Annotated in this window: 75 protein-coding genes, 2 tRNA genes, 1 pseudogene and 1 riboswitch (1 of these 79 running past the window's edge); of the genes and pseudogenes, 10 read left to right on the forward strand and 68 right to left on the reverse strand. The window is 51.7% G+C overall.

The window, feature by feature from the left end:
* From glpX to RB297_RS25400, 4 genes are all read right to left on the reverse strand, one after another.
* A protein-coding gene (gene glpX, locus RB297_RS25385; protein WP_096776395.1) for a class II fructose-bisphosphatase crosses the window boundary here: on the reverse strand, positions 1–526 show its 5' portion. 452 nt of this gene lie to the left of the window's left edge; the window shows 526 of its 978 coding nt (coding positions 1–526); its start codon is at positions 524–526; the stop codon falls past the left edge of the window.
* Positions 527–567: 41 nt separating this feature from the next.
* Positions 568–1,374 (reverse strand): pyruvate, water dikinase regulatory protein, encoded by an 807-nt coding sequence (locus RB297_RS25390; protein ID WP_009595762.1) that lies wholly within the window; start codon positions 1,372–1,374, stop codon positions 568–570.
* Positions 1,375–1,387: 13 nt separating this feature from the next.
* Complete coding sequence (locus RB297_RS25395) at positions 1,388–2,050, reverse strand: helix-turn-helix transcriptional regulator (protein WP_009595798.1); 663 nt, start codon at positions 2,048–2,050, stop codon at positions 1,388–1,390.
* 195 nt (positions 2,051–2,245) lie between these two features.
* Entirely contained in the window at positions 2,246–2,419 is a 174-nt protein-coding gene (locus RB297_RS25400) for a GapA-binding peptide SR1P (RefSeq protein ID WP_015737095.1), read from the reverse strand.
* A gap of 329 nt (positions 2,420–2,748) precedes the next feature.
* On the opposite strand from RB297_RS25400, the gene RB297_RS25405 reads away from it, so the two are divergent.
* Positions 2,749–3,732, forward strand: a complete 984-nt coding sequence (locus RB297_RS25405) for a cation diffusion facilitator family transporter (protein WP_375121744.1) — start codon at positions 2,749–2,751, stop codon at positions 3,730–3,732.
* 61 nt (positions 3,733–3,793) lie between these two features.
* On the opposite strand, the gene RB297_RS25410 is transcribed toward RB297_RS25405, so the two are convergent.
* Positions 3,794–5,590, reverse strand: a complete 1,797-nt coding sequence (locus tag RB297_RS25410) for a S9 family peptidase (protein ID WP_213579608.1) — start codon at positions 5,588–5,590, stop codon at positions 3,794–3,796.
* Positions 5,591–5,863: 273 nt separating this feature from the next.
* Between RB297_RS25410 and RB297_RS25415 the strand changes: the two genes are divergently transcribed.
* Positions 5,864–7,255 carry a SpoVR family protein gene (locus RB297_RS25415; protein WP_096776397.1) on the forward strand — a complete coding sequence of 464 codons (1,392 nt, stop codon included), beginning with the start codon at positions 5,864–5,866 and terminating at the stop codon, positions 7,253–7,255.
* A gap of 127 nt (positions 7,256–7,382) precedes the next feature.
* Here RB297_RS25415 and RB297_RS25420 read toward each other — a convergent pair whose 3' ends face one another.
* Positions 7,383–8,444, reverse strand: coding sequence for a globin-coupled sensor protein (locus tag RB297_RS25420; protein ID WP_192570769.1), 1,062 nt, complete (start codon positions 8,442–8,444; stop codon positions 7,383–7,385).
* A 217-nt stretch (positions 8,445–8,661) separates the two neighbouring features.
* A complete protein-coding gene (locus RB297_RS25425; RefSeq protein ID WP_096776399.1) occupies positions 8,662–10,557 on the reverse strand; it encodes a PrkA family serine protein kinase in 1,896 nt (631 codons plus the stop codon).
* Positions 10,558–10,821: 264 nt separating this feature from the next.
* On the opposite strand from RB297_RS25425, the gene RB297_RS25430 reads away from it, so the two are divergent.
* The gene (locus tag RB297_RS25430) at positions 10,822–11,601 is read left to right on the forward strand and encodes a DUF2161 family putative PD-(D/E)XK-type phosphodiesterase (protein ID WP_277746779.1); all 780 of its coding nucleotides are present in this window, start codon (positions 10,822–10,824) and stop codon (positions 11,599–11,601) included.
* A 124-nt stretch (positions 11,602–11,725) separates the two neighbouring features.
* Here RB297_RS25430 and RB297_RS25435 read toward each other — a convergent pair whose 3' ends face one another.
* Positions 11,726–12,940 carry an aminotransferase-like domain-containing protein gene (locus RB297_RS25435; protein ID WP_096776401.1) on the reverse strand — a complete coding sequence of 405 codons (1,215 nt, stop codon included), beginning with the start codon at positions 12,938–12,940 and terminating at the stop codon, positions 11,726–11,728.
* A gap of 111 nt (positions 12,941–13,051) precedes the next feature.
* Positions 13,052–13,708: a DNA-binding response regulator gene (locus RB297_RS25440; protein WP_009595829.1), complete on the reverse strand. Its 657-nt coding sequence runs from the start codon at positions 13,706–13,708 to the stop codon at positions 13,052–13,054.
* 380 nt (positions 13,709–14,088) lie between these two features.
* Between RB297_RS25440 and RB297_RS25445 the strand changes: the two genes are divergently transcribed.
* Complete coding sequence (locus tag RB297_RS25445; RefSeq protein WP_009595774.1) at positions 14,089–14,496, forward strand: hypothetical protein; 408 nt, start codon at positions 14,089–14,091, stop codon at positions 14,494–14,496.
* Positions 14,493–15,578, forward strand: a complete 1,086-nt coding sequence (locus tag RB297_RS25450; protein WP_015737103.1) for a phosphodiester glycosidase family protein — start codon at positions 14,493–14,495, stop codon at positions 15,576–15,578. Before RB297_RS25445 ends, RB297_RS25450 begins: the two co-directional genes overlap by 4 nt.
* 290 nt (positions 15,579–15,868) lie before the next feature.
* On the opposite strand, the gene RB297_RS25455 is transcribed toward RB297_RS25450, so the two are convergent.
* The 8 genes from RB297_RS25455 to RB297_RS25490 form a co-directional block, all read right to left on the reverse strand.
* Positions 15,869–16,123, reverse strand: a complete 255-nt coding sequence (locus tag RB297_RS25455) for an AbrB/MazE/SpoVT family DNA-binding domain-containing protein (RefSeq protein ID WP_009595823.1) — start codon at positions 16,121–16,123, stop codon at positions 15,869–15,871.
* 198 nt (positions 16,124–16,321) lie between these two features.
* The gene (trmL, locus tag RB297_RS25460; RefSeq protein WP_036659940.1) at positions 16,322–16,786 is read right to left on the reverse strand and encodes a tRNA (uridine(34)/cytosine(34)/5-carboxymethylaminomethyluridine(34)-2'-O)-methyltransferase TrmL; all 465 of its coding nucleotides are present in this window, start codon (positions 16,784–16,786) and stop codon (positions 16,322–16,324) included.
* Positions 16,787–16,918: 132 nt separating this feature from the next.
* On the reverse strand, positions 16,919–18,007 hold the full coding sequence (gene serC / locus RB297_RS25465) for a 3-phosphoserine/phosphohydroxythreonine transaminase (protein ID WP_096776402.1): 1,089 nt from the start codon (positions 18,005–18,007) through the stop codon (positions 16,919–16,921).
* Positions 18,008–18,109: 102 nt separating this feature from the next.
* Positions 18,110–18,994 (reverse strand): hypothetical protein, encoded by an 885-nt coding sequence (locus RB297_RS25470; protein ID WP_375121745.1) that lies wholly within the window; start codon positions 18,992–18,994, stop codon positions 18,110–18,112.
* Positions 18,995–19,072: 78 nt separating this feature from the next.
* Positions 19,073–21,799 (reverse strand): GH36-type glycosyl hydrolase domain-containing protein, encoded by a 2,727-nt coding sequence (locus RB297_RS25475; protein ID WP_375121746.1) that lies wholly within the window; start codon positions 21,797–21,799, stop codon positions 19,073–19,075.
* 25 nt (positions 21,800–21,824) lie between these two features.
* Entirely contained in the window at positions 21,825–22,661 is an 837-nt protein-coding gene (locus RB297_RS25480; protein ID WP_009595751.1) for a carbohydrate ABC transporter permease, read from the reverse strand.
* Complete coding sequence (locus tag RB297_RS25485) at positions 22,661–23,554, reverse strand: carbohydrate ABC transporter permease (RefSeq protein WP_009595691.1); 894 nt, start codon at positions 23,552–23,554, stop codon at positions 22,661–22,663. Before RB297_RS25485 ends, RB297_RS25480 begins: the two co-directional genes overlap by 1 nt.
* A gap of 106 nt (positions 23,555–23,660) precedes the next feature.
* Positions 23,661–25,001 (reverse strand): ABC transporter substrate-binding protein, encoded by a 1,341-nt coding sequence (locus RB297_RS25490; protein WP_009595768.1) that lies wholly within the window; start codon positions 24,999–25,001, stop codon positions 23,661–23,663.
* A 579-nt stretch (positions 25,002–25,580) separates the two neighbouring features.
* On the opposite strand from RB297_RS25490, the gene RB297_RS25495 reads away from it, so the two are divergent.
* Entirely contained in the window at positions 25,581–26,621 is a 1,041-nt protein-coding gene (locus tag RB297_RS25495; protein ID WP_375121747.1) for a LacI family DNA-binding transcriptional regulator, read from the forward strand.
* Between the two features lie 149 nt (positions 26,622–26,770).
* Here the strand turns inward: RB297_RS25495 and glnA are convergent, their stop codons facing one another.
* The 22 genes from glnA to metA form a co-directional block, all read right to left on the reverse strand.
* The gene (glnA, locus tag RB297_RS25500; RefSeq protein WP_009595727.1) at positions 26,771–28,195 is read right to left on the reverse strand and encodes a type I glutamate--ammonia ligase; all 1,425 of its coding nucleotides are present in this window, start codon (positions 28,193–28,195) and stop codon (positions 26,771–26,773) included.
* A 297-nt stretch (positions 28,196–28,492) separates the two neighbouring features.
* On the reverse strand, positions 28,493–29,548 hold the full coding sequence (gene aroF / locus RB297_RS25505) for a 3-deoxy-7-phosphoheptulonate synthase (protein ID WP_213579613.1): 1,056 nt from the start codon (positions 29,546–29,548) through the stop codon (positions 28,493–28,495).
* A 185-nt stretch (positions 29,549–29,733) separates the two neighbouring features.
* A complete protein-coding gene (locus RB297_RS25510) occupies positions 29,734–31,524 on the reverse strand; it encodes a sensor histidine kinase (RefSeq protein ID WP_375121748.1) in 1,791 nt (596 codons plus the stop codon).
* Positions 31,525–31,562: 38 nt separating this feature from the next.
* Positions 31,563–33,137 (reverse strand): helix-turn-helix domain-containing protein, encoded by a 1,575-nt coding sequence (locus RB297_RS25515; protein ID WP_096776407.1) that lies wholly within the window; start codon positions 33,135–33,137, stop codon positions 31,563–31,565.
* Between the two features lie 79 nt (positions 33,138–33,216).
* On the reverse strand, positions 33,217–34,887 hold the full coding sequence (locus RB297_RS25520; RefSeq protein ID WP_015737115.1) for an extracellular solute-binding protein: 1,671 nt from the start codon (positions 34,885–34,887) through the stop codon (positions 33,217–33,219).
* A gap of 79 nt (positions 34,888–34,966) precedes the next feature.
* The gene (locus RB297_RS25525) at positions 34,967–35,863 is read right to left on the reverse strand and encodes a carbohydrate ABC transporter permease (RefSeq protein WP_009594306.1); all 897 of its coding nucleotides are present in this window, start codon (positions 35,861–35,863) and stop codon (positions 34,967–34,969) included.
* Between the two features lie 31 nt (positions 35,864–35,894).
* Positions 35,895–36,851 carry an ABC transporter permease gene (locus RB297_RS25530; protein ID WP_009594311.1) on the reverse strand — a complete coding sequence of 319 codons (957 nt, stop codon included), beginning with the start codon at positions 36,849–36,851 and terminating at the stop codon, positions 35,895–35,897.
* A gap of 249 nt (positions 36,852–37,100) precedes the next feature.
* Positions 37,101–38,051, reverse strand: a complete 951-nt coding sequence (locus RB297_RS25535) for a 4-hydroxy-3-methylbut-2-enyl diphosphate reductase (protein ID WP_096776699.1) — start codon at positions 38,049–38,051, stop codon at positions 37,101–37,103.
* Between the two features lie 52 nt (positions 38,052–38,103).
* Positions 38,104–39,561: a sensor histidine kinase gene (locus RB297_RS25540; protein ID WP_096776408.1), complete on the reverse strand. Its 1,458-nt coding sequence runs from the start codon at positions 39,559–39,561 to the stop codon at positions 38,104–38,106.
* A 1-nt stretch (position 39,562) separates the two neighbouring features.
* Positions 39,563–40,249 carry a response regulator transcription factor gene (locus RB297_RS25545; protein ID WP_009594308.1) on the reverse strand — a complete coding sequence of 229 codons (687 nt, stop codon included), beginning with the start codon at positions 40,247–40,249 and terminating at the stop codon, positions 39,563–39,565.
* 130 nt (positions 40,250–40,379) lie between these two features.
* On the reverse strand, positions 40,380–42,038 hold the full coding sequence (locus tag RB297_RS25550) for a S1C family serine protease (protein WP_375121749.1): 1,659 nt from the start codon (positions 42,036–42,038) through the stop codon (positions 40,380–40,382).
* Positions 42,039–42,200: 162 nt separating this feature from the next.
* Positions 42,201–42,854: a response regulator gene (locus tag RB297_RS25555; RefSeq protein ID WP_009594299.1), complete on the reverse strand. Its 654-nt coding sequence runs from the start codon at positions 42,852–42,854 to the stop codon at positions 42,201–42,203.
* Positions 42,855–42,873: 19 nt separating this feature from the next.
* Positions 42,874–43,956, reverse strand: coding sequence for a sensor histidine kinase (locus RB297_RS25560; protein ID WP_375121750.1), 1,083 nt, complete (start codon positions 43,954–43,956; stop codon positions 42,874–42,876).
* Between the two features lie 5 nt (positions 43,957–43,961).
* Positions 43,962–45,068: a cell wall-active antibiotics response protein LiaF gene (gene liaF, locus RB297_RS25565; RefSeq protein WP_375121751.1), complete on the reverse strand. Its 1,107-nt coding sequence runs from the start codon at positions 45,066–45,068 to the stop codon at positions 43,962–43,964.
* Positions 45,069–45,267: 199 nt separating this feature from the next.
* On the reverse strand, positions 45,268–45,468 hold the full coding sequence (locus tag RB297_RS25570; protein WP_009594314.1) for a hypothetical protein: 201 nt from the start codon (positions 45,466–45,468) through the stop codon (positions 45,268–45,270).
* Positions 45,469–45,600: 132 nt separating this feature from the next.
* On the reverse strand, positions 45,601–46,347 hold the full coding sequence (locus tag RB297_RS25575; protein WP_009594309.1) for a 3D domain-containing protein: 747 nt from the start codon (positions 46,345–46,347) through the stop codon (positions 45,601–45,603).
* A 105-nt stretch (positions 46,348–46,452) separates the two neighbouring features.
* Positions 46,453–48,390 (reverse strand): threonine--tRNA ligase, encoded by a 1,938-nt coding sequence (thrS, locus tag RB297_RS25580; RefSeq protein WP_192570758.1) that lies wholly within the window; start codon positions 48,388–48,390, stop codon positions 46,453–46,455.
* Positions 48,391–48,853: 463 nt separating this feature from the next.
* The gene (locus RB297_RS25585; protein ID WP_375121752.1) at positions 48,854–49,759 is read right to left on the reverse strand and encodes a putative sporulation protein YtxC; all 906 of its coding nucleotides are present in this window, start codon (positions 49,757–49,759) and stop codon (positions 48,854–48,856) included.
* 265 nt (positions 49,760–50,024) lie between these two features.
* Positions 50,025–51,158 carry a cyclic dehypoxanthinyl futalosine synthase gene (gene mqnC / locus RB297_RS25590; RefSeq protein ID WP_375121753.1) on the reverse strand — a complete coding sequence of 378 codons (1,134 nt, stop codon included), beginning with the start codon at positions 51,156–51,158 and terminating at the stop codon, positions 50,025–50,027.
* A 165-nt stretch (positions 51,159–51,323) separates the two neighbouring features.
* The gene (locus RB297_RS25595; RefSeq protein WP_255250641.1) at positions 51,324–52,544 is read right to left on the reverse strand and encodes an aminotransferase class I/II-fold pyridoxal phosphate-dependent enzyme; all 1,221 of its coding nucleotides are present in this window, start codon (positions 52,542–52,544) and stop codon (positions 51,324–51,326) included.
* Positions 52,541–53,725 carry a PLP-dependent transferase gene (locus tag RB297_RS25600; protein ID WP_096776415.1) on the reverse strand — a complete coding sequence of 395 codons (1,185 nt, stop codon included), beginning with the start codon at positions 53,723–53,725 and terminating at the stop codon, positions 52,541–52,543. The genes RB297_RS25595 and RB297_RS25600 overlap by 4 nt, the downstream gene beginning before the upstream one ends.
* Positions 53,726–53,749: 24 nt before the next feature.
* Positions 53,750–54,667 carry a homoserine O-acetyltransferase MetA gene (gene metA / locus RB297_RS25605; protein WP_015737127.1) on the reverse strand — a complete coding sequence of 306 codons (918 nt, stop codon included), beginning with the start codon at positions 54,665–54,667 and terminating at the stop codon, positions 53,750–53,752.
* A gap of 131 nt (positions 54,668–54,798) precedes the next feature.
* Positions 54,799–54,927: riboswitch (SAM riboswitch) on the reverse strand.
* Positions 54,928–55,369: 442 nt separating this feature from the next.
* Here metA and corA point away from each other — a divergent pair.
* Positions 55,370–56,305, forward strand: a complete 936-nt coding sequence (corA, locus tag RB297_RS25610; RefSeq protein WP_009594304.1) for a magnesium/cobalt transporter CorA — start codon at positions 55,370–55,372, stop codon at positions 56,303–56,305.
* Between the two features lie 152 nt (positions 56,306–56,457).
* Here the strand turns inward: corA and RB297_RS25615 are convergent, their stop codons facing one another.
* The 13 genes and pseudogenes from RB297_RS25615 to RB297_RS25675 all read right to left on the reverse strand — a co-directional run bounded on the left by RB297_RS25615 (position 56,458) and on the right by RB297_RS25675 (position 65,637).
* Complete coding sequence (locus RB297_RS25615; protein WP_375121754.1) at positions 56,458–57,483, reverse strand: HRDC domain-containing protein; 1,026 nt, start codon at positions 57,481–57,483, stop codon at positions 56,458–56,460.
* 185 nt (positions 57,484–57,668) lie between these two features.
* Entirely contained in the window at positions 57,669–58,565 is an 897-nt protein-coding gene (locus RB297_RS25620; protein ID WP_096776417.1) for an ROK family protein, read from the reverse strand.
* A 177-nt stretch (positions 58,566–58,742) separates the two neighbouring features.
* A pseudogene (locus RB297_RS25625) lies at positions 58,743–58,884 on the reverse strand (molybdate ABC transporter permease subunit); the annotation flags it as partial.
* Complete coding sequence (locus RB297_RS25630) at positions 58,860–59,258, reverse strand: hypothetical protein (protein WP_375121755.1); 399 nt, start codon at positions 59,256–59,258, stop codon at positions 58,860–58,862. The gene RB297_RS25630 and the pseudogene RB297_RS25625, both read right to left, overlap by 25 nt.
* Before the next feature lie 15 nt (positions 59,259–59,273).
* Positions 59,274–60,170, reverse strand: a complete 897-nt coding sequence (locus tag RB297_RS25635) for a 5'-3' exonuclease (protein WP_192570754.1) — start codon at positions 60,168–60,170, stop codon at positions 59,274–59,276.
* Between the two features lie 298 nt (positions 60,171–60,468).
* Entirely contained in the window at positions 60,469–60,831 is a 363-nt protein-coding gene (locus tag RB297_RS25640) for an arsenate reductase family protein (RefSeq protein WP_015737131.1), read from the reverse strand.
* Positions 60,828–61,892 carry an RluA family pseudouridine synthase gene (locus RB297_RS25645; protein WP_192570753.1) on the reverse strand — a complete coding sequence of 355 codons (1,065 nt, stop codon included), beginning with the start codon at positions 61,890–61,892 and terminating at the stop codon, positions 60,828–60,830. Before RB297_RS25645 ends, RB297_RS25640 begins: the two co-directional genes overlap by 4 nt.
* 3 nt (positions 61,893–61,895) lie before the next feature.
* Positions 61,896–62,456 carry a cob(I)yrinic acid a,c-diamide adenosyltransferase gene (locus tag RB297_RS25650; RefSeq protein WP_036659974.1) on the reverse strand — a complete coding sequence of 187 codons (561 nt, stop codon included), beginning with the start codon at positions 62,454–62,456 and terminating at the stop codon, positions 61,896–61,898.
* Positions 62,457–62,680: 224 nt separating this feature from the next.
* The gene (locus tag RB297_RS25655) at positions 62,681–62,944 is read right to left on the reverse strand and encodes an aspartyl-phosphate phosphatase Spo0E family protein (RefSeq protein ID WP_009590300.1); all 264 of its coding nucleotides are present in this window, start codon (positions 62,942–62,944) and stop codon (positions 62,681–62,683) included.
* A gap of 118 nt (positions 62,945–63,062) precedes the next feature.
* Complete coding sequence (locus tag RB297_RS25660; RefSeq protein ID WP_015737134.1) at positions 63,063–64,268, reverse strand: aminotransferase class I/II-fold pyridoxal phosphate-dependent enzyme; 1,206 nt, start codon at positions 64,266–64,268, stop codon at positions 63,063–63,065.
* A gap of 14 nt (positions 64,269–64,282) precedes the next feature.
* Positions 64,283–64,783 (reverse strand): Lrp/AsnC family transcriptional regulator, encoded by a 501-nt coding sequence (locus RB297_RS25665; protein WP_009590307.1) that lies wholly within the window; start codon positions 64,781–64,783, stop codon positions 64,283–64,285.
* A 190-nt stretch (positions 64,784–64,973) separates the two neighbouring features.
* Positions 64,974–65,360 carry a spore coat protein gene (locus RB297_RS25670; protein WP_096776420.1) on the reverse strand — a complete coding sequence of 129 codons (387 nt, stop codon included), beginning with the start codon at positions 65,358–65,360 and terminating at the stop codon, positions 64,974–64,976.
* A gap of 40 nt (positions 65,361–65,400) precedes the next feature.
* On the reverse strand, positions 65,401–65,637 hold the full coding sequence (locus RB297_RS25675; protein WP_009590298.1) for a hypothetical protein: 237 nt from the start codon (positions 65,635–65,637) through the stop codon (positions 65,401–65,403).
* A 139-nt stretch (positions 65,638–65,776) separates the two neighbouring features.
* Between RB297_RS25675 and RB297_RS25680 the strand changes: the two genes are divergently transcribed.
* On the forward strand, positions 65,777–67,003 hold the full coding sequence (locus tag RB297_RS25680; protein WP_096776421.1) for an NAD(P)/FAD-dependent oxidoreductase: 1,227 nt from the start codon (positions 65,777–65,779) through the stop codon (positions 67,001–67,003).
* A gap of 171 nt (positions 67,004–67,174) precedes the next feature.
* Here the strand turns inward: RB297_RS25680 and RB297_RS25685 are convergent, their stop codons facing one another.
* The 4 genes from RB297_RS25685 to RB297_RS25700 all read right to left on the reverse strand — a co-directional run bounded on the left by RB297_RS25685 (position 67,175) and on the right by RB297_RS25700 (position 72,140).
* On the reverse strand, positions 67,175–68,383 hold the full coding sequence (locus RB297_RS25685; RefSeq protein WP_375121774.1) for an MFS transporter: 1,209 nt from the start codon (positions 68,381–68,383) through the stop codon (positions 67,175–67,177).
* 138 nt (positions 68,384–68,521) lie between these two features.
* Positions 68,522–69,079: a hypothetical protein gene (locus RB297_RS25690; protein WP_375121756.1), complete on the reverse strand. Its 558-nt coding sequence runs from the start codon at positions 69,077–69,079 to the stop codon at positions 68,522–68,524.
* Positions 69,080–69,240: 161 nt separating this feature from the next.
* Positions 69,241–69,660 (reverse strand): DUF350 domain-containing protein, encoded by a 420-nt coding sequence (locus tag RB297_RS25695; RefSeq protein ID WP_009590305.1) that lies wholly within the window; start codon positions 69,658–69,660, stop codon positions 69,241–69,243.
* A gap of 110 nt (positions 69,661–69,770) precedes the next feature.
* A complete protein-coding gene (locus RB297_RS25700; RefSeq protein WP_015737140.1) occupies positions 69,771–72,140 on the reverse strand; it encodes an endonuclease MutS2 in 2,370 nt (789 codons plus the stop codon).
* A gap of 156 nt (positions 72,141–72,296) precedes the next feature.
* Between RB297_RS25700 and RB297_RS25705 the strand changes: the two genes are divergently transcribed.
* Together RB297_RS25705 and RB297_RS25710 are read left to right on the forward strand one after the other, a co-directional pair.
* Positions 72,297–72,656 (forward strand): phage holin family protein, encoded by a 360-nt coding sequence (locus tag RB297_RS25705; RefSeq protein WP_015737141.1) that lies wholly within the window; start codon positions 72,297–72,299, stop codon positions 72,654–72,656.
* Between the two features lie 320 nt (positions 72,657–72,976).
* A complete protein-coding gene (locus RB297_RS25710; RefSeq protein ID WP_009593061.1) occupies positions 72,977–73,363 on the forward strand; it encodes a cupredoxin domain-containing protein in 387 nt (128 codons plus the stop codon).
* 93 nt (positions 73,364–73,456) lie between these two features.
* Here RB297_RS25710 and RB297_RS25715 read toward each other — a convergent pair whose 3' ends face one another.
* The 12 genes from RB297_RS25715 to leuB all read right to left on the reverse strand — a co-directional run bounded on the left by RB297_RS25715 (position 73,457) and on the right by leuB (position 89,120).
* Positions 73,457–75,454: a hypothetical protein gene (locus RB297_RS25715; protein WP_375121757.1), complete on the reverse strand. Its 1,998-nt coding sequence runs from the start codon at positions 75,452–75,454 to the stop codon at positions 73,457–73,459.
* A gap of 259 nt (positions 75,455–75,713) precedes the next feature.
* Positions 75,714–78,164, reverse strand: a complete 2,451-nt coding sequence (pheT, locus tag RB297_RS25720) for a phenylalanine--tRNA ligase subunit beta (protein ID WP_375121758.1) — start codon at positions 78,162–78,164, stop codon at positions 75,714–75,716.
* A gap of 29 nt (positions 78,165–78,193) precedes the next feature.
* Positions 78,194–79,228, reverse strand: a complete 1,035-nt coding sequence (pheS, locus tag RB297_RS25725) for a phenylalanine--tRNA ligase subunit alpha (protein WP_375121759.1) — start codon at positions 79,226–79,228, stop codon at positions 78,194–78,196.
* A gap of 450 nt (positions 79,229–79,678) precedes the next feature.
* Positions 79,679–81,547, reverse strand: coding sequence for a ribosomal protection-like ABC-F family protein (gene abc-f / locus RB297_RS25730; RefSeq protein WP_036659989.1), 1,869 nt, complete (start codon positions 81,545–81,547; stop codon positions 79,679–79,681).
* 604 nt (positions 81,548–82,151) lie between these two features.
* Positions 82,152–82,222 (reverse strand) — tRNA-Gly (locus RB297_RS25735).
* Between the two features lie 78 nt (positions 82,223–82,300).
* Positions 82,301–82,374 (reverse strand) — tRNA-Pro (locus tag RB297_RS25740).
* A 181-nt stretch (positions 82,375–82,555) separates the two neighbouring features.
* Positions 82,556–83,521 (reverse strand): aldolase catalytic domain-containing protein, encoded by a 966-nt coding sequence (locus tag RB297_RS25745; RefSeq protein WP_009593056.1) that lies wholly within the window; start codon positions 83,519–83,521, stop codon positions 82,556–82,558.
* 78 nt (positions 83,522–83,599) lie between these two features.
* Positions 83,600–85,117: a leucyl aminopeptidase gene (locus RB297_RS25750; protein WP_375121760.1), complete on the reverse strand. Its 1,518-nt coding sequence runs from the start codon at positions 85,115–85,117 to the stop codon at positions 83,600–83,602.
* Between the two features lie 78 nt (positions 85,118–85,195).
* Positions 85,196–86,320 (reverse strand): ATP-binding protein, encoded by a 1,125-nt coding sequence (locus tag RB297_RS25755; protein WP_192570746.1) that lies wholly within the window; start codon positions 86,318–86,320, stop codon positions 85,196–85,198.
* Between the two features lie 326 nt (positions 86,321–86,646).
* Positions 86,647–87,054 carry a hypothetical protein gene (locus tag RB297_RS25760; protein WP_015737147.1) on the reverse strand — a complete coding sequence of 136 codons (408 nt, stop codon included), beginning with the start codon at positions 87,052–87,054 and terminating at the stop codon, positions 86,647–86,649.
* A 276-nt stretch (positions 87,055–87,330) separates the two neighbouring features.
* The gene (locus RB297_RS25765; protein WP_009593058.1) at positions 87,331–87,870 is read right to left on the reverse strand and encodes a peroxiredoxin; all 540 of its coding nucleotides are present in this window, start codon (positions 87,868–87,870) and stop codon (positions 87,331–87,333) included.
* A gap of 173 nt (positions 87,871–88,043) precedes the next feature.
* The gene (gene leuB / locus RB297_RS25770; protein WP_015737148.1) at positions 88,044–89,120 is read right to left on the reverse strand and encodes a 3-isopropylmalate dehydrogenase; all 1,077 of its coding nucleotides are present in this window, start codon (positions 89,118–89,120) and stop codon (positions 88,044–88,046) included.
* Positions 89,121–89,958: the final 838 nt, after the last annotated feature.

Below are 89,958 nucleotides of genomic sequence, written 5' to 3' on the forward strand. Positions count from 1 at the left end.
CTCGCAAAGCCCTGATCATCGTGCTGTGACGCTCGCGGTCGAGAATGGACACGGTCATCTCCGACAGCGGCTTGGATAAGATCTCCGATGCTTTTCGAAGGGTAACCTCAATCGGGTCATTCAAACTCAGCTTGCCCGCAAGCTCGGGGCCGACCGCAAGTTTATGCATATAAATATCGGGCGCGTGCAGCAGGGTTCCCCGTGGAGCCGCGGCAATCACGGACAACGCATTGTTCAGCCCGTTCGCCACCGTTTCCGTTCCTTCGAGCGGATCCACCGCCACGTCCATCTTCGCACCTTTGCGATTCCCTACGCGCTCTCCGATATACAGCATCGGCGCTTCATCCATCTCGCCTTCCCCTATGACCACGACTCCATCCATCGCTGCGGAATCAAAATGCTTGCGCATCGCTACCGTTGCGGCTTCATCAGCACTGTTCTTGTCACCTCTTCCTGTCCAGCGGGCGGATTGCAGCGCTGCTTCCTCCGTCACTCTTACAAGCTCCAATGCTAATGAACTCTCCATGATTGAATCCCTCCTTTTGCTATTTTCCTAACCGATGCTGCTTATTTCAGATAATTCATAATCAGTCCTGCGGATTCCTCAATCGCCTTATCCGTGACGTCGATGACGGGACACCCGAGCTCCTCGTACAGCGACAAGGCGTAATCCAGCTCCTCCTGGATCCGCTCCAGGGCTGCATACTGCACCTGATGCGGCAGTCCCATGACCTTTAAGCGCTCGCTGCGGATTTTGAGAAGATGCTCCGGCTCGATCGTAAGCCCGATGATCGTGCCGTTCGTGACCTCTCTGAGCTGGGAAGGCGGCGACATCTCCGGCACGATCGGGAAATTGACCGTTTTGTAGCCTTTATGTGCGAGAAACATCGACAGCGGCGTCTTCGAGATCCTGGATACGCCCAGCAGGATGATGTCCGCCTTCAAAATGGCGCTGACATCCTTGCCATCGTCATACTGGACGGCGAATTCCATCGCGTCCACCCGCCGGAAATAGCTGTCGTCCAAGCGGTGCAGCAGGCCCGGCAGCCGCTTGGGATAGTCGTTGAACGTGTCGGCAAAGGCCTGCATCATCGGCCCCATGATATCCACGGTGCGAATGTTGAGCCGGACGGCTTCTTCCCGCATGACCTCGCGAAGCTCCGGCTGAACGAGCGTATAAGCCACAAATCCTCCGCGCCTTGCCACCTCCTCCATCAATTCGGTCAATTCTTCCTCGTCGCGAACGTTCATATAACGTTTAACCTCTGTATTCGGAAGCTCGAATTGGCGCAGGGTGGCTTGAACAACCGCTTCAGCCGTCTCCCCGATGGAGTCCGAACAGATTGCTATGAAATGAGTTAATGCCTGATTCATCCGATTCCTCCCATTATTCCTCGGCTACCATGTCGAGCAGCATTTTGATAATATTCGTTTTTGTGATCCGGCCGACAACCTTCCAGTGCTCCCCCGGATTTCCCGTGGTGGATGGAACGACCACCGGCAGGCTATCGATTTGATGATTAATGATTTTTCGTGCGGCATCCAGCACCGTGTCTTCCGGCTGCACCGTTGTTACGTTGGCCCGGCGGGTCATGATCAGGCTTACCGGCATGGAGGAGGCCGTCGGGTTGCCAAGCGTTACCTTGAGCAGATCCTTACGGGACACGATACCGGCCAGATGGCCGTCGGCATCGGTAACGATCAGATTTCCCACGTTCTCCAGAAACAAGGATACAACGGCTTCGTGAATCGTCGTGGTCTCACGCACAATCACCGGAACGCCGTGCAGATCGCCAACCTTCATTTTGAGAAGGCGAAACTTTTCCTCCCGGTCGCGCGTTCCCCGCTTTCCCAGAAAGTACCCGACCTTGGGCTTGGCATCAATATAATCCAGAACCACAAGCTTGGATAAATCGGTGCGAAGGGTGGCACGGCTGACATTCAGCATCTCCGCAATCTGATCTCCTGTAATGGGTGCATGTTTTTTTACGATATCGACGATATCCTGCTGCCTTGTCGTCAGTTCGATAGTGATCCCTCCTGCGTGCATTTCCTCTACTTGCCGATATAATACGTCATATATAATATATATGCAACATATTTTCGTCTAAAAATGCATAATAAAGTATCAATAATTTTTGTTATACCCATCAAAAAAGGTTATAAATCCAAAAAAAAGCATGCTTTCAGGAAAATTCCTCCCTTAAGCATGCTCGTTATTCATTCCGCTAATCGCCACGATCATTCAGTTCTGAAAGTCCGTGCCCTTGCATTCCCCTTTTCCGCAAAATCCATAAATGATTTTCACTCCGTCGGTTGGAATCGTGTCCACCATCTCATCGCATCTGGAGCATATGATCAGGCCCCATTCCTCGTTCGCCTTGCCTTTGGCTGCCTCCGGACTTGTTAACGCTTTCATAACATTTCCTCCCCATGTTTATTCACTTTGCTGCAAGGCAGTTCCCGCTTGATTATCAAGGGGTTACAAACGATTCTCCACTTCATGCCAAAGACCGCTAACCAACCTCCTACGCTTCACCCATCCTTTATTTTCCACTATATTCTTAATGTATTGGGCAAGAAATAAAGATATGAGTAAATCATGTTTAATGTAACAAAAAACATGTTAAGTAATTTTTGTGTAATCTTATCTCATCTAAAAGAGAGGGATATCCTTAATTTGGCATGATATGATAATATATACTTCGGATTCCACTAAAAATCGACATTATAGACGGAGGGTTTGGATTGAATAACACATGGCAGCTCATTAAGAAAGGAAATACCTCATCCGCCATTGCCGCACTGGGCAATACGGGATTGGCCATCATCAAGGGGATTGCCGCTTCCATCAGCGGCAGCGGGACGATGTTTGCCTCCGCCATGCATTCGGTGGCCGATGCCGTGAATCAAGGATTCGTATTCGTAGGCAGCGTCCTGGCCGAGCGGAAGCCGACCAAGAAGTTCCCCACGGGCTTTGGCAGGGTCATTAACCTGGTCTGCATGGTCGCGGTGATCGTGGTCACCATCATGGCCTATGAAACGATACTGAAGGGCTTCAAGCTGTTAAAACATCCGGAAGAAGCCACGAATTTCTGGCTCAATTTCATTGTGCTGGCCATTGCTGTTATCATTGACGGTTCCATCCTGGTTAAAGCCATGAAAGAAATTATGAAGGAAACCCGCGCCAAAGCATCGGGACTTTCCTTGCTGCCCGCCGCTTTCAAAAATGCCGGCCGCGCCGCCCCGCCGACACGGCTTGTGTTCTATGAAGATATTGTTGCAACGCTTGGCGCCCTCTTCGCGCTGATCGCCATCGTGTTCGCGCATTTCTTCAATTTCCTCATCCTAGACGGAATCGCCACGATCCTGATCGGCTGTCTGATGGTGGGCGTAGCCTTTAAGGTCGGATATGACAACATGGTCGGTTTAATCGGGGTGGCCGCTCCGAAGGACGTGGAAGAGAAAATCTCCGGAATCATTCTTGCCGATCCGGATGTTCGTGACATCAATCGTCTGCGTATTCTGCAGGAAGGCCGTAATTATCATGTGGAAGCCTACATCGAGCTGAAAAAAGGGATGACCCTGGCCGAGGCCGGGCAATCCAAAATGAGAATCAACGCCCTGTTGACCCAGGATCCGAACATCTCGGACGTGACCTTGGGCATACTGGAGGACGACGGAATCAAGCTCTGGAATCCAAGAGAGGGTCTGGATCATCCGGGTCAATAAGGAAGAGGCATGCCTCAGAGTCCGTTTGGACCTCGGGCATGCCTCTTTTTTTATGCGATGCTTAATGATTGCGCTTCAGGAATTCGACCATCCGTGCATAAGCGATCTTTTCGTTGGCCTTCTTCGTAATCCCATGCCCCTCGTCTTCGAACACAAGATACTCCACGTCACGGCCCTTGGCTCTCAAGGCCTCGACGATTTGGTCGGACTCCTCTTTAACGACGCGCGGATCGTTGGCTCCCTGGATGATGAGCATCGGGTTCACCATGTCATCCAGATACGTAATCGGCGAATCCTTGATGAAGCGTTCTTTATCCCGCTCCGGATCGCCTATCCAGCGCTCCATAATCGGTTTCCAGTGTTCCGGCACCGAATCGTAGAAGGTAAACAGGTTGCTGACCCCGACGATGTCGATGGCCGCCTTGAAATAATCCGGATTCCGGCCCGCCAGCAGCAGGGTCATATAACCGCCGTAGCTTCCGCCCATCACGAAGAGCTTCTCGCGGCTCGAAATCCCTTGCTCGAACAGCCAATCCATGCCTGCCAAGCAGTCCTTGCGCGGTCCCTCGCCCCAATCCTGCTCCACCAATTTCACGAAGGAGCTGCCGTAACCGGTGCTTCCCCGGAAGTTCGGGCAGAAGATGTGATACCCTTTGGCCAGGATATACTGGAACATGGAGCGGAACTGCTTGCGCTCCGAGGCTTGCGGGCCGCCATGCGGCCAAAACACCGTATAACCGTTGGCCACGTTGTCTTTGGCGCGGAACAGGAGAGCCTCGATCTCCATTCCGTCAAAAGATGGATACGTCACGACATCCGGCGTCACCAAGTCCTCATCGGTCAACCCTGTCAGCACGTTCTTTGTGATCGGGCTCCATGAGCCGCCTGCATAACGGTAAATGTTAAGCGGCTTCACCGCACCCCGGGCGAGCAGGTACAGATTGCCGGACTTCGTGACGTTCAGCTGCTCCACGATGTCCGATGGAAGAGGAATGGAGGTTAACTCACCGCTGTCGAGCGAATAGGCATACAGTCGATCCTCTACCCCTTTTTCCGTAACGATGTACAGGGTTCGTGAATCCTTATGGTAGCGCAAGAGCTGGATGCTCTCCCGGTCGATGCGGCACAGGGGTTCAAACTTCCGCTGCGGGATGTCGTAACGGGCCACGTAAGAAAATTCGGATTCATAGTCTGTTGCAAAAATGACCTGGTCATTGCTGACAAACAGCACATCCCCCGAAATATGCACCTGTTCAGGCGTAGGCGTCAAGCACAGCGGCTCTTCGCCCTCTCGCTTCACGTAACTAACATAGTAGGTGTTGGCATACATTTTCGTATACGCGATGGTTTTCTCGTCGGGGCTCACGGCACACATTTCGGTCGACGTCGCCTCGCCCTCATGCAGCAAATGATCCTCCTTGGTGTCCAGATGATACACGCGCGAATTCAGGAAGGTCGGATTCCCCTTCGACGTGACATAATACAGTCGCTTGCCGTCCTCTGACAGATGCACGAAATAATGTTTGTCCTCCGCATCCGCCCCTTCGAACAAAGGCATCGGCTCGCCGCCGTTCCAGCGCAGCGCATGAAACTGATAATTCTCATTCCCGTCGCGGTCAAACGCCGTCAAGATATGCCGCCCTTCCGGGTCCAGCTTAATGAAGCTTGCGATCTGGTCATTGTATGTAAGCGGATAAGGGTAGGACGTCTCCCCTTCTAACTCCATGGCCCATAAATTGAACTTTCCGTTTAGACTGCTGCTGAATACAAGCCGTGACTCGTCTGCACTGATTCCGAAGGTACGAATGCCATACGTTTGAAAAAATTGCTCCACATCGGGCTTAGGAAAATCGATCATTCATTTGCCTCCCTGACCTCATCTTATTATCCATCGGTTAATAAATGGGTAACTCTTCCAAACCGCTGGATTATTCCCATTATAACGTAAAGCATTCTGGGGGTCACCGTTACATAGTCGGGCAGGTTACTAAGTCTGCAGACCGAGATGATGCACAAATTTTGACAGAGGCCTGTATATATTCCCGGCGCCCCCTCTTCTGCCCGCATATCTGCTGCAGGATTCCATATAAATGATAAGAACCATGTTTTTAATGACGAAGGGGGGATTCTCGTGCACCAAGACGAGATCGCGGAACTGGAACGTTCCATTGCGGAGATTACCGAGATCGCTACAGGCTTCGGCCTTGATTTTTACCCTATGCGATATGAGATCTGCCCGGCAGACATCATATACACCTTCGGCGCCTACGGCATGCCTACCCGGTTCAGCCACTGGAGCTTCGGTAAAACCTTCAATAAAATGAAGATGCAGTACGACTTCGGCCTAAGCAAAATCTACGAGCTCGTGATCAACTCCAATCCGTGTTATGCGTTTCTCCTGGACGGCAACTCCCTGATCCAGAATAAACTCATTGTCGCCCACGTCCTTGCACACTGCGATTTTTTCAAAAACAACGCCCGCTTCTCCGTCTCCAACCGCAATATGGTCGAGAGCATGTCCGCCACGGCGGAGCGCATCTCCCGCTATGAGATCGAACACGGCACGGAGGCGGTTGAGCAGTTCATCGACGCCGTGCTGGCGATTCAGGAGCATGTGGATCCCCATATCGTGAGGCCCGATAAACTCGATAAACAGCGCTACACGGCACGGCGGATGCAGGAGCAGAAGGAGGAAGCCAAGCGGCAGAAGCCTCCCGGCCGGTATGACGATTTATGGGAAATGGACGAAGACGGCGACAAACAAACCGATAAATCGCCGGCGGCGCCCAAGCGCTTCCCGCCCGAGCCGGAAAAAGACATCATGTGGTTCATTCAGGAGCACTCCGACATTCTGGAGGATTGGCAGCGGGACATTATGAGCATGCTGCGCGAGGAGATGCTGTACTTCTGGCCGCAGATGGAAACCAAAATCATGAACGAGGGCTGGGCTTCGTATTGGCATCAACGCATCCTGCGGGAAATGGACCTGACCAGCGAGGAAACGGTGGAGTTCGCCAAGCTCAACGCCTCGGTCGTGCAGCCGTCGCGCCACAGCCTGAATCCCTACTACCTCGGACTGAAAATCTTCGAGGATATCGAGCGCCGCTGGGATCGGGAGAAGATGTTTGATGTACGCGAATACGATTCCGATATTTCCTTCCTGCGCAATTATTTAACAAAGGAACTCGTGGAGGACCTGGACCTCTATGTCTTCGAGAAAAAAGGCCCGGAGTGGAAAATCACCGACAAGGCATGGGAGAACATCCGCGATCAGCTGGTCGTCTCCCGCGTAAACGGCGGCTCGCCGTTCCTCGTCGTGACCGACGGCGATCATCTCCGTTCCGGCGAGCTGATGATCAAGCATCTGTACGAGGGCATTGAGCTCGACCTGAAGTATATGGAGCGCACCATCCCTTATGTTTACCGGCTCTGGGGCAAACCCGTGCATCTGCACAGCATCATCGAAGGCAAACCGATTCTGTTCTCCTATGACGGCAAGAAGCTGCATCGACGGTTTATTTAACGGCGGTTGAAGCAGCAAAACAACGGTATAATCACAGCAGTACCCGCGATGAGTAGGATTGCTCCATTCGCGGGTGCTGCTGTTCGTTTACATATAGGCACATCAACCGTTCGCTTCTTGACCCCTGTTATACGCTGACCTTCTCGGATGAGGTTTCGATCTCGATATCGTGCTTCCGAATATCATATTCGTGTTGAAGCGATTCCAAATCATCGGCCAGCTTCTCCATCATTTTCACGAAGGCGGCCAATTCCTGCGAGCTTGCTGCCTGATTACGCGCGTTCATGGACGTTTTCTCCGATTCCTGCTCCACGAGCCCCAGCTTGCGAATAATGCCGCTGACCTTGTCCTGAATCTCATCCATCGCCTTCTTGGAGTTGGTGGCCAGCTTTCGCACTTCGCCGGCAACCACCTCGAAGCCTCTGCCTAACTCCCCGGCATGGGCAGCCTCGATCGCCGCGTTCAGGCCAAGCAGGTGGCTCTGATCCGAAATTTCCCGTATCAAACTTCCCATCTGCTCGATATGCAAAATTTCTTCGCCCAGCTCGGAAGTCAGCGTATGCGCCTTATCCTGCGCCTCCGCCGTTTTCATGGCGTTGTCGGCCATCAGCGCCGCACTCTGATCCAGTTCCACGATCATGGCCGTCAATTCTTGAACCGCGGTTGTAATCGCTTCCAACATTTTTTGCTGATCCGAAGCCAGGTTGCTGATTTTCTCTTTCTCTTTCATTTCGTAAGCTTCCAATACGAGCTGGGAATCCAGGTTAAACATTTTGCTCAGGGCATGCACCACTTGAATCCATTGATCCGGTACGAGCTTCTTCAATAAATCGGCGGCAATATCCAAATAAACCATGTAGCTTCCAAGGTAATAGTCCGTGGTCAGGCCGATTCTGGAGTGAACTTGTCCGATCTTAATCCGTTCGGCAATATAAGCATCGTCCACTCTTCCTGAAGCAAGCGACATCCAATACACCCGCTGTGTCTCCTTAAGCCGTTCCACGGTCGAGGTGCGTCCGATAATCTGCATCAGCTGCGGCTGCGTTCCGATCTGCGCGTAAAACCGGTCCACGACCTCTTCAACCACCTTCGCAAATACCTCACGATGATTTGCGAGAAGCTCCAATCCTTGCTCGTCCAATCCGATATACTCCAACTGCTGGCGTCTTTTCGGGGAAACATCAATCATTTCGAAAAATCCACTCCTAAATAGGTGATCCATATCACAGGTTCAAGTACTTAGGGTCCATTATAGCCTATATTTACCACCTCGGCATAATCCCAAAGTCCTAATTGTGTGTAGATTTGCACATACAATCGGGCAATCCCCTCCAAACGAGGAGAAGCCACCCGGTTCCACGGGCGGCTTCTCCAGACATTCCGCTTATGCTATTCCTTATTCGGTCTTACCGGTTTAACAGGCTGCCCACGTAACGCAGCAGCTCATTGGCGCATACCGGGCAGTACCCGTGCTCCTCGATCAGCCTGGAGCTTACCTCGTTGATCCGTTTCAGCTGCACGGCATCCGGCGTTTTGGTCGAGGTCGTAATTTTGACGATGTCCTTGAGGTCCGTGAACAGCTTCTTCTCAATCGCTTCCCGAAGGCGCTCATGATTATGGTACTCGAACTTTTTGCCCTTGCGGGAATAAGCCGAGATACGAATCATGATTTCCTCCCGGAACGCCTTCTTTGCGTTCTCCGAGACGCCGATCTGCTCCTCGATCGAGCGCATTAATCTTTCGTCCGGATCCATCTCCTCGTCGGTCAACGGATCGCGGATTTTCGTCCAGTTGCAGAACGCTTCGATGTTATCCAAATAATTCTCGAACAGCGTCTTGGCGGACTCCTCGAAGGAATACACAAAAGCCTTCTGGACTTCCTTCTTGGCCAGATCGTCATACTCCTTGCGAGCGGCGGCAATGAAATTCAGGTAGCGTTCCCGCTCCTCCTTGGCAATGGACGCATGCTGATCCAGCCCATCCTTGATCGCCCGCAGCATATCCAGCGCGTTAATGCACTGAAGATCCTGCTTAATCAAAGCACTGGATATCCGGTTGATGACATAACGCGGATCGATGCCGGACATGCCTTCCTCCAGATATTCGTTCTGCATCTCCTTCAGGTCCGCTTCCTTATAACCTTCAACCTCCACCCCGTCGTACATGCGCATCTTCTTGATCAGATCCATGCCCTGCTTCTTCGTTTCCTTCAGACGCGTCAAGACGGAGAATATCGCGGCAGATCGAAGCGCGTGCGGCGCGATGTGGATATGCTTCATGTCGCTTTGGCCGATCAGCTTCGAGTAAATCTTCTCCTCGTCGCTGACTCGCAGATTATACGGGATCGGCATGACGATCATCCGGGATTGCAGGGCCTCGTTTTTCTTATTGGCAATGAACGCCTTATACTCGGATTCGTTGGTATGGGCCACGATCAGCTCATCCGCGCTTATCAGCGCGAACCGGCCCGCCTTAAAGTTCCCTTCCTGGGTCAGGGAGAGCAAGTTCCATAGAAATTTTTCGTCGCATTTCAGCATCTCCTGGAATTCCATCAAACCGCGGTTCGCTTTGTTTAACTCGCCGTCGAACCGGTAGGCGCGCGGATCCGATTCGGAGCCGTATTCCGTGATGGTGGAGAAATCGATGCTGCCGGTCAAATCGGCAATATCCTGCGACTTGGGATCCGACGGACTGAACGTGCCGATGCCGACCCGGTTCTCCTCGGAGATCAATATCCGCTCGACTTCAACCTTTTCGATATCGCCGCCGTACTCGGTTTTAAGACGAAGCTGGCAGGCCGGGCACAAATTCCCCTCGATTCGGACGCCGAGCTCCTTCTCGATCTCCGGTCTTAGCTCCATCGGAATCAAATGCAGCGGCTCTTCCTGCATCGGGCAGCCGGCGATCGCGTATACCGCTCCCCGGTCGGTGCGGGAATGCTTCTCGAGGCCGCGCTTCAGCATCGTGACAAGCGTGGATTTGCCGCCGCTGACAGGTCCCATAAGCAGCAGTATGCGTTTGCGCACATCGAGCCTGCGGGCTGCAGAATGGAAGTACTCCTCCACGAGTTTCTCGACAGCCCGGTCGAGGCCGAAGATTTCCTGTTCAAAAAACTTATATTTTTTCTGGCCCCCGCTCTCTTCGAAACCGTAGGATTCGATCATGTCATATACACGGGCATGGGCCGTCATGGCTGGAGAGGGATCCTTCTTAAGTATTTCAATGTATTCCCTGAATGTGCCGCTCCACGCCAAACGGTCGCCTTCTGCCCGATACGATGCTATGCGTTCGAAAATATCCATATCGCTACCTCCTATGAGTCTGTTTATGGGGATTGGCTTCCATTCCACAGCGTCATTAGAAAACATTCCATTATCGAAAAAGTGTATTACATACCTATGCGGCTTGCTTGGAATAGTTGACCTTATTTTCGAAGTCACGCGTATGCTTTTTTATCTAACCACCGGTTCATTCTACACTCGGGTACGCCGCGAAAGCAGTCCCCATGCTATACTGAAATTACATTGACGTAACATTAGCAACTTTCGATTAAAAGGAGAGTCATCATGGCGATAAAGCATGAAGCCGAGCTGTACGCTCCCCTGAAGGCCTTTTTTGAATTAAACGGATATGAAGTCAAAGGCGAGGTACGAAATTGCGATCTGGTCGGCATGAAAGACGGCGCCGATGAACCGCTGATCGTGGAGCTGAAAAAAACGTTCAATCTGGCCCTGCTGCTCCAGGGCATTGAGCGGCTGAAGCTGACCCCGTACGTATACCTGGCCGTCGAGAAGAGCCGGGCGAAGAAAGGAGCGGTCAACCAGCGCTGGTCCGAGCTGACGGGGCTTTGCGGACGACTGGGATTGGGGCTCATCACGGTCACCTTCTACAAAACCAAGGCGCCCTTCGTCGAGGTGCTCTGCGAGCCGGAGATGGCCGTGCAGAAGGGCCGCACCGCCATTAGGCGCAAGGAACGCCTGCTGTACGAGTTTCGGGAGCGCAGCGGAGATTACAACACGGGCGGAGTGACGAGGGCCAAGCTGGTCACGGCTTACCGTGAGAAAACGCTGCGCGTTGCTGCTGCCATGAATGCAGCGGAAGCGGAGCAGCGCAGCATGCACGAAGCGGCCCTCGATGGGCGTGAGCTCCAAGAAAAAGCTGTCCCTGCAGTGCCGCCCGGCATTTCTCCCGCGGCTGTGCGGGATCGGAGCGGCGTGGGTTCGGCGGCAGACATTCTGCAGCGCAACTACTACGGCTGGTTCCGTCGGGTGAGCCGCGGACGCTACGTGCTGACGCCGGCAGGCGTGCAGGCCTTGGCAGACTATGCCACCGTATTGAAATCATAATGACCGGATCTTGTAACCCATACAAATCCGCCCACGAAAAAAAGCTGCGGATTGAGCCTATCAGCCTGGCTCGATCCGCAGCTTTGCTATGTTCAACGCGTTCGTAAAAGGAAATCTTCCATGTCTAATTCCGGGCCGTAAATTCCATCACGGCTTCGCTGATAAGATTCATGCCGAGCAGCAGCTCATCCCGCCCGGGATGCGTAAAATTCAGCCGGATGCACTCCCTGGTTCGATCTGCCGCCGAGCACATCGAGCCCGGAAGGAATGCCGCTCCCTTCAGCAAGGCCGCCCTTAGGAGCGCATCCCCGTCCAATCCTGGGGGCAGCTGCACCCAGAGAAACATCCCGCCGGGCGGTACCGCGTACCTCGAATCCTTCCATGCGCTGCGTTTCAGCAGCTCCACCATCAGCTTGAGCCTTGTTGCGTACTCCCGGTTGAGCATGTCGATATGATCCTCCAGCTTAAAATGCTTCGATTCCAGCAGATGGTGCAGCATCCGCTGGTTGAGCATGCTGGATTGCCAGTCGGCCATCTGCTTCACGGCCGTCATCATCTCGATCAATCGCCGGCTCCCGGCGGCCCATCCCGTTCGAAGCGCGGGGGCTACGGTTTTGCTGAAAGAGCCTACATACAGAACATGTCCTCCCTGCGGCTCTTCGAGCGAGAAGATGGAAGGAATGCGGGGCTTCGCATTCTTGGCATCCGCGAAATGAAGGTCGCCGTATGAATCATCCTCCACGACAAGAAGCCCATGCGAGACGCATAGCTTCAGCACCTGCTGACGCCGTTCCAAACTCCACATGACGCCGGTCGGATTGGTAAAATTAGGCGCAGCCATAAGCAGCTTCGGCTTATGCTGCCGGATCATGGCCTCCAGATGCTCGGGCAGCATCCCGTCATGATCTCCCTCCACAGGAACGATGACGGCACCTTGAAGACGCAGCACCTGAAGCAGTCCGGGGGAGGTCGGGTTCTCCACCAGCACCGGATCCCCAGGGTCCACGTACACCCTGACCAGCAAATCGATCGCCTGCTGGGTGCCTGTCGTCAGCAAAATATGCTGGGGCTGGACGCTCAGGCCTTTCCGCCGGGAGAAGTCCTCGCTCAGCCACTCGCGGAGCGGCCCATAGCCTTCCGCCTCACCGTACTGCAGGGCCAGCGGGTCCTCGGACAGCACCGATGTCGCCGCCTCCGCCAGAGAATGCAAAGGGAATAACTCTTCGGCCGGCAGCTCTTCCGCCAAGGAAATAAAAGAATCCCGCTTCGCAAGTTCCCTGATATCGCGCAGCGGGGATGACAAAAGGGTCTGTGCACGGGAAGCAAAGGAATACTGCATGGAAGTCCCCCCTCTAACCGTTATCAAAACCTCGGTTTTGTATTCAGGAGCCTCTTATATAACCTCTAAAAGGTATTCCTGATATTTATATATTATAACCTTAATCCTGCATTAGGCATAAATTTGCCTGCCTTGGCGGGTGTACAGGGCATACTTCTCGATGGCCTGCGCACGGGTGGAAACCCCGAGCTTCACGTATATTTTGCGAAGGTAGTTGTCGATCGAGCGGCGGCTTACCTGAATTTCCATGGCGATTTTGTCGTACGTAATGCCCTGGACGATCCGTTCCATTATAAAAGCCTCCGTCTCGGAGAGCTGGAGCCCGCCTTCGTTCATCGCAGAGGCCGTCAGCGGCCAGATGCCTTGCCTTACCCAGTCGAGCGGCAGCGAGGCAACGCCCTCCCGTAGTCCGGTAATCATATGTATGAGCTGGAAAGTGGATGCCTGCTTGGACAACAGGCCGCTCGCGCCGCGACTGATCAAAGACTGGAGCAAGGGAAGCCCGTCATTATCGGTCATAATGACGACATGGGTCTTCGGTGACAGCAGCTTCATCTGCTCCAACACCGCTTCGGACGTATGATCCGACAAATGATAATCCAATAGTACCAAGTCAGGAAGCAAATCCTCGACCATTCGAAGCCCTTCCGAACCCGAGGATGTCATTCCCTCTACGAGCAGATCCTGCTGCTCTTCCAAAATCAATTTCGTTCCCAGCATGCTTGTAGGTTGACTTCCGACGATAACTACCCGCCAAACCTGATTCATTTTCTAATAGACCTCCTGTATCAACAAACTTGGCTCTCTAGCATCTCTATTAAGTAAGCGCCGTCAATTCCTTGCGTTACCGTCATGCGAATTCCCGTTGTTTGCAGATATGGACAGACGCAAATTCCAGCCGTTATTCGCATAGAAAAAAGGTTAATTAATCCTATAGGCGCAGGGATTATGACGGCATGCATGGCGAATGTCTTATATGTATCCTAATTGATAATCAAATCTATACAGATTGTATCCCACTCTAACTTTCTAAGCAATCTCTTTTTCATAAAAACAAGTGCTATTGGTTCGTCTTTGCGAAAGTAATCCTGACATGATAGAATGATACCTGGAAAAAATGATAGATTTTGAGGGGTGATGAAATGCCAATGTTGGAGCCGGAAAACAATACCCCCTATAAATCCCGTGAGGAAGTGCATCAAAAGGGGCCATCCGCCAAATGGTTCTGGGTATTTTGGATTGTGCTGATCGGGCTGGGTACCACCGCAGCCTACCTATATAGCAATCATTTGAAAGAGCAAGTCGTGGTGCAGCTGCAGCAGGATACGCGCCAGGAGATGGCGGCATTCAAAGCGGAGTACGATCAAAGGTTTAACGAGCTGGTTCAGGAAATGGACGAGATGCAGAGCAAGGTTCAGTCGTTTAATGAGCTTCTGACCTTTACCAAGGATCAGGCTAGCGGCAAGACGGACAACAGCAACAAGCTGTACAGCCAATTAAGCCAAGTCGAGAAACAGCTGAAAGAGCTGGAACGCAAGATGGAGCTGCTGAAGTGAGAAAACTGAAGTATATCCGTCCTAAACAGTTAAACCGCACGTTTATGCTTGCCATTGCACCATTTATCGGGATGCTGCTGTGCATGTGGTTAATTACCGAGCCGCCGCGCCTGTCGCACGAAACCGCGGAGTACATACCGTCGGGCAGCATATCGGAACAATCCGCCGTGATCAAGCAGGATCTGGATCAAGCTGCAGTCTCAGCAGAACAGACGATATCCTCCATTGAAAAAACGGCCAAGCTCTATCGGCAGACGACCGCTACGGTAGGAACCATTCTGCAAACAGCGGAATCACAGGCCGCGCGGCCGGAGCAAATCTATAATCGCCGGATTACAGCCAAACTGGGTGTCCCGATCGAGACGGTCAACAGCGACCGGATTCGAATCGAATTGTACAAGATCAATCCGGGCACCTATCATGGCTATGCGATGAAGGTCAAACTGAAGGATCCTTCCGCAATGAAGATGTCGCTCGGCAGCGAAAGCGGCAGACCCGGATCCGTCGAAACCACGATGCGCGCCGTAAGCCGGCATGGCGCCGTTGCGGGGATTAATGCCGGCGGATACGCTGACGGGAACGGGGGCAGACATCCGCTGAGCACGACCTTTTACGACGGCAAATACGTCTCGGGATTTCAACCGAGCTTTAAGGATCTGGCCTTTGTCGGCCTAAGCAAATCCGGCAAGCTGATCGGCGGCAAGTTCTACAGCCAGAGCGACCTTGACCGGCTCGATCCGATGTTCGGGGCCACCTTTGTGCCGGTGCTGCTCCAAAACGGCAGGAAAACGACGATCCCGGACAAATGGAAAACGACTCCCGGCCGGGCACCACGCACGGTCATCGGCAATTACAAGGACGATCAGCTGCTCATCCTCGTTACCGAAGGATATGATGAGAAGGGGAAATCGGGAGCCACGCTGCAAGAGCTGCAAACCAAACTGAAAAAAATGGGCGTGATCGACGCCTATAACCTGGATGGCGGCGGTTCCGCATCCCTTGTTCTGAACGGACGCGTCGTGAACAAGCCGTCGGACGGCAGTCTGCGGCCGGTACCCACGCACTTCTTGTTTTTCAAATGATAGAGTCGGCACTCATATTCTCGTTTATTTTTTGGCCCAAGGTGGTTATAATAAAGTTAGCTTAGCAGGAGGTGGCATGAATGTCGTTCTCATTAACATTTTGGATCGTCATGCTCGTATTCGCCCTTTATATGGTTGGCATTTGGACCGCGGCATACAACGATGACAAAACCAAAGGCCTGTAAGGCGACTCCCTCGTATATCGGGGGAGTTTTATTTTTTTTCGGACAAAAAAGGCACCGCTCATCAGCGATGCTCAAAAGGAATTTCATCGTTCACATATAAGGACATTAGGCATGTTTAGGAAGCTGCTGCATTTCGGACATGCATTGCGAACAGATATAGCGCTCCTTAAACTCGCTTACGCCGTCCATGGAGCCACAGAAGACGCATTTCGGGCGATAGCGCTCCAATATAATATGGTCCCCCTGTACAAGGATTTCTACGGGATCCCCCTCGTTCATTTGATATCTCTTGCGCAGAGACTTAGGCAGAACGATTCTTCCCAGCTGATCAACTTTACGGACAACACCAGCAGGTTTCATAACGATTGTACACCTCTTTCATTTTCAACAAGTGATTTCTGACACCACAGTTCCAGAACTGATAACAAGGGCCTAGTATAATAGTTCGATAAAAAGTTGTCGAATCCTGCTGGATGTTAAGAATTTCTTAGTTTTTTTCAACATCAACTAGGTATACTGGATGATTTTCCCCAAAAATGCGCGATTTTTCAGCTGTTCTTATTCCATACCCGGGAAATCCAGCTGGCGCAGTGCCTCATATACCATAATCGCCGCGGAGTTGGACAGATTCAACGATCGGACCTTATCCGTCATCGGCATGCGGATGCAATGCTCGGCATTTGCGGCCAGCAGTTCCGGAGGCAATCCCTTGGTTTCTTTGCCGAATACCAAAAAATCCCCATCCTGATATTCGATGTCCATGTAACGCTTGGTAGCCTTCGTCGTAGCGTAGAAATAACGCCCTTCCGGATAGAGCGCCTGCAATTCCTCAAAGGAATCGTGATATTCAATATGTACGGCGTACCAGTAATCCAGTCCGGCCCGTTTCAATGTCTTGTCGTCTGTATTAAAGCCGAGCGGACGGACCAGGTGCAGATGCGTGCCCGTGGCGGCACAGGTTCTGGCGATATTGCCCGTATTCGCTGGAATTTCCGGTTCGACTAGTACGATGTGTAATGCCATGTTGATAAGTCCACCTTTTCTTCTGTTTTATTTTATTCTTATTATAACCGATTCCATTCCGAATTCCCGGGATATCCAGAAATAACCTTCCGCCAGCTTGGCGGAAGGTTATCGTGGTCTGATCTCATGAAATTAGCTGTGGCTGTTCTTGAACTCCTGCATGAATTCCACGAGGGCCTGAGCGCTCTCGTAAGGAACGGCATTATACGCGGAAGCCCGCAAACCGCCGACGCTGCGGTGGCCCTTGAGGCCTACAAAGCCTGCTTGCTCCGAAGCCTTTACGAATTCCTTCTCCAGCTCCTCGGAGGCAAGACGGAACGTAATGTTCATATCGGAACGCACCTCTGCGTTCACGCAGCCGCGGTAGAAGCCTTCGCTGCTGTCGATGGCATCATAGATCAGACCCGCTTTCTTGCGATTCAACGCTTGAACACCTTGGAGGCCGCCCTTCTCCTCAATCCACTTCAGCACTTCGTTGATCATGTAAATGCCGAAAGAAGGCGGCGTGTTGTACAGCGAGTTATTTTTCAAATACGTATTGTAGCGAAGCATAGTCGGCAGATGTTTAGGAGAATCTGTAATCATGTCCTCTCTGACGATCACGACCGCCACGCCGGATGGTCCGAGGTTCTTCTGCGCACCCGCATACACCATCGCGAACTGGTTCATATCGAATGGACGGCTGAGAATATCGCTTGACATATCACCGATGAGCGGAACGGAACCGGTATCCGGGAATTCCTTAAACTGGGTGCCTTCAATGGTTTCATTGGAAGTCAGATGGAGATAAGCTGCATTGTCCGACAGCTTAATGTCTTGAATGCGGGGCAGAGTCATGTATTTGCTCTCTTCGGAAGATGCCGCCACATGGGTATCGCCGATCAGCTTGGCTTCTTTGATAGCCTTGTCCGCCCAGCTTCCCGTCATCACGTAGTTCGCAACCTGGCCTTGACCCAGGAAGTTCATCGGAATCATGGCGAATTGCGTGCTTGCGCCGCCCTGGATGAACAATACCTTGTAACCGGATGGATTCCCCAGCAGGGACAGCAGGCGCTCCTGCGCTTCGTTATGAACGGCTTCATAAACGGCGCCGCGATGAGACATTTCCATAATCGACATGCCGGTATTTCCGTAATTGACGAATTCGGCCTGGGCGCGCTCCAACACTTCAAGCGGCAATGCAGCAGGTCCTGCGTTAAAATTGTATGCTCTCTTGCTCAAAAGACTCTCCACCCTTTCTCTACTATGAATGCTAATTAACGCTAATCATAGCAACAATCCCATAGACCTTCAAGTGTAATTATTCACATTAAATTGTTCCGGTTACCAGCAGAAGAATTGGTACTTTCTGCTCCAAGATCTCTTTTCTCCGGGGGCCAGGCTTAACCGAACAAACACTTCCGGCGAAATAACGTGTCCGGTCCCCCACAGGGCCATATGCGCAACCGGAAAATCGCTGATCTCCCTTACCCCCGCCCTGCGGGCACTGTGCGTCAGCTCCCATGAATATGGATAATCGCCGCCGTTGAAGCCTTTCATTCTTCCATAAAAGGGCTTATGCGGTCTGGCGGTCCAGCCTATCTCGTTATCCTGGACAGACAGCAATTCCGAGGTATAGTCAGATTCGACCTCCGTAAACCGGACAGGAACCGGCAGCTTCAGCTTATACTCGGGTCCTACCGCTTCCTCGTTGATCCCTATGAAATTGTGGACATACTCCTCCGTATCGATCCTTCGGCTTCCTTCGTTAATAAGCTCGTAATCTATCGTTAATACGGTATCTTCAATCGAGATCTTCTTCACCAATCTTGCTGCATAGCCGTTTATGCTCCTGGAACGAACCGTATAGGAGATGTTCGAGTCACCCGAAATGACATCCACATCGAAAGGCTCCGCCGGATACGCATGCTGAAAGTTATACGGGGCCTCGCTGACCCGTTTAAGAAGGCCCACCCCTAATTTAGGAAACCAATCTCCAACTTCGGCCTCCGCGTACCCCATCCCTTCATGGAGTCCGAACTCGTTGCATAACCCGGACCCGGCCTGCGGGTTAAACCCTTCCGCAAACTCATGAACACAGAAGGTATGGCCGCTCTCGCTCAATTTCACCTGGGTGATGAAACCCGTGCGGTCAAAACGCGTGCCTTGATAACGTCCGACTTTCGCTATTTCGACTTCCAATCGTCCGTTCGCTAGTTGATGTCCCACAAACCATCGCTCCATTCATGATGAAGAAGCCCCGGCCGACTTCTCTGCCAGGGCTTCCGAAATTTTTATAAGTGCGAATCAGGCAAGCTCGACGTGTATCAAAGCCCGTTCGCTGCCGGATAACGAGGACAGCATGCTGCGATCCAGGTCGACTGCCCCGGGATCTTGACTGCGCAGCTGTATCTTTTCACCGTTCAGCGTAACCGATTGAATCGCATAGCTTCCGTAATCCAACCGGTTTGGATTGCCGTATACGATTTGAAGCTGTTTTCCGGCAAACCCGGTAGTGACCGTGGCATGGCCGTCGGCATCGAATTGAGCAGACCTTAGTTTCGGTTCCAGGCGAAGATGTCCACGGTTCCCTTTCACTCCAAACACCTCGGTCAGCATGGTGAGCAGCAGCCAGCTTGCCGACCCGGTAAGGTAGGGATACATCCCCCTTCCCTTCTCGTTAATGTACTCGGGAATGCCCGGATACATGCGGCTGCGTTCAAAATCCTGGCTCAGATCATAAATCGAACGCAATACCTCGTAGCCCTCTTGGACAAAACCTCTCTTATAAAGCGCATTGGCGTACATGACGCTCATATGGCTAAACATGGCCCCATTCTCTTTATGTCCGAACGCGAAGCCGAATGCCCGCCCGAGGTTTTGTTGGATCTCGCCAAAGTTCGAATTGAGGCGGTAACCGATGCTAGGGTCTTTTAAGTAACGGTCAACCGATTTCGTGATGTGCCCAACCTGTTCATCGTCCGCAATTCCGCCCATGACGGCAAAGACCTGGCCTGTTAGCGTCATGCGCACGCCCAGGGGATGATCGCCTTCCACGCGGGCGCCGTCATTATTGTAATACCCGTTAAACCAGGAGTACCCTTCTTGGCTCGTGATCCATTCGTTGCAGCGCAAATGCTGAATGAGCCAATCCGCCTTCAGCTTCAAATCCTGCACAACGTCCGCAATGCTGAATTTCCGTTTGTTCCCGGTCACGGACACCTTGACGGCCTCATAATAGCTATCCAGCAAATTCAGCTTGCCCTGTACGTCCTCGTAGGAGACGGGAGCCGTCACCGAATCGAGAAGCACCGCCATTTCCTCCGCTATTTCCACATGCTCGACGCCTTCCGTATCCTGCCACGCCAGCAGCAGATCGCCAAGCTGCATCAAATTGCTGGCATAAAACGCCGTGAAGGCCACGCTCTCCCCTCTGCCCGGAGCAAGGTCCAGACCGTCGTTCCAGTCGGCTCCCTCGAGTTTGATGTTGTTGTGTTCGCCGACGTTAAAGAACGGCACCAGATTTTGAAGCAGCATATGCTCCAGGACCGTACCTTCGTATACCTCGCCGCTGACGGTCAAGAGTCGATTCCCGTGCTCAGGCAGCCACCCGGGGTCCTTCTCCTGGCAGCGTTTTACGAATACGTCGCGGAAATAGGTCTGCGGCTGCTTCAGGAAATCCATATCCCCGCTCTGATCGATGTAAAGCAGCGTGGTCATGAAAGGCCAAGCGCCGTGATCCATCCATACGCGCGGAATGTTGTTCCGATCAGCAACGAATTCGCCCGGCTTCGTGCCGATGATCGTAGCATTGCTTCCGTCAATCCGGACGCCCGCATAGTTATTGAGCAGCAGATACCGAACCTCGGCAGGCTCCATAATCATCAAGGCCAGGCAATCCTGCCACAGGTCGCGCCATCCGCGGCCACCTCGGCCGTAATCATGATATGGAAGAAAGGAATTCCCGTATAAACGGCGCAGGATCGGCTGCAGGGTAACCCATTTCATCCATAGATCCTGCTGCGGATCACCGGTCTGGAAGAATACCGTATTCAGTTTCTCATTCCAATAGGCTTCGTTCTGCGCAAGCAGCTCATCAAACCGCTTCTCCGATAAATACGTTTCGGACAGCCTTTCGATGTCTGCGCGATCCTTCGCTATGACCATTGCCATAACATAGGCTTTGGATTCACCGGGCCGCAGCTCCGCCTCCGCGAACCGCAGGCCGCCAAGGGCCTCGTACCCTTCCATGGAGTCTCCAGCCTGCGCATATGCCGGCTTATTGGCAATGACGGCCTCAGGCCAATCGAGAGCTCCGCCCTCCCCGATGTATTCCTCGAGCACCGGGAAATGACCGATTGGGGCTGAGCCGTCCCCCTCCGCACCCAGCACGCTGTAGGATACGCGATTGATACGGTGACCCCGTTCGTCAAACGAGAGCACGGGCTGCACTTCGACCCCTTCCCGATGGACATAAATCCGATGCAGCAGGGATGTCACATGACGATGGTCCCGCAGATCATCCGCCGAACGGCCATACAGCGGAACAGCCGCGGTAGGGGTCAGTTTAAGCGTCTGCTGGCCTACATTGGTCAGCGTTACTTTCATTAACTCGATCTGGTCATCCGTCACCGGCACGAAGCTGGTAACTTCCGTTTGCAGCCCGGCCTCCCCGTTCATCCGCTTCAGCTTGTGCCATAGGAACCCGGCTTCCAATTGGCCCTCTTCTTCATGATGCATGAACCGGTTCGCATTCTGCTTGGCGGAGTTTCCGGATACGGACCATGCGCCATGCCCGTCGATGTGCACCCAAAAGTTGCGCGCGGACTTGGAATTATGAAGATCCTCCACCGATACCGGCGACATCAAAAACGTATTGTGGCTGCTGGTCATTTCGCCGTGAAGATTCGGCGTGATGGCCGACATCATGCCCGCCTCGTTGACCAAAGGAAAATATAAATAGTTATGAAGTTCAGGATGACGCAGCGTAAAGACGCCCTGATCCCCCTCGAACTTCCATCCCGTTGATTTCATATCGCTTTTTCTTCCCCTCTATGCCTTAGGATTTGACGGCTCCCGCCAGGGCACCGTCCACCAGATACTTCTGTATGAACGTATACAGAATGATCAATGGTGCGGCCACGATCGTAATTCCGCATGCAAGCAGCGGCCAGTTATTCCCGTACTGCCCTCTGAATTCTTTCAGGCCGAACGTAATGGGATAGTTGGACGGACTCGGCAGGTACATGATCGGCCCGACAAAATCGTTCCAGATTCCGATCGCGGTCAGAATGACGCCCGTTGCGATCACCGGCTTCATCAGCGGCAGAATGATCTGGAACAAGTAACGGATATAGCCGGAGCCATCCATGCCTGCCGCCTCATCCAAATCGCGGCTGATCGACTTGATGTAACCGACGAACATCATGAACACCACGCCCGTCCCCGTCGTTTTCAGCAGGATATAGCCGAGCTTGGTATCATACCCGAAGAACGAAACGCTTTCCTTGAAGGACAGCATCAATTTATACTGCGCAACCATCGGGTTCGGAAGGAACTGGGACAGCAAAAAGAACATGTAGATAAAGCCGCTCCACATCACGTAACCGCGTGCGACCGGAAACGCCGCAAACAACGATACGATGATGGTCAGCACCGTCGCCGTCACCGTATAGATCAGGCTGTTCGCAAAATAACCCGCGAAATTGCCTTCGGACCATGCCTGGGAATAGTTGCCCCATTCGATGTTCTTCACGATTCCGATCGGGTTGAGCAAGTATTCGTTGAAGGATTTGAGCGATACATTGAAGACGAGCAGAAGCGGAACGACGTACAGAATCAGCAGCAAACCTATGACGGCATAAGAGAGAATTTGCGTGGTTTTGGAATTTCGCATCAATATTCCACCTCTCTCTTACGCGTCTGCCTGACGGCTACAACAACAAATAGGAGAATAATCAGGAACTGGATCACGGACAGTGCCGAAGGAAGGCCCATTTCCAAGCTTCCCCGGAACGTTTCCTTGTACACGTCGTAAGCCATCGTCCTAGTATTGAAACGACCGTCCGTTGTCGCCAATATGATATCGAACGTCGACATGGCGCCGATAATGGATAACAGCATATTCACCGTGAAGGACGGAGCGATCAGGGGGAAGGTGATATGGCGGAAAGACTGCCACTTGTTGGTGCCGTCAATATGACCCGCCTCGTATAAATCCTTCGGAACCGATTGGAGGCCAGCCAGAAAGATCAGCATGGAGTAGCCCATGTACATCCAGATCTGAACGAAAATAATATAACCGAACGCATGGGTAAAGCTGCCGAAGAACATGTCCTGATAGCCGAAAAGAGCGTCATAAAGGCGGTTGACCGGTCCGTTCAACGGATCGAACATCATGCCCCAGATCAGCGCAACCACGGCTACGCCGAGTACGACCGGCAGGAAGAATACCGCGCGGTAGAAGTAATCGCCTTTCAGCCGCTGGTTAATGATAACGGCGATAAACAGGGCGACCCCGTTTTGCACAATCGTCACGACGAACATGAAGATCAGGGTATTTACGATCGAGCGCCACCGCTCGCCCGAGTTCCCTGAGAAGAAGAGCTCCCTGTAATTATCAAGCCCGACGAATTGATAGGTGCTGCCCGGCAGGTTCTTCACATCGGTAAAGGAATAGATGACCGTCAGGATCGAAGGTCCGAAATAAAAAACGATGTATAACGCCATCGGTATCAATAGCAGCAATAACGGTATGAAGCGGTTAAACCCTTTTCCAAATGGATACATCTCTCTCACCTCGCAAATCCATTTCAATGCATGTCGGGGCCTGCTGCACAGACCCCGATTACAGTATGGTTCTTTCTATACAAGTCTCTTTATAATAGAAGAAGTTTTATTTCGGAGCGGCTGCTTCCCATTCTTTTTGCTGAATGTCAGCCAGCTCTTTTGCCGTTTTATAAGGTCCGCCCGGTGCCAGGAATTCCGTGTGAACGCCTTCTGCAGCCAGATGCTCGCCGATATTCTGGCGGTTGATCATCATGATTTCGTACGCCAATTCGAACTCGCCGAGATAAGGAGTCAGTTCATTGTCAATGAAGTCGCTTTCCGTCTGAATGTTGTCCTGCGTCGGAATGAATCCGGCTGCCTTCACGAATGTCGTGTAATTTTCCGGCTCCGAGAAGAATTCAAGCCACTTCAGGGCTCCTTCTTTGTTCGGACCTTTCTCGGCCGCGTACCATGTTACGTCATACTTGCCGACAAAGGAGGCGTTCTTCGCTGCATCCTCGGTGGCCGGAAGCGGGAAGTAACCGAATTTCAACTCTGGATTAGCTGCCGCAACGGTTGGGGCATCCCAAGAGCCGTCAGCCAGCATCGCAGCTTTTCCTGTTGCAAAATAGGAAGGCGCCGTTGCATAATCGATCCCCATGAAGCCGTCGATCATGTAATTGTCTTGAAGCGTCTTCATTTTTTCCAAAACCTCGATGGCTTCTTCATCGTTATAAGCCGTCTCGCCTTTCCACACGCCCTCGATCCATTTCTGCTGGTCTCCGCCGCCCAGGATTTTGGCCTGCAGGGCGAACACTGGAAGTTTCAAAGGCCATACGTCTTTACCTGCTACAACAATCGGTGTGATGCCTTTGGCTTTCAAGTCATCGTTCAGCTTCATAAACTCCGACCACGTTTTCGGAACGCTTAAGCCGTTCTGCTCGAAGATTTCTTTATTGTAGAAGAGACCGGACATCGCAACCTTGCCTGTAGGAACGGCATATACTTTATCGTTATAAGTTCCGGCTTTTTCGATATCGTTTGCGTTATAATTCTTAATGAAGGCTTGGTCGGATAAATCCGCAATCAATCCGGTATCGATCCATTGCTGCCAATCGGGTACTTTAGCGCCCGGCGTCCATTCCTGCGGGGAGAGTCTCATTCCTGACAAATCGGCCAGGACGTCCACGTCATTGGCGGTGATTCTTGCTCTCTGCGCCTGCTTGTATTCGTCATCCGGACCCGTAGTGGTATACTCTACCGTATACTCGGGATACTTCTCTTCAAATTTCTTATTGATCTCTTCAATCGCTTTATTGATGTTATCTTGTTTCCAGTGTAAAATTTTGATGACCTTTTTATCGCCTTTGGCAGGTGCGCCTTGATCGGCTGAATCGCTGCTTCCGCAAGCTGCCAGCGAGAAGGTTAGAGCGCCAGCCAAAAGTAATGCTGATAACTTCTTAATCATTTGTTCGTTACCCCCTGAAATTAAATTGCAATTCATTATGAAACCGGATTCATGTTTCCGCTTTTTCTTGGCCTGTACAATCTTGATGCTACGAAACTATAATTATTAATTTTCGTAATTGAGCGAATTATACCGAAAGCGGTTTCGTAAGGCCTATTATTACGCATAATATTTTGTTTGTCAAAGCTTTTTTTATCGTTCCCGATACTTTTTTCTCACCGAACAGAGACAACCCTTTTTTCTTGATCTGACAAGCCTTATGCCTATTCTCTTTCATTGACTTACCTCGCTAAAGCAGATACACTGATTTACGAAACTGTTTCGAATCCGTGTGGTATAACATAGCAGCCGGATGGTACACCTTGGCTTGGATAAGCCCTTATGCATAGGTGAACCGTCATCATTTCATTGGATCATGGGAAATTCGTTCAAAACACACTCCTTAGTTAGACAGAAAACACGTATCTCATAACTTTTCTGTCCCTAAACATTACGCATAAAGGAAATTCATGATAAACATTAGCGAAAATTAACGAAAATAATGAAATGACATTATAAACAGAATAAGGGGCGTTTCGCATGGCGTTAAACATCAAAACAATCGCTAAAATGGCAGGGGTCTCCGTATCGACCGTCTCCAAAATTATCAACAACTACAGTGATGTATCCGATGAGACCAAAGCTCGCGTGTTGGAAATTATGAGAGAAACGGGATATACCCCTTCCAATTCCGCAAAAACGTTAGCAACCAAAAAATCCAATCTAATCGGCGTCATCTTTGCGGGAAAGCTGAACGTTGATTTTACCCACCCGTTTTTTGTTGAGGTGCTGAATTCTTTTAAGAAGCAGATGGGCGTTCTCGGCTATGATCTGCTGTTTTTTTCGAACGAGAAATTCCAAGGGGAGGATGCCGACTATCTCGGACGGTGCCGCCATTATCAGGTAGACGGCTGCGTCATTATATCCGGCGAGGAAATCGAGCCCTCGATTAAGGAGCTGGATGAGAGCGATATACCCTGCATCGGGGTCGATATTGAGCTGTTCGGCGAAATGTCGGGTCATATCATGTCCGACAATTACAAGATGTCCTCGAAGGTCGTGGAGCATTTTTATCTCCAGGGCTTCCGAGACTTGGGCTTCATTGGCGGCAGCAAGGAGTCCGAAATCTCCAATATGCGAGAGGCGGGTTATCGCAACGCCATGGAAAGCTTCGGCCTTCCGGCCCGCGCGGAGTGGTTCCTGAACGGGGATGATTTCTATGAGGCCAGCGGATATAAAGCGATGACACGGCTGATTAAGGCAGGAGCCCTGCCCCGCGCCATTTTTGCGGCCTCGGATCAGATTGCCATCGGCGCCATCCAAGCGCTTCAGGAACATGGTCTGAATGTCCCTGACGACATGTCGATCATCGGCTGCGACGATATCGAGGCTTGCAAGTACACAACGCCTAAACTAACGACGATTCGGCAAAACAAAGAGAAAATCGGCCGCTTGGCGGCACTCATGCTCTACGACCTCATCCATAAACAGTCCCCTGTCAGTTCCTTTGTCGTCGAGCCCGAGCTCATCGTCCGCGAATCTTGCGGGAGCAACACGCATCACTACGGGTATTTCGGATAAACATCCGGGCAAAGGGGCAGCCAGGGCACTAGGCTCTTAATGAGCCCCTTGCCTTTCAGAGCCATCTTAGGATTGGTTCCAATCACGAGTGTATACCGCCAAAAAGAGCCTGGGGCATGATGCCCCAGGCTCTTTTATAATCCTGTTTATTAGATATCGTAGTACAGGGAGTACTCGTGCGGATGAACGCGGATGTTAACCGCTTTGGCTTCGGCACGCTTGAAGTCGATGAAGTTCTCGAGGAATTCTTGCGTGAATACGCCGCCCTCTGTCAAGAACTCATAGTCTGCTTGAAGTGCATCCAATGCCTCGTCCAGGGAACCCGGTACGCTGCGGATTTCCTTCTTCTCGGCGTCGGACAGTTCGTAAATGTTTTTATCGAATGGTCCGTAACCGAGCGCGGTAGGATCGATTTTGCGCTTGATCCCGTCCAGACCGGCCATCAGCATAGCAGAGAACGCAAGATAAGGGTTCGCAGTGGAGTCCGGTGTGCGGAACTCGATGCGGCAGCCTTTAGGCGTTACGGCAGCGACCGGAATCCGTACTGCGGCAGAACGGTTGCCCTTGGAGAATACGAGGTTAACCGGTGCTTCATAGCCTGGTACCAGACGTTTGAAGGAGTTGGTGCTCGGATTCGTCAAAGCGATCAAGGCAGGCGCATGGTACAGAATGCCGCCGATGTAGTGCAGCGCCGTTTCACTCAGGTTCGCATAAGCGCCTTTTTCGTAGAACAGCGGAGTGTCGCCGTCGAAAATGGATTGGTGAACGTGCATGCCGCTACCGTTATCCCCGAACAATGGCTTCGGCATGAACGTAGCCGTTTTGCCGTATTGGCGGGCTGTGTTATGCACGATATATTTATAGATCAACAAATTGTCAGCTGTTTTCTTCAATGTATCGAAACGGAAATTGATTTCGGCCTGGCCGGCAGTTGCCACCTCATGGTGGTGACGCTCAACGCGAAGACCTGCTTCGTCGAGGAGACGGCACATTTCGCTTCGGATATCCTGTTGAGTATCCACTGGCGCTACAGGAACATATCCGCCCTTAACCCCTACTTTGAATCCGAGGTTGCCGCCTTCTTCCTTGCGGTTCGTATTCCACTGTGCTTCCTCGGAGTCTACGAAGTAGCTGGAGCTGTTCATGGAGCTTTCATAGCGGACTTCATCGAATAGAAAGAACTCGGATTCCGGTGCGAAGAAGGCTGCCGTTCCGATGCCGGCTTCTTGAAGGTATTGCTCGGCACGAGCCGCGATTCCGCGCGGGTCACGCTCATAAGCATCGCCTTCCGGAGTATAGATGTTGCTCATAATGTTAAGTGTAGGGTGTGCTGTAAACGGATCAATATAGCAAGACTCCGGATCAGGCATCATGACCATATCCGATTCTTCAATGCCGCGGAATCCTGGAATAGAAGATCCATCAAACGCTACCCCGTTCACGAAAGTTTCTTCGTCTACTTCTGAAGCCGGCAAGCTAATGTGATGCACCCGTCCCGACAAGTCTACAAAACGAAAATCGACCCACTCAATATTGTTCTCTTTAATGGTTTGCAATACTTTCTCTACCGACATGTCTCTTCCTCCCAATTTCCGAACATTAAGACTTAAACAGCTTAACAATGTTCATAATCTTTCGATTTCTTTTCGTCATTATATGCCGGGAGATAACCTGACGTCAATACCTATGTAAGGTATTTTTTAAAACGATGTCATGTTATCTGACATGAAAAACCAATTAAAGTAAATGCAGCAAAAAGACACCTGCGGTAAAAATGCAGGTGCCTTCTACTATAAATTAGGGGATGGCGAAGCCATTCATTGTGTTCTTACCACTATGCTCAAATATATCATTATAGCATGTAACACGTGTTATACGCGCGCGAATTCAGAAGCAGGCGCTTTGGCCGTGGCAAAGCTCTTCCCTACCAATGGAGCCAGCTTCTCCAAGTCTTTAAGCAGTGCGGCGAATTGGTCCGGGAACAGGGATTGGACCCCGTCGCCTGTCATCGAGTTGTCCGGATCCGTATGCATTTCAATGATAAGACCATCGGCTCCGGCCGCGACGGATGCCTTGGACATCGGTTCGACCAGCTCGCGCCGGCCCGTTCCGTGACTCGGGTCAGAGATGACCGGAAGGTGACTCAATCCTTGCAAAACAGGAATGGCAGATAAATCCAGCGTATTCCGGGTATAAGTTTCGAATGTTCGGATTCCGCGTTCGCAGAGCATGACATTCGGATTGCCGCCGGCCAGGATGTATTCCGCTGCGTTCAGGAATTCGTCATAAGTTGCACTGAAACCTCTTTTCAGCAAAACCGGTTTGCCGCAGGTGCCAAGTTTCCGAAGCAGATCGAAATTTTGCATGTTGCGGGTGCCCACTTGCAGAATATCGGCGTACTCCGCGCAGATATCGACGTATTCGGGCGTCATCACCTCTGTAATGGTCAACAGGCCATGCTTTTGCCCGGCTTCCGCCATCATGATCAGACCTTCGACGCCAACGCCCTGAAAGCTGTATGGACCCGTACGAGGCTTAAATGCGCCCCCTCTTAGCACTTGTCCGCCTGCTGCTTTCACCAGCTGCGCAATTTCATCAATCTGCTGCGCGGATTCGACGGCACATGGGCCGCCCATGACAACCAGATTGCCGCCGCCAATCTTGGTTCCCTTAATATCGATCACCGTATCATCCGGATGGAAATCACGGCTGGCAAGCTTGTAGGACTTGGAGATCTTAACTACATTCTCTACGCCCTTCATTTGGCGAAGATGCTCCGCAAGCTTCGGGTTCACGCTGCCAATCAGGCCGATCACCGTGCGATCCGCCCCCTTCGATACGTGAGCCTGGAGCCCTTCCTTCTCAATTTCGGTAACGATATGCTGAACTTGTTCCTCTGATATTTGATTGGATGTAATGACGATCATAAATAAACCTTCTTTCTGAATGAATTCCAATTTCGATGTTGATTTCAATCCATGGATAATCACTTTCGCACTTGTTCGCTTTTAAGCTTTTATGCTTTTAATCGATAAAGTAAATATACAGAAAAAATCTCCCCTCGTCAAGCCCATTCTTCAGGCCATCACGATCGGGAGATATTCCTCGCCTGTTACATCAGCGTTTTGTTGCGTCCTTCCGCTACGGTTCGCTTCACCAGCGGTATGACAATTCTTACCGTTGTCCCGATGCCGGCGCGGCTGAATAACGTGACCCCATACTCGCTGCCGTAGTGAAGCTTGATCCGTTGATCTACGTTTCGTATGCCGTAACCCGCATTGGTCAGATCCTGTCCCCCTGTATTATCCAGCACGCGGCCGGGCGGGAAACCGACGCCATTATCGATGATTTTGAATTCCAAAGCATCTTCCAGCAATCTGGCCGTGATCCGGATATGAATATAGTCTCCGGTCCACGCATGCTCGAGCACATTCTCGATAAACGGCTGCAAAATCAATTTCACGGTTTCATACCGGACCACCTCGGGCTCAAAATCATAAGTAACCTGCATCCGGTCGTCGTATTTAATCTTTTGAATGTCCACGTAAGCTTGGGCCTGTTCCAATTCATTCTTCACGGATATGATGTTCCGGCCGTCGTTGAGCGACAAACGATAAAACTTCGCCAGGTCCATTACCATGCGCTGCAGTTTATCCAGCATCCCGAACCGCGCGAGGCGGCTGATGGAGGATAGGGTATTGTATAAGAAATGCGGATTAATCTGCGCGTGCAGCGACTCCAGCTCTGCTTCCTTTTTCTGCAGGTCGGCCAGATACACCTCATTGATCAGTTTGCCGATGTTGCTGCCCATATCGTTCAAGGCTGAGGAAATATGCGTAAATTCATCATTCCCCTTAAAGGATACCCGTTTATGGAATTCGCCTTCCTGGAACGAGTCCAGCACGGATACGATTTTGGACACCCGGCGGCTGAAATATCTGGAGACCACGATGCTGACCACGAAGAAGATACCGATGCAGATCAGACAGATCAGATAGGTTAGATTACGTATTTTGACCGTGTCTTTTTCCACGATTTGAGCAGGCACGACGGCAATCAAATCCCAGCCGAGCTGGGGAATGGGCTTCCGAATCAGAAGGTCCCCGTTCTTGCGAAGTTCCTTCTCCTTGAAAACGTTTGTGGATTTTCCCCCTGATGATAGAACGACCCGGCCCTGTGCATCCGATAAATACAATGCGGTCCCGTCACCGATCTTCTTGTAATTCATGCTTTCAAACAGGTCCGTCATACTGACGTTCATCCGCATGAACCCGATCTCCTGCGGTTTGATGGTCGAACTGATATCCACAAGCCGCCGCAGCAAGGATATGCGTCCGTTGCTCACATCGTCCTCAATCTGCTTCCACTGCAGGGTTACGCCGTAATTTTCTTCCTTCGGATATAATTTATACCAGGACCGTTCCTCCAGCCTGTCATATTGATAAATATCAAACAGACGTTTGTTGGAGTCCAGCGGGTCCGTATACGTATAACTGTCATAGATCTCCCTAAGGTCGTCGTTGCGCAGGTAGATCGATAACCAGATCCTTCGGTTCGCCGTGCTTACCGCGGTCTCCAGCTTCGGAATCAGCACGTTGATCGTGGTGTCATAGCTTATCCAAGCGCTTTCGGTAAAACGCAGACGGCTGTTAAAGGTCGTATCAAAATAAAGCATATCCGATATCCGGATCATGTCCTCCATCTTATACGATATGTTCTCGCTCATCTGATGAAGCGTGCCCTGAATGTTGTTATACGTCTGCTCTCGGGTGGACTTCACGAAGACCTGATTCGCAATCTGACCGACAAGCAGCACCGGTATAATGATAAATACGCAGTACGAAAACATTAACTTGTATCCGAAAGGTATCTTGACCCGTATTCGTTCGAATTTCCCCGCCATAGCCTGTTTGACCCCATATCTAATCTGAATTTTGCTAGTTACGAGTGCTTGCGCCGGTATTCCAGAGGCGTCATTCCATACATTTCCTTAAACTGCCTGCTGAAATAAGGCAGATACTGATAACCTGTCTGTGATGCAATTTCATATATTTTGAGCTTGGTCGTCTTGAGGAGATCCCTGGCACGCTCCATCCGGAGCTTGATTACATAATCGCTAAAGTTGTGCCCGGTTTCTTCCTTGAAGAGCACCCCGAGATAATTCGGTGAAAAAGAAAACCGGTTCGCCATATCCCGCAGCGTAATATTCTCGTGCATGCGAGCCTGGATATTCTCTATAATCTCTTCGACCAGCCTGCCATTCTTGGTTGATTTGCGGTTCTTGAGCATTTCCGAAATTTCCATTGCCTTCATGCGGAGCCATGAGAAAATATCATCCATCGTTTCGAATTGAAGCAGGATATCCAGGTTTTTGAGCTCCAGTCCTGCCATACGATATAACTCTTCGTTCATCGCTTGCAGATGTCCTTCCAGCTTCACCATGATATACACGGCCAAATTGCGTATGGTGAACTTGGATCGGATGCTGGATGCCAGCAGTTGAATCGCTTCCAGTTCGTCATAGATACGAACGATATCATACTCCGTCATGGCTGTAAATAAAGCATCCAGACGGATGTCGAGGCTTTTTACGTCTTCCCGGTCCTCGGTCGGCACCTCGCTGTACAGGATCCATTTGCCCTTGCCCCGGAACATCTTATAATCCAGCGCGTCCAAAGCCTCCATGTACGACGTGTGAAGCTGCTCCAGCTGATGGACGGCCCTGCCTTCCCCGACCGTCATCGAATAGTTATATTCCCGTTTTAATTCCTCCAGCAGGGCTTGAATCTCTTCCTTGCCCCGGCCCCCGTTAAGGAGTACGGCCGTTCGCTGATCGGTTACCTTGCATATATATTCAAAGCCGCGCTGTTCAAGCCGTTTATGCAGTCTCGTGAAATACTCCTCTATGGCACTCAGCTTTTCCTCGGAATCGAGCGAGCCGGTTCGCCAGGTGCTCACATTATCAAGCTCCAGCAGAATGACGCAGACCGGCCAATGAAGCTCTGTCAGCCGGTACTCCCGCTTGATAATGTCCAGGATGGCTCCGTCATAGGGCCGCTGAAGGATTTGCAGGAGATACTGATTTTTGAGGATGGGGATCATCTGCTGGTAAGCTTCCTCCGTCTCCTTGCGTTCATGAAGACGATCCAGCTCCATTCTAACCTTCGTTAATGCATCGATCAGCTCCTGGTCCTCCATCGGCTTTAACACATAACTGCATGCGTTCAAAGCAATCGCCTGCTTCACGTAACCAAAGTCCTGGTAACCGCTTACGAAGATAATCCGGAGCTCCTCCTGCAATTTCAGTGCCCGCTGAGCTAGCTCAAGCCCGGTCATGTTCGGCATGCGTACATCGGTAACGAGGATGTCGACCTTCTCACTTTCGAGCACCTCACAAGCAGCAAAGCCGTTATTGACCGAATCGATCACTTTCATTCCGAGATCTTCCCATGGAATAAAGCTTTTCATGCCCTCTAGGTCCAGTATTTCGTCGTCTGCCAGCAGCACTTTATACACGGGTATCATCTCCCCCATAAATTCCGATAAGGGTATACTGCATAAGCAGCATACCCTTCTTGGTTTAAGCAAAAATTAATTATTGGCCTTTCATTTTGGCAACGTTTTCTTGCCATTTCGTTGTTTTGAATGCAAGCAGCTTATCGTATCCTGCAGCTTGAGCATCGGCTTCAGCCTTGTCGAGGATTGCCAATACTTCGGCATCATCCTTCGCATACAGGGCTTTCGCTCTGGATTCCGTAAAAATATCTTCTACGCGTTGACGAATAATTCCTTCCTCGCTGTCCGGAGCCGGATCGAGGTTAATGTACTCCGTAGCGTTGGCTTGAGTTTTCCAAGTGACTTCATATTGCCAGCGAGTGGACCAGTTGCGCTGCTCTTCCGGCAACGTGCTCTCGTATTTCGCTTTCGCTGTATCAACAAACACGGTGTTACCATTCCAGTGAAGATTCGTTGTGATGGCTTGCAGCTTGCCGAGACCGGCAGCATCCGTTACATATTTCTCGGTAAACTTCGGTGTTACGCCATCCTCTTCAAATCCGTCCCAATATCCTCCTGGAGGCCCCCACATGAGAACGCTTTGGCCTTCAGGACCAGTGTACCAATCCAAGAATGCGAAAATCGCTTCGGGATCTTTAGCGGATTTCGTAATGACGCTTACGTTCCAACCCAATTGCGTATAAGTACCAGGGAAGATCTTGTTCTTGTCCAGGCCTTCCTTGTGAATCGGCCAGATCATGAAGTAACCGGCTTCCGGATCCTTCGCCGTCAATTCAGCGTGGGCGTTCATTGCATTTTCCGTCGGGCTCGAAGCGGCATACACAGCAACGCGTCCCGTGTTCACTTTTTCTTTGACTTGGTCAGCCGTTTGGGTCATGGCATCCTGAGAAATCAATTTCTCGCGGAACAGCTTCGCGGAATACTGCATCGACTCGCGGAAAATCGGATCCGTAAAGATCGAAGTCAGCTTATCACCGTTAGGCACACCGCGGATGCTGATCCAACGAGTCAGAGCGTTTTCTGCGAATGCAGAGTACAGCACCTCGATACCTTGACCTTGTACGTGCGGCTCATAAGGAACCACTTGATCGCCGTATTTCGCTTTGACGGCTTTCAGGTATTCATACAGATCATCCGTCGTTTCCAGCTTCGGCTCGCCAAGCTCTTTGTAGATCTTCTTGTTTACAACATAACCTGCATTACCGTTCGGTTGGTTCGTATACCAGTTCGGGAACTGATACAGCTTGCCGTCCGGAGAGCGAAGCATGTTCAGACCTTCGTCCCCCATCCACTCTTTCAGGTTAGGATATTTATCAAGATATTCATCGAAAGGTACGAGCATATCGGCTTGACGCAGCTTCTCTACGTCCGGACCACGGTCCATCCACATCACATCCGGAAGCTCCGTGGATGCGATCATGGTATTGAATTTTTGCTGTGCGTTACCTTGCGAATGGATCGCGTTGACGGTTACCTTCTTGTTCTCTTTAATCCATTTCGAAGATTCGTCTTGTCCCCATGGCGGCATGGTGTACTCGTTATAATGGCCGTAGAAACTGAACTCAAGCGGTGTTTCGCCAAGCACAAACTTGTCGGATGCCTCCGTTGGAGGCGTGCTGGTTCCGTTTTCGCCTGCAGGCGCCGGATCCGCAGTCTTGGTTCCACCGCCGCCGCCGCATGCAGAAAGCATCAGCGCTGCCGCAAGCAAAGCCGTCATGGACGTGGTCAGCGATTTCTTTCTCAACCTCATTCTCTAATTTCCCCTTTCGTTTTTACACTTGATATTTATGTCTAAAGCTTAAGGCTTCAAACAACACGCATTGTTTTCCCTACTCTTTCAGGGAACCTACCAGAACACCTTTAACGAAGTGCTTCTGTACGAATGGATACACCATAATAATCGGAAGCGTTGCCACCATCATGGTTGCCATGGACAACGACTTGGAGGTTACGCTTTGCATCCGGGAGAGCACCGCCTGCGAAGCGGAATCCAGGTTGCTCATCTGTTCAGACATAATATTGGAGTTCAATATTTGACGAAGCATGGTCTGAATCGGAAGCAAGTTCTCGTTATTGATGTAGATACTCGGCAAGAACCATTCATTCCAATGGGAAACCGCCGTAAACAACGATAATGTTGCGATGACCGGACCGGACAGAGGCAGAATGATCTTAAAGAAAATGCCCCAGTTGCCGCAGCCGTCGATTTTGGCGGACTCTTCAAGACCGCTTGGGAGGCCGTTGAAGAATGTCCGGAAGATGATCATGTTCCACACGCTTACCAAACTCGGGATAATGAACACCCAGAAGGAATCCATCAGCCCCAAACCGCGAACGAGCATGAACGTCGGGATCAAGCCGCCGCCGAAATACATCGTAACGATACACATAATCATGTAGTATTTGCGGCCGATCAGCTCCCGCTTGGTCATCCCGTAAGCGAAGATGGAGGTTACCAGTATGGAGGAAATCGTTCCGATCACGGTACGAAGCACCGAAATCTTGAAACCATTCAGCAACCGGTTATCCTGAAACACGATGCCGTAATTCTCAAGCGTAAAATCACGGGGCCAGAAGGTAACGCCCCCCATTGCCGTATCTGAACCTGAGTTAAATGAAATGACTAGTCCGTTCCAAAACGGATAAAACGTTACAAAGGCCAAGAATGCCAAGAAGATATAAATGATGACCATCATCACTTTGTCGCCAAATGCTAGACGTACCACTATTACCCGCTCCCTTCCTCATAATGATCTCTTACCATAAGCTGTTTCCTGATTTGCGTGCAATCAAGTTGGCAATCGTCAGAAGCATGACGCTGATCACCGCTTTAAACAAGCCTACGGCCGTTGCATATGAGAATCGGGAGTTTTCGATACCTATTCGATAGACATATGTGTCGATAACGTCGGATACCTCTCGCAATACCGGATTCTTAGCCAAGAGCAAGATGTCTTCGAAGCCTGCAGTCAGCAAGTTACCAATGGCAAGAATCATGAAAATAACGACGACCGGCATGATCGATGGAAGCGTAATCGTGAAGATCTGCCTGAATTTGCTTGCGCCATCCATGTCAGCAGCTTCATACATGTGCGGGTCAACCCCGGCAACCGCCGCCAAGTATACGATGGAGGAAAATCCAATCTCTTTCCATACCCCTGTCGTTACGAGAATTCCCCAGAAATATTCCGGTAGCGACAGGAAGTTGATCGGCTCTTCGATCAAATTCAGCTTCTGCAGCAAAATGTTCACGCTGCCGTTATCCGTTGACAAGAGCGAAATCGCAAAGCCTGAGACGATAACCCAGGATAGAAAGTGCGGAAGATAACTGACCGTTTGCACCAGTCTCTTGAAGAACATATGCCGAACTTCGTTCAGCATAAGCGCCAGCAGAATCGGTGCCGGAAATCCAATAAGAAACTTGAGCAAACTGATGACGATCGTGTTTCTCATGACCGTCATGAATTCCGGCGATTCAAAAAACATTTCGAAATGCTTGAATCCGGCCCACGGGCTGTCGCCCATCCCCTTGAAAATGTTAAAGTCTTGGAAAGCCATTAAAATACCGTACATCGGTATGTAGCTAAACACAAAAACGAGTGCCAGTGCAGGAAGCACCATTAACTGTATATCCCATTGTTTAGCAAAGCGAAGCAATAAGCTTTCCTTCTTCCGTTTCGGAACAGGTTCCTGTTCTACGGATATTTGCGCCATGTCCAACCCCCCGTGTGTTCTATGCCATGAAGTTTACCTGATGTCTAACATTGTAGAATAAACGATCGAATATAAACATTTGCCTATTCAACGAAAAATGATAGTATTCAATCGAGAATGAAACGCTTACACGGCATGGAATGTTTGCGAGGGTGAAACGCTGGGTGCGATTCTTTTCCATAAACGTAAAAAGACCCACCGCAAACATCATTGCGATGGGTCTGAAAAATAAGCTTGTGATGGCATTAACTATGATTTGCTCTTCACCCGAACAGGCGGAAGCAATTTACTCATATTCACCGTACGCTTGATCTCCCAAGTTTCCGGCTGATCATGTTCATACTGTTCCAAATAGGCGATGACTTCCTTCGTGATCGGAGTCGGTGTTGATGCCCCTGATGTAACTGCCACTTTGCCTACTCCTTCAAGCCATTCGCGCTTGAGTTCCGTCACATCGCCAATACGGTGGGCCGGTACTCCTGCTATCTCTTCGGATACCTGCGCAAGACGGTTCGAGTTATTGCTGCGAGGATCTCCTACCACGATCACTAAATCCGCCTGACCGGCTTGTTCGGCTACCGCTTCCTGACGCACCTGCGTTGCAAGACAAATTTCATTATGAATCTCCGCTCCCGGGAATTTATCGAGCAAGCTCTTCATGATATGCTTGATGTCCCATTGACTCATCGTGGTCTGGTTCGTGATGATGATTCGGGATGTTTTTACCTGAAGCTGTTCAATTTCTTCTTCCTTCTCGATCAAATGCACGTGTTCCGGTGCGATCCCGATCGCCCCTTCCGGCTCGGGATGCCCCTTCTTCCCGATGTAAATGATCTCATATCCGTCGGCTGCCTTATCCCGGATCAAATCATGGGTTTTCGTCACATCCGGGCAAGTGGCGTCGAGCGTGGTCAGCCCTTTATCCCGCGCAAGCTTGCGTACTTCGGGTGAGACCCCGTGTGCGGTAAAAATAACGGTCCCGCTCTCCACCTGGCTCAGGATTTCCATCCGATTCGGACCGTCCAGGGTAATGATGCCTTCGTCCTCAAAGGATTGCGTGACATGACTGTTATGCACAATCATGCCCAATATATAAATAGGCCGAGGAAGATCCAGATTCTGCGCCGCCTGACGCGCCAAGACCATGGCGTCGACGACACCGTAACAATAACCTCTCGGTGATATTTTCAAGACTTCGATGATCCCCACCTGCTTTCCGTAGTAATACATAAGCGATCTAGTCTATTATACCCTATTCCAGGGGAGGAGCAAAGACGACGGGGAGCCAGACGATAAAGGTGCTGCCTTCCCCTCTTCGGGTGACGACCTCGACAGAGCCCTTATGCTCATCGATGATCCATTTGGCGATGGACAGCCCGAGACCGGTTCCGCTCGTGATGCCTCTCGACTGATCCGCGCGGTAGAATCGTTCGAATATGAACGGAACCTCATCCTTATCCATACCGATTCCCGTATCCGAAATCCGCAAGCCCACCTGACCTTTGTACAGAACAACATCCAGGCTGACCTCACCCTCAGGCGTGTACTTGAACGCATTCTCGATAAAAATGAACAGCATCTGCTGTAAATAATCCTTATTTCCTTCCACATAAACACCGTTCAGGACAGACAGCTCTCCGACATGCCATTCTGCGGTTTTCTCCAGAAAATGAGCGCGCCGTGCAACCTCTTCAACCAACGGCTGGAGCGGCACCGGGTCCAGCTCAAACGTCTGGCCGGTATCGGCCCGCGCCAGGGACAGCATATCGTTCACCAGCCGGCTCATCCGCTTCGCTTCATCGGATATATCGCCTACCGCTTCGACCGAGATCTGTTTGATCATTTCCTCGTCCATATCCGCTCTCTCGCCGGGAGCTACCGTCCACATTTTCTGCAGAAGATCCACATTCCCCCGAATGGTGGTCAGCGGGGTCCGAAGTTCATGGGAAGCGTCCGATACGAAGCGCCGCTGCGCCGCATAGGCATCCTCAAGCTCTTTATAGAAGCTCTCCGTCCTCTCAAGCATCCCGTTAAACGTGCCGATTAACTGACCGATCTCGTCCTGAGGCCCGTCGTATTCGATCCGTACGCTAAGGTCGGTGCCTTTTTGGATCTGCTCCGCTGCCTCCGTGACCTTGCCGATCGGTTTCATGGATTTCCGGGCTAAGAATAATCCTAGGGTTGAAGCGATCACGAGTGTCGCTGCCGAGCCCATGATGAGGATGGATTGAAGCCGGTCTAAGGTTTGCTCGATGGTGCGTGTACTTACACCAATTTGAAGCCATCCGAATAATTTCCTGGAGTTGGTTTCAACTACAGGAGATTCGTATACAAGAAAGGAGGCCCCATTAAACGAAAATCGTTTAAACTCTCCGGACTTGGTCATACTTAATGCTCTTTCAACGGTCGGACTCTCAAATTGCAAGCCGCTAAACTCCATGTTGCCTGACCGCCAAATGGATCCGTTATAGAACGTATAGAGCTGTACATATAAATCAGCTGCCTCCGCATTAATCGCCGAGGAGCGATCCGGTAGTAGGGCAACAGACGATGACGTGTAACCAATCTTATTGGCTTCCTGCACCAACCGCTGCTTTAACTCCTCATACGTATACAAATGGACAAAGCCATACACCGCCGAGCTGAATATCAGCAGTGTCACGAACAAAATGCCGGTATACCATGCTGTCAGTCTTAACCGAATGGACATGCTAGTTATCTCCTCTTAAAATATAGCCGGCTCCGCGGATCGTCTGGATCAGCCGTTTACCTCCATGTTCCTCGGTCTTCTGCCGGAGCATGGCGATATAAACCTCCAGCACGTTCGACTCCCCGCTGTAGTCATAGCCCCATATTTTATCCATAATCAAATCGCGGGACAGCACCCGCTTCGGGTTTTGCATAAACAGATGCAGCAGCTCGAATTCCTTGGCAGTGAGCTCCAGTCTCTGCCCGCCGCGAATGACTTCCCTCGCATCCGTATCCATCACGAGATCCTCGAAGGTCAGTCGGTGGTTAGAAGTATCATCTCCGGTTTTACGGCGCAGCAAAGCCCGGACGCGGGCTAGCAGCTCCTCCAGCGCAAAGGGTTTGACCAGATAATCATCCGCTCCGGTGTCCAGCCCCTTTACCCGGTTCTCCACCTCATCCTTTGCCGTCAGCATCAGCACCGGTATCGTGCTTCCGCCCTCCCGGAGTCTGCGCAGCGCTTCAAATCCATCGACCTGAGGCATCATTACGTCCAGAACGACGACATCCGGGTCCTCACTCAATATCACTTTCAATCCTTCTGCTCCGTTGGATGCGGTCAGGACGTCATAGCCCTCAAACGCAAGCCCTCTGCGCAGCATGGAAATAATCTTCTCATCATCATCTACAATCAAAATCCGGGATCGCATAGCGGCATCTCCTCTATCTTCTTAGCGTTATATTTAGTACGACGTTACAATCCCATTATATCGGTCGCTTCAAGGACAAGACAAGCGGAAGGGAACGGTCCCTTCCGCTTGTTGTCACGCCTATCCAGGGTTACGGCTGCTGTTGCTGTTGCTGCTGTTGTTGGGTTAGATCAAAATCGTTCTTGTCGCCGATCGTCAGCGCTAAGTCCATGTTCTTGCCGTTACGCACCACATTCAACGTGATTTTGTCTCCTACCTTCTTCGATTGAATCAATTCAATCAGGTCCTGCGCGGTCGGATACTTGGTACCATCCACACCCACAATGATGTCATATTGGCGCAGGTCCGCTTCATAAGCCGGCGAACGGAACACGACGCTGTCAACGTAAGAACCTTCCTTCACGTCCGTACCCAAGGATTGGGCTATTTGCGGAGTGACCGTTCCCAGGCTGGCCCCGATGAACGGAACCGGCTCTTTCGGCACTTCCTCGTTATTTTTCAGGTATTCCACGACTTCCTTGATCGTGCTGGACGGAATCGCAAATCCGATCCCTTGCGCTTCCGCGCTGACGGCTACGTTCATTCCGATAACCTCGCCCTTCAGATTGAGGAGCGGTCCGCCGGAGTTGCCCGGATTAATCGAAGCATCGGTCTGGAGAAGGTGCTCATAATTGCGGTCTTGTTCGCCGTTCGTGCCTTGAATATCGATCTCGCGTTCCTTCGAGCTAAGTACACCAGCGGTTACCGTGTGTTCAAAACCGTGCGGGTTGCCGATGGCAACAAGCCATTCACCAACCTTCAGCGAGTCGGAGTCACCTAGCTGTACCGATGGGAAATCCGCCCCTTCGATTTTCAAAACGGCTAAATCGAGCTCATAGCTGGAACCGAGCAGCTTCGCTTCATAAGGCTTTTTGGTACCCTGTACCGTCACTTGGATCACATCTGCGCCATGGATTACATGCTCATTCGTCAAGATGTATCCCGACTTCTCAAAGATGAAACCCGAGCCGATGCCTGAAGGCTGAAGCTGGGATTCCTGACCTCCGTTGTTGCTGCTTCCACCGTTTCCGCTGTTTCCGCCATTGCCTTCCTGGCTGGATTGACCGCCGCCGAAGAAGTACCAGAACGGATCGTTCATGTTCGGATTCGTGCTTTGTCTATTGCTGCTGTTTACAAGCGTCTCGATCAGCACGACGGCCGGACTCGCCTGATCCACCACTGCCGATACGTCGCCAGGATTCGATGGAATCATCGCTGATGCGGTAGTAGCTCCGCCGTTATCTCCGCCGTTATCCTGGACGTTAGCCGAAGTTTCTTGGGCTGGCTCCGATGAGTACGCCGCATCCGGCGTAAACAGATTCGTTCGGTCAGCGGCAAACATCAGGCTCGAAATGACGAGGACGCCTGCCAAGAAAGACAATAGTACGGTCTTGACGGAATTTTTGGGCTTCTGGCTGTAGTTCCACTCTTTGTTTCTTTTCATGGAATCCACAGGCCCGCCGCCACCCTGGCTTCCGGAGGAATGGGCCTGCGAGAAGCCGGAAGATGGAATCGGTTTAACGGGCTGCGGAGCGGTAACCTCCACTTCCTGGGGTTCCCGGCTCTGGTAAGGCCGTTCCGTTTTCTCATCGTCGCGGTTATTCGATATGGACTGGAACGGTCCGTAAGAATAGTAATAAGAAGAATTCTCCGTGGATGCTTCCTCACGTCTCGTTGCTTCATTGTTATTCGCTTCGCTGTTCATTCCCTCATCATCCGGATACCCGTAACGCTTTCTTTGGTCGTCCATTGGTCTACCTCCTATTAAAATCACTTGCTTCCAAGTGGTCTAATTGATTAACTGTTCTTATTGTGTACTATAAACCTTAATAGTACCTTAAAAACAATTAAAAGGCAGATAAAAAGAAAACCGGGACGCTTCCCGGTCATACCTCACCAAAAGAACATATTGCTATATTTTGACCCAGCCCTTCCGGTGAGCATAAATCGCCAATTGCGTACGGTCCTCCAGCTCGCACTTCATCAGCAGATTGCTGACATGGGTTTTGACCGTCTTGATGCTGATATGCAGCTCTTCGCCGATCTCTTTGTTGCTCTTGCCTTCGGCAATCAGGAGCAGCACTTCCTTCTCCCGCTCGGTAAGCCCGGATTCATCCCCGTTCACCATATGCCGGCGGATTCCCCTGGTGAGTGCTTCCGAGACGTCTTTAGTCATGACCGGCATGCCTCGGAACGCTCCCTGAAGGGCGTAAATGAGCTCGTCAGCCGAAACCGTCTTAAGCACGTAGCTGACTGCCCCCGCTTCAATACACTCGACCACAAGCTCGTCTTCGAGAAAGCTGGTCAGAATCACGATCTTCTGATCTGGGAATTCGGACATAACCGCGCGCGTGGTCTCCGCCCCGTTCATCACCGGCATCATCAGGTCCATTAGAATGAGATCCGGCCGGTCGGCCTCCTCCCCGTTTCTCAGCATATCGACGACCTCTTGGCCATTCGCTGCTTCTCCGATCACTTCAAACCCCGGATCCAACGATAAATATGTTTTTAACCCCATGCGAACCATATCATGATCATCAGCCAGCAATATCCGAATCGTACCCATAATGATTGTTGTCCCCTCTCTATTCCACTGACTCAGCCAGCACTTCCTCATCCTTGTTCTCTTCCTCCGCCGCTCCGGTATTGCCCTCGGCCTCAAATAACGGAATATTTACTCGCACCGTCGTTCCCGCGCCCTTCTTGCTTATAATATCGACCTGTCCGCCAAGCTTTTCGGCCCGTTCGCGCATCGTCGACAGCCCGTACGATCCCTGCTTGCCTGCCACCTCGTCAAAGCCGACACCGTCGTCGCTGATGCTTAAAATCACGCGTTTCTGGTCCTCGCGAAGCGACATGCTGACAAGGCCTGCACCGGCATGCTTCACGATATTAGCCACCGCTTCCTGGATGATCAGGAAGAGCTGATGCTCAATGGCATCTGACACCCCGCCGTAGAGCTCGACATCCTTCATGCCCTTCAGGCCGTTTTGGCGGCAGTAATCCGGAAACCACCGTTCCAGTGCTTCTTCAAGGGTTCTGCCTTCCAGCTCCACGGGCCGAAGCTGCGCAATCAGCGCCCGCATCTGCTTCTGCGCCACATGGGACATTTCGATCAACTGGCCGAGCACTTTGTCCCCCTGCTCCGGATTCCGCTTCAGTACCGCCGGGAGGGATGAAGCCGACATGTGGATCGCGAACAGCTGCTGACTGACCGTATCGTGCAGATCCCTTGCCATCCGGCGCCGTTCCTCGAGGACCGCGGCTTCCGCGGCAATCTCCTTCTCAATGACATCCTGCTCGCCGAGGCGCTGCAGCAGCTTCATTTTCTTCTCCAGCGCTTCCGTCATCCCGTTAAACTCATCGTATACTCTGGCAAAAGACCCGTCTTCCATGGCAGGCAGCCGCACGTTCAGATTTCCTTTGGCAACCTGCAGCATGTTCAGATGAAGCAGATCCAGCGGCCGCTGGATGCGCTGTCCCGCGATGTATCCCGCAATCCCCGTAAACAGAAGTACACCGACCGTGTAATACACCCACAGCCGGTTATCTTCAATATGTATGTAGCCGGATTGGTTTGCTGTGTACAGGAAAACAGCAACTCCGGCTCCGATCAACAGAAAATAAAACAATATCACCCATTTGGTATTTTTCAATATCCCCATCATAACGATTAACCTACCCTATTCACTTTGACGTCACCGATAAATACGCTCACGGTAATTCGAATTTTCTTGCCCGCTTCCCTGTAATGCGGGCTTTCCAGGCCGGCATTGCTCATAAAGCCGCTTCGGGACTCCTCCAGCACCTTCATATCGCCGATGAAGGAATTGGTCGTGACATGAATGCCGACGTCCGAATCGTTCGGAACGAACACCTTGACATCCCCGATAAACGCCGAGATGTTGATTTTCGTTTCGCCGTAAGGGATTTGAGCTTTGGTCAGGTCCAGTACCGTATCACCGATGAACTGCGAAATATTCGTCGGCTTCAGCTGGAAATAATCCTTCCCCATGTGCACGTCCCCGATAAAAGAGGACTTGTTCACCGTATCATGGCTATGCCAAGATTGGTGATGATGATGTTGATGATGGTGGTGTTCATCCTTATATTCCGATCCGTCGCCGTAGCTTTTGCCGTTATCGTCAAAATCCACATGAACTCTGAACTTGCTGCGATCCGGACGTTCCTGGCGCGAGCGCTCATGCTGCTGTCCCTGCCAGCGGTACCCTTTGCTTGAATCGTGCGAGTCTCTTGATTCGAACTCCGGCTCTTCATAAGCCTTGTCAGCCTTGTCTGGCTTGCCGAATCTTCGCTCGAATTCTTCGTCCAGGGAGGATTCCAGCGGACGCGCTTCAGGCGGCTCCGGGATATCGTAATCGTCCCGACGATGCGAGCCGAAATCATCCGGACTTGGCGGTGATGGCGGCGGCGTATGATCCTTCGGTTTGAAAATAACCTGCAATCCGTACCCGATCAGGATGATCGGAATCGCGTATTTGATCAAATCGCCGAAAGAGAAATGGACCATGTCCAGATTTCTTCCGAGAAAGTACGATCCGATCACGATCGGTACGATCGAGCCCCACAATGCTCCGCCACGGGCATAAATCAAGCTTTGCAGCCCGAACCAGATGATGAACACCGGCCAAAATGTCGAGAATATATAACCAAGGTCCACATGTATAATATCGAGCTGATTGAGAAGAAACACCACACCAATGCCGATGAGCAGCAATCCGTTGCTAAGCTGGCTCCATCCTTTTCTACTCATGGTCATCCCCTAGCCTTCCAGTTCTATTTTTTCTTAATTACAGTGTACAACATATTGCGATGAACGGGTTAGCGGCGGTGGAATGAAGTTGATCTCAGTCTCGAGACCGAGTTCCTGGATATAAATGGATATGATTCCATAATAAAAGACCTCCGCTTTAAGCGGAGGTCTTATTGCTGCACGAACGGGCGTTGACATCTACACCTTAACGGTTTGCAGAATGGTCCCCTGGTGTGTTCAGATCGCCAAACTCAGCGTCAAACTTCTCGTTCGGTTTTTTGTAGTTCTCCTGTACTTTGGAGTTGCCTTTTGGGTTGCTGGCGATGCTGGTCTCTTCAGCAAACTCAGCGTTAAACTTTTCGTTAGGTGTTTTAAAGTTCTCTTGCACCTTGTTCTTTTTAGCCACAATATTCACCTCCCTGTTCATTTGCGATACCATCATCCTCTTCAGGGGTTTGGCCCCCGAAAAGTAGTATGTGATGAACAGGGTGTCATTATTCTTAAATGTTTACTGCCAAAGACGCGCAGCAAAATTACCCTAAATGGCTTCCTCCAGCACGGATGAAGGCAGGAAACGATAGGTCTCAATCGCGTCCTCCAAGGTTCTCAGCATGGCTTCCGTGCATTTGCCGCTTCCGGTTTTAATGACCTGCACCTCAACGTCCTTTTTCCCCCACTCCTTAAACACCTGCTTGGTGGTGGAGAAATAGAGGTCAATCTTCTGGCCCTTGATGGCTGACCCGATATCCGCTACGATTCCATAACCATAGCCGGGGATATAGAGAATGCTGCCGAGCGGAAATACATCAGGATCCGCGGCAATCGTAGACAGCGTATTTCGATCCCGCTTGACCTTCACCCCGGAGTAGGTGATTCCATACTGGGGATGTCCCGGCTTCTTCCCGGTCGACTCGTAACCTGCCGTGTATCCCGTAGCGGTTACCTTCACCGTATGCAGCACCTGGTCCTCCCTCGGGGCAAGCACCGGCATGGACTCGCGTTTCTTGCCGGGCTCGCTGGTCTTCGGCCCCGTACTTGGAACCTCCAAATATCTATTCATATCACTAAAACCTACCACGCGCAGCGCATAGAAGCGAGACATTTCAACGTAATCGGAGCCATGTATTTCCTCTGATGGATCATACACATTTCGGGTGTCCGTCGATTCGTAGGATTCGCTTAGAATCAAATTGCGGGCCTCTACTGCCGTAGAGCCTGCGCTGAACAAGATGGCTGATAAAATAAAACCAGCAAAAAACCTCTGCCATGTTTTCCATTGGATCATGTGAATACCTCCCCCTTACTAGCGAGGGTTCCCACTTCCCGAATAGAATATACGTCATGGCAGAGGTCTGCATGTTTCCTCGGTTACTTATCTTTTACGGCTAAACTAAACCGCATGGGTGTTAATTTCTTCACGCAGCTTGAGGATGATTTCGTCCAGCGGCTGGGCCCCGATGTCCCCTTCGCCGCGCTTGCGGACGGAAACCGCTCCGGCATTTTTCTCGTTCTCGCCAACGATGAACATGTATGGAATCTTCTCGAGCTGTGCTTCGCGAATCTTGTAGCCCAGCTTCTCGTTGCGAAGATCCGGCTCTACGGAAATACCGGCGAATTGAAGCTTCTCGGCCACTTCCTTCGCGTAGTCTTCAAAGGCGTTGGATACCGGAATGACTTTGACCTGTACCGGGGAAAGCCACAACGGCAGCGCCCCTGCAAAATTCTCAAGCAAGAATGCCGTAAAGCGTTCCATGGTGCCCAGAATCCCGCGGTGGATTACGACAGGACGGTGCTTCTGGCCATCGTCGCCGACATATTCCAGCTCAAAGCGCTCAGGCAGCAGGAAGTCGAGCTGGACCGTGGACAGCGTTTCTTCCTTGCCCAGTGCCGTGCGGATCTGAACGTCAAGCTTCGGTCCGTAGAAGGCAGCTTCGCCTTCCGCTTCATAGAACGGCATGTCCAGGCTCTCCACTACTTCACGCAGCATGCGCTGGGACATTTCCCACATTTCGTCGTTCTGGAAGTACTTCTCGGTATCCTGCGGATCCCGGTAAGACAGACGGAAGCGATAGTCGTGAATGCCGAAGTCCTTGTAGACCGTCATGATCAGCTGAATGACCCGGGCAAACTCTTCCTTGATCTGATCCGGACGGCAGAAAATATGCGAGTCGTTCAGCGTCATCGCGCGCACGCGATGCAGGCCGGTCAGCGCGCCGGACATCTCGTAGCGGTGCTGCATGCCAAGCTCCGCAATGCGGATCGGCAGATCCCGGTAGCTGTGCATATCGCTCTTATATACCATCATATGGTGAGGGCAGTTCATCGGACGCAGAACAAGCTCCTCGTTGTCCATTTCCATTTTCGGGAACATGTCCTCCTGATAGTGCTCCCAGTGACCGGAGGTTTTGTACAGCTCCACGTTTCCGAGTACAGGGGTGTACACGTGCTGGTAACCCAGGCGTTCCTCCATGTCCACGATATAACGCTCCAGGGTACGGCGCAGCTTCGCTCCGTTAGGCAGCCAGATCGGCAAGCCTTGTCCAACGAGCTGAGAGAACGTAAACATTTGCAATTCCTTGCCCAGTTTGCGATGGTCGCGCTTTTTGGCTTCCTCCAGCAGGCGAAGATGCTCGTCGAGCTGCGCTTTTTTCACAAACGCCGTACCGTAAACACGCTGAAGCATTTTGTTCTTGCTGTCGCCGCGCCAGTATGCGCCTGCCACGTTCATCAGCTTGAACACCTTGATTTTGCCGGTTGAAGGGACGTGCGGTCCACGGCAAAGGTCGAAGAATTCGCCCTGCTCGTAAATCGTAATGATGCTGTCCTCCGGCAGGGCGTTGATCAGCTCCAGTTTGTATGGATCGCCAAGCTCGCCGAAAATGCGCAGCGCTTCCGCACGGCTCACTTCCTTGCGGACGATCGGCAGATTCTCGCCGATAATGCGTTCCATTTCCTTCTCGATCTTCTGCAGATCCTCCGGATTCAAAGGCTCTTCCAGGTCCATGTCGTAATAGAAGCCGTCTTCGATGACCGGCCCCACGCCAAGCTTGACTTCTTTCTGTCCATACAAACGCTTGGTTGCCTGAGCCAGCAAATGCGCTGTACTGTGGCGCATCACCTCAAGCCCTTCGGGCGTATCCTGCGTAACGATTTCGATCAGCGCTCCGTCCTGAAGCGGAGTGGATAAATCCACGACGATCCCGTCCATTTTTCCCGCAACGGCATTCTTTCTCAGTCCGCTGCTGATCGACGCAGCCACATCCTCGATATTGCTGCCGGCCTCATACTCCCGTACGGAGCCGTCAGGCAGTTTAATGCTAATAGCCACCTTGTATTCCTCCCCAAAAAAGTTTTCACGTTTCTTCCATATATGAAGGACGCGTTAGTCTCCCGGTGAAGCAAGGCCTTGGGCTGTTCACAAGCCCGCCTGGACTTCAGCGAAGGATACCGGAACATGCAAAAAACACCCGTCCCGCGAAGGGACGAGTGTTATACCCGTGGTTCCACCCTAATTCGATCTCTCCATCCTCTTATGTACCCGGTACATAATCGATTAAGATCCTTCATCAGCATTGAGTAACGGTCATGAACCGGTGAAGCCTACTCATCCGCATTCTTGATGACTTGCGGGTTCGACGACACAGCTACAAAGGGGTAAATCAATGGCGAACCGGAGGAAATTGCAGCCGAGGTTTCCTCTCTCTGAGCGGTCGGATCCGGATTGATTCATGTCTTTGTCAGAGCTTTTACGTGAATTTATCAGTAATTATAATCCTGACCGCTTCGGTGCGTCAAGTCATCATTCGTCCGCTTCCCAGAAGCGCGCTGCATTCCGGACAGCTGCAGCATACTTCGGCTCGGTTATCAAAGATATGGGCCAATGTTGCGATGACGGGAAGCTCCGGCTGTCTCGTGTGGATAATCATGCGGGCCGGAGATACCGAAATCAGCGTGCTGACGACCATATCCTCAATCTCCATCTCCTGGTCCAGCCTTTCCATAACCAGTCCGTCGTCACGAGGGCGTTCGATCGGGCGAAGATTGCCGTCCAGCAGCAAAAAGTCCTCTTCCCCTTTATGAATGACGTGAACCAGCGGCATTTTGGGCTCCTGAAAATAAACGAAATATTTCAGCAGGCTTACGAACTCCTCATACTGCTGATCAAGCATGAACTCATCCACCGCGTACTCGGCCATCTCGCGAAGCTCCTGTTCATAGGACTGGAGCCTGAAGGTCATGAAACCGTCCAGATTGAGCTCCGGCGCCTCGTTAAGGCATTGATATATGCCTTCGGACAGCTTGCGCTTGCGGCTCTGCCAGAAATCCCCGGACGGGCCTTCTTCTTTTTGCAGGAGCATCAAAAACCACTGCAAAATCCGCCCTGCTTCTTCCTCATCATCAAACTCGAATTCCGAGAACATTAACCGTGTAGCAATCTCCTGCTCCTTCTCCTCCAGAATGTAAGCCGTGACCGCTTCGGCAGCAAGCCGGCGCAGCGTGTCGGCCGATACGGTCCACGAAGACAGCGGAAGCTTGCCGGAGCACGTCCAAATCACGCGGTCATTCGAAGCGCTGAATGTGAATTTGAGCGGCTTGCACTGTTTATGTAGCTCTTTCTGCTTGTCTGACAATATGCGGTGGAACGCCTTTTTCTCGTCTTCCGTCCGCGTACCGACAGAAATGCTGAACAGTTCCATGGAATCACTCCTTTCGAGTTCCCTTTTCAGTATATGGGGACCCGCTCGGGTATATACGGAACTCCTGCTTGGAAAAACAAGCAAGTCCCGGCGCGCATATTAAAAATGTTTATCAACGCACGTTCCATGAAGGGCCTGCCCCTCTGAATAGTAATTTTTTAATGCGATATCAGGAAGGTTCATGCTTTTTGAATGTATACTTTTTCTGATATCTAAATAAAAAACGGGCCGAGTCGGCCCGTCTTGCGGATTATAAATTATGCGATTAGTTCTGCATTACGAAGTCGCGCTCCACGGTGCTGTTATCCTCGAACACGCGAAGGATATCATACCGGGTGTTGCGCTGAGCCGGAATGTTGCCGGTCTCGCGGATTAATTGAATAATCGATTCAATGTTGACCTTGTACACGGCGCCTGCGGAAGACACCACGTTCTCCTCCATCATCGTGCTGCCGAAGTCGTTGCAGCCGTAACTGAGCGACAGCTTGCCGATCTCAGGCCCCATCGTTACCCAGGACGATTGCAGGTTCGGCACGTTGTCGATCGCAAGCCGGCCGATGGCTACCGTCTTCAGGTACGCTTCCGGCGTTTCGCGCTCGCGCTTGAGGTTTGTGTTGTCCGGCTGGAAGGTAAACGGGATGAAGGCCAGGAAGCCTTTGGAATCATAACCGTTCTGGATGCATTCATCCTGCGCATCACGCACGCGAAGCATATGTAGCGCACGCTCTTCCATCGTTTCGCCAAGACCGATCACCATGGTAGCCGTCGTGTTCATGCCGACCTTATGGGCCGTCTGCATGACATCCATCCATTGCCGCCATGTACCTTTCAAACGGCTGACTTTTTTGCGGATGCGATCATCCAGAATCTCCGCGCCGCCGCCAGGCAGCGAATCCAGACCGGCGCTGTGGAGCTCGCGCATCACCTCTTCTAGTGTGAGCCCGGAGATCTCCACCATCTTCATGATTTCCGCCGGGGAGAAGGAATGCATCGTAATGTTAGGGAACCGCTTCTTAATATTGCGGAGCAGATCCGTATAATAATTGAAAGGCAAATCCGGATTGACTCCGCCCTGCATCAAAATTTCAGTGCCGTTGACGTCCTCGGTTTCCTGAATCTTCTGGAAGATCGTCTCATCCGGCAGAACATAGCCCTCGGAAGAGCCGGGTCTGCGATAAAAAGCACAGAAACGGCAGAATACATCACATATGTTGGTGTAGTTGATATTCCGGCCGATAACAAACGTCGTGATGGGATCCGGATGCAGGCGCTTGGTCATCACATTCGCCGCATGGCCAATCTTCTCGATCTCATCACTCTCAAAAAGGGTCACGGTATCTTCCAAATTTAAACGCTCACCGCGTAAAGCTTTATCCAATATACGGTTTACCGCACTCATTCTTGCAGCCTCCCTACTTAAAACAAAATACAAATCGCCAGTAAAACTTCGTCTATCCCATCCTACCACATTCCGCCATTAAAAACGACATCCCGTCCGTGACAGGATGCCGAATTCTATGATTTGGCAAATCTTCAAATGAGGTTCATTGCTTCTAAAAAATCTTTAGTTGCTGGCAGAAAAGGCCTGGTCCAAATCGGCAATCAGGTCATCTACATCCTCCAGTCCGACCGAGAAGCGGAGCAAACCGTCGGTAATGCCGCGCTCATGCCGAACCTTCTCGCCCATGGCCGCATGGGACATCATCGCCGGATACGACAGGATGCTTTCCACTGCTCCCAGGCTGACGGCTACCAGCGGCAGCTTCACGCGGTTCAGCACCTGCTTCGCACGCTCGCCTGAGCCGACGTCAAAGGAGATGACCGCGCCGTAACCGCTCGATTGCTTCTCATGGACTTCCCGTCCCGGATGATTCAAGAGGCCGGGGTAATACACTTGCTCAATATCGCTTCTTCCCTGCAGCCAGGCCGCCAGCTTGGCCGCGCTTTGCTCGGAGTGGGCCATCCGAGTGCCGAGCGTCTTCATGCCCCGCATAAGGAGCCAGGAATCCTGTACTCCAAGCACCGTGCCCAAACCATTTTGCAGCTGTTTCAACTGGTCTCCCAGCTCCTGGGTTCTGGCTACGGCGAGACCTGCCAGCACATCGCTGTGTCCGCCAAGGAATTTGGTTGCGCTGTGGATGACGATATCCACGCCGAACTCGATCGGGCGCTGATAGAACGGCGTCATGAACGTATTGTCCAGCAGGGTAAGCAGGCCTTGCTCCTTCGCCCAATCCGTGACGGCGCCGATGTCGGTAATTTTCAAGGTCGGGTTCGAAGGGGTTTCCATATAAACCGCTTTTGTATTCGGTTTGAGGGCCGCCTTCACCTGCTCCAGATCGGTCATGTCGACGAAGGTGCTCTCGATGCCCATACGGCTCAGTATGCTGGTCAGCAGGCGGTAGGTTCCGCCGTATACGTCCTCCGTCACGATCATGTGATCGCCCGCGGACAGCAGCATGAACGAGCTGGAGATCGCCGCCATGCCGGATGCATAAGCGAAGCCGCGCACGCCTCCTTCCAAGAGGGCGATATAATCTTCCAGCGCTTGCCGCGTCGGATTGCCGGAACGGCTGTAATCGTGCAGCGGCGGGTTAAAGACGTCTTCATGATGAAACGTCGAGGCTTGATAGATCGGAACGCTTGAGGCGCCGGTTGCCCGGTCGATTTCCCCGCCGAAATGCAATAGTTTCGTCTCGAAACGAAGTTCTTCTTGGTGTCCCTGTTTTACTGATACCTGCTTGGTTTCCGTTCCCAAGCCGGATAGACCTTTATCGATGCTCATGCTCCCGTGCTCCCTTCTACTTCTGCCATAGCCGCGCCCAGCGCAGCATCCAAATCCGCGATCAGGTCATCCGCATGCTCGATGCCGACCGAGAACCGAAGCAAGCGGTCGTCCACGCCGATCGCTTCCCGAATCTCAAGCGGGATGTCCGCATGGGTCTGGACCGCCGGGTATGTCATCAGGGACTCGACGCCTCCGAGGCTTTCTGCGAATGCAATCAGTTTGATGTGCCGCAGCACCGGCTCGACATAGCGGGCGTCCTTCACCTTGAAGGAGAAGATGCCCGTGTTGCCGCTGGATTGGCGATTCTGGATCTCATGCCCCGGATGATCCGGCAGAGCAGGGTAATACACCTCGCCGATCGCCGGGTGGGTTGTCAAAAAGGTTGCCACCGCGGTTGCATTCGATTCGTGCCGGTCCATGCGAAGCGCGAGTGTCTTCATTCCCCTCATTAACTGATAGGAATCGGAAGGACTCAGCACCGCCCCGATGGAGTTATGAAGGAAGGCCATCTCCTCGGATAATTCCTTGCCCTTCGTCACGATGATGCCTGCCAGCACATCGTTATGCCCTCCCAGATACTTGGTGGCGCTATGTATGACGATATCCGCCCCAAGCTCGATGGGTCTCTGGAAATACGGGGTTAGCAGCGTATTATCCACGATGCTGATCAATTGATGGCGTCTTGCCCACGTACAGACTGCTTCGATATCCGTAACCATCATGAGCGGATTGGTCGGCGTTTCGATAAATACGGCCTTCGTGTTCGGTCGTCTGGATCCTTCCAGCGCATCCAAGTCGTTCGTATCCACGTAGGTTGCCGTTACCCCGAACTTGGACATGATCCGCTCCAGCAGCCGATACGTCCCTCCGTACAGATCGAGCGACACAATCAGGTGATCGCCTTGACCGAACAGCGCAAAAATCGTCTGAAGGGCCGCCATGCCCGAGCTGCAGGCAAAGCCGGCGTCACCGGATTCCAGCTCGGCGCAAGCATCCTCGAGTACCGAACGGGTCGGATTCTTGGTGCGGGCATAATCAAACCCCGTGCTCTGGCCTAATTTAGGATGGCGGTATGCCGTAGCCTGATAAATCGGAAAATTCACTGCTCCCGTTACCGGCTCCTGCACCGATCCGATCTGTGCCAGCCGGCTCTCTATATTCAAAGGTTTCTTCTCCATCACAAACTCTCCTCCCGTACGCTGTTAAATTTGCGGACCGATATCATATGGCGTTTCCTGATATACATAGTAATTGAGCCAATTAGTGAATAATAAGTTTGCATGCGCGCGCCATATGGACGGAGGGGTTCTTGTTGGATCGTCGTTCGGGTAATAGTTGCGCGGCAGCGCGATGTCCATGCCTTTGGCAACGTCCCGGTCATACTCCCATTTCAGAGAGTCCGCATCATACTCGGAATGCCCTGTGGCAAAAATCTGCTTGCCGTCCCGGCTGGATACCAAATAAATCCCTGCTTCCTCGGACTCGGACAGGATGACCAAATCATCCACGCCTGTTATGTCTTCGCGCCGAACTTCCGTATGACGGGAATGCGGAACAAAGAACATTTCGTCAAATCCGCGGAGCAGCTTGGTACACGCTTCATTGATCGTATGCGGAAATACGCCAAAGCACTTTTCCTCGAGGCTGTATTTCGGCACGCCGTAATGATAATAAAGCCCGGCTTGCGACGCCCAGCAGATATGGAGCGTGGAGGTTACATGGGTCTTGGTCCATTCAAAAATTTCAGTAAGCTCATCCCAGTAATTCACTTCTTCGAACTCCAGCTGCTCCACCGGAGCTCCTGTAATGATCATGCCGTCAAAACGACGGTTCTTCACTTCTTCAAAGGTTTTGTAAAATGATTTCAAATGCTCGGCCGACGTATTCTTCGATACGTGGGAACTCGGGTGAAGAAGGACGACATCCACCTGGAGCGGGGAGTTGCCGATCAATCGCAGCAGCTGGGTCTCCGTCGTTTCCTTGGTTGGCATCAAATTCAGGATCGCAATCCGCAGCGGGCGGATATCCTGATGAAACGCGTGACTCTCATCCATGACAAAAATGTTTTCTCCAGCCAGAACTTCCTTTGCCGGCAGGGCATCCGGAATTTTAATTGGCATCTCGGCTCACTCCTTCGAAATATGAAATGATACATCCATAAAGCTGTGAGAAAGAGCGTTAGACTGTATAAACGCAAGAAGACCTTTCTCGAAGTAGAGAAAGGTCATCATATACGTATCACAATGCGCCTCTCTCATCTGTCAGGCTATACAACGGCTTATACAATCGTCGTATCTCCTGCAAGAATTAGCACCGTGCGATATTGCCGCCGGTTGCCGGGTTTCATAGGGCTAGTCCCTCCACCTGCTCTTGATAAGATTTCGCTTTATTCAGTTGTTTGGAATTGTTTCGTAATTGATACCTACTTTAAATCATCCTCAATTTTTCGTCAAGAACCTTTTCATGAGTTTGTCACACTTCACCAAAGGTTTCCATACCCTATATCATGGCCCTTGGACTGCTCCGGATTTCACTTGAAAGGTCCTACACCCGGCGTTATACTAGACAAGTGCTGTTTAAAACCGAGTATGAAAGAGGTGACATGGAAGATGGACGGTGACCCGAGCCAGAAACTGGATGCACAAGACGCACAACCGCATAGGATCAAGATCAGCTTACCGGCAGAGGGCAGCGTTATTTTTCATGCGCTTTTTATCGTATTCTAACCTTCCTCGATTTATGCCCGTACACCGGTGGGCTGATATCCTGTGCCTTAACTGCTTGACTTAAGCAGCTTGGATTAGACAAAGGAGTGATATCAGATGAAAATCCGGTTGGTCGATTCGGGCGTATTTACCCCTGTTGATGACATCGAAATGACGCTGACAGCTCCGGCCAGCGGCTTCTACTGGCTGGATGCGGACGTGGATGATTTAGCCGAACTGCAGCCCCTCTTCTCCCTGCATGATCTTGCCGTTGAGGATTGCCTCAGCGAAGAGGAGCAGCGTCCCAAAATTGAAATATACGAGAACCACTATTTTATCGTCGTGAACAGCATCCGGTTTGACGACGAAGAGATTTTCCTTCGGGCATTGAATGTTTTCCTGGGCAGGCATTTTATTATTACGGTGACCAAGCAAAAGATCCATGAGCTCCGCACCGTCAAACCGCTACTCTGGGAGGATGAAGTCAGCACGCCTGACCGCTTCCTCTATCTCTTGATCGACCTCGTCACGGACAACTACTTCTCCGTAGGGGACCGAATTGAAGCGCGGATTGAAAAGCTGGAGGAAGACATTCTGATGCATACCAAAAAATCCCATCTCAGCGAGATCATCGGTCTGCGAAGCGAGATTCTTTGGTTGAAGAAGGTGCTTGGACCTCAGAAGGAAGTTATCAATACGCTCAACAAAAAAGATCTTCGGCTGATCGATGACCAGCTGCAGAAATACTTCAGCGATATCTATGAAAATGCCGTTAAAATTTCCGAAACGTTCGAGACCTATCGGGATCTCATGGGGAACCTTCGGGAAGCTTACCAATCCAGTATCGCCAATCGGGCCAATGAAATCATGCGCGTGTTTACCGCTATTACAACGATCTTTATTCCATTGACGCTGATTACGGGCATCTACGGTATGAACTTTGAGTATATGCCGGAACTTCATTGGAGATATTCCTATTATGTGGTTATCGGCATCATGGTTTTTGCCGGCGCGCTCATGTTTTACCTGTTCCGTAAAAAAGATTGGATATGAGGCACCCTGGTCAAAGGGGAGAGTACTGGCCGGATCACAACGGTTCATACGAACGGCCGCAATTCAAACTCAATCTACAAGCACGGCGAATTAGCATCAGGACGGATCTCCCTGCAACCGGGAGAATCCGTCCTGACTTCGTTTAAGGTAGATTAACCGGCATTCGCTTTGCCGGGCTGATCGCGCCGAAAGCGGATCCGTATGAGACGAAGCCGCTCATACAGCCTCTCCGTTCCGCCCAGCTCTTCTGCTTCTGCGTTCTCCGCTTGTCCCTGTCCGTATACCCGCTGTAACACAGGTTTAAGAAACGTATCGCCCAACTCTTCAAACGCCTTCCATACGTTTTCCTGCTCCGCAGCCGTCATCGTGTTCAATTCGACCTGGAGCAGCTGCTCCGTATCATAGCCTTCCTTCTCAAGCCCTTCCAATTCCTCGACCAAATCCCGGCGCGACAGCGAGGTACGCGCTTCAAGCTCGGTCAGCGAAGCGCCCTCGGCTATGCCAATCAGCATCGCACGGCGGGTTCGGAAGCGTTCAAGCTCCTGCTGATATCTCTGTTCCTTCTGTTTATACAGCCAGGACAAGAACTCCTCTTCCGGCAGCTGCGTATACACCCAATCCAGTGGAAACGTGGTGGTTCGCTCGGTTTTCGTCGTAATCTCCAGCCATTCCGCCCCGTGCTCCGAAGCCTTGCTAACCCCGATTCCCGGAAGCTGCAGCAGCTCTTCCTCACTCTGGGGAACAAAAGCGCTGATCATGCGCAGCACCCGGTTGCTGGCAATGAAATAGGGCGCTTTTCTTCCGGATGCTGCCTTTCTCCTGCGCCAGGCGCACAGCTCCGTGTACAGCTCCTCCGATCCGTACAGCTCGCTGTAACACTGCAGCTTCTGAGTGCCGAGATTCTTGCTCCCGGTCTCCCCAGGTTCATGGAATACCCCTTCGATTAGCGGGCGGAAGCCTTCTCCGAGCTTCTTCGCAAGCTGGTGCCGATACACGCATAGCAGCTCATTCCATGAGTTGCCTTCATACCATTCGTCATCGGAAACTTCACCGTCCGGTTCCATATTCCGCCAGCCGAGTCGCCATCCTCCTTCTTCCTCGCCGATCCATACTTGGGCCGAACGGAGATGACCTGACTCATCCGCTCCGCTCATCCGATTCATGAACACAATTTGCATCCCTCGATAACCTCCCGTTTACGCAATCAGCATAAAGGCGGAACAACGCAAAAAAGCACCTCTCCTCCGCGCAGCGGCAAGAAAGGTGCTTCCTTCGTTCCATACATTATACTGTTGAAACTATAATACCATAATCTGTAATAGAATCCAATCCATTTTGAACTTGCCCTATATAAGAAATCAGGCTAAGCTTGAATGCTCTTGGCTTCATCCACTGCCAGCTTGGCCAATGCCAATGCGCCGCAGAGACCCGCATTATCGCCGAGCATCGGCGGAACGATGAATTGATCGATCCCGTCATGAAGGCTTGGATGCTGAACATATCCTGCCAGCAGCTCTTGAAGCTTCGTGCGGATCAGCGGGAACAGCTGCTCCTGCTTCATCACGCCTCCACCCATCACGATCCGCTGAGGGGACAAGATGAGGACATAATTCATCAGCGCTTGAGCGAGATAATAAGCTTCCATCTCCCAAGCCGGATGATCCGGCGTCAATTCCACGCCGGGAACACCCCAGCGTTTGCCAAGAGACGGTCCCGCAGCAAGCCCCTCCAAACAGTCTGCATGATAAGGACAGGTCCCCTCATATTTGTCTTCCGGATGACGGCGGACGTAAATATGCCCCATCTCCGGATGGGACAGGCCGTGAATCAGTTCGCCGGATACCACGGCGCCTGCTCCCACTCCCGTTCCGATGGTGATATAAAGACAGCTGTCCAGTCCCTGGGCCGCCCCCCACGTATATTCTCCAAGAGCAGCTCCGTTTACATCCGTATCAAATCCGATCGGAACGTCAAAACGCTCTTCCAATGCTTTGACGATATTGTAATTGCTCCAATGCGGCTTCGGCGTCGTTGTAATGCAGCCGTAGGTCGGGCTGCCTTTCACCGGGTCAATCGGTCCGAACGAACCGACTCCGATCGCCTCTATATCCTTATCCGCAAAAAAGTTAAAGACGTTTGCCATGGTTTCTTCAGGGGTTGTCGTCGGAAAGCTCACTCGCTCCACAACCGTTCCATCCTCCGTACCCACGCCGCAAACGAACTTGGTTCCTCCTGCTTCAATTGCTCCAAGTAAACTCATGCTTCTTCCATCCTCTCCACGATGTGCTGTGCCTTGTTCTCTATATGGTTGCTAACAAGCTCTATTCGAAGCATATGTAAACATTGTGCTCCCGTCAAGTCTGCCTGCCTCTTTCTCTGCCTCTACCCGTTCCGAGCCGCGGGAGTAACAGCCATGAGAACAAAATCATAACCGTCGCCACGCCCATGCCAGCCCGCTTTGGCCATTGCTAACCGCAACGTAAATCGCCGTGGGCAGCGTTTGCGTGACGCACGGTATATTGCTTGCAACCCATCCAGGTTGCCTCAAATTCGCCTAAACCTCCGGCAAAAGCCAGAATGAACGCCGATACGCCTGCCTCGCGGACCTGCGGCAGCGCGGATCCAGCTGTTTCTGCTCAGTACCACTAGCGGACGGAAAGCCTACCACCATTGGCAGGAGCATCAGCTGCGTTTCGCCGGCCGTTCTGCCGACAAACGCGCGCCGGGACATCCAGCGTGCCGCCGCTGATCCCAGTATAAAGGCACTGATGCTGGACCGCAGTGATGTTTTTATCGACTGCCATTCCGGCAACCCGAGCCGATCATTTTCGTCATGGTCACGACGACGGCTCCACAAACACGATCCAGCCACCATGAAGACGCCGCTGATTTCAGGCTTCCTGGTGAATTGAAGAAGTGCCCCGGCCTGCTGCGGATGTCTCCGGTACGACACCTTCGACCGAAGCGGCTAGGAAACCACCGCCACCCCAAAAAGATGGCCAAGACTCTTCATTTCCAGCTCCTCCAGCTTGGTTAACGCACGTTCGTGATCCACGCTCAGGCGGCACAAATCGAGCTCGCATTCCATTGGAACCTCGCAATGAATTTCGGCCAGGGCCCGGGACAGATGCAGCATCTCCAAATCCGCTTCGATCTTGGTGCGAACCCCTTTGGTCAATGAATCAAGATTGGCAAGGATGCCTTCCACGGATTCATATTCCTGGATCAGCTTGACAGCCGTCTTCTCGCCGATCCCGCGTACGCCCGGATAATTGTCGCTCGTATCCCCCATCAGGCCTTTTACATCGATCACCTGTCTTGGAGAAAGACCCTTTTCGGCATAAAGCGTCTCCGGTGTATAGTGCATATAATTGCCATGCCCCTTTTTCATAATGATGACCGAAGTCGAATCGTTCACGAGCTGAAGCAAATCGTGGTCGCCCGACAGGATCATGACGTTCATGCTATCTCCGAACCGTCTGGCAAGCGTACCGATGCAGTCATCGGCCTCATAACCCACAACGCCCAGATTCGGGATCCCGAGGCATTCCGTCACGTCGCGAACCAGCGAGAACTGCGGAACCAAGTCATCCGGCGCTTCCGGACGATTGCCTTTATACGAGGCGAATTGCTCCGTACGGAATGTTTTTGAGCCCATATCCCAGCAGCAAGCCACATGGGTAGGCTGAAATTTATCGATGGCATCCCACATATACCGCAGGAAACCGTAAATCGCGTTGGTCGGCACACCCGCTTTGGTACGACGGATATAACCGCTGGACGCGGTTGCATAATAAGCACGAAATAATAAAGCCATCCCGTCGACGAGCATTAAGGATGGTTGTGTATTGGGTATCACGGTCATGATCGCTCCTAACTTTAACTTCTCTGGTATAACCTTAAAATATACCTTGTCATTATACCATATCCTTATATGGACTTGGGCTTGTCACAGGGTATTTCTTTGAATTTCCTATCGCGGGCTGCTCACAAAAAAAAAGAACATTCCGATGGTCGAAAGACCATGGAATGCTCTGCCTTCATCAGCAGGACGACATCGTTACCGGCGAATGGCTGCCCTTCGGCAAACCGATTCCGCGACTCTCGTAATCAATCACTGCCGCAGTTTGTCTTTTGTGTCTGTCATATCCCAAAAACGACCGTTACTTCTGCCATGCCTCCTGATATTGCTCCGCTTTGAAGCCGACGGTTACTTTGCTGCCGTCGGTCACGATCGGACGCTTGATCAATCTTCCGTTGGAAGACAACAGTTCGATCTTCTCCTCATCGGAAAGGCCGGGCAGCTTGTCTTTCAGGTTCATTTCCTTGTATACCTCGCCGCTCGTATTGAAAAATTTCTTTAGCTCCAGTCCGCTCTTGGCGATCAGGTCGGCTAACTCGTCCTTCTTTGGCGGTTGTTCGAAAATATGTTGAAGCTCCAGCTCATGTCCTTCGTTCTGCAGCCATTTCACGGCGTTGCGGCAAGTCCCGCATTTCGGATATTGATATACTTTCAGTTTGCTCATTCAATAGGTTCTCCCTCTAATGTTGTAGTGTTACATAACGAAGTGACAGCTTCTTGCGCGAGCGCTAATCTCAATGATTTCATGTCCTCAGGTAGCGGGGCCGTGAATACCATCGTCTTCCCCTCTATCGGATGCATCAGCGTCAGGCTTGCCGCATGCAGCGCCTGCCTGTCCATATAGCCGTCCAGCCTCATGATCGTTGCGGCTAACGGATCCAATGACCCGACGGCCCCATGGGAATCCTCATCCCTCTCCGGCGCATTCGATAACAATTCCTGATCGCTGTATACGGGATGCCTGTACATCTGATCTCCGATCAATGGACAACCGATGCTTAGCATATGCACCCGAATTTGATGCGTCCGGCCTGTTTCGAGCTTCAATTCAACCAAGGATGCGGAGGGGTATGTTTCGCATACCCTATACCGCGTAAGCGAAGGATATCCTTCCGGGGTTACGATGCGCCGGTGGGGCTCCAACGGATCCCGATCAATCGGACCGTCAATATCGCCTGTCTGCGAAGAAGGTCTTCCATGCACAAAAGCGACATACCTCTTATCGACGGTGCCGGCAATCATTTGTTCGGAAACATGCTGATGAATATACGCATTCTTCGCGATTACCAGTACGCCGGAAGTCTCCTGATCGAGCCGGTGAACCGCTCTGAACCGGTAATTCCAGCCCTTCTCCTGCCAATAATGAACGACGCCGTTGGCCAGCGTGTCGGTGTAATGCCCATGCGTGGGATGCACGATGACCCCTGCCGGCTTGTTCAAGACAAGCAGATGCTCATCCTCGTACAGAATATGAAGTTCCATGGGCTGGGGCAGCATATCGTTGGAACGTTCCTGCTCCATCCGAATTTCGACCAAATCGCCCGCTTGCACTTTAACGCTAATATATACGCGGGTCCCGTTCAGCATAATGCCCTGCTCCGTCAATTTGAGGCGGGAGAGCAGCTTGCGGGATACCCCCATTCTTTTTTGCAAAATGGTCTTAAGCAGCATGCCGTCTTCGTGTGAAGGCACGACATAGCGGATTGGCGGATAGTACAGACTCATCTATTACCGGAACACCTTTCCGCTTCGCTCATATTCAACATCAGGTATCCCGGCATGCACATTGGCTGCCCGTGCGGCAACAAAGAAATAATCGGACAACCGGTTCAAGTACCGGCGGACCTCCGGATTGATCTCGGTGGTTCGCTGCAGCGTAACGGTCAACCTTTCTGCGCGGCGGCATACGGTCCGGCATACATGCAGCGAAGAAGACAAGGCGCTTCCGCCCGGCAGAATAAAGCGCTCAAGCGGAGGGTTCTTCTCTTCGAATGCATCCAGCCACGCCTCCAGACGATCCACAAGCTCGGCACCGACCTTGAGTTTATCCTCCCGAGGCCTCGCATAAGCCAGATCCGAGCCGCAATCGAACAGTTCATGCTGGATTTGAACGAGCTGAAGATACAGCTCCTCAAAATCGGCTTCCTTGGCCAAGCACACGGCCTGACCGACAAAGCTGTTCAATTCATCGATCGTGCCGTACGCTTCGATGCGCGGATCATCCTTGGGCACGCGACCGCCAATAATCGAAGTCTCCCCCGCATCTCCCGTTCTTGTATATACCTTCATCACATCTTCCTCCATTTCATATCTAGAACGAACACCATAACATCTTATTATGCTCACTATAGCATAATTTCGGATCACGTTCCCGCTGCGGCCGAATAAACCCAAGGCCGATAACGCCTAGAGGGAAGTGCTTTAGGTTGCGTTTGGTTTTAAACACAAACAAGGCTGAACCACGAGTATTCTCACTCTAGGAACAGCCTTGCATTATTTAATGGTGAAATATTTTAGAGTTTCTTTTTGGGATGGGCCTTCATATATTCGTTGATCTTCAGATCCAGCAAACTGCTGATCTCGATCACAATTTCCGACGTGAAGGACTGCTCTTCCAGAAATATTTGCTCCATCTTCCGGCGGAGCATGTGAATTTCGTCTTCCAAGGTAATTTCCTGAGGAGTGGATTTGGCTGATTTAATTGACCATTTACCGTGATTATTGTCTTCAGCCGTATAATCACCACGGTAGTTTGACAATTCATAATCACAAAACACTGGTGATCCCTCCTTGGAAAGTAAAATTCTGCCCCCAAAATAAAATTATAACATAATTTTCGTCAATGAAAAGTGAATCTTTTGTTAATTCAAGGAAAAAGTTCAACGAATTCCTTGCCTACTTTATTTTTTCAACAAAATTGCCCATTCGCTCCAATGCCTCATTCAGTTGAGCAATGGATGTAGCATAAGAACAGCGAATGAAACCTTCCCCGCCAAGCCCGAAGGCAGTGCCCGGCACTGCGGCCACTTTGGCTTCGGTCAGCAATCGCTGAGCGAATTCTTCCGAGCCGAGTCCCGTTCCCTTGATGCTTGGGAAGGCGTAAAACGCTCCCTGGGGTTCGTGGCAATCCAGACCGATCTCCCGCAGCCCCTGCACAACGAGTCTGCGCCGTTGGTTATAGGATTCAACCATTCGGTCCTTCTCCCCCATGCCGTTACGCAATGCTTCAAGCGCTGCGACTTGCCCCATGGCCGGTGCACACATGACCGTATACTGATGAATTTTCAGCATGGCGGCAATGAGATCCGTATGGGCGCACACATATCCCATACGCCAGCCGGTCATAGCAAACGCCTTCGAAAAGCCGCTCACCAGTATGGTGCGGTCCATCATGCCGGGCATCGAGGCAAAGCTGACATGCTTGCCTTCATACGTGAGCTCGGCATAAATTTCATCGGAAATCACAATCAGATCGTGCTTTTCCACCACTTCCGCAATCGGAAGCCAATCCTCGTAGGTCATGATCGCCCCTGTCGGATTGCTCGGATAGCAGAGAATCAGAATCTTTGATTTGGGCGTGATTTGCGCTTCCAGCGCCTCGGCCGTCAGTTTGAAATGATGCTCCGCCGTCGTTTCGATGCCGACGGGCACGCCGCCGCCGATTGAAGCGATCGGCGAGTACGAAATGTAACACGGTTCCGGAATCAGAATTTCATCTCCGGGAACAATCAAGGCCCGCAGCGCCAGATCAATCGCTTCACTGCCGCCCACGGTTACGATGATTTCATTCGCAGGATTATAGGTCACATGGAAGCTGTCGTTCAAATATTCCGCGATCGCTTCCCTCAGCTCCGGCATGCCGGCATTGGACGTATAGCCCGTAAACCCGCGTTCCAATGAATATACGCACGCTTCTCGTACATGCCACGGCGTAACGAAATCAGGCTCCCCGACGCCTAGCGTGATAATATCCTTGTTTCCGCTGACGAGATCGAAAAATTTCCGGATTCCGGAGGGTTGAATATCCCTGACTCTAGGCGCCAAATAGGAGCTCATCGATTTCCTGTTATTTTCTGCAAGCTGCTGTTCGTTCAAAATCATAGCACACGCTTCCTTTACGGCGAGATCAGGAGACGATTGTCTTCTTGACGTTCTTCAAAAATAATCCCGTCTTGTTTATATTTTTTCAAAATGAAATTCGTTTTGGTCGATAATACAGAATCAATAGGCGACAGTTTCTCGGAAACAAAATTGGCCACCTCACGCAGGTTACCGCCTTCCACTTCGACCAGCAGGTCGTAGGCGCCTGACATCAAATAAACCGACTTCACCTGCGGGAACAAATAAATCCGTTCCGCGATTCCTTCAAAGCCTCTTCCGCGCTCAGGCGTTATCTGAACCTCGATCAGCGCCGTAACCTTCTCGTCCTCCACCTTGCCCCAATTGACAACGGTGGCGTACTTGACAATGACGTGATCTCGTTCAAGCTCCGCAATGGAGGTCTTTACTTCTTCCTCTTCTACACCGAGTAGCGTAGAGAGTAGAGCCGGCGATCTTCTCGCGTCCTCTTTCAGCAGGTCAAGCACCTTCAGTTTCAATTCGCTTAGCTCTTCCATGTACGTATCCTCCAGCACTTATTCCGAATAACCGCTCGTGACACACGGTTTTGTCGGAACAGAGATTAATACTTATATTACAATAACTTACACGGGATGTGCAAAAGAAAAAAACCGACGCATGCCCGCAGCGAATGCTGGAGGTGTCATCGGCGAAATCGTTGCGTTAACCATAGATGGTTGGGTTACATTACATATAAGAAGCAGGGGATACATTGGTTGCATGGGGCTCAACGTTCGGATTGTGCGCATACGCGCCCATGCTTGAAGTTTTTTGATTTATCGTTTCCCGAGTTTTTTGTACGGACTGCTGCGCTTGTTTATGCTGCTTGTCCACGTCGTATTTCAGCGCATGCGTGCCTGCGGTGTACATGTTCTGCTGCTTCATCATATTAAAGAATTCGCCTTGCAGACTCAGCGTATCCGTGGTCAAATGGGTAAACATTTGACGCACGTCAGGGCAAGTGGCTTCCGTCGTGGCTGTCGTATATTCTCGAACGGCCCGTTTCAGCTCTCCCAGTATCGGGCTGAGCAAATCCTCTTCGGGCAGGAATGAAGATCCGTTAGGGGTTGCCATCGTAATTCCTCCTTTGGGTTGTAGGTTATGCACTGTCTGCTTACTGCGGCTGGTTGGGCGCAACGCTGCTGTGGGTCTGAAGGGAGTTCACCAACATATCAAGATGCTGCTCATGTCGCTTGACGAATCCGAGCAGTGCCTGCTGAATGGCAGGGTTCTGACTGGCTGCAGCCGTAGCGGCGCAATGCTTGGCCAGCATGGTCTCGTTGGAGATGCAGTCCACGATATAATCCAGCTCTTTTGAAGTGAGAGGCTGTAATTGCTGATTGGGTGTCATACGGTTCGTTGTTCCCCTTTCCATTTAGGTTGACAGGACCTAGTATGCCACCGTTGTACAAATCTATGTCGCAAGATGTCATGAAATGCGGAAGGAACGACCAAACTAATTGCGATGTGACGATGGGAGGGGATGGATCATGTTACTGACCGGCGGAACAACGCCCTGGAAATATTTAAACACCGAACCGGTAAAAAAATATCCCGTGCTCTCGGACCGGCTTAGCTGCGACGTGCTGGTCGTCGGAGGCGGTATCAGCGGTGCCCTGATGGCCTATGTCCTGAGCGTGCAAGGCGTCGACGCCATTCTCCTGGAGAAAAATCGAGTATGCGAGGGCAGCACTTCCGCCAATACGGGACTGCTGCAAATCTCCAACGACTGTCCCCTTTCGAATTTGATTCAACATTTTGGCGAGGACCGGGGTACCGCCTTCTACATGATGTGCAGAAATGCCATACGTCGGCTCACTGAAATCGCGAATACGTTGTCAAGGGATTCCGGGTTGATCTCTCGAAGCAGCCTCTACTATGCCAGCAACCCTCAAGATATCGGCTTGATTCGTCATGAGTATGACCTCCTCAAACGCAAGGGCTTCGACGTGCAGTACTGGAACCGCGATGATGTGAAGGCTAAATTTCCGTTCTCAAAGGAAGCCGCCATCTATACCCGCGGCGATGCCGAAGTCAATCCCTACCGTCTCGGACATCATCTTCTTCAAGATGCCGGCGATCAGGGGCTGCGAATTTATGAAAACAGCGAAGTGAAAGAAACCAGGTATACACACAACGATGTCACCGTCATGACGGATCTGGGAAGCGTTTCAGCCAAACACGTGATCTGGGCTACCGGGTACAGCACCCAAGAATGGAAGCCGGATTATCAAGTGGATCTCCTCAATACCTATGCCATTATGACCGAGCCTGTTCACGATCTGTCTTCGTGGTATGAGCGGGCTCTCATATGGGAGACCGACCGTCCATATCTCTATTTCCGGACAACGCCGGACCGGCGGATCATGGCCGGTGGACTGGATGAGCCGCTGCCTCCTTCAGGCAAACCGGAGGAATACGCCGAGCCAAGAAGCCAGAGACTGCTGAATGAAATTCATAAGCTGTTCCCTACGATGACGGACGTGAAAATGGCGTGCAGCTGGGCTGGCGTGTTTGCCTCCACCAAAGACGGCATCCCGCTGATCGGCAGACATCCGCAGTATCCGCACAGCTACTTCATCGAGGTTTATGGCGGAAACGGTATGGTTTACAGCATGATCGCCGCCGACCTCCTGGCCGAGACGATTGCCGGCAGAGAGCCCGAAGAACTGAAATGGTTCTCGCTGAGGCGTCCGATCGACCTGAACTTCACATAAATTAAGAAGGTATCCCCTAACAGGCCCTGCGGCCTTGGAGATACCTTCTTTGCGTTTGTACGATTTGCCTCCGCGTCGCCGGCCTTCTATTTTAAAAAAACGTCGCTGACCTGCGTTATCCAACTTTCGCTCATTGCATGATCTCCATGTCTCACATCGATGCCATCAGGCTCAGGCGGCTTGTCCTTTGCTAGGAAACAGCTTTCGTATGAACAGCCAAGATCCGATGGGGGATGCCCCCAGAAACAGCAGCAGCAATGTTATCGTTAACGTATCCTGCCTGAATGACAGTACAAGAATGAAAACAAGCAAGCCCGTAATTCGGCCTATCGTCAGACTGAGTTCCCGGAGCACGACCAACTCCACCCGCTTCTCCACGTTTTCCTGATTCACGCCCATGAGATCGAAGCTGGCCGATATAGCCGGCATCATGTACAGCGGAATGAAGAGCGACGTCCCGATTCCCAGCACCAGCAGCGTAGTGTAGTTGACCGTAAATAGCAGCGGCATGATGACAAGCAGCATCAATACGGAACCAACCAGCATGCCGGTTTTACGGAATTTGGGCTTGAACCATTTCCCGCAGGCCCAGTAGCTGACCAGTGAAACGGCCGAAGTAATCAACGCGAATTGCCCCAGCTTGGACTCCTGATCCGTCGCCACGAAAACAAGCAGCGTGATGAGAAAGGAGAACACGCCCTCCCGGATTCCCTGAACAGCCAAGCCTAATACCGCGTATTTCCAAACGCCGCCCTCCTTGAGGCGGCTTACCCCTTCCAGCCAGTGATAATCGCTTTGAACCGGTCTTTTGCGCAGAAAAAAGCTCATGACCACCGTTACGGCGAAGATGGCCATCGACACGGTAAAAATAAACCGATAGCCCTGATCCCCATGCATCAGCGTAATGATCCAGCCTGCCAGCCATGGACCGATAATCCCCGTTATGGAGCCCAAGAGCCCGATCCAGCCATTAAACCAGTCCCGGTTCTCCGCACTCGACACCTCGAAGTAAACCACATTAAAGGCCAACCAGAACAATCCTAAAGACACACCGAACAGCAGGCCGAGCGGCCAAATGTAATGGACGGCGTCCCTCCCTGCCCACAGCACGCATAGATAAAACAAGGCGGACACGGCAATTCCCAGGCGAAGCGCATTCATTTTGTTATGCTCCTTCACCCATTTGCCGGCGGCCCAGAACGTCAGGCCAAGCGCCACCTGCTGCGCAATCGTGAACCAGCCGAGCATGGTGTAATCCTGGCGGCTTTTCCATAAGTATACGTTGAGGAACGTACCCGACAATGCGCTCGATAGAATAAACAACCCATGAACCGATAACAGAAGCATAGCCTGGGGGTCCTTTGTCAACTTCATATACAGTTCCTCCCTTGCCCTTTCACTTGAAGTCCAAGGTATTTTACCCCTTCGCGCTCCACTTCATGAACAAAAAAAAGGAAACCGCCGCCGGCAGTTTCCTTAAGTCATCCGCGGGATCGGCAACAGCGCCGCTCCGCAACTCTATTCCTTTTTATGGATAAAACTCTTGATCATCCGAAGCCGGTCGTCCTCTGCCAAATTGTACTGCACATGGAAGCATCCGGGACATACATAAACGTTCAGATCATACGGAGGCTGCAGAATGGGAGCTTGGATCAAGGGTGCGTGAACCGGCTGGAAGCCTTCTCCGCTCACGCGCTGCGTTCCTGCATGGAGCATATACTCTCGGCAATGCAGACACTCGGGCACTTCCTCTTGTTGGTCCAGGATCCCCTCCACCGTCTCCTCGAATGCAAAAAGATCGTGATCTTCCCCGTACTTATCCACGGTGCGAAGCGATGACAGCGATTCATGGTCGGAGCCCCAGATGCGATGAAGATCGCGCGCCTCCTCGTCGGAAGGCTCGTAAGCCTCTTCATATTCCTCCCCGCCGTCCTCTTCATCTTCATCTTGCAATGCGATATTCAGTGTGCGGTAGCCTTTAAGCTCATTCGCGCAGTGAGGACAGGTATCCTCGGGACCTATCTCCTCATCCCATACAATCTCACTTTGGCACCATGGGCAAACCGTCGGTTCCATCGGTCATTCATCCCTTTCTTTATTCAAACGGCCATGAATGGCCCTGTTTACGTTATTTTTATTGAGACATTAAGTATACAATACCCGCCACGAAAAAAATCATGGCTGCCGCAAACAATATCCGCGGTAAATATTTCATCGTTCTTTTCCTCCCGAAGCCCTTAAGTAATGCTCGCTCCAATAATGTAAGACAAAGATACGGTGATAAGAAGCACGATCAGGCCCACTGCCCGATTATCCTTGCCAATCTCTTCATCGACCGAAAACACAGGCGTCAAGAATTCAAGCAGCCAATAAGCCAATAAAAGCAGTATAAACCCGAAGAACGACCATTTAATCATGCCGTAAATGGACGTATTCGCCGTGATGCTATACCGCATCACGTTACAAATGCCAAAGACCTTGCCGCCGGTCGCCATGGCCGCGGCAACATTTCCTTTGCGTATTTCATCCCAGCAATTGTACTTGGTAACCAATTCAAAGCAATACAAGTAAACAATAAGTGCAAGTATCGCAACCGAGAAATAGCCGACGAGCACCCCAAGCGGATGGGTCAGCAAATGATCAATCGCTTCCGTCATTCCCTTATTTCCTCCCTGATAAACGGGATGCGGCACCTTTCGCATCCCGTCGTTCTGAACCCTATTGATGATATGTTATACGATTGAAGGAGAAAACGGTTCCTGATTTCTTATTTCAACTCGGCAATCGTAACGCCATTGCCGCCTTCGCCGTAATTGCCTAAACGATGGCTCTTGACATGTTTGTGCTTGCGCAAATAATCCTGAATGCCGGTTCGCAAAATGCCGGTTCCCTTGCCGTGAATGATGTAGATCTGTCCCAGATTCCCCAAAAACGCCTCATCAATGAACCGGTCCACCTCGATCAACGCTTCTTCCAGGTTCGCTCCCCTTAAATCCAGCTCATTCCGGATGTTGGCATCGCGGGTCCGCTTCAGGACGGTGGCATGCTGTTTCGGTGCCTGCTTGGCATTGGCGGCCGGATTCGACAGCAGCTCCAAATCGTCCAGCGCGACCTTCATCTTCATAATGCCAAGCTGAACGACGGCTTCCTTCGAGCCGGACATCTCCACGACATGCCCCTTCTGATTCAGGCTGTATACCCGAACCTCATCCCCGGGCTCGATGCTGCGCTGCTGCTTCGCAGAACGCTGGCCGCCCGTTTTCTTGCCCTGCTGCGGCTCGGCGTCATCCAGGCGCTTTCTGGCCGCGATCAGCTTGTGCTCCTTAACGGAAGCCCCTTCCTCCTGGGCAATCTTGCGCAGGTCCGCAATGATCTCCTCGGCTTCGCTCCGCGCCTTGTCCACGATCTGTCTTGCTTCCGCCCTAGCCTTATCAACGAGTTTGTCTTTCTGCTCCTCGAGCTTCTGAAGCTCCTGCTGGTGACGTTGACGCAGTTCCTCCATTTCCTTCCGGACCTGTTCCGCCTTCTCACGCTCCACTTCAGCGGTATGCCGGTTCTCCTCGAGGGACGCAATCATATGCTCCACCCGCTGATCCTCTTCCTTCACTTCCCCGCGGGCGAATTCCAGAATGGATCCCGGCAATCCCAGACGTTCTGCAATAGCAAACGCGTTACTTCGTCCAGGAACGCCCACCAGCAGCCGATAAGTCGGACTTAGGGTATTGATATCGAACTCCATGCTGGCATTGATCACGCCTTTGCGTTCATAGGCGTACGCCTTCAATTCGGAATAGTGCGTCGTCGCGATCATGCGGCAGCCCATGCGGTGGATATGCTCCAGAATGGAAATCGCCAGAGCCGAACCTTCCGCCGGGTCGGTCCCCGCCCCCACTTCATCGAGCAGGACCAGGCTCTTCGGCGTCATCTGGCTTAAAATGCGAATGATGTTGGTCATATGGCTGGAGAAGGTACTCAGGCTCTGCTCAATGCTTTGCTCATCGCCAATATCCGCGTAGATCGCATCGAACACGCACATCTGGCTGCCTTCTTCGGCCGGAATAAACAGTCCGGACATCGCCATCAGGTTTAATAAACCGATCGTTTTGAGCGTAACCGTCTTACCGCCGGTATTCGGGCCCGTGACGATGATGGAGGTATAGGAATTGCCCAATTCCACGTCCAGCGGCACGACCTGGTCCGTCGGTATGAGCGGATGTCTGCCTCTGCGCAGCTTAATATATCCTCTGTCGTTCATCCGCGGGAGCGAAGCCTTCATCACATGAGCTAAACGGGCTTTGGCAAAAATAAAATCGAGCTGCCCGATCAGATCGACGTCGATGGACAGCAGTTCAGCCTGTTCGCCGACCTGGGCGGTCAGCTTCTGCAGAATCACTTCAATCTCCCGTTCTTCCCGCATCCGGGTCTCGCGCAGCTTGTTGTTCATCGCCACGATGGACTCCGGTTCGATGAACAGTGTCGCGCCCGAGCCGGACTGGTCGTGTACGATACCGCCAAAGTGGGAGCGATACTCCGCTTTGACGGGAATGACGAATCGGTCGCCGCGAATCGTAATCAGCTGGTCCTGCAGCATCTTCGCCACCGATTGCGAACGGATCATGGATTCCAGCTTCTCGCGGATGCGTACCTCTCCGCCTCGCAGCTCCCTCCGAATTTGCGACAGCTCCGCGCTTGCGGAGTCCAGCACCTCGGCCGTTTCATCGATGCAGAGCCGAATGGCATCCTCCAGCGGCTTCTGCTCCGAAATAAGATCGCTTAAATTAAAGAGAATATCAATCTTCTCATCCTCATGAATCGCAGCGATAAACCGTTTGATTCGTCGCGACCCGTGAATCGTGTTCGACGTGGCAAGCAATTCATGCGGATTCAGCGTGCCTCCGATTCGAGCCCGCTTCAAAGCATCGTTGATGTCGGTAATGCCGCGGAAGGACGGGTTGCCCTTAAGCCTGTCTACGGTGTAAGCCTGGTCGGTGGCCGCGAGCAGATCCTTCACGGCTTCGAGGTCGGTCTCTGGCATTAACCTTTCAGCCCTCAAACTTCCCATGGAGGTTTGGGTATATTGCGTCAATGTATTTAAAATTTTCCGGTATTCTAAAGTGTGCAAAATCTTGTCGTTCAAGAAGTTCACAACTCCTCTCAATCAATGCCTATATTATATCGAACGCCATGCGAAATCGCCATGGAATCCAAAATCCTTCCACACATAACCTAACGTCCGATTGAACAAAATAAATTCTGCGTAACATTCCAGTCTTATTCTAAGGAGGCAGGTACCATGCAATTTCTCGGGCATGTCGTTCGATTTATCGTAGCGGCTCTCGTCCTTATGGTCGTCGGATGGATCGTCCCTCAATTCTCCGTCGGCGGATTCGGAAGCGCCCTGCTGCTTGCACTCGTCATCGCCCTGTTTGGCTGGGCTATCGAGGGCATCTTCGGCAAAAAAGTCACGCCGTTTGGACGCGGCATCGTGGGCTTCATTGTGAGCGCGCTTGTCATTTACCTGGCCCAGTTCATCGTCGGAGGCGTTAGCGTCTCCATTCTGGGTGCTCTGCTTGCTGCACTGGTCATCGGGATCATCGATCTGTTCATTCCGATCTCCACCCCGTTTGAAGCAGGCAAAAACCGCAAAGAATAAGATAGAAGGCCGCCCGCTTCTGTCAAAGGATCCTGACGGAGCTCTTCCTGAACCATCCCGGTTCGCGGTTAAATCCATCGATGCATTCCCCACAACTGCCCCCTGTTGCTATATGACAGGGGGTTGTCCGTGTTCGAGCAAGTTCCCGTCCTCTTTGACTATGTTTCCCCTACATTATAACGTAAATCCATAAAATTCGTTGCAAACGCTTCACGTTCACCAATTTTTCATAACAGGCATGTGCGTCGACTCCCGTTCTGAGCTATCATAAAGATTGGAAATTAATTTTCACAATTATTTCATAGTCAGGAGAGATTATAGTGAAAAAAGGCATAGCACTACTTGTTTCATGTATGCTCCTTTTTGTATTGGCGGCCTGCGGCGGAAACCAACAAGAGTCCGAGGGCAATTCGGGGATCACGGATACCGGCGTGGCACCGGAAGCAGAACTCGTGATTAAAGGCTCCAACTTCCAATTTGACCAAGCCGAATATCACCTCAAAAAAGGGGTGCCCGTCAAGATTACTTACGAGAACGAAGACGGCAACCACGGCGTTATGATTCCTGCGCTTGGCCTGCAGCTGGACCGAAAGAACAACTCAACCGTCGTTACGCCTGACAAGGCAGGAGAATTCGAGGTTTCGTGTTCCATTATGTGCGGAGCCGGTCACAGCAAAATGATATCCAAACTGATCGTCGAAGAATAGCAGGGCTTGCTATGCAAAATGAAAACCTCCGGATCGCCAGAGTTTCCTCTCTCTGATCCGGAGGTTTTTTCAGGTTCACATCTTCGTCATGGCCTAACGCTGATCCTGCTCAATCAACTCGATCCATTCATTATATTCAACTTGGAGCTTCGCATACTCTTCCTTCAGCTTGCGGTGTTCTTCTTCAAGCTGCGCGGCTTGCTCCGCCTTCAATTCCTGTTCTGCCTGCAGCAGCCGATACTGGTGCATAACCAGCTCGTACTGTTCGCCAAGCTCGGAATACTGCTGTGCCGCTTGGCTTTTCTCGCCTTCCAGACGGTCGCAGACCTGACGCGCGGAAGCAATCTCCTGCTGCCAGGACTGAAGCTCTTCTTCCAGCGCAAGCTTGGTTCGTTTCCACTCATCGCGCTCTGCGGCGAGCTTCTCGCTGTCTGCAGCCAGCTGTTCCCGTTCCGCCATCCATTGCTGGTATTGGTCCTGCCAATGAACGGCGCGCTCTTCGGACTCCCTCAGCTGCTCGGCAAGTTCGCTTGCACGCTCTTCGCTGGCGGTCGCCTTCTTGCGAAGCTCATCGAGCTGATTCGACACCGTATCGTATTCTTCTTCCAGCATGGCGTAGAGTTTGCCGGTCTCTTCCTCGCGGATTCCCGCGTCCTGGGTGAGTTTCTCCAGCTCTTCGTTGCGGAGCTGGAGCTCCTTCAATTCCTCCTGGGCGCTTCGCCGCTCGGAAAGGATCCGGTCCGCTTCGTCTTTCATCACATGGATTTCATCCTGAAGCCCCTTCATTCCCTCTTCCAGGCTTTCGTTCAATTCCATCAGCTCGACGATTCTCATCTCGAGCTCGCCGGTCTCCTCCTTGCGCTGATCCGCCAGCGTCCGCCAGGATTGCAGCTCGCTGCTTAGACGCTGCAGCTCTTCCTGCTGCTTGCGGGAGGTCTGATTCGCATCCACCACAAGCTTCTGCAGACGTCTACGCTCTTCCTCCGACTTGCCGGATTCCTGCTTCAGGGCCTCGAGTTCCTTCGCCAGCCCTTCCGCCTTCGTACGGAAGGAACGCAATTCCTGCGAGGAAGCTTCAGCTTGCTGCTTGGACGAATGGAGCTCTTCCTTCAGCTTGTCCGATTCCGCTTTTACCGTGTTCAGTTCCTTCTCCGCGGTCGTTAACCGCGAGTGCAGCTGGCCGCCGCGATTGCGCTGCTCGGCGAGCTGTTTCTCCAGATCCTGCACGGTCTTCGAGTTCTGCTGCTCCAAATCCTGCAAGGTTTTCGAGTGCTCCAGCTTCAGATCCTGCACCGTCTTCGTGTACTTCTGCTCCAGATCCTGCACCGTCTTCGAATTCTGCTGCTTCAGATCCTGCACGGTCTTCGAGTGCTGCTGTTCTTTCAGAAGCGCCTCTTGTTTATAAGTGCTCTCCTGTTTCTTCAACTGCTCCGCCAGCTTCTCTTCAGCCTGCTTCGCTGAAGTCCGCAAGCTCTGTTCCAGCTTCTCGACGGCCTGCTTATGCGTGAGCGCCGACTGTGAAATCTGCCCTTCATAACGGCGTTTCATATCTTCCATCGCCTGCTTGTGGCCGCTCTCCAGCTTCTCGCGCTGCTCCTTAAGACGCACCTCAAGCTGCTGCTTCTCCTTCAGAAGTTCCGCCACGCGGTCCGATTCCTTCTGGAGCAGCTCCTTCGTACGCTCCGACTCCGCCGTCAGGTTCTCCTTGGATTTCCTGTATTCTTCAGCCAGCGTTGTCTGCTCCGCCAGCTTGCGTTCCAGCTGCTCCAGCTGCTGACGATGTCTCTCCTGCTGCTCGATTTGAAGTCCCTGCACCTTGGCCAGTTCCGTTCTCAGCTCATTCCGCTCGGCCGTCATCTGCTTGGCCTCGTTCTGATACTCCAGCTTCTGCAAAGCTTCTTCAGCCATATGTACCGCGGCAAGGACGGCAATGCGCGGGGTATCCAATCGGGAGTGCGCCTTGGAGATGGTACGCATGCGATCATCCACGTAATTGGCTACCTGTCTGGTATAATCACTGCTGTTTCCAACGAGTTTATAGGAAGTTCCGTAGATGTCTACGGTAACGCTTTTACGGTCAGATGTAGTCAAAATTGTGCCCTCCTTCTATTATGTGTAAATTCTATGATGTCTGAAATGGTCTATCCTCTGCATCCATTATATATGAGATAACATCTACAGACGAACCTCTAGAGTACAGACCGAAGTGTGGTATATGATAACACAGTTTTGTGCTTATAATTATGAACCCTGCGGGCCTTCCGATGCAAATCCCAGTTCAATTTAGAGCAAAAAAGCCCGCATCGAATCTCTGATGTAATGGATTCGATGCGGACGTTCACAATTCCTGCTATTTTCTTAATTCTGCGCCAAAAGTTTGCTGAAGGGCGGCGACTGCTTTTTCCGTAACCCCGGCAACCTCTTCATCGGTCAGCGTCCGCTCCTGATGGCGGTACGTCAAGGAGATCGCAACACTCTTCTTGCCTTCTCCCAGCTTGCTGCCCGTGAAGACGTCAAACACCTGGATCTGCTGCAGAAGCTCTCCGGCGTTCTCTCTGATGACTTGCATCAGGGAACCGGCTTCTACTTCCTCATTCACCACGATGGCAAGATCGCGCTCCATGCCCGGGAATCTAGGCAGATCGCGGTAAGCGACGCGGGCATTGGTCAGATCATAGAGCGGCTCAAGCAGGATCTCGGCGGCATAGGTATCTTCCAAATCCAGCTCCTGCTGCGTCTTTGGATGAATTTGTCCTAGCACGCCGAGCAGATGTTTGTTCTCGCCCTGACCTACGTAAACGGAAGCGGAACGTCCCGGATGGAAGCCTGCCGGCCCGTTCGCTTCGTAAGAAATGTCGTCAGCGCGAACGCCGAGATAATCGAGCACCGTTTCAAGCGCACCTTTCAAATCGAAGAAATCCACTTTGGCCGGCTGGACGTTCCACTGCTTGCTGCCTTTGCGTCCTGACAGCAGCAGACCGAGAACCGGACGCTCCTGCGGCTGCTTTGTCAACGTCTCCTCCTGCGTGTGGAACAGGTTCCCTATTTCAAACAGGGCCAGATCCGGCTGCTTGCGGTTATGGTTATACACCGCGATATCCAGCAGCTGCGGCAGCAAGCTGGTACGCAGCACGCTGCGGTCCTCGCTCATCGGCATCGCCAGCTTAACCGCCTTCCCGCCTTCCGATAGGGAAGTGAACACTTCCGCTTGCTGCGGATGAATGAAGGAGTAACCCAGAACCTCCTGGAATCCGCTGTGCGTCAGCAGACGGCGAAGCGAGCGGCGGATGGCCTGCGCTTCCGTCAACGATCCCGGCGTCGTCGGTCCTTCAATCGCCGTGGTCGGAATGTTGTCATAGCCATACAGGCGGGCAACCTCTTCGATCAGGTCTACATCGAGCGTAATATCGCCGCGGCGGGAAGGCACTTGGATATCCACCAATCCCTGGCCCGCATCCCCGCTAGGGAAATGCAGTCGGGAGAAGATCGTTTTGACCTCTAGCAAAGACAGCTCCGTGCCCAGATAACGATTGAGCTTCTCCAGCGACAACGTAATCACGGACGGCTCGGTTTGCGCACTTCCTGCTTCGACGATTCCTTGATGCACGGACCCGCCGGCATATTTCGCCATCAGTGCAGCCGCTCGGTTCAAAGCAGGGATCACTGCGGCCGGATCCACTTCCTTCTCGAAGCGGGAGCTTGCCTCTGAGCGAAGTCCCAGCTGACGGGAGGTTTTGCGGACGGTGCCGCCATCGAATTTAGCCGACTCCAGGAAAATATTCACCGTTCCGTCCGTTACTTCGGAGTCCAGACCTCCCATAACGCCAGCCAAGGCCACCGGCTTGCCGCCTGCCGTAATTACCAGCATGTGCGGCTCCAGACGCCGCTCCGCGCCATCCAGCGTCACCATCGTCTCGCCGGCCTCAGCCAAGCGTACGTGAACCGCCCCGTCTTTCAGCTGATCCGCATCAAAAGCATGCAGCGGCTGGCCGTATTCCAGCATCACATAATTGGTAATATCCACAATGTTATTGATCGGACGCACGCCGGCTGCCATCAACCGGTTCTGCATCCACAGCGGGGAAGGAGCGATCGTTACCCCCGTGATATAGCGTGCAGCATAATGGCTGCACTGCTCATCCGCGCCGATCGTAACCGAGATATGATCGGCTGCTGCATCATGAACCTCCAGCATTTCCTTCTCCGGGTTCGGCAGGCTCAGCTCGCGGCCGAGGATGGCGCTCACTTCGTAAGCCGTGCCCAGCATGCTGAGGCAGTCGGAACGGTTCGGCGTCAGGTCCAGCTCCAGAATTTCATCGTTCAGGCCCAGCACATCCACAATCGGTTTCCCGATCTCCGTGTCAGCCGGGAGCACCAAAATCCCCTCCTGCAGCTCTTTGGGCAGCAGTTTGTCATTCATGCCCAGTTCCTTGGCTGAGCAAATCATGCCTTGGGACAGCACGCCGCGCAGCTTGGCTTTCTTGATATCCAGCCCGCCCGGCAGCTTCGCGCCCACAAGCGCTACCGGCACCTTCTGGCCAGCATCCACGTTTTTTGCTCCGCATACGATCTGGAGATCTTCTTCCTGGCCCGCATCGACGACGCACACGTTCAGCTTATCGGCATCGGGATGCTTCTCCTTGCTCTTGACGTAGCCTACGACCACGTTGTTAATGCCTTGATTCCGTTTCTCGATCACATCGATTTCAATGCCGGCCGATGTAATGCGGCTAGCCAAATCCTCTGAGGTTACGCCTTCGAGCGAAATATAATCGGACAACCAATCGGTTGAAACTCTCATTGTCTATTCACTTCCCTTTATCGTTAAAATTAGATCCGCGTGAACTGATTCAAGAATGCCGTATCGTTGTTGAAGAAGTGGCGGATGTCATCCACGCCGTATTTCAGCATGGCAATCCGCTCAACCCCCATACCGAAAGCAAATCCGCTGTACTTCTCAGGGTCATAGCCGCCCATTTCGAGCACCTTCGGATGAACCATGCCGCAGCCTAAAATCTCTAGCCAGCCCGTTTGCTTGCATACGCGGCAGCCGCTGCCGCCGCATTTGACGCAGGATACGTCCACTTCCGCGCTGGGCTCCGTGAATGGGAAGAAGCTTGGACGCAGACGGATCTGCGTGTTATCGCCGAACATTTCCTGAACGAATTGCAGCAGCGTCCCTTTCAAATCGCTCATGCGAATGTTCTCGCCGATCACGAGGCCCTCGATTTGATGGAACTGGAACGAATGGGTCGCGTCGTCGTCGTCCCGGCGGAATACGCGTCCGGGACAGATGATTTTGACCGGAGCTTTTCCTTGCATCGACAGCATCGTCCGGGCTTGCACCGGGGAAGTCTGGGTCCGCATCAGCAGATCTTCCGTCAAATAGAAGGAATCCTGCATGTCGCGTGCCGGGTGGTTCTTCGGCAGATTGAGCGCCTCGAAATTGAAATAGTCCGTCTCCACCTCGGGTCCTTCCGCTACGCGGTATCCCATCCCGATGAAAATATCCTCGATATCCTGGATCACCTTGCTGAGCGGATGCACCGCACCTTGGCTGAGCTTGCGACCCGGAAGGGTCACGTCCACTTTCTCTGCGCGCAGACGCTCTTCGGTTTCCTGCTGCAGGAACGCTTCCTGCTTGCCGGAAATGACTTCCTCGATCGCGCCGCGAACGTCATTGGCCACCTGGCCGATCACGGGACGCTCCTCTGCGCTGAGTGCTCCCATGCCGCGCAGGATTTCCGTCAGGGCCCCTTTTTTGCCAAGGTATTTTACCCGCAAATCATTCAGCTGCTGCGGATCGGTAACATCCTGCAATTGCGCCAATGCTCCCTGCTTTAAAGCTTCCAATTTTTCCTTCATGGCTATTCGCACACCCCTTTGTAAACTCCATCATTGTTCTGAAAACAAAAAGGCCTCTCCTCCCGAAAAGGGACGAAGAGACCGTGGTACCACCCTTGTTAACATGCATCATACCCTAACCAAGACGGTAAAAGCCTTGGGCACGAGTATGCCTCATCATGCTCACTTGACCGACGTAACGAATCGGACCCGTTATCCCCTACTCAACCGGCGGGCTGCCGTGTTCAGGGAACTGCTCCGGAGCGAACTTCACCAGCCTGATTCTTTGAGGGACACTCTCAATCCACGGCATCCCTTCCCTGTAAAGAGGCACTGGCTACTTTTCTCCATCCATGCATTTAGAACTTATGCAAATATATAGGGTTTATTATATGCAACCTTTCGGCATATGGCAAGTTTCATTTCCCCATTTTAACCTCATCGGACCGATTTTAATCGGGATCCTTGGGCTCAATCCGACAAAAGCCCGGCAAGCTCGGCCCGCAGCTCCCTAATTTCGGCAAGCCAGCTCGCCTCGTCCCCGGCCTCAAGTCCATCAGCGGATAACCCCAGCAATTCCTGAATCCGGTACTCAAGCGCCATTCGGCGATTGTCCTTCTCGGTATCTCCCTTGATCACCCCGGTTCGCGCAGCCTGTTCCTCCTCCTCGCCAACGCTTCCCTCGAACCATGCGGGAGCTTCCCCGGGCTTCAGCGTAAGCAGCCGGTTCGCGATTTTGCGCACCAGATACCGGTCATGCGATACAAGCGCGATTGCGCCCGGAAAGCTGACGAGCACCTGTTCAATCACCTCTCGGGTATCCACGTCCAGGTAATTCGAGGGTTCATCCAGTACAAGGAGATGCGCCCCGCTGAAATACAGCTTGAGAAAAGCCGTTCTGCACTTCTCCCCCATGCTGAGCTGTCCCATCTTCTTAAACACGTCGTCTCTCCTGAAGAGAAACGAGCCCAGCAGGGTACGCGCACGGCTCTCCGTCATGCCGGGAATGACAAGAAGGCTGTCCAGCAGCGTGGTTTCAGGTTCAAGCCCCTCAAGCTCCTGCGAAAAATAGCCGATCTTGACGGAAGGATTCCGGGTAATCCGGCCCTCCTGCGGATCGATCTCCCCCAGCAGCAGCTTGAGCAGCGTCGTTTTTCCGCTTCCGTTGGGGCCTCTTACGGCCAGCCGGTCGCCGCGGTTCAAATAGAAGGTGAGCTTATTAAAAAGCTGTTGATCTCCGTATCCAAAACAGATGTCCTTCACTTGGACCAGGGTTCGGCCGCCGAATGCTTCCCCTTCCAGCTCCATGTTCAGCTTGGGCCCGCTGCGCGGCTTATCCACCCGCTCGGCTTCCAGCCGTTCCAGCGCTTTTTCCTTGGCATGGTATCTGGAGATGTTCTTCTTCGCTTTGGCCTTGTAGAAACTGGCGGTGATCTTGACTTCATTCACGTCCCCGGCCGCGTTATGCGCTTTATGGAACCATTCCTCGTATCTTCGGATCGACTCCTCAAGCGCCTTGCGGGCCAGCTCCTGCTTGCGATAAAGCGTCTCCTGCTCGCGCAGCTCGCGTTCCTTTTCGCGCCGGTAATCCGTGTATCCTCCCCGGTAACGCCGGAGTTCCTCCGACGTCAGCTCACAGACGGCGGTCGCCACCCGATCAATGAATTCCCGATCATGGGATACAAACAGCACCGTTCCTTTATAGGTCGACACCAGCCACTGCTCCAGCCAGACCAGGCTTTCACTGTCCAGATGGTTCGTCGGCTCGTCAAGCAGCAGAAATTTCGGGGCCGACACCAGGAGCGCAGACAGCATCACCTTCGTCTTCTGGCCTCCGCTCAGCTCGCGATAGGACACCGGCCACACCTCCGGCCCGATGCCCAGCATCGTCATCGCTTTCTCCACCTCGGTCTCCCACTGGAAACCGTTCCGGGATTCATAACGCTCCAGCAGATTGCCATATAACTCAAGCAGCTGCTCCATTTCCGCAGCGCTGCCGCCGTTCATTCGCTGCTCGACTCCCGCAAGCCGAAGCTTCAGCTCCCATAACGTTGGATGACTGCGGCTGCGCACCGTATCGATCGCACTCATATCGCCTTCCTCCGGTTCATCCTGCTGTCTCAACCAACCCCAGCGCTCTCTTGGAAGGATCGCCTCCACAACGCCGGAGGTCGGCTCAAGCTCACCGGCCAGGATGGAGAGGAGCGTTGTTTTGCCGGTACCGTTACGCCCATACAGCGCGATTCGCTCTCCTTCGGCCACTTCCAGCTGAATGCCTTCAAACAGCGGCTTTCCTTGAAGTTCCATGCTTATATCCTTCGCTTTTAGAATCATTGTCATATCGCCTCATCCTCTCTCTGTGAAAAACATCAAAAACCGCAGGCGATGGCCTGCGGCGGTTGTTATGAGAGAGGATTCGCTTGGATCTGAATAACGGGACGAATGCGCGCCACTGCTCAATTCTTCGGCTGTTCATTCCAGGCCAGCCCTGACGGGTATTGAGATGAAAGGTCCTTACCTTCGCCCGTCAACAAAAGCAGCAATCCGTTCCGTATATGTGATTGGTATTGGTTCAGAGTACCGTTTCAGACATAACAAAAAGAGGCACCCCAGTCACATTGTTCAGACACGCCAAATCTCTCCCTCTACCGCCGTAGAGAAACGCCTGCAAAACTACATGCAGTTGTTTTAGAGAAAAGGGTGTCTTACTTCATTGGACTAGGTTACCTCGCATTCTTGGAATGAAATTATGGCCATTATAACAGATATTTCTAAAATGTAAAAGGACTATCTGCGGAGCCTGCATCCTATAACAGCCAGAGATCCTTGATATCTCCAGGATTTACTACTTTGCCCCGTCTAAGATAACAAGCAGCTTCTGCAGCCAGTTATGCAATGAAGCAACAAAAAAACCCTTGGCACCAAGGGTTTTCGTCTAACTATAAGCGGGTGATGGGAATCGAACCCACGCTACCAGCTTGGAAGGCTGGAGTTCTACCATTGAACTACACCCGCATATCCACCTACAAAAGTGACGCTATGCTTTGGAGCATATGCCGATTACTATTTGCGAGGTCCTAAATCATAAGCGAATCGGGACGACACGATTTGAACATGCGACCCCCTGGTCCCAAACCAGGTGCTCTACCAAGCTGAGCTACGTCCCGATAATCAACATATTGTCTTTTGAAGACAAAAATAAATATACCATGCGTGACACGCAATTTCAACATGTATTTTATGGAAAATGTATCATAGGCACTAGAAAGCAAGCAGCACCCTTCCGAATGGGGAAAGATGCTGCTCTTTCATACACTGATATAAGATGCAAGGACGCCCTAGCCATCCTTACTTCTTTTTGTCGAACGTCACTTCCGGCGTCGTCAATTTATCGTAAAAATCCACTATTTTGTCTTTATCGTCCGAAGCGCGAAGTGCCATTGCGGAGCGCGGATGTTCGTCCAGGGTGCCTGTAATCATGTAGGGCATGATGTAACCCCACTCCTCTTTTTCGCGAAGAGGGATCATGAAGCGCTCAATAATGTCCAGTACCGGGCGCAGCTCGTACTTCGTGCCTTTCAAGTGGGTAACCAAAAGCTCGGTCGGACAGTTGCCGGCCGCGCGGCCCATGCCGTACACGGACGCATCCAGAAGCTCAACGCCGAGGTCGGCGGCTACCAGCGTGTTGGAGAACGCCAGCTGCATATTGTTATGGGTATGAACGCCAAGACGTTTGTTCGGCAGATGCGTCTTGAACTTATTTACCAGGTATTCCATGTCTTTATGATCCAGGCTTCCGTAAGAATCGACGATGTACACCACGTCCACGACGCTCTCCCTGATCATCTCAAAGGCTTCCAGCAGCTCATTCTCCATCACGTTGGAGAGGGCCATAATGTTCAGCGTCGTCTCGTAACCGCGATCATGGAAGGTCTGAACCAGCGCAAGCGCCTTATCCACGTCTTTGATGTAACATGCAACGCGGATGAGATCCAGCAGGCTCTCCTCGCGCGGCAAAATATCATCCTCATCCACCCGGCCGATATCGACCAGTGCGGACAGTTTGGTTTTACCTTTATGGGGAATAACTTCTCGAAGGAATTCATCATCCAAAAAACGCCAAGGGCCGGCTTGATCAGCGCCTTTTAGCAGCTTAGGCGAATTTTTATAACCGATTTCCATATAGTCCACGCCAGCCTCATTCAGGCCTGCATATAAATTTTGCACGAATTCTACGCTAAAATCCCAGTTGTTCACCAGTCCGCCATCGCGAATGGTACAGTCTACAATCTTTGTCTGACTACTCTTAATCATTCTAAGCTAAACTCCTCTCGGCAATTTTCTCTTCATCATACTTGAATGCCGGTTGAAAAGTAAAGCATAACATGTGCATCAATCCTTGACGGCCTCGGCCTCTCGGAGTATCCAGTCGCTGATGGTTCGGACGAGCACGCCGGTTGCCCCTCTGGGATCCACGCCCCGCTCCTTGGACAAGTAAGCCGTACCTGCAATGTCGAAATGAACCCAAGGCAGCCCGTCAGCAAACGTGCCCACAAAAAGACCGCCCGTGATCGTCCCGCCTTCTCGCCCGGTTTGATTTCGCAAATCCGCCACCTCGCTCTTCAATTTATCCCAAAACTCCGGATAGGATGGGAGCGGCCATATTTTTTCGCCGGCCCTACGGGAAGAAGCGATAAGCTCCTGCAAAAAGGTTTCGTCATTGGTTACGGCCCCGGTGGCGATATCCCCAAGCGCCGAAACGACGGCCCCGGTCAACGTGGCCACATCAATCAGGCGCGAAGCGCCGAGCTGTTTGGCATGGGTTAATCCATCCGCGAGCACGATGCGGCCCTCGGCATCCGTGTTCAGCACTTCGACGGTACGGCCGCTCATCGTCGTCACGATATCGCCTGGTTTAAAGGCGCCGCCGCTCATCACGTTCTCCGCAGACGGGATCACCATCACGACATTCACCTTGGGGCGAATACGCCCGAGAGCCTCCATAACGCCCAGCACTGTAGCCGCCCCGCCCATATCGCTGATCATATCCTCCATCCCGGCTGCCCTCTTCAGCGAAACGCCGCCGGTATCAAACGTGATTCCCTTGCCGACCAGGCCGATCACATCGTCCCATGTCTCCCGTCCCTGATAACGGATCGTAATCATGCGCGGCGGATGTATGCTGCCTTTCCCTACGGCCAAGAGACCGCCCATTCCTTTCTCGACCATGGCTTCCTCATCCAGGACCTGTGCTTCGAAGCCGTACCGCTTCGCCAGCTGAAGCGCCTTCTGGGCCAAGTCTTCCGGTAACAGTTTATTGCCGGGAAGGTTCGTCAAATCTCGTGCCAGGCAGGTTGCTTCTCCAATCGCTTGGCCCAGCGACATGCCTTCCTTCCACGCGGCTTCAAATTCCGCTTCCGCATTTCCTTCTATATAATAGAGGATTTCTTCTAAATCCGTATGTTCGGTAGCATCTCGTTTATAATGCGGTTTCCGGTAGCTTCCCAGGATAAAACCTTCGGTTAAAGCCTGAGCCGCGTCGCGGGGCGTCTGTTCGGCGGTGAAGCTGACCATCGTATGCGGAATTTGAATGGCCGCGCTGCGTATTCCCGATTTTACGGCCGCCTTCGCCGCTTGAGCTGCAACCAAACGCAGCTGCTCGGATGTCAGGATACCTTCGGGACGGCCTACCCACATTAACAGGCGCGATCCGCTCGAAATGCTCTCCGGCCATACGAATGACCGGTTGGCGGTGCCGTCGAACAGCCGGTTCTCCGCTAACTGCTTTAATAACGGGTCCCAGGCCGCGGAAATGCCGCCCTCCTTCGCTTGTTTTTTAGTAACGGGAACGATGATGGCATCCGCTTGTACTTGCCCGGCTGTTAAATTGCTTTCAAATGTCCATTTCATGTCTCTTCTCCTCCTAAAAAAGAAAAAGCCATTCCATTGGAACAGCTGCTCTTGTATTCAAATCGGTTGCATATCCTCTTAGACTTCCGACACGTCCAGCTTGGGAAACGTGATCACAAACTCGGTCCCGGCCCCAATCTGGCTATCCACGGCAATGGTGCCGCCATGGTTTCGGATGATGCTGTAGCTCACGGACAAACCAAGTCCCGTCCCGCTCTCTTTCGTCGTAAAAAAGGGATTAAAGAGGTGGTTGAGCGTATTCTGATCCATGCCGCCCCCGTTATCCGAAATGCAAATGTTAATATGTTTCCCCGTGTCACGGGCTGAAATATCAATCATCCCGGTAATGTTCTCGTCATGATGCTCATTTATGGCGTCGAGGGCATTTTTAATAATATTCAGAATCACCTGTTTGATCTGCTTGACATCAACGGAAATAAACGCAGGTGGGGTCTTATCGGTATGCAGATTGATCTGGCATCCCTTCATCAAGGCTTCGCTCTCTGTTAATAGAACAACTTCCTTCAATAATGAGGATACGGATACAATCTTGGTCTCTGGAGCCGAGGGTTTGGAGGAATTGAGAAATTCGTATATAATATCGTTTGCGCGATCGATCTCCGTTAGTATGATTCTGGCATACTCGTCCTTTCCCAAACTTACGAGATGCGGACGCAGCAGCTGGATAAAGCCTCGAATGGATGTCAGCGGGTTTCGGATTTCATGGGCAATGGAAGCCGAGATTTTTCCCAGCATGGCCAGTTTATCGTTCTGATAAGCGGTTTGCTCAATTCGTTTGAAATCCGATACATCCTTCACGCTGATCAGGAAGTCGCCTTCCATTTGGTCCCCATACGTCATCGTGATCAGCCACGATCTGCCGAATTCATCAACCAATTCATGGAATCTTCGGCGATGGAATACCGTTTCCCGAAAAATGCGAAGTATTTTTTTCTTCTTGAATCTGGAGAGCTGGGGATGACGCAATAGCTGGGTCAGCGTACAGCCTGTCAGCGATTTACGGGATACGCCTAACAGTTTTGCCATCTGCACGTTAACAAATGCCAACACTCCATCACTATCAAAGAGGATAATCCCGCTGTCGAGATTCTCCAGTATGTTCTCATACTTGTTTCTAATAAGCTGACTGGAATGAAATGAACGAATTGCCTGCAGCTCAGATTCACGGATTTGACTCAACAAGATGGCTCCCCCTTTTCTTGAAAAGTTGAACTCACCAAACCGACAAAAAACATGCGAAAAAAATGAGCTTGTCCGCCTCTGAATCAGAAGCAGCCCGAATCTGCTTCCTTCCATGATAGTCATCGAAACAAAGAAACGTCAATCAGAAATCCTGTCGAAAAATGGATAATTGCATAAAAATACCATTGTCATTACTTATGTATTGGGGTTTATGCAATTGATATGACACCCGTCATTGCACAGCTAATGCAAATGATTACCCAAACCTGTTTGATTTGAAACATTAAAAAAGCCCCGGACATTCACGAGGCTTTATTAATCCCTAATTAAGGCTGCTTCTGGAGTCGGAGCCTGCGCTGGCTCATCACGGCAAGCCGTCTTTTCAGTTCGCCCTGCCACTTCTCGTCCTCCATCCATTTGGCAACCACCAGGAGATCCAGCGACATATCAATCTGACTCTGAACAACCGTGAGCGGATCCTCCGACTCCCGATTGACCACATTCTCAAAAATGGCATCCTCATCTTCCATCACGTAATCCTGAAAATCCACCTGGGATGCACCGTCACCATGGGCATATTCAGCCAATATCTCATACTCATTCTCAACCCGATGATGAACCTCGACGCGATGGCAGACCGGACAAGACAGTAGGGGAACATTATGTACTTGAGTGCGATAATGCTTCAGTGTACCCTTTGTACCCATCATACTAGCCCCACAGCAAAAACTCATATCGTTCACCCTCCTTGTGTGGATTTTCAATCGTTTCAATATTGTATTCGCTTTCAGGCAGGCTAATTCCTTCATGAAAAAAACCTTGATTTAAAATTTTGGCATGATTTCCTAATCATAAGCCGGCCAACCTATTTATTTAATTATATATTAACGCAAGCGCGGTTTCCTAAACAAAAGTCTTCCCCTATTTCATCCAATAAAATCAAGAGTGAAAAAACCCCCATTACCTGGACGTAACGTCAGGTAATGAGGGTTGCTATTCATGAAATGGAATTACAGGTTGCTATCGCCTGGCTTCCAGTTCATTGCGCACAATCCGCCGGATTGCAGTGCTTGAAGAACGCGAAGCGTTTCTTCTACGCTGCGGCCAACGTCGTTATGGTTAACAACTTGATATTTCAATTCGCCTTCTGGATCGATGATGTACAGGCCGCGCAGAGCAACGCCTTCTTCTTCGATCAGAACGCCGTAGTCTCTAGCTACGTTCTTGGTGATGTCGGAAGCCAGCGGGAAGTTCAATGCTCCCAGACCGTTAGCTTCTTTAGCTGTGTTGATCCAAGCTTTGTGGCTGTGAATCGAGTCAACGCTCACACCCAGGATTTCCGTATCCAATGCTTTGAATTGATCGTAAGCATCGCTGAGAGCCGTGATTTCAGTTGGGCATACAAAAGTGAAATCCAGCGGATAGAAGAAGAATACGAGCCATTTGCCGCGGTAGTCGGACAGGCTGACTTTGCCAAAATCTTTACCGTCACCTGATACAGTTTCCATTGTGAAATCAGGAGCCGCTTTACCAACCAAACGTTCTGCCATGATTGAATTCCTCCTTAACATATGTAAGAAAATACGTGTATTTTCTACATGGTATGTTCTATGAACATTTAATAGAAATGTTATCATCGAGGCTAATCAAAGTCAAGATTGTAGACGTTACTTTATTATAATTATTATAAATAAGAAGTTTTCTTGAACGTACGCTTCTTCTATTAACGGATAGCCGCGGCAATCAAATCGCCCATCTCCGTGGTGCTGAGCGCCTTGCTCTTATCAACGGCAATGTCTGCCGTCCGGTGTCCGGCATCAAGCACCTCGGCAACTGCGCGTTCAATGGCGTCAGCCGCATCCTCGTATCCGAACGTGAGGCGATACATAAGCGCTACGGAAAGAATCGTTGCGATCGGGTTCGCCAAGCCTTGGCCGGCAATGTCCGGAGCCGAACCGTGTACCGGCTCGTACAGACCGAAAGCTCCTTCGCCCATGGATGCGGATGCCAGCATGCCGATGGATCCTGTCAGCATGGCTGCTTCGTCGCTCAGAATGTCACCGAACATATTCTCGGTTACGATGACATCAAAGCTGGACGGGCGGCGCAGAAGCTGCATCGCGCAGTTGTCTACCAGCACGTGCTCCAGCTCGACGTCCGGGTATTCAGGGGCGATGCGGTTTACGGTTTCGCGCCACAAGCGGGACGTTTCCAGCACGTTCGCTTTATCGACGGAAGCCAGCTTCTTCCGGCGCTTCTGTGCAATCTCGAAGGCTTGATGCACGATGCGCTCTACCTCGGCGGTATTGTATACGCAGGTATCTACCGCTTCTTCTCCGCCTGCACCTTCGCGTCTGAACTTCTCGCCGAAGTATATGCCTCCCGTCAGTTCACGAACAACCATCAAGTCGGTTCCTTCCAGAACCTCGGGCTTCAGTGTGGATGCATCCTTCAAGCAGTCAAAAATGACGGCCGGACGCAGGTTCGAGAACAGGCCAAGCTCTTTGCGGATGCCGAGCAATCCGGTTTCCGGGCGAAGCTCCTTCGCGTTGTTGTCCCATTTCGGTCCGCCTACCGCACCAAGCAATACCGCATCGGCGCTTTTGCATACGCTCAGCGTTTCTTCCGGGAGCGGCGTTCCTTTCTCGTCGATCGCAATGCCGCCAAACAACGCATGTTCCGTCGTGAATGAAAGTCCGAATACCTCTTCGGTACGTTTAATGATTTTCTCCGCTTCCGCCACTACCTCAGGACCGATGCCGTCTCCCGCGATTACCGCGATTTTTTTCGTTTCTGCCATCCTTCGTCACTCCTTATTTATATATACACTGGTCGTATTTAATCATCTAGTTACTGTTGTAACATACTTCCCCCTCGATTGACCAAGATATAGAAACTATGAACTTAATTCGTTTTGCCTATAAGTAGGGGGAATGTGATCAGGGAGACGGCGTCAAAGAAGTTGTGCAGAAGCTCGAAGAGCTAATTTCGCGAGAGCAGTTCATGCGAGAGCAGTTTATGCGAGGGCTTCGAAGAGTTAATGCGGGAAGCTCCGAGTACGTATCGTTCCTCCAATCGCTGTTGTCGCCGAATTTCTGGATTGTATGTCAGGGGATGAAATTCGGCTCCAAAGGCGACCGCTCCGCTTTTCCGGAATCGATTCGTCCTCTCCGCTGCTTCGATGCTAATGAATTGCCAGGTCACCGGAGGAGAGCACATCTCCCTGACCACAAGGGTGATGGGAGATGAAGAGCCGCCCTATGCATAAAAATAGGGCGGCTCTTGCTTTTGTAGGTAACACTTGAATGTAACGACTTGAAGAGATTCTTGGTTGTTCCTGGTCTTGCGCTTTTTGCTTCTTGCTTCGGCTTCCGCTTCCTGCATCTGCTTCGGCTTCTTACTTCCGCTTCCTGCTTCTGCTTCGGCTTCTTGCTTCGGCTTCTTGCTTCTGCTTCTGCTTCTTCTTCTGCTTTTTCTTTTGCGTCTTTCTTGTTCTTCCTGCTTTTCCTTTTTTTTTATTTCTTTCGCTTTCAGCTTTTTTTTACGCTACTCCTTTTTTCTTCTTCTTACTACTTCAGTTTCTTTGTTATGTTTATAAACTAGTCTGCATGTTATTGTTGACTCTACCGTTAGTACAT

Origin of the sequence: Paenibacillus sp. CR_12, assembly GCF_041953985.1 — a bacterium.
Classification (GTDB): Bacteria; Bacillota; Bacilli; order Paenibacillales; family Paenibacillaceae; genus Paenibacillus_AQ; species Paenibacillus_AQ lautus_A.

What these genes read in the sequence shown, in the direction of transcription:
- RB297_RS25390 (WP_009595762.1), bottom strand. Translation starts at nt 1,374, where the DNA reads ATGAATCAGGCATTAACTCATTTCATAGCAATCTGTTCGGACTCCATC.
- RB297_RS25395 (WP_009595798.1), bottom strand. Translation starts at nt 2,050, where the DNA reads ATGCACGCAGGAGGGATCACTATCGAACTGACGACAAGGCAGCAGGAT.
- RB297_RS25400 (WP_015737095.1), bottom strand. Translation starts at nt 2,419, where the DNA reads ATGAAAGCGTTAACAAGTCCGGAGGCAGCCAAAGGCAAGGCGAACGAG.
- RB297_RS25410 (WP_213579608.1), bottom strand. Translation starts at nt 5,590, where the DNA reads ATGATCGATTTTCCTAAGCCCGATGTGGAGCAATTTTTTCAAACGTAT.
- RB297_RS25420 (WP_192570769.1), bottom strand. Translation starts at nt 8,444, where the DNA reads ATGATTGATGTTTCCCCGAAAAGACGCCAGCAGTTGGAGTATATCGGA.
- RB297_RS25425 (WP_096776399.1), bottom strand. Translation starts at nt 10,557, where the DNA reads ATGGATATTTTCGAACGCATAGCATCGTATCGGGCAGAAGGCGACCGT.
- RB297_RS25430 (WP_277746779.1), top strand. Translation starts at nt 10,822, where the DNA reads ATGGCGATAAAGCATGAAGCCGAGCTGTACGCTCCCCTGAAGGCCTTT.
- RB297_RS25435 (WP_096776401.1), bottom strand. Translation starts at nt 12,940, where the DNA reads ATGCAGTATTCCTTTGCTTCCCGTGCACAGACCCTTTTGTCATCCCCG.
- RB297_RS25440 (WP_009595829.1), bottom strand. Translation starts at nt 13,708, where the DNA reads ATGAATCAGGTTTGGCGGGTAGTTATCGTCGGAAGTCAACCTACAAGC.
- RB297_RS25445 (WP_009595774.1), top strand. Translation starts at nt 14,089, where the DNA reads ATGTTGGAGCCGGAAAACAATACCCCCTATAAATCCCGTGAGGAAGTG.
- RB297_RS25455 (WP_009595823.1), bottom strand. Translation starts at nt 16,123, where the DNA reads ATGAAACCTGCTGGTGTTGTCCGTAAAGTTGATCAGCTGGGAAGAATC.
- trmL (WP_036659940.1), bottom strand. Translation starts at nt 16,786, where the DNA reads ATGGCATTACACATCGTACTAGTCGAACCGGAAATTCCAGCGAATACG.
- RB297_RS25475 (WP_375121746.1), bottom strand. Translation starts at nt 21,799, where the DNA reads ATGAAATCAACGGGATGGAAGTTCGAGGGGGATCAGGGCGTCTTTACG.
- RB297_RS25480 (WP_009595751.1), bottom strand. Translation starts at nt 22,661, where the DNA reads ATGCGAAATTCCAAAACCACGCAAATTCTCTCTTATGCCGTCATAGGT.
- RB297_RS25485 (WP_009595691.1), bottom strand. Translation starts at nt 23,554, where the DNA reads ATGTATCCATTTGGAAAAGGGTTTAACCGCTTCATACCGTTATTGCTG.
- RB297_RS25490 (WP_009595768.1), bottom strand. Translation starts at nt 25,001, where the DNA reads ATGATTAAGAAGTTATCAGCATTACTTTTGGCTGGCGCTCTAACCTTC.
- RB297_RS25495 (WP_375121747.1), top strand. Translation starts at nt 25,581, where the DNA reads ATGGCGTTAAACATCAAAACAATCGCTAAAATGGCAGGGGTCTCCGTA.
- glnA (WP_009595727.1), bottom strand. Translation starts at nt 28,195, where the DNA reads ATGTCGGTAGAGAAAGTATTGCAAACCATTAAAGAGAACAATATTGAG.
- aroF (WP_213579613.1), bottom strand. Translation starts at nt 29,548, where the DNA reads ATGATCGTCATTACATCCAATCAAATATCAGAGGAACAAGTTCAGCAT.
- RB297_RS25510 (WP_375121748.1), bottom strand. Translation starts at nt 31,524, where the DNA reads ATGGCGGGGAAATTCGAACGAATACGGGTCAAGATACCTTTCGGATAC.
- RB297_RS25520 (WP_015737115.1), bottom strand. Translation starts at nt 34,887, where the DNA reads ATGAGGTTGAGAAAGAAATCGCTGACCACGTCCATGACGGCTTTGCTT.
- RB297_RS25530 (WP_009594311.1), bottom strand. Translation starts at nt 36,851, where the DNA reads ATGGCGCAAATATCCGTAGAACAGGAACCTGTTCCGAAACGGAAGAAG.
- RB297_RS25540 (WP_096776408.1), bottom strand. Translation starts at nt 39,561, where the DNA reads ATGTCCATTCGGTTAAGACTGACAGCATGGTATACCGGCATTTTGTTC.
- RB297_RS25545 (WP_009594308.1), bottom strand. Translation starts at nt 40,249, where the DNA reads ATGCGATCCCGGATTTTGATTGTAGATGATGATGAGAAGATTATTTCC.
- RB297_RS25550 (WP_375121749.1), bottom strand. Translation starts at nt 42,038, where the DNA reads ATGGACGACCAAAGAAAGCGTTACGGGTATCCGGATGATGAGGGAATG.
- RB297_RS25555 (WP_009594299.1), bottom strand. Translation starts at nt 42,854, where the DNA reads ATGGGTACGATTCGGATATTGCTGGCTGATGATCATGATATGGTTCGC.
- RB297_RS25560 (WP_375121750.1), bottom strand. Translation starts at nt 43,956, where the DNA reads ATGATGGGGATATTGAAAAATACCAAATGGGTGATATTGTTTTATTTT.
- liaF (WP_375121751.1), bottom strand. Translation starts at nt 45,068, where the DNA reads ATGACCATGAGTAGAAAAGGATGGAGCCAGCTTAGCAACGGATTGCTG.
- RB297_RS25575 (WP_009594309.1), bottom strand. Translation starts at nt 46,347, where the DNA reads ATGATCCAATGGAAAACATGGCAGAGGTTTTTTGCTGGTTTTATTTTA.
- RB297_RS25585 (WP_375121752.1), bottom strand. Translation starts at nt 49,759, where the DNA reads ATGGAACTGTTCAGCATTTCTGTCGGTACGCGGACGGAAGACGAGAAA.
- mqnC (WP_375121753.1), bottom strand. Translation starts at nt 51,158, where the DNA reads ATGAGTGCGGTAAACCGTATATTGGATAAAGCTTTACGCGGTGAGCGT.
- RB297_RS25595 (WP_255250641.1), bottom strand. Translation starts at nt 52,544, where the DNA reads ATGAGCATCGATAAAGGTCTATCCGGCTTGGGAACGGAAACCAAGCAG.
- RB297_RS25600 (WP_096776415.1), bottom strand. Translation starts at nt 53,725, where the DNA reads ATGGAGAAGAAACCTTTGAATATAGAGAGCCGGCTGGCACAGATCGGA.
- metA (WP_015737127.1), bottom strand. Translation starts at nt 54,667, where the DNA reads ATGCCAATTAAAATTCCGGATGCCCTGCCGGCAAAGGAAGTTCTGGCT.
- corA (WP_009594304.1), top strand. Translation starts at nt 55,370, where the DNA reads ATGAAAATCCGGTTGGTCGATTCGGGCGTATTTACCCCTGTTGATGAC.
- RB297_RS25615 (WP_375121754.1), bottom strand. Translation starts at nt 57,483, where the DNA reads ATGCAAATTGTGTTCATGAATCGGATGAGCGGAGCGGATGAGTCAGGT.
- RB297_RS25620 (WP_096776417.1), bottom strand. Translation starts at nt 58,565, where the DNA reads ATGAGTTTACTTGGAGCAATTGAAGCAGGAGGAACCAAGTTCGTTTGC.
- RB297_RS25635 (WP_192570754.1), bottom strand. Translation starts at nt 60,170, where the DNA reads ATGACCGTGATACCCAATACACAACCATCCTTAATGCTCGTCGACGGG.
- RB297_RS25640 (WP_015737131.1), bottom strand. Translation starts at nt 60,831, where the DNA reads ATGAGCAAACTGAAAGTATATCAATATCCGAAATGCGGGACTTGCCGC.
- RB297_RS25645 (WP_192570753.1), bottom strand. Translation starts at nt 61,892, where the DNA reads ATGAGTCTGTACTATCCGCCAATCCGCTATGTCGTGCCTTCACACGAA.
- RB297_RS25650 (WP_036659974.1), bottom strand. Translation starts at nt 62,456, where the DNA reads ATGAAGGTATATACAAGAACGGGAGATGCGGGGGAGACTTCGATTATT.
- RB297_RS25660 (WP_015737134.1), bottom strand. Translation starts at nt 64,268, where the DNA reads ATGATTTTGAACGAACAGCAGCTTGCAGAAAATAACAGGAAATCGATG.
- RB297_RS25665 (WP_009590307.1), bottom strand. Translation starts at nt 64,783, where the DNA reads ATGGAAGAGCTAAGCGAATTGAAACTGAAGGTGCTTGACCTGCTGAAA.
- RB297_RS25670 (WP_096776420.1), bottom strand. Translation starts at nt 65,360, where the DNA reads ATGGCAACCCCTAACGGATCTTCATTCCTGCCCGAAGAGGATTTGCTC.
- RB297_RS25675 (WP_009590298.1), bottom strand. Translation starts at nt 65,637, where the DNA reads ATGACACCCAATCAGCAATTACAGCCTCTCACTTCAAAAGAGCTGGAT.
- RB297_RS25680 (WP_096776421.1), top strand. Translation starts at nt 65,777, where the DNA reads ATGTTACTGACCGGCGGAACAACGCCCTGGAAATATTTAAACACCGAA.
- RB297_RS25690 (WP_375121756.1), bottom strand. Translation starts at nt 69,079, where the DNA reads ATGGAACCGACGGTTTGCCCATGGTGCCAAAGTGAGATTGTATGGGAT.
- RB297_RS25695 (WP_009590305.1), bottom strand. Translation starts at nt 69,660, where the DNA reads ATGACGGAAGCGATTGATCATTTGCTGACCCATCCGCTTGGGGTGCTC.
- RB297_RS25705 (WP_015737141.1), top strand. Translation starts at nt 72,297, where the DNA reads ATGCAATTTCTCGGGCATGTCGTTCGATTTATCGTAGCGGCTCTCGTC.
- pheT (WP_375121758.1), bottom strand. Translation starts at nt 78,164, where the DNA reads ATGAGAGTTTCAACCGATTGGTTGTCCGATTATATTTCGCTCGAAGGC.
- pheS (WP_375121759.1), bottom strand. Translation starts at nt 79,228, where the DNA reads ATGAAGGAAAAATTGGAAGCTTTAAAGCAGGGAGCATTGGCGCAATTG.
- abc-f (WP_036659989.1), bottom strand. Translation starts at nt 81,547, where the DNA reads ATGACAATGATTCTAAAAGCGAAGGATATAAGCATGGAACTTCAAGGA.
- RB297_RS25745 (WP_009593056.1), bottom strand. Translation starts at nt 83,521, where the DNA reads ATGATTAAGAGTAGTCAGACAAAGATTGTAGACTGTACCATTCGCGAT.
- RB297_RS25750 (WP_375121760.1), bottom strand. Translation starts at nt 85,117, where the DNA reads ATGAAATGGACATTTGAAAGCAATTTAACAGCCGGGCAAGTACAAGCG.
- RB297_RS25760 (WP_015737147.1), bottom strand. Translation starts at nt 87,054, where the DNA reads ATGAGTTTTTGCTGTGGGGCTAGTATGATGGGTACAAAGGGTACACTG.
- RB297_RS25765 (WP_009593058.1), bottom strand. Translation starts at nt 87,870, where the DNA reads ATGGCAGAACGTTTGGTTGGTAAAGCGGCTCCTGATTTCACAATGGAA.
- leuB (WP_015737148.1), bottom strand. Translation starts at nt 89,120, where the DNA reads ATGGCAGAAACGAAAAAAATCGCGGTAATCGCGGGAGACGGCATCGGT.